The organism is Gordonia malaquae NBRC 108250 (assembly GCF_000344135.1).
Lineage (GTDB): Bacteria > Actinomycetota > Actinomycetes > Mycobacteriales > Mycobacteriaceae > Gordonia > Gordonia malaquae.
The window spans coordinates 57,672-164,651 of the sequence record NZ_BAOP01000011.1 but is presented as its reverse complement, the minus strand read 5'-3'; the positions used below and the strand labels follow the sequence as shown (position 1 = coordinate 164,651).

The following is a 106,980-nucleotide window of genomic DNA, read 5'->3' as shown; positions in this document are numbered from 1 at the left end:
CAGCGCAGTCACATAGCCGAAACACCGTTCGGACACGCCAAACACAACCTACGCTTCCGTCGATTCACCAGCCGCGGAATCGACCGGGCAGCATCAGAATTCGCCTTCCACGCCCTGGTCAACAACATCGTCAAAGCCATCACCGGAGGCCACCTAGCCACCGCCTAAAGGCGGCCGCACCACCAACTCGCACGGGCCACCGGCCGGCCTCTCCACCCGGCCAACGGACACGTTCGATCGACAACTCCAAACTGCAACAGCCCGATATTGCCCTCGAGTTGCGATTGCAGTACTGACTTTCGAACCATCTCGATCGCCTGCGGCGTGCGAGCGCGGTGCCGGTCCGGCCTGGTGATCGACAGGATGTCGGCGAGGACACCGTCCCAGTCGTAGAGGATGTCGTCGTAGGTGAGCCGGAGGACGAGCCAGCCGTCGACTACTGCTCTGCGATCGCGGTGATGATCGCGTTCGTAGTCGGCTCGGCTCGCGTGGTGCAGGACGCTGTCGCATTCGATCAGCAGCCGACCGACGCGGAGGTCTGCGTGCCCCACACCCTCGACTGGCGGCTGGACCACAACGTCGAAGCCCGCAGATCGGAGGCGGACCCGCACGATGCTCTCGGTCCCGGTCGAGTTCAGGTAGGAGTCGCAGACGGCGACCCATTCGTCCAGCGGGAGGCAGCCGACGGCAGAGCAGGGAGACTGGCAGCGGGTCGACGGCATCGCGAGCGGACCGAACACATCCAGTCGGCGGACGGCACGCGCGATTCTTTCCGCTCAAGTTGCGGCTGCGACGCAGATGCAGCCCGTTGTGGCCGGGAGGAGTCCAGAGCTCGTGGAACCTGAGCGCGTCGACACAGGTCAACACGCCGCCGTCCCGCACCGCGGACGCCGTGCGGGCATCGTGATTCGCTGCGGCGAACCATCCCCACCGCAGCTGTGCCAGGTCGCCGGACAGAACGGCTCGACGGATCGCCTCGCGGTCGAATCCGAGTGCCAACAGTGCGGCCGCGGGGTAGACACCTGAATCCCTCATACAAGGTCAGACGCAGCGACCCGATGCGCGGTTCCCCCGGCACGCCGATACGCCTGAACTCGCTAGGCTGGAACCATGAAACCCGGTGACATCGCACCCGACTTCGCTCTGCCCGACCAGAACGGCGACGTCCGGCGGCTGTCGGAACTCCTGGCCGAGGGACCCGTTGCCCTCTTCTTCTACCCTGCTGCGTTCACGCCGGGCTGCACCAAGGAGGCCTGTCACTTCCGCGATCTCGCAGCCGAGTTCTCAGCAGCCGGGGTGCAGCGCATCGGGATCAGCCGCGACGACGTCGCCAAGCAGAGCGACTGGACGGCCAAGCACGGGCTCGACTATCCACTCCTGGCCGACGTCGACGGCTCGGTCGCCGACGCCTACGGAGTGCGCCGGAGCGGCCTGTTCAGTGCGGTCGGCATGCCGACCAAGCGCACCACGTTCGCCATCGGGCGAGACGGAGTGATCGCCGACGTCATCGCGTCCGAGGTCAACATGAGCGTCCACGCCGACCGCGCCCTCAAAGCACTCGGGTGATCCTCCGCGAGCCAGCCGGACCAGAGGAGTACCCGGCGATCGTCGACGTCTGGCGCAGCGCCGTCGCCGCGACACACGCCTTCCTCGCCGCGGAGCATTTCGCCGAGATCGAACGCGCGCTGCCCGGTGACTATCTCCCGAACGTGACGCTGACCGTCGCCGACGACGCAGGTCGGATCGTCGGTTTCTCGGGTGTCGCCGAAGGGCGACTCGAAATGCTGTTCGTGCACGACGACGTCCGTGGGACGGGAGTGGGGACGGTGCTGCTCAACGACGCGGTCGTCAGGCTCGGCGCCACCGAAGTCGACGTCAACGAACAGAACCCGCAGGCCGTCGGGTTCTACCCCGCACGCGGTTTCACCCAGACTGGTCGCTCGGAGCTCGACGGGGACGGACGCCCGTACCCGCTGCTCACGCTCGAATTCACCCCCTAAGCGGGAACAACCGGACGCCCGGCACGTACGCGGTCGGGATCGGGAACCGGCACCGCGTCGACCAACAACCGGGTGTAGTCGGTGACCGGGGCGTCGAACAGCTCGTCGGCCCATCCCGTCTCCACGAGCCGTCCGGCCTTGAGGACGGCCACCCGGTCGGCCACCTGCCGGACCACGGCGAGGTCGTGGCTGATGAACAGCGCGGCGAAACCGAACTCGGACTGAAGGTCGGCGAACAACTCCAACACCCGAGCCTGCACGGACACGTCGAGCGCGCTTGTCGGTTCGTCGGCGATCAAGAGTTCGGGATTCGCCGACAGCGCACGGGCCAACGCCACGCGTTGCCGCTGGCCTCCGGACAGCTCATGGGGCAGTCGGGTGGCGAAGGATGTCGGCAGTTGCACCGCGTCCAACAGTTCGGCGACGCGTCGAGCACGTGACGAACGGTCACCGATCCGCCCGATGTCCAGCGGCTCGCGGATCGATTCGGCCACGGTGAACCGCGGGTTCAACGATGCTGTCGGGTCCTGCGGGACGAACGCGATCCGACGACGAACCGCACGCAGCGCCGCGCCGGAGAGTGTCGAGACATCCTCGCCGTCGATGAAGATCCGCCCCTCGGCGATGGGCAGCAGCCCACCGATCGCGCGTCCGAGTGTCGTCTTGCCTGAACCGGATTCGCCGACCACACCGAGCACCTCGCCGGGCGCGACGTCGAGTGTCACCTCGGACAATGCAGTGTGCGGCGCTGCTCCGAAGCGGCCCGGATGACGGACGGTGACGGCGTTGATCTCGAGCACCGGGGCGTCGACCTCCGTCGGCTGCGGGTCGACTTCCTCCACCGATCCCGGGTGCAGGCGGGGCACCGATGCCAGCAACTGCCGGGTGTACGGCTCGCGGGGCGCCGCGAACAGGGAGTGGACGTCGGCGGTCTCGATGGTCTCGCCGAGTTGGACCACGACCACGCGGTCGGCGATCTCGGCGACCACCCCGAGATTGTGCGTGATCAGCAGGATGCCCGCACCCGTGCGGTCCCTCAGTCTGACGAGCAGGTCGAGGATGTCCCGTTGCACGGACACGTCGAGGGCGGTGGTCGGTTCGTCGGCGAGGAGCAGAGCCGGGTCGCCCGCCAGCGCGAGGGCGATGACCACGCGCTGCTTCTGACCTCCGGACAGCTGATGCGGGTAGTAGCCGACTCGTGTCTGCGGGTCCGGGATCTCGACGAGTTCCAGCAGTTCGACCGCTCGTCTCCTGGCTTCCGAGCGGGAGAGCGACCCATGCCGGGTCAACGCCTGTCGGAGCTGCCAGCCGACCGTCTGGACCGGATTGAGCGCGGTCTGCGGTTCTTGAAACACCATTGCGACGCGGCTGCCGCGGACAGCGGTCCATCCACGTTCGTCCAGGTCGAGGACTTCGATTCCGTCGACCTTCACCGAACCGGTGGAGACGGCGTTCTCGGGGAGCAGTCCGATGGCTGCTCGTGCTGTCATCGTCTTGCCGGAGCCGGACTCACCGACGAGGGCGACGATCTCGCCCGCATCGACATGGAGGCTGATGCCCGCGACGGCGGGACGTGGATAGTCGAACCTCACGTGGAGGTCGGTGACGTCGAGTACGCGTGCCATGGTCTTACAGACTCCTTCGGTCGGAAGAGATCGACTGCGCGATCAAGTAGAGGCCCAGGACCAGGGCGGACACGACGATCAGCGGACCGATCGAGATCCAGGGATTGGTCTCCAGGTAGCCGTTGCCCGAGGCGAGCAAGCCGCCGAGCGACGGTGTCGGCGGGACGACGCCGATGCCGAGGTAACTGAGTGCGCCGCCGATGAACACACCGAGCGACAGTGACAGCGCGAACTGCACTCCGAGCGCTTCGACGGAGTTCGGCAGCACGTGACGGAACAGGATCCGGCCCGTGCCTGCACCACTGACCCGCGCAGCTTCGACGTACGGCTGCTCCCTGATCCGCAGGACGGACGTGCGGACCAGTCGGCCGAATACGGGGATCTCGGCGATGGCGATGACGATGCCGACGGTCACCGCGCCGGGCTCGAGAATCGCGACGAGCGCGATTCCGAGGATCAGTGCGGGGAACGCGAGGATGACGTCGAAGACACGTTGGACCACACCGTCGGCCCGCCGGAACGACACTCCGAGCAGCCCGATGAGAGTGCCGATCGCGGCGCCGATCGGGACGGCGATCACGATGATCAGAAGGTCGACGCGGATTCCGGACAGGATCCGCGAGGCGACGTCGCGGTTGACGTCGTCAGTGCCGAACCAGTGCTCTGCACTCGGTGACAGGAGATAAGCGCCGTCGATCTGCTGGTCGGGGGCGTAGGAGACGAACAGCGGTCCGAGAAGGCCCGCGAGAACAACGGCGAGCACGAGGACCGTGCCGACGAGCCCCGACCCGTGGACGAGGCTGCGCCACAGCGGCAGTCGTGTCGGTCGAGAGTCGCGGTCGGTCGGAGTCTCCGGGATGAGACCGGGGTCGAGGTCGACGGCGGAGCCGTCGACAACGGGGACGGTGGTGGTCATGCGGCACCTGCCAATCGGATACGGGGGTCGAGCCATGCGTGGACGATGTCGGCGGCGAGCTGGATCAGGACAAAAACCGTCACCGACAGCAGAACCAGGACTTGGACGAGTGGATAGTCGCGGGCTGAGATGCCCTCCTCGGTCAGCAGTCCGAGTCCGGGCCAGCCGAAGATGGATTCGACAAGCACGGCACCGCCCAGGAGCGCACCGACGATGAGGCCGAACGCGGTGATGGTCGACGGGAGTGCGTTGCGCAGTGCGTGTTTGAGCACCACGTCGCGGCGTGATGCGCCGGTCGCGATCGCGGTGACCGCATACGGCTGTCTGAGCTCGGTCTGCAACGCCTCGGTGAGGAACCTGGCGAGCATCGCTCCGGCGGGCAATCCGAGCGTGAACGCGGGCAGCGCCAGATACTGCGCGGTGATCCACAGATCGTCTGTGAGGCCGTTCGGCGGTGTGCCGCCCGCCGGGAGCAGTCGCCAACGGACACCGAACAGGAAGATCAACACGATTCCGACGACAAAAGTGGGGAGTGCGATCGCGATCGCGTTGACTCCGGTGAGCAGCGTGTTCAACCAGGCGGACGGTCGTATGGTCGCAGCCAGACTGAGGGCGATCCCGAGGGCGACCGCGAGCACCGCCGCCGCAGACGTCAGTACCAGCGTGTTGGTCAGGCCGAACGAGACCAGGTCGCCGATACTGCCGCCGACCTGGTAACTCGTGCCGAAGTCGAGGGTGAGGACGGATCCGATCCACGCGGCGTACTGGACGAAGAAGCCCCGATCGAGGCCGAGATCGTGACGGATCGCCGCGAGATCGTCCGGGGTGGCGTCCGATCCCGCGAGTGCCGCTTCGGGGCCGCCGGGAATGAGCCGGAGCACGGCGAAGATGAGCAGTGAGGCAGCGAACAGGACCACAACAGCTGTCGGGATCCGCCGGAGAAGGTAGCCGGTCATGTCATGACCTCCGATCGGGATTGGTGAGACTCGTGTCGGCGAAATGGAACTGGACTCGACGGTCCCAGCCCACATCTCTGACGTTCGGTGATGCGGTCGCGTGTTGGATGACCACGCCGATCTCAACGAGGAACAGTTCGTTGAGCCAGACCGAGTCGAGCCGGCGGTACGCGGCGATCGCCTCGGGCGACGACGGGTCGGCAGTCTTCCACGCGGAATCCGCCGCCGCCGCGTAGTCGGCGGCGACGAAGTTCGAGGCGTTCTTCGCCGCATTGAACGGGTACGCCGACACGGCGAGCGTCGACGGTGTGAACTGGGCGAACGCGTGCTCGAGGATCCACAGGCCGGAGAACTCTCCGCCGATGAGCTTCGATGCGTGGACCGTCGGATCGTTGGGCACCAGATCGGCGGTGATGCCGACGTCCTTGAGATTGCTCTGCACGATCTCGGCGACGATGCGTGACGTCCCGCCCTGCGTGGAATAGTCCAGGTCGATCGGCGGCACCGGTGGAAGCTCGGCGAGAATCGCCCTCGCCTTCGAGACGTCCCGCGTGAAGGTCCGATTCGCCGAAGCGTTGTAGGCGGGCGACGTCTTCGGCCACGGCAGGTTCACCGGATACCCGGCGCTCTGGTGCACGTCGGTCATGATCCGGTCTCGGTCGACCGCGAATGCTATCGCTCGGCGGACACGACGATCGGCGAGTGCGGGGTTCGCAACGTTGACACCTACGTAGACTTCGCTCTCCGCGCCCGTGAACTCGATGTCGCGGAACCCGTACCGGCTGGTGGCGAGCTTCTGGTCGTGTGACGTCAGACCTGCAGGGTCGACGACGTCGAGCTGCCCGGTCCGCAACCGCGTGTACAACGACTTCGGGTCGTTGCCCTCCACGAAGCTGATCTTGTCGAGCGCAGGCGAACCGCCCCAATAGTCGGGATTGCGGACGAGGGTGACCCGGGAGTTGGGTGTCCACGACGCGAACTCGAAGGGACCGGTTCCGTTGAACGTTCGGCCCGCCTTCAGTCCGTCGAGTGTCTTGGCGTCGATGATCGGCGCCGAGTCGAGCAGGTCGAAGATGTTGCCGACCGGGTGAGCGAACGACAGGACCACTCGATGCGGGTCGGTGACGTCGTAACCGGTGATCGCGGCGGCAGTCCGCTTGAACTGCGGCTTCCACGGCCCGGCGAGATAGGCGAGGAGCGACTGCTGCACATCGGACGATGTGAACTCGCGCCCGTCGTGGAATGTGACGCCTCGGCGCAGGTCCACAGACAGTGAGAGCCCGTCCGGCGCCAGAACCCACCCGGTCGCCAGCGACGGACGCGGGGTGGGTGAACTGTGGTCGAGCGTGATGAGGGTGTCGTACACATTGGCGACGACGTGACCATTGAGACTGCCGGTGCCGATCTGCAGGAACTTGGCGGGGGACAGGTCGCCGAGCACCCCGACACGGAGTTCACCGCCGCGCACCACTGGTCCGGAGCCTGTTGCCGGACCTTGCTGCGCATCGACTGCACTACGGCAACTGCTGAGCCCGACCGCTGCGATCAGGGCTAGGAGCAGTGCCCACAATATGCGGGCGAACCGATGTCGGAACATGTCAATTTCTGCTTTCTCGTCGAATTCTTCTCGCACCGCTGCCGGTGGGTGCGGTTGGCAATGAATGATTCAGCAGAGCGTCGTCGAAAGGATCACTTCCAATCACGACGATTCAAAGTTTTGACGGTGCGCCGGGATGTCGGGAATGGTGCTCGAATCGGTGCCTGCGGCGCCGACGACACGTTCGGACACTGCATGAAAGGCCACGAAGTGACGAGTGGAATTCCCGACTACGCCCGCGGATACGACGATTTCGGTGGAACGGTGGGGCGGACCACGTCCGCGTCGACGCCGTGGTGGCCCGCCGACACGGACGGCCGCCGACGGCCCAACATCGTCGTGGTGCTCATCGATGATCTCGGCTACTCCGACATCGGTCCGTTCGGGGCCGAGATCCCGACACCCAACATCGACCGGATCGCCGCGACCGGTTACCGGCTGAGCAACTACCACACGACTCCGGTCTGCTCGCCTGCCAGAGCGGCCTTGTTGACCGGTGTCAATCCACACCGCGCGGGGTACGGCAGCGTCGCCAACTCCGACCCGGGGTTTCCGGGACTGCGCCTCGAGTTGGCCGACGACGTCTTGACATTGCCGGAGATTCTCCGCGAGTCGGGGTACGCGACGTTCGCCGTCGGCAAATGGCACCTCGTCCGCGATGCCGACATGAGTCCGGGGCGATCCCGGAAGTCGTGGCCTCTGCAGCGAGGTTTCGACAGTTACTACGGATCGCTGGAAGGACTGAACTCGTTCTTCCACCCGAACCAGCTGATCGCCGACAACTCGGTGGTGGACGTCGACGAGTACCCGGAGGGCTACTACGTCACCGATGATCTGACTGATCGAGCGATCGGGCAGGTCAAAGCTCTGCGTGCGCACGACGCGGACAAGCCGTTCTTCCTGTATTTCGCGCACATCGCGATGCACGGTCCTCATCAGGTGAAGCCCGCAGACCTCGACCGGCATCGAGGCCGGTACGCCGACGGCTGGGACGAGGTCCGGCGCAGGCGATTCGCGAAGCAGGTGGCCGACGGGCTCTTCGACCCAGGCACCCCGATCCGGGAGCGGAACACCGAACCCGGGTACGACGCACCGCCGTGGGACGACCTGTCGGACGAGGAGAAGAACCGCTACCAGCGCTACCAGGAGGTGTACGCGGCTCTCGTCGACAGTGTTGATCAGAGTGTCGGGCGGATCGTCGACCTCCTCGACGACCTCGGCGAACTCGACGACACGATCATCGTCTTCACCTCCGACAACGGCGGCACGGCCGAAGGTGGGGCGGAGGGGACCCGCTCCTACTTCAGCCAGTTCGTCCACGGTCCGGTTCCGCCGGACTGGGAGCGCGACGTGCCGCACGACGAGTCGCTCATCGGTTCACCCGAACTCGGAGTGCACTACCCGCGCGGTTGGGGCCAGGCGTCCAACACTCCGTTCCGGTTCTACAAGGGCCAGACGTTCGCCGGCGGCGTCCGGGTTCCGTTCGTCCTGTCCTGGCCGGGCGGTCTGACGAGAGCGGCCGACGACAACGGGGTACGGCGCCAGTTCGCCTACGTCACCGACCTCGCGCCGACCCTGCTCGAGCTCGCCGGTGTCGACACGCCGCGGACCAGACACGGAGTCGACGCGATCGAACGTGACGGTGTGAGCGTCGCCGAGTTCCTGCGCGAACCCGACGCGGCGTCGCCGCGGACCGAGCAGTACGCGGAGTTCGGCGGCCACCGGGGCTTCTACCGCGACGGCTGGAAGCTGCTGTCGTTACACGACGGCGATCCGGCCGACGTCGACCGTCCTCAATGGGAGCTGTACGACGTGCGGACCGATCCCGCCGAGACCGTCGACGTCGCCGCCGATCATCCGGATGTCGTCGCAGAGCTGGCCGCCGCGTGGGACGAGGCCGCATGGCGCAACACGGTGTTCCCCCTGTTCGACACCGTCGGTGACCAGGTGAGACGCCGCCCCGCCGAAGCTGAGCGTTTTGCATCTGACGTCCGGCTCCTCCGAGGCACGCCGACGCTGGAACGGTACCGGTCGAGCAGGCTGATCGCGTACCGCGACTTCGAGGTCGTCGTGGAACTCCGCGACTGGGAGCCGTCGGACGAGGGTGTCCTCGTCGCGCACGGAGACGTCCAGGGCGGCTACCTGGTCGTCGTCGAGAACGGAGTGCTGAGCTTCGTCTACAACGCCTACGGGCGGGTGCACCGGGTGTCCGGACCGCTGCCGGAGCGGCCGGAGGCCGTGACCCTCAGAGCTCAGGCGTCCGACGACGTCCGGTGGGATTTCACCGTCGACGTGACAGTCGACGGCGCCGAATCGCGGGTCGCCGATCTCCCGCGGGCGGTGCAGTTGGTGGGGATGGCGCCATGGACAGGCATCTCAGTGGGCCTCGACGCACGAGGCGCGGTCGACAGCGATCTGCGGGCCAGACGCGGTGTGTTCCGAGCTCCGGAGTCGCTCGTCTCCGTCACATACCGGCCCGGGCGGGTCCGCGTGCCGGAGCCGATTCGGCGCACCATCGATCAGCAGGCGGCCGATGTCGCCGATTGAACCGACTTGCAATCACGATGATTCGATGTGTGGTGCTCATCGCGCCGATTCGATTTCATGAGTGTCACGCATTCGCGTCGATCATCAATTCCCCCACATTTCACACTCGCCTTCAAGGGTGAAAGGAATTCAGCCATGACAATCACTTCCATTGCGAATCACGCCGACCGTGCTGCTGCGGCGGAAAGCATTTACGCCGATGCCGGAATCAGGGTGGACAAGCTCGGAGAGTACATCGGTGCCCGAATCAGCGGGGTGCGTCTGGGCGGCGAGATCAGTGACGATCAGGCAGAGGCGATTCGACTCGCGCTCGCCGTCAACAAGGTGGTCGTGTTCAGCGGACAAGAGCACCTCGACGACGACGGGCAGTACGCATTCGCACAGCGTCTTGGAGAGCCGACACTCCCGCACCCGACCGTCACCTCGCGGGGCAGCCAGCTGCTGACGATCGAAGGCGCTGCCAACAGCTGGCACACCGACGTGTCGTTCGTCGACCGGATCCCGAAGGCGTCGATCCTGCGGGCCGTCACACTCCCAGCGTGGGGAGGGGCCACCACCTGGGCGTCCACCGTCGCCGCCTACGACCAGTTGCCGGCGTCGTTGCGCGCGTTCGCAGACACTCTGTGGGCGAAGCACTCCAACCTCTACGACTACGTCACGTCCGAGCACGGTGGCGGCGACCAGGAGACCGCGCGCCGGACCGAGCACTACAAGGAGTTCACGAGCTCGGAGTACCAGACGCTGCACCCCGTGGTCCGGGTCCACCCGGAGACGGGTGAGCGGAGTCTGCTGCTCGGACACTTCGTCAAAGAGTTCCACCAGCTGAAGCCCGGTGAGTTCGCGGCGCTCTACCAGGTGTTCCAGAACCGGATCACCCGCCTGGAGAACACCTTCCGATGGAACTGGAGCCTCGGCGATGTCGCCATCTGGGACAACCGGGCGACGCAGCACTATGGAATCGCCGACTTCGGTGGGCAGGAGCGCAGGCTGCACCGCATCACACTTGCCGGTGATGTGCCGGTGAGCGTCGACGGGGAGTCGAGCCGAATCATCTCCGGCGACGCGTCGCACTACTCGAGCATCGACGAGCCTCGGCGGCTGGACGTCTACGCCGCCTGATCTTTGAACGAGTACCAGACGGGGCCGGTGAGCAACCAGATGACGGTGATCGTGCCGAGCATCCCGAAACTCCCGAACATGGCCTCACGCTGAGTGGAATCCGCGACGGTGTAACCGAGGGCTGCGGTGATCACCGCGGCGATGGCGACGGCACCCAGCCATCGCCCGAAGTCGGACCACTCATGACGGGCTCGCACCGGACCGGTCGATGGGATCGGCACCGGTGCGGGCCCGTCGGCAAATCGGTGCGCAAAACGCACATCGGCCCACGCGATCATCCGATGCCCGAACATCAGCGTGCCGCCGAGGTAGATCGGTGCGAGTCGATGGGCGAACTCGACGTCGCCGCCCCTGGCCAGATCGACAGTCACCGCGATCAGCAGAACCAGGTCGATCAGCGGAACACAGGCGAGGACGATCGTCGATGCACGCGTGAGTCGAGCCAGATAGCGAAGGGCGAGTCCTCCGACGACAAACGCCCAGAAGCCGATCTCGCAGGCGGCGATGGTGATCAATACGGGGTTCATGGATCCACCGTGCCCCGCGTCCACCATGCGGCGCATCCGCCGATCGACGTCGGCGGGGTCGTACTTTAGGGGGACCCGCGCAGGCGTCCGGTGTGCTGTAGTTGGAGACGATGACGATCCGATTCCACCGAGACAGCATGCTGACCGGGGCGAACGTGATGGCCGCCGGCACCCTTGCTGTCGGCCTGCTGATGTGGGCGTCCGGGTCGTTCGTGTTCTTCACCGATGTCGATCGGTATCCCTGGTACGGAAAGCTCGGCATCCTGTCGGCGGCGTTTCTCGTCCAGCTGTCCGCCCAGCGCAGGCCTGCACTCGCTCTCGGCGCGATGGGGCTTCTGCTGGCATTCGACGCGTATGCGGGCCCGTCGCTTCCGTTGTGGATCGCGCTATCGGACGTGATGTACATCGGTGTGGTCCGCGGGTCGGATCGCCTTCGACGCGTGGTGATCGTGCTCGGAGTGGTCGCAACCGTCGCCGGGGCAGTCGCCGGGGCGATCGCCGGAGGTGCTCGTGCAGGCGTGCTGACCGGCCTGATCGGTGTTGCACTTCTGCTGTCGCCGATCGGCTACGGGCTGTCGGTTGTCGCGACCCGGCGGGCAGGCGACGCCGAGAAGTCGGCGGCGGTCGCACAGGCGCAGGCAGAACGGGCCGCAGCACTCGCCGACGAACGTCGGCGGCTCTCTCGTGAACTCCACGACACCGTCGCCGGGCACGTGTCCGCGATCGCGATCCTGTCCGAAGCGGCGCGTGACGCCGCCGAACCGGGACCCGTCGTCGAATCGATCCGCGGGAACTCGCTCGCGGCACTCGGCGAGCTGAGGGCGATGATCGATCTGCTCGCCACCGATGGGGACGAGATCACAACGGTCCGCTGGTCATCGGTCGATCCGCTGATCGACGCCGCGGACGCTGTCGGCTCGACGGTCTCCGTGAACGGTGACGTGACCGGAATGCCTCGTCGTTTGGAAGCCGTCGTCACCCGGATCGTGGGGGAGGCCCTCGCGAACGCGACCAAGCACGCACCCGGGCGCCCGGTCACCGTCGAACTGTCCAGCGGCGCCCGCGCTGTTCGTGTGATCGTCCGGAACGACCGGGCCGCCGAAGCGCCGTCGACGAGGGGCCAGGGGTTGGCGAACATGCAGATCAGGGCAGAGAGCATCGGGGGACACCTCGACGCCGGACCTGTTGGACAGGAGTGGATCGTGACGGCGGAGCTTCCCCGATGAGCAGTGCGACGAGCAGGGTCCGGGTGGTGCTGGCCGACGATCACGCCGCCGTGCGTGAAGGACTGCGGATGGTGCTCGAAGCCTCCGGGCGGATCACTGTGGTCGGGGAGGCGGCCGACGGCGCCGTCGCGATCCGCCTTGCGGTAGAACTGCGCCCCGACGTCGTGCTGATGGACGTGCGGATGCCCGGTGTCGATGGTCTGGCGGCAACGGCCGCGGTCACCTCCGCGACCGATGCGCGCGTATTGGTGCTGACGACGTTCGGTCTCGACGAGTACGTCGTCGGCGCGTTGTCTGCAGGCGCTTCGGGGTTCCTGTTGAAGACCGCGTCCGGGGCCGAACTCGTCGATGGGACGCTGCGGGTGGCCGAGGGCGACGCCGTCCTCGACGCGGGAGTCACCAGGGCTGTCGTCGACGCCATGCGCACTCGGCCCGCACCCGCGGTTCCCGACCTCTCGGCGCTGACTGACCGTGAGCGCGATGTGCTCGGCGGGGTGGGTGCAGGATTGTCGAACGCGCAGATCGCGCGTCGACTGGGCATCGGGGAGTCGACGGTGAAGACGCACGTCTCGCGGGTGCTGATGAAGCTGGACGCGCCGTCACGCGTACAGGCCGCGGTGATCGCTGCTGCGGCCGGGCTCGTCTAGTCGTCCGCTGGTCCCGTCGCGGCGAGTGCACCGTAGAACAGCAGGAACGATGTCGCGGCGGTGGCGTTGAGTCCGAAGTCGCGGACGCGCACGTGGGAGCCGACGGCGAGGGTGAAGTAGATCGTCAGCATGATCGCCGTCAGACGAGCGAGGGCGGGCGAACGTGTCACGGACGCCAGTCCGACCGCCGACGCGCCCTTCACAACGGGAAAGATCCAACGATTCGTCTGTGGATACTCGACGCTGTCCAGGCATCGGGTGATGTAGGGGATGGGGCCGATGCACGCTACTGCGTCGGCGGCCTGGCCGACGGCGGCGAGTTGGTACAGGCGCGGATCGCGGAGCAGGTCAGTCGGTGCGTTCATGTTCTGACCGTAGGACGAACGGTGTCACGCGGCAATGGTCTCCGGTGGTGACTGATCGCACCACAAACGGCATTGGCCTGCACGTCGAGGCTGGGTATGGTCAGGGGAGTGGCCGGAACTCGGCCCCCGGACGAGCACACCGTACCCGGCCTGCGACAAGACGGTGTTTGTTCGAAAGGTGCATCTCATGTCGTGGATCATTCTTGTCGTGTCCGGGCTGCTCGAAGCCGTATGGGCGACCGCCCTCGGAAAGTCGGAGGGTTTCAGCCGCCTCTATCCATCAGTCGTCTTCGGTGTGGCACTGGTCGCGAGCATGGCCGGGCTGGCGATCGCGATGCGCGATCTGCCGATCGGCACGGCCTATGCGGTCTGGGTCGGCATCGGGGCCACCGTCACCGTCGTCTACGCGATGGTCTCCGGGGACGAAGCCGTCAGCATGGTCCGGATCATGTGCATCATTGCGATCGTCGGTGGAGTCGTGGGCCTCAAGCTCGCGTCCTGACATAGAACAGCGGGCGGCCGAATCGAATTCGGCCGCCCGCTGTTCGCGTCTGCTCAGTGCCCAGTGAGCTTGTCCTTCACCGAGTCGATGCCGTCCTTCACCTTGTCGGCCACTTCGGTGGCCTTCTCACGAACCGCGGCGAGCCCCTGGTCTGCCTGACCTTCGGCCTTCAGGTCGTCGTCGCCGATCGCGGCGCCGGTCGCCTCCTTGGCGCGGCCCTTCAGATCGTCGGCCTTGTTCTGTGCGTCGTCTGCGAGTCCCATGGTGTGAATCTCCCTTCGATCGAGCGCTCAACCCTTCCGGGTGGTCGTCCGATTGGACGACACCACCGACGCTACCGAAGAGCGCCGGGTCTCGCAGTGGTCAGACTCGTTGTGAGTTCATCGGGCACGCCGCAGTGCGGACCGCGTCAGAAATCGCCGTGAGCTGCACGAAGGGACCGAATGGCGCTCACCAGAGCACGTGATTCGTCGGAGGGCATGCCTATGTCGGCGAACACAGTGTTCAGGGCTGCAGTGGCGAGTTCGACACGGTCGCGGCCCGCCTCGGTGATCGCGACGAGGGTCGTCCGGCCGTCTGTCGGGTGCGGTCGGCGTTCGACGAGCCCGGCGTCGACGAGGCGCGCGATCGCACTCGTCGTCGACGAGACGTGCACTTGGAGACGGTCTGACGCCTTGGAGATGGGGAGTTCGCCGTGGCGAGTGAACGCGAGGAGACGCAGCAGTTCGAAACGTGCGAAGGTCAGACCGAAGGGCTTCAACTCCTGCTCGACGCGCGCCAGCATGATCTGATGCGCACGCATGACGGACGTGACCGCCTCCATGCCATCGGCGATCTCACCACCCCAGCCGGCGTCCTCCCAATTGCGGCGAGCCCGCGCGATCGGATCACGGTCGTCTCGCACGGGCCCTCCTCTGGTCTGGGTGCTCACCGAGTCTCGGTCAACGCAAGGTGTCGATTATCGCACTGAAGTCGAGATGTCCGTGCTCGGCGGCATACGCGGCGTACAGTCCTGCCGCATGCGAGCCGAGCGGCGCCGTTGATCCCGTCGCTGCGACGGCGTCCATCGCAAGGCCGAGATCCTTGTTCATGAGCGCAGTTGCGAACCCCGGCTTGTAGTCGTTCTCCGACGGCGCCGTGGGCACCGGACCCGGGACGGGACAGTTCGTGTGCAACGCCCAGCAGTTGCCCGTCGCACCCGTCACGACGTCGTACAACGCCTGATCGGCCAGACCCAACTTCTCTGCCAGCACAAACGCCTCACCCACGGCGATCTGCTGGACCGCCAGGATCATGTTGTTGCACAACTTGGCAGCCTGGCCGTTTCCGGAGCCGCCGCACGGCACGACCTTTCCGGCCATCGGCTCGAGCACGGGGTCTGCAGCGGCCACGGACGAGTCGTCTCCGCCGACCATGAAGGCCAAGGTGCCCGCGGTGGCGCCCTTCACGCCGCCCGACACGGGTGCGTCGACCTGCCGCATGCCCGCGGCCAGTGCCTGCTCATTCACGTGGCGTGCGTCCTCCACGGAGATCGTCGACGAGTCGATGAAGACAGTGCCCTCAGCGGCGACGGGGAGGACGTCGCTGTACACGGCTTTCACGATCGCGCCGCTCGGCAGCATCGTGATGACAGCGTCCGCGCCGTCGACGGCCGCCCGTGCCGAGTCGACGGGTTGGACGCCGTGCTCGGCCGCGTGGGCGAGCGCAGCATCCGACAGGTCGAACCCGACGACAGTGTGACCTGCGGCGATGAGGTTCGCGGCCATCGGTCCGCCCATGTTGCCGAGTCCAAGGAATGCGACTCGCATCGATTGCCCTCTCGTTTCACTCGTCCCGTTCATCGGGTCTTCTCCTTCGTGACGCGGGCGGCTTCGGCGCGGCCGATGACCATCCGCATGATCTCGTTGGTGCCTTCCAGAATGCGGTTCACTCGCAGATCGCGGACGATCTTCTCCACACCCGTCTCATGCAGGTAGCCGTACCCGCCGTGCAATTGCAGGGCCTGGTCGGCGATCGTGAAGCAGTGCTCGGTGACGAACCGCTTGGCCATCGCACACAGTTCCACCTTGTCGAGGTCTCCCGAGTCGACGGCCTCTGCCGCACGCCACAGCATCAGCCGTGATGCCTCGAGGTTCATCGCCATCTCCGCGATAGTCGCGCGAATCGTCGGTTCGTCGATCAGAGGCGCTCCGAATGCGTGCCGATCGGCTACGTACTTCAGGGCGGCGTCGTACGCAGCCTGTGCGCCGCCGAGCGAGCAGGCGGCGATGTTCAACCGTCCGCCGTTGAGCCCGTTCATGGCGATAGAGAAGCCGGTTCCCTCTCCATCGACGCCGCCGAGCATGGCGTCCACCTGGACTCGGACGTCGTCGAAGACCACCTGCGCGGTCGGCTGGTTGTGCCAGCCCATCTTGGCCTCCGCAGGTCCGAACGACAGCCCGGGCGTATCGCGCTCGACGACAAACGTCGAGATGCCGCGGGCTCCTGCATCGCCGGTGCGGGCCATGACCACGTACACGTCTGACACTCCGCCACCGGAGATGAACTGCTTGGACCCGCGCAGGACCCACTCGTCACCGTCCCGTCTGGCCGACGTCGACAAGGCGGCGGCGTCCGAGCCCGCGCCCGGCTCGGTGAGGCAGTAGCTCGCCATGAACTCCATCGACGCCATCTTCGGGACGAAGCGTTTGCGCTGTTCGTCGGTGCCGTAGGTGTCGACCATCCACGTGCACATGTTGTGGATCGACAGGAACGCCGCCGTCACCGGATCGGCCTTGGCGAGCTCCTCGAAGATCCGAACACCGTCGATACGCCGCAGTCCGGATCCACCCACATCTTCTCGGGTGTAGATCGCGGCCATGCCGAGCGACGCGGCCTCCACCATCTCCTCGACGGGGAAGTGCTTGGTCGCGTCCCACTCCAGGGAGTGCGGTGCGAGGCGCTTGCGCGCGAAGTCACGCGCCGTCTCGACGACGATCCGGTCGTCGTCGTTCAGAACCGGGTAGGGCATGCCCGAGCCTCAGTTCATCGTCGGGATGGAGAACTCGGCGCCGTCCTTGATGCCCGACGGCCACCGCGACGTGACCGTCTTGGTCTTCGTGTAGAACATGATCGACGCAGGTCCGTGCTGATTCAGGTCGCCGAAACCGGAACGCTTCCAGCCGCCGAACGTGTGATACGCGACGGGAACCGGGATCGGCACGTTGACGCCGACCATGCCGACCTCCACACGCGAGGTGAAGTCACGGGCGGCGTCGCCGTCACGGGTGAAGATCGCGACGCCGTTGCCGTACTCGTGCTCGGTCGGCAGGGCGAGCGCCTCCTCGTAGTCCGCAGCCCGGACGATCGTGAGGACGGGACCGAAGATCTCATCCGTCCAGATCGACATGTCCTTGGTGACGCGGTCGAAGAGGGTGGGGCCGAGGTAATAGCCGCCGGAGATGTCGACGCCGTTGAACTGTGCGTCGTCACTGCCGCGGGTCCGACCGTCGACGACGAGCTCCGCGCCTTCCTCGACGCCCTTGTCAATGTAGTTCTTCACGCGCTCGAGTGCGGCAGCACTGACAAGCGGACCGTAATCGGCGGCCGGGTCGTGGCTGTGGCCCACGCGCAGGGCCGCGATGCGCTCGACGAGCTTGGCGCGCAACGCTTCCGCCGTCTCCTCGCCGACCGGAACCGCCACCGAGATCGCCATGCACCGCTCGCCCGCCGAGCCGTAGCCCGCGCCGATGAGGGCGTCGACGGCCTGATCGAGATCGGCGTCCGGAAGGATGATCATGTGGTTCTTGGCGCCGCCGAACGCCTGGCTGCGCTTGCCGTTCGCGGCGCATGTCGAGTAGATGTACTGCGCGATGTCGGAGCTGCCGACGAAGCCGACGGCCTTGACCGTCGGGTTGTTCAGCAGCGCGTCGACGGCGGTCTTGTCGCCGTGCACCACCTGGAACACCCCGTCGGGGAGTCCGGCCTCGGAGAACAGTTCGGCGAGCCGCACCGGAACCGACGGGTCGCGTTCGGACGGCTTCAGGACAAACGCATTGCCGCACGCCAACGCGGGGCCGGCCTTCCAGAGCGGGATCATCGCGGGGAAGTTGAACGGAGTGATGCCTGCGACGACGCCGAGCGGCTGACGCATCGAGTAGACGTCGATCCCCGTGCCCGCACCCTCGGTGTACTCGCCCTTGAGCAGGTGGGGGATGCCGATCGAGAACTCGATCACCTCGATGCCGCGCTGCACGTCGCCCTTGGCATCGGCGATCGTCTTGCCGTGCTCGGACGACAGGAGCTCGGCCAGCTCGTCGATGTTCTGGTTGACCAGATCGACGAAACGCATCATGACGCGGGCTCGACGCTGCGGGTTCCACGACGCCCATTCGCGCTGCGCGACTGCGGCCGACGCGACGGCGGCGTCGACGTCGGCGGTCGACGCGAGTGGGACCTGCGCCTGCACGGCGCCGGTGCTGGGGTCGTAGACGTCGGCGGTCGCGCCGGTGCCTGCGACGCGTGCGCCGTCGATGTAGTGGTCGATGGTGCGCAGATCGCCCATGTGAAACAGCCTCTCGTACAACTCTCCAGGTGGTCACGATCACCATAAACTTGGATGTCCAAGTAATGCAATAGGTTGGACGTCCTAGTTTTCTTCCGGGGGATGGTCGAGTCGTGTCGGCCTGCCCCCGATCAGGTCGGCCCACCGCCGCTGAATCGGCCCCCACCTGCGGTCGAATCGGTCCAGGCGGCGGCGGGCCAAGCTTCTCCGGTGCTCGTCGTAGCGGAGGCGGGCCCAGAGTGACGTGGGCCGGGCGAGCCGAATCGCGGCGATCCATGCGACCGGCGCCACGAACACGCCGACCACGGCCGTCGGGTACTTGCCCTTCAATGCGACAACCGCGACTGCTGTCAGGTTGAGCGCGAGAAACACCATCAGCGCGTACCGGATCCACAGAACCGCCCCGGACAGCCCCGGCACGCTGGCGGGAGACAGGCCGACGACTGCGAGGCACAGACACGCGGCGGCCAGCGTCGCCGCGCCGATCGACATCTGGCCTTCTTCGCTCCAATACACATCTCGCAGGCGGAAGATCATCGCGAACTCGTCGAGGACGAGGGCCGAGCCGCTCCCGACGGCGAACGCGGCGAGGTATGCCCAGACGGACAGCGTCGGGGCGCCCACCGCGGTGAGGCCGCCGCCGATCACCATGACTACTCCGGGTGTGGAGTGGTGCAGATGGACGCCGTCGATGTTGATGTTCCCGAACGGGCCGATGCCGGCCCGGATGAGCCGAGTGATGATTCGGGTGACCAGGAACGTCACCACGAACGCGATCAGGGCGAGCAACAGCGGCCCCTTGCCGCCGTGGACCACTTCGTGACTCCACCACCAGTTGAACCAGTGCATGGACCCATCCTTGTCGGACGAACCTACGGCCGGGGCTGTTCCGTGTCGAATGCTCCCGCTCCGGCGAGCGTGTACGCCACCGAGTCGGCGATGAACCGGTCGTCGAACGTCCTGTTGCCGAGAAGCGCGCGCATGTAGGCGGGGGCGACGAGGGCTTCGATGACTCGATACGGGTCGGCGGTCGACGGCAGTTCTCGGCGGTCGACGGCCCGTTCCACGATCACCGACGACGCCGCGAATCGGTTGCTGAAGAATGTCGAGCGGGCCTCGTCGACTGTGGTGGCGCCGTCGAGTGCGGCCGCGCTCCGCACCACTCGAATCACCTCCGGCCGACTCAAGAGATCAACGATCTGTGTGAGCAGCTCGCTCAGATCGCCTTCGAGTGAGCCGGTGTCGGGTATCGGGTTGTCGGCATCGGCCAGCCTCAGCAGCGCGGCAGCGACCAGGTGGTCGGTTGACGGCCACCGTCGGTACACGGTGGTCTCGGCGACTCCGGCCTCCTGTGCGACGGCGCGCATCGTCAGCCCGATGCGTCCACCGCTCAGCAAGAGTTTCAGTGCGGCGGTTTCGACGGCCTCCTGCACACGCGCGGAACGCCCGCCGGTGCGTCGGATGGGCGGTTTGGTGTCGGGCACGACTTCCATTCTTGCCGGATCGGGGGGTTGACGCCGTGAAATGACGCGCCTAGCGTCACTTAACGATAGTTCACCTAGCGTTAGGAACGAGATGGCCCTGCCTGAACTCGACATCACGGCGACTATCAATGGTCGGCAGGTGTCTCGCGCCGACGTCCTCGCCTGGGAGGACAAGCGAATCGACGCCGCGGCGAAGAAGCTCGGGGTTCCGGCGCCGGACCCGATGCCGGTCAGCGAACGTCGCGAGGAGTGGCTGCAGATCAAGCGGGCCTCGGTGACGATGAGATTCTCCGTCGACTCGAGCGCGATGCGCGGATCGCCGACATTGTGGGACGTGCGCAGGCATCACTCAGCCGGCGTCGACGCATCTGCGTCACCGAACTCCACGTGCCTGGAGGGACCGCGCAAGAGTTCGCCGACTTGTTCACCGAGATCACGTTCTCCTCGAACCAGGACGCGATGGAACGCTCCTGCCCGGACCATTTCGTGCTTCGCATGGCAGGAGGCCGACAGCAGGTTCTCGAGACGAACGGGGGCAGCCCGTTCGCGGCTCTCTTCGACATCGACTACGACGACGTGTCCAGTCTGGTCACGCCGATCGACCCGCAGTTCCCGGTGCGGCTCGACGGCGTCGCGATCAGTTCAACGGGCCGCCCGATCGGCGGCGTCCGGCACCAGTTCCGCGACACCGCCGACGGCGTCCACGCGCGACTGCTGGTCGAGTTCCCGCTCCCGATGCTGCAGACCGTGATCTCCGGACATCAATGGCATCTCGCCTGCGAGTTCTCCAACTGGTTCGAGGCCGCGTTCGCCGACTGAAAGCCTCCCCGCTACCTGCCGGACCAGTTCGGCGGACGCTTCTGTACAAACGCCACGATGCCCTCACGGGTGTCCTCGCTGACCAGGACAGTGTTCAAGACGTCGAGGCTCTGTCGGACGGCGGTCACGGTCTCGGGTTCGGCGTCGGCCCGCGCCACCGTGCTGATCGACGAGCGGACCGCGACCGGCGACGCTGCGAGGATCTCCTGTGCGACGGTCCGTGCGAGGTCGAGCACCTCGCCGTGGGGAGCGACACGGGAGACCAGGCCGCGAGCGAGCGCTTCCGCCGCGTCGATTCGACGACCGGTCAGGATCATGTCGCGCGCAAGCGCGGGCGGGACGACGCGCGGGAGGCGAACGAGCCCGCCGGCAGCCGCGACCAGCCCGACCTTCACCTCGGGAAGTCCAAAAGTCGCCTTCTCGTCGGCGACGATCACGTGACAGGCCAGGGCGATCTCCAGGCCTCCACCGAGGGCGAAACCGTTGACCGCCGCGATGATGGGCTTGGGCAGGCGAGTGCGCGCCGTGAGGCCCGCGAACCCGTTCTCCGGCATCGACAAGCCGCTTCCGCCCGCACTCGCAGCGAGGTCGTTGCCCGAGGAGAACGCCTTGTCGCCTGCGCCGGTGAGGATCGCGACCCAGAGGTCGGGGTCGGCGAAGTAGGCGTCGAAGACGGCGTCGAGCTCGGCGTTGGTCGCCGGACTGATCGCGTTGCGGGAGTCCGGACGATTGATCACCACTTCGAGGACGTGCCCGTCCCGCCGGACGATCAGGTCCTGGTACTCGTCGGCGAAGCCGACCGCGGGCCGGGGATGGCGTTCGTCCAGTTCAGAGCGGGTGGCCGTCACGACGTTCCGGGAGGCTGACGACCGCGCGTACACGGTCTGCCCGATCGGATCGCCCGGTCCGGTCAACAGGTCGAGCAGCGCGTCGCCGTCGGCGGTGGCGATGAACCTTGTTCCGTCGTACAGGCGTCCGATCACGGTCCCCGCACGGTCGTCACGGTCTGGATTGAGGACGGTGAACGTCTCGATCGTCGCGCGCCCGTCGGCGTATCGACTGATCTCCACTCGCGGCGCCACGTCGAGCTCCGCCTGCACGGCGTGAGAGGTGGACGGCGCGAGAGCGCGCGGCGTCGTCGAGTACAAGCCGACCGAGTACTTGCTCATCACACCGCCGTTCGCGGCGACGAGTCCGAACGAACCGGGTGCGCGTCGGGATCGGTCGACGATCTCGACGATCGCGTGCATCGAGTAGTTGTTGCCCGGACCGCCGAAGTAGGGGAGACCGCCGGTGACCGTCAGGCCGCGAGGATCGTCGGCTGCCAGGCCGAGTGCGTCGGCGGCGTTCGAGACGGCGATGGGGAAGCAGCTGTACAAGTCCAGCGAGCTGACGTCATTGATGCCGATGCCCGCCATCTCCAACGCTGCATCGAGCGCGGCCGCCGCAGCGGGGGACCGGGACAGATCGGGGCGTTCGAGCAGCGGCGGTTCGCGCAGGTCGGAGTACCCGTGCAGGAAAACCCACCGTGACGGATCGATGCCTGCTTTCGTCGCCGCTCCCGCCGACATGAGGACCACGGCGGCAGCCTGATTGACCTGGTCGCGTGAGACGAGTCGGCGCGTGTACGGGACGGAGACGCGCCGATTCTCCTCTGTCGGGACGGCGAGATCGTCGGCCGAGTGCACGTGTGTGCTCGCCGAATGGGGATTCGACTCGGCGACGTGAGTCATCGGCGCGAACAACGTGCCCATGTCGGAGGCGTACTCCGACTGCGACAGACCAAGCCGGTGGCGGCGCGCGTTCTCCAGCAGTGAGTACTGCGCGATCGGGATCACCACGCCGTGCTTCACCTCGTCGATCGAGGTGAGGCCTGCGATCTGGTAGCCGCGGTCCTCCAGTTGTCCCTCGAGATCCTCCGTGAAGTCGGGGCGTTCATCCTGCTTGAGGGCGGCACGGACCGTCGATATCACCTCGGCACCGAACAGGAGGACGGCATCGGTGCGGCCGAGGCTGATCTCCGTTGCGAACTCGGTGACCAGGTGCTGCGGGCTCTGGCCGCCGGTGACCTCTTCGACGGCCCGGCGAGGGTTCATTCCGATGCGCGCCGCGACAGCACGCGGCATGTTGTTGGGCCGGCCCAGCGGAGACGACGACGCCGGACTCGACTTCTCGAACGACCGCACAGCGGCCGCGACGTCGATCAGTGCCGCGACCTGCGCCGGGTCGACACCGGTGTCGGCGAACGCGGCGCGGGCGGCGTCGGCCGCGAGATCCGCTTCGCCGAGCCCACGGTAGTCGGCGTCGCCGAGGCGTTCGGACGCCTGACCGACGCCTACGATGACGGGAGTGGCCGGATCGATGTCGCCGGCGGTCGTGATTGCCATGACGCTACGTTCCCACGTTGCCATTGGCTGATGGCATTCAGGTAGTGGTGGAAGGGATATCGATGTTCTCCATGGCGCCCACAGACGCCGCGATGTACTGGTTGGGACGAGGCACCGTGAACGACCAGTTCCTGCTCTTCGCCTTCGACCGCGGTGGAGTGCCGGACGTCGTGCAGAAGCTGCGTCGTCGTGCCGCGGCCATAGCCGACCTGCACCTGGCTGTCCGCACGGTGCCCGGTGACCTCGACTTCCCGCGCTGGGCGCCCGCACCGATCCGAGATGACGCGATCGTCGTAAGACCCGGTGACGATTGGCCTGCCTGTCTGGCCGCCGTCACCGCGCTCCGTCCACTGCGCGAATCGTCTGCGCTGTGGCGGGTGCACGTGTTCGACGCAGTCGCCGGGGTTCCACGGGTCGATGGACTGGGACGTGTTGCCGTGCTCCAGATATCGCATGCGGTGGGCGACGGCCGACGTGTCTCGGCGATCGCCCGCGCACTGTTCAGCCGCGAGCCCGCACCGTTCCTGCGGGACAAACGTGTGGCGATCGACGACACTCGTTTGGCTGCACTGAGGTCTGGCCTGCTGATCGGGCCGAATCTGTTGCGTTCGACAGCCCTCGGTCTCGCGGCGTGGGCCGCCGAAGAACCCGACGGTGGTCGCGCGAACGTCGCGCCGACACGGGCGAATGTCAGTCCGGAAGGACCGCGCGAGCTTCGTACCCTCACTGTCGATGCCGCGTCTCTGCGGGTGGCCGGACGATCGTCGACGGTCGGCGTGCTCGTTGGCTTGGCGGAGGTGCTTCCGAGCTTCCTCAACGCGCCCGTCTGCGACGCGTCGGTGGAGCTGACGGTCGCGTTCGACGACGATCGGGATTCGGCGGCGCGGAACTGCTTCCAGACGGTCGGCGTCGGTCTCCATGCAGATGTCCGTGACCGGGGGCTTCGGGCGTCGCTGATCGCCGACGAAATCGCGGCTGCTCGCGCTCGGGTGTCGTCTGCCCAACGCGCGGCATCTCGCCGGGCCGCAGAATCATCGCCGGCAGTCCTTGTTGCGACTGCGGCGCGGCTCGGTTCGGGCGCTCCGCCACCTGCCTCGGTCGCCGGATGGACAGTGGTCTCGCCGGTGTACAGGGGCGCTGCCGACTTGACGCTTGGCGGCGGCGCTGTCCGATTCACCGCGGGATTCCCCTACTTGTCGAGCGCTCACAGTCTTACTCACGGCGTGCACCGGATCGGTGACACGGTCACGCTGTCGGTCAATGCCGGCGGCCGGATCGCTGATGGAGTTGACGACTACATCGCGTCGTTGGCCAGCGTCTTCGCAGAGCTCGCCCAGATCCCGACCGATGGGCCATAAGTCGGCGTATGGTCGGGCGCATGACGTCTTATGTGACCGCGAACCCGTCCACCGGCATCGTCGAGAAGGAGTTCGAGACGCTCTCGGACGACCAGATCGATCCGATCCTCGAACGCTCCGCTGCCGCCTACCAGTCGTGGCGCACCACATCGATCGACGAGCGTGTGGCAGTCCTGCGAGCTACTGCCCAGGCATACCGAGACCGTGCGGCCGAACTCGGCGCCGTGATCTCGAAGGAGATGGGCAAGCCGCTGCCGCAGGCTGGTGGTGAACTCGCCCTGACCGCCATGATCTACGACTGGTACGCCGAGAACGGCCCGGCGCTCCTCGAGACGAAGCAACTCGACCCGCAGGGCGCCGCGGAGTCGTCGGTGACGAGTGTCCCCGTCGGATCGATCCTCGGCATCATGCCGTGGAACTTCCCGTATTACCAGGTGGCGCGTTTTGTCGCCCCGAACCTGTTGCTGGGCAACGTCATCGTGCTCAAGCACGCGCCGATCTGTGCAGAGTCGTCTGCGCTGATGGAGGAGATCGCGCATGCTGCGGGCACGCCGGTTGACGCGTACATCAACGTTTACGCCACCAACGAGCAGGCGGCGACGATGATCGCCGACCGTCGTATCCAGGGCGTGTCGCTGACGGGCAGCAGTCGTGCAGGCGCCGCCGTCGCCCAGATCGCGGCGAGCAACCTGAAGAAGTCGGTGCTCGAACTCGGCGGGTCGGACGCGTTCATCGTCCTCGACAGCCCGGACGCTCGCGCGGCGGGTGCTCAGGCCGCGGGAATGCGCATGATGAACGCGGGCCAGGCCTGCAACTCGCCGAAGCGGTTCATCGTCAAGGACGACCTGTACGACGACTTCGTCGCCGGTCTCATCGACGGTGTGAATGCGCTGGCGGTGGGTGATCCCTCGGAGGCGTCGACATTCATCGGGCCGCTGTCGTCCGTCGCCGCCCGCGACGAGGTCGTCCGTCAGGTGGAGGAAGCGGTGAGCCAAGGTGCGACTCTGCACACCGGCGGTGCGGCGCTCGATCGTCCGGGTGCTTTCATGTCGCCCGGCGTGATCACCGGCGTCACCTCCGACATGAATCTGTACAGCGAGGAGATCTTCGGTCCCGTCGCTGTCGTGTACTCGGTGTCGGACGACGACGAGGCGGTGGCGCTGGCCAACGACGTCGAGTACGGCCTCACCGGCTCGGTCTGGACGTCGGATGTCGAGCGTGGCAAGGACATCGCCGAGCGCCTGGATGTCGGCAACGCGATGGTCAACGAGCACGGAACGTCGCTGCCGGGCCTCCCGTTCGGTGGCGTGAAGCAGTCCGGTTACGGTCGCGAGCTCGGCCAGTGGGGTCTCGGCGAGTTCGCCAATGTGAAGCTCCGTCGCGTCGCCAAGTAGTTCTTGTCTCTGCCTTTCGACTCGCAGAACTTCCCTGCTCCTTGAGTGGAATTGTCCCTGCTCCTTGAGCGAGCCGACCCCTGCTCCTGAGCGAGCCGACCCCTGCTCCTTGAGCGAGCTTGCGAGTCGAAAGGCTAACGTGCAGCAAGGCATGGCGGTGTCCCGCCTGAGCAACTCAGGCGGGGTTCCGCACCACGTCGACCCCGGGTGGGGCCGGCGGTCCGGGCGGTGGTGCCGGGATCCGGCACGACAACCATTTCTCGACCGCCGATCCGGACTTGGTGGCCCGGATGGCCGGGAGGAGCTTCTCCGGCTGGAGCGAGTGGTTGACTTTCCACGGCTCGGTCGAGCCGGTGGGCCGCCAGCCGACCCGGCCCTTGAAGGGGCCGGAGGTGAGGATGGTGGTCTCCCATCCGCCGGGTGTCTTCGCGACACTCCGGTTGTGCGGACCGCAAGCCCCTCCGAGGTGGTTGATGTCGGTGGGTCCGCCGTCTTGCCAATCCGGCATGTGGTGGGCCTGGGTCCGTGACCACGGGGTGGTGCATCCGGGCGCGGTGCAGCCGCGGTCCCGACCGAACAGGGCCAGCCGTTGGGCCAGCGAGGCGAGTCGCTTTCCGCGACCCAGGTACAGAACCTGCGAGGACTGGCCTTCGAACACTTCGAGCCACGGGGTGGCGTCGGCGGCGATGTCGACCAGATCAGTGACCGGCAGACGCGTGCCGGTCGCGGTGACCGCAACACCGGCCCGCTCCTCGAGATCCTCGAGCGAGGCGGTGACGACGAGGTGGGCGGGCAGGGCGACGGAGTCGCCGAGCGCACCGTTGGCCAAGAGATGGTCGAGCATCGCCTCCAACGCGTCGTGATTGCGCTGGGCCTGCGACCGCGTGTCGCGCTCACGAGCGGCTGCGAGTGCTTCGGCGTCGGCACCGTAGGCCGCGCCGCGCGGGGACTCGGGGTCGTCGGGATTGTTCATCCCGGGCTCTGCCCAGAGGGTGAGGATCGCTTCGAGCTTGGCTCGAAGCGACGGGGACAGTTGTGCTCGGATCTTGGACATCAGCCGCTTGTCCTGCGGTTGGATCGCAAATCCGCGGGTGCGGGCGCGATCGGCGTCGTCGGTCAGCGACCCGTCGGGGTCGAGGTGTGCCAGGATCCGGCGGCCGACCTCCCGCGTCCCCTCTGGAGTGAGTTCCCGGGACAGTTCGGCGAGCTCTCGCTCAGCACGAGCCTTGTCCTCGGCGGGGATGGCGGCGGGTATCTCCTCGATGACGGCGACGATCTCGGTGACGTGGTCGACCGACAGGTCGCCATCGGCCACGGCGGCGGCGGTGGCCGGCAGTGCCGGGTCGAGTTGGTCGCCGGAGTAGTTGTACATCGGGCTGATTGCCAATGCTGCGGCGACGCGGCGCTTGCTGGCGCCGAGGCCCAGGCGCAGGGTGGCGGTGAGGTACTTACCCGGAGTCTGGACGCCGGCTTTGCGGTAGGCCCCGCGGGTGGAGACCTCCGCGTACAGGCGGGCGCCGATGCCGTCGGACCGGCGATTGGAACGCTCGAACACCTCGGACATGTGCAGCACGCCGTCGTCTGTCATCGGGGTCAGCGACACCGACGACAGCTTCACCGCCACCGCATCCTGTAGGCGGGCGAGCTCAAGAGGCAAATCGGGGAGATCGAAGGTGTCGGTCATGGTGTTCGCCTCCTTTCTTGGCTGCTGTGTTGATGTCTCCAGTATAGCAATGGTGTGTGACAAATCATATAGTGATCGCTACTCAGTTCGAGTATGTGGCGATGGCAACGCTTCGACTCGCTTCGCTCGCTCAACGAGCAGGGAGGAGCTGCTGTCTCTCAACGAGCAGGGAGGAGCTGCTGTCGCTCAACGGGCACGGAGGAGCTGCTGTCGCTCAACGAGCAGGAGGATTCAACAGTGGGCGAAGTTCGCGGGCTCGAGGGGCGGCGAAACGCGTCGGCCGCACCGGAGAACCGGTGCGGCCGAGGGGGTGAATCTATGCGGGTCTGATCAGAGTCCGGGAGGCTCGTAACCGTTGCGGCCGTTGCCTGCGGGGCCCCGGGTGAGCCGCTTGGGGAGTCTTTCGACCATGCCGCCGATCGGCGCGACCGAGGCGTTGAGCAGTTCGACGACCTCGTTGAGATGATCGACGGTCTCCTGCATCGCCGCGAGGTTCGGGGGCAGTGACGCGAGAGTCTCTGCCAGTTCGGTGAACTTGTCGAGCGGTCCGCCGGGCTCGATGAGCCGGTCGATGGCGCCGCCCTCGCCGAGGAGCTGGTCGAGCAGTCCTTCGTCGCTGGCGGCGCGGTCGAGCAGGCCGTCCTGGCGAGACAGCTTCTCGAGGATGCCGTCGGGTGCAGTGAGCTTGTCGACGATGCCGCCCTCGGATGTGAGGCGTTCGAGGATGCCCTCGTTCTCGGTGAACTGATCGACGACACCGCCGTCGCGGGTGAGTCGATCGAGGGGACCGTCCTTCGCGGCGAGCCGCATCAGGATGCCCTTCTCATCAGTCATCTGGTCGAGGATGCCGCCCTTCTCGGTCAGCTTCTCAAGCAGTCCGTTAGGTGCGGTCAGTCGATCGATGACGCCGTTCGGCTGGATCAGCCGGTCGAGTGGACCACCCGTCGCGAGGATGCGGCCGAATGGTCGGTCGGGGCTCAGCAGGTCGGCGACCTGCGCGAGGATCGTCAGTGGTGCTCGGACGGAAGCTATGTCGGCGGACGTGTGGACGCCCAGGACGTCGTTGACCTCTGTCTCGATGCTGCCGGCCGTGATACGGGCGACGTTGATGATCGACTCGGCCGTGCCGAGCACGATGCCTGCGGTGGCGAATCCGACGCGGAACGGCAGGCTGATGACCTCGCGCGCATCGATGGGTGCCTTGCTCATGCGCGAAGTGTACCCGGCGGTACCACGTACGCCCTACTACTTCTTGGCGGCCGCCTTGACGGCCTTCTTGAACTCGCGGACCTTGATCAAGGAGTCGGCGTCGACCACGTCGGCCACCGAACGGAAACCCTTGCGGCCGTAGTCGCCGGTCACCTTGGTCCAGCCGGCGGGTTTCACATCGAGTTGCTTCGCGAGCAATGCGGTGAAGATCTTGGCCTTCTGCTCGCCGAATCCGGGAAGAGCCCGGATCCGTCCGAACAGCTCCTCACCGCTGCGCGCCGTCGTCCAGATCGACTCGGTGTCGCCGTTGTACTCGTCGACGACGACGCGTGCCAGCTCCTGAATTCTTCCGGCCATCGATCGGCCGTAGCGGTGAATCGCCGGGGGAGTGGCGCACAGATCGGCGAACGACTCGGGTTCGGCGACAGCGATCGCCGCTGGGTCGAGCGTGCCGAACCGGTCCTTGATCTTGGCGGGACCGGCGAAGGCACGCTCCATCGGAAACTGCTGGTCGAGCAACATCCCCGCGAGCAGTGCAAACGGGTCCGTCGAGAGCAGCTCGTCGGCGACCGGGTCCTGAGCAATCTGAATTCTCGCCATACGGCCATGGTAGTGCTGGCACACTGTCGCCATGCGGACACTGGTGGGGACTCGGTCACGGATTGCAGGAATTGCGGCATCGCTGCTCGTTGCGGCGGGAACGGCGGCGTCGATCGTCGGACCGTCGCAGGCGAACGCGGCGCCGTCGGCAGAGCCTCACTATGTGAAGACCATCCGCTGCGACAGCGCCAATCCGTGGCCCAAACCGCGGATCCGACTGCCCGTCGACATCTACACCGGCATCAGGTTCCCGTCTGACGGGCTGCCCGGACCGGCCATCGAACTGCGGGCCAATCAACCGATCACGGGCGACCCCTGGCTCAACATCACCGAGTACACGATCTCCACGCGCGTCAGCTGGCACAATCTCCGCACGGGTCGCCGCGGCGTTGTCGTCACGCCCACTCGTGCCCACCGGGTGACGTGGCAGGCCGTCGTCCGTCCCGGCACGGGCCCGGTGAAGCTGACGATTCGTCAGAAGATCGGTGCGATGGCGTGGAACCCGATGGTGAACCCGCAGTACAGCAGGTGTGGAACGACGATCAACGCGTGGTGATGTTCGCGCCCGCGCCCGCGCGGACCCGAGCGACCGTCGGGCGAGGGTGACCTGAGCGTTCCACCTGTTCCGGCAGATCGGCCTCGATCTGCGCGGCGGCCTCGGCCGATGCGAGCACAACAACTGAGCCGCCGAAACCGCCACCCGTCATTCGCGCTCCATGCGCACCCGCACCGAGGGCCGTGCGCACGATCTCGTCGATGGCGGAGGTGGTGATCTCGAAGTCGTCTCGCATCGACGCGTGGGATTCGACCATCAGACGCCCGACGCCATCCAGATCGCCTGCAGTGAGCGCCGCCGCCGTGTCCAGGACTCGGCTGTTCTCGGTCAAGACATGTCGCGCTCGTCGACGGTCCACCGGATCGTCCACACGACGCCAGTCGTCACCGGCCGCACTGCGCAGCTCGGGGACACCGAGTGCGGCGGCTGCGGCCTCGCATGATCGTCGTCTGGCGCCGTACTCGCCCGCTGCGTGGCTGTGCGGACTGTGCGAGTCGACGACCATCACCGTTGCGTCACCGAGTTCGATCGGCACCGGCGTCACCTGCATCGACCGGAAGTCGATGAGCATCGCGGTGTCGACGGCACCGTGCAGGATGCTCAGCTGGTCCAGCAGTCCGGTGTCGGCTCCGACGTAGCGGTTCTCCGCGTCGTGCGCGACGGCGGCCACCGTCCTCCGGTCCAGATCAGGTCCGCCGGCCGCCGCGGACAAGGCGAGGACCACCGCACACTCCAGCGCCGCAGACGACGACAGGCCCGCCCCGACCGGGACGGCCGACGTCACCACCATCGCGCCACCGGGCACATCGACCCCTCTGCGTCGCAGTGCCCACACACATCCGGCGACGTACGCACCCCAGCCGCCGACGTCGCCCGGGACCGTGTCGAGGCTGATCGTGACCTCCGAGCCGGCGTCGACCGCGTCGGACATCGTCTTGACCTTCAATGACGAGGCGGTCGGGTCCGGATCGAAGTCGACGTGGGTGCCCCGGTCGAGGGCTATCGGCAGCGCGAAACCGCCGTTGTAGTCGGTGTGTTCGCCGATCAGATTCACGCGCCCGGGAGCGTAGGCGCGAACGCCGCTCATCTCATCGCCGCCCGGAGGTCGGCGGCCACGGACTCCGGAGTCCTCTCGGTGATGAACGCGTCGCGGGCCGATTCCGATCCGGCGAGGTACTTCAATTTGTCGGCGGTCCGGCGGATCGAGAACATCTCGGCGTGCAGTCGCCCCTCGGGGGCCTGCGACCGATACTGATGCCATGACGCGACGTACGGGAGCGGCGAACCGTAGAGCGCGTCATACGCGCGCAGCACCGAGAGATAGACGGCGGCGAGGTCGTCGGTCTCGGCGTCCGTCAGTTCCCCGAGGTGGCAGACGTGTCGGTTCGGGTAGACGTGGACCTCTGCAGGCCAGCGAGCGGCGAACGGCACAAAAGCGGTGGTGTGCTCGGTGCGCACGAGCACCCTCTCGCCGTCGTGGACCTCACGATCGAGTATCGCCCGGCTCAACTCGACGCCGTGAATCTCACGGTGCTCGGCCGCCCTGCGCAGCATCGTGTCGGTGCGACGAGTACGGAACGGATACGCGTAGATCTGGCCGTGCGGGTGCGGCAACGTCACGCCGATCTCGGCCCCGCGGTTCTCGAAGCAGTGGACTTCGGCGACGTCGTCGCGCGCGAACAACTCGGTGGTTCGGTGCGCCCACACGTCGAGGACGAGCCGGGCGTCGTCGTCGGAGAGTGCTGCGAACGACCCGTCGTGATCGCTTGTGAAACAGACGACTTCGCAGCGGCCCGCACCTGCGACTTCGGAACGAAGCGGGTCGTCGTCGACCAGCGCGCTCGTCCGACCGGTCAACGAGGGGAAACGGTTCTCGAACACGGCGACCCGGTAGCCGTCGCCGGGGATCTCCGACGACAGCCCTTCCGGGTCGGGGCACAGCGGGCACATCTGCCGGGGCGGATGGTACGTCCGCTCCTGCCGCGAGGGAGCGATGATCACCTGGTCGCCGGTGGCGGGATCGTATCGGACGACACTGACCGGCCCATCCGGGCGCTGGGGCAGATACCGCCGATCGGTCCCGAGAACACACTCGTGACTGTCGCCGAACAACAGGATCTCGCGTCCGTCTGCCAGTCGGCCACGAACAGGTTCAGGAAGGTCTCGAAGCGTCGGCACGCTGAGGAACGTTAGAACAGGTTCTTGAGGAATGCAGCAACCGTGGCCTGTTCTTGACGTGACGCATCGGTCGAGCTTCCGGTGAGGTACGTCTTGGCGACCACCTTGTTGCTCGACAACTGTGCCGTCGTCAAGTACCGCAGATTGGCGGGAACCGCGGTCTCGTCATCGACCAGCTTCTGGCTGAGGAGGATCGGCCTGCTGAACCCGCGCGTGCGGAGCTGCAGACCTTCGCGCAGCGCGGTGTCGAGCGCTGAATTGGCCGCCAACGGGGCGGTCACCAGCGCGGACAGGTTGGTCGATCCGATCGCCTTGGTGAGGGCCGGCGCGCACATCGTGCGCGCTTTGGCGACGAGCTCCTTACCGCGGGGAGTCAGCAGATCGGTCACGTCGTCGGCGTCGAGCGAGGCGAGTGCGTACACGACGTCGGCGACGGTGTCCGGCGACACGGGGCTCGACGCCGGGCTCAGGCCCGCGAGCACGTCGTCGTAGCCGACGGGCAGGGTGGTGGCTGCCGCGCCGCGGAAGTCCATCGACCCCTTCTGCCAGGTGGTGGCACTGCGGGCGAGTTCAACGGCGGTGCCCGCACCGAGTGCGTCGCCTACTGCTGCCCAGCGAGGCGACACACTCGGTTCGATGTCGGTGAGCGCCTTGACCGCGTCGACGACGGTGTGCGCGGACGCACCGAAGTCGACGTACTGCGGGGATCCGGTGACGCCGACGGTCGTGTAGTCGGGGATCACCACGGCGTAGTCGCTGCGCAGCAGCCCGGAGACGGCAGCGGTGTCCCGCGACGCGCGGCGTTTGGACGGGGCGCATCCGAGCGACAGGCCATCTGGGCGATGCGCGTAGACGACGACCGGCCAGCCGCCCGCGGGCGCGGCGCCCTTGGGCTGAAGGACCGTCGCCGTGGTGAGGTGAGTTCGCTCGTCGGCCCCGAGGGTCCAGTAGCTGAACTGCTGGCCGACGGCCGCGGCGGCAGGCAGGTCGGCGTCCGGCACGGCTCGGTTGGCGAACACGCTGCCTGCGGTCTGTCCGCCCGGTGCGGCAGGAGTGGTGTCCTCCGGAGTGGCGATGGCTCGGGTGGCCGTCACGCCGCCGACCACGACGCCGACAGCGACGACCGCTGCGCCGACTCGGACAGCGGTCCGGGAACGTCGGCCCGTCCGTTCGGCTGGAGCGGCGAGCACGGGGTCGATGCGGCGGGGCTGCGCATTCATGGGAGGTACCTCAGTCTTCAAGCGTGAATTCGATTGTGGCGGTGCGGTGAACGCGGGTGTCAGTTCTTGACGACGCCCAGCGCGGGCAGGAAGTAACAGGTGCGACCTGCTGTGGTCGTGGTGCCGAACACCGCGGACAGGACGGAGCCCTCGCCAGTGGAGGCACGAGCCAGGCGGACACCGTTGAATCCGGGTGTCGCTGCGAGCGCCTTGAGCAGCGGACCCGCGGTCTTGTCATCGGCGAGCGGCTTGAGGGGTTCGAGGCCGCCCTTCATGGTGGACGTGTTGAACCACGCGACGCTCAGGTTCGTGGATCCGGGCGCAGTCGGCGGGACGAGCGCGTACGCGGTCTGGCCGTCCTTGATCTCCTGCAGAGGTGCGGTCGCGGCCGGATCGAGGAGCTTGAGGAGTTGGTCGCCGCCGATCCCCTTGACCAGGCTTCCGATGACAGTCGAGTCGCCGAGCGGCCACGGGCCGGGAATGGCGACGGTCGGAGCGGTGACGAGGCCGAGCGGATTGTCGTCTGTCGGGGCCGCGCAGAACGGTGCGATCGCCGGAGTCAACATCTGTGTGCCGGTCAGCTTCTGCAGAGTCGCGAGGGCGTCGACGTCGGTCGGGCGGACCGGTGCGTCCACCTGGTTCGGCTCCACGGGCGCGGTCGGTGCTGCGGGCGCCGTGGGCGGCGTGGTCGCCGACGGGAGGATCGAGTCGAGTGCACCCGGGTTGATGCCGAAGGTCGACAGCAGTGTGCTCGGGTCGAGCTGCCCGGACGAGCCGAGGATCGACGAGAGCGCGGCGATCGCCTGCTCGCTGCCGCCCGAGGACTTCAGAGTGCGCAGCAGGTCTGCGAGTTCGGCGTCGCCGGGAATGCCGGACAGGCTGGGCGCCTCGCCCGCCGGGGCGGCGGGCGATGTGGTTGCAGGAGGGGTGGTTGCCGGAGGGGCTGCCGGTTCGGCGGCTGCGATGCCGGCCATCGAGACGGCCACGGCTGCTGCGGCGCCGACGATGCCGACTCGGATCGAACTCTTCACGACTGCACTCACGTCGTCTCCTCCACGAACTGACGAATTCACCACGGTCTGTCGCCCCGCCCACGAGGCTCGTGTGACAGGTGTGGCGAATGGTGTTGAAGTTAATGGTGGTGTGTCGAGGGGTCGAATTTCAAGGAGCGAGTCCGAGTTGTGATGTCAGCGCGACATTCGGGCCGGGCCGAGTGGCGCGAATCACCGACCGAGGATGAAAAAACACCCTCCGGCGCTGCCGGAGGGTGTTTCGTCGCGCTGCTCGCGTCAGATGATCGCGGTGCCGATCGTCGGCGCGATGGTGCAGGAGATGGTGCGACCCTTCTGGGTGGTCGTCACGTCGCCGTAGATCGTCGAGACGATGCGGCCGCGGCCGGTGTTGGCGATCCCGGTGAACGTGCCCGGACCCTTCGTGGCGTTGATCTTCGGGTTCGGCTTGAGTGCGGTGCGTCCGCTCCGGCCGTTCTCGAGGTTCAGCCACGTCACATAGAGGCGGCGGGGCGAGGACTTCGCCGGGCCGGTGCCGAGGCTCGTGTAGACGAAGCCGGCCTGGCCGCGCTTCGGTCCCGGTGCCGGGGCCTGCTGCGGTCCTGCGGTGACAAGCGCCATGCCGACCGAGTTGCCGCCGCCTGCCATGCAGCCGAGGCCGATGGTCGGGTAGAGGAACTGCTGGATGCGGGGCTTCTTCGGGCCGGTCGGGATGTTCGGCGAGTCGCTCTTCTTCTTCGCGACGTCGTGCTCGGCGGCTGGGACCGCGCCCGCTGCGACGGCCTTCGCCTTGCCGGGCTCGCCGAGGAAGTCGATCAGCTGACGCCACGTGGCCGTCGCCTGCGCGGGCAACGCGGGGTTGTCGGCGAGTGCGCGGGCCTGCTCGAGGAGGTCGTTGTTCACCTGGCCGTCGTCGTCGCGAGTCGCGATCGAGCCGATCAGGGCGGGAGCGAACGCGCCGAGCGAGCTCAGAACGGCGGGATCAACGTCCGGTGCGGTCTCGGGTACGGGAATTGTCTGCTCGGTCGACGGCGCCGGGGCGGCGGGTTCGGCTTGAGCGAGTGCGGGGGAGACGAGCGCGCCGGTCACAGCGAGGGCTGCGACGACGGTGGCGGTGCGGCTGGTGCGCGCAAATCGCACGACGGGGTCCTATCGATAGACGGCTCGGACAGTGACGAGAGTCTAACCCGATCTCTGTGAAACTACTGATGTTGGTGTGACAATTGTTACCAATGTGAAATCAGGGAGTGGTGCGTTCACAACGACAGGCGTTCCTCCATGCGCGCGCGACTCGGCCACCTGGTTAGATTCACGCAGAACGACGGGCGCGAGCCCGCCGACCGCGTCGACCTATTTCAGGAGACTGTCGTGAAGATTCGTGCCACCTCACTGCGTCGAGTGATCGCCGTCGGTCTCGTCGCCGCCACCGCCGCCGGAACCGCGGCATGTGCGACGTCGTCCGACAGCGCTTCTGAGGTCAATCTCCTCACCCATGACTCGTTTGCGCTTCCGCAGAACCTCGTCGACGACTTCCAGCGCGAGACCGGCCTGAAATTGAACATCCAGAAGTCCGGCGACGCCGGTCAGCTGTCGTCGGTCGTGTCGTTGACGCCGGGTTCGCCCAAGGCCGACGCGGTGTTCGGCATCGACAACACGTTCGCCGCGCGGCCGATCGAGGCCGGCGCCCTCGAGCCGTACACCTCCCCGCTGGCAGCGAAGGGCGCCGCGGAGTTCGCGGTGGCGGGCCACGAAGATCAACTCACCGCCGTCGACCGCGGCGACGTGTGCCTCAACGTCGACGATGCGTGGTTCGAGAACAAGGGCGTGGAAGCGCCGACGAGCATCGACGATCTGACCCAGCCCGCCTATCGCGACCTGACCGTCGTGATGGACCCGGCAACGTCGTCGCCCGGCATGGGCTTCCTGTTGTCGACGATCGGCCGATTCAAGTCGAAGGCGTTCGACTACTGGCGTGGGCTGTCCGGCAACGGCGTCCAGGTGGTGTCCGGTTGGGAGCAGGCCTACAACCAACTGTTCAGCGCGGGCGAAGGGCACGGCCCCAAGCCGATCGTCGTGTCGTACGCGTCGAGCCCGGCGGCCACGCCCGGTACCAGCGCGATCCTCGACAGTTGTTTCGCGCAGATCGAGTACGTCGGCATTCTCAAGGGCGCTCGGAACTCGGCGGGCGCACGCAAGCTCGTCGACTTCATGCTCAGCCCAGCAGTACAGGCTGCGCTCCCCACGGCGATGTACGTTTACCCGGTCCAGAAGAACACTCCGATGCCCGCCGACTGGCGTCAGCGCGCGCCTGCTCCCGGTTGGACGGTCCGCATGGACCCGGATTGGATCAACAAGAACCGCGAGGAGTGGCTCACCCAGTGGCGCGCCACCGTGAAGCCCTGACCCCAGTCCGCTCCACCCGCAACGGGATCGCACTCGGACTGATCTCGCTCGTTCCGTTGGTCTTCGCGACCGCGGTCTTCCTGTGGCCGCTCGGCGTCCTGGTGGCCAGGGCGTTCGACGACAGTGACGGCGCCACGCTCCCCGAACTCTGGGATCGCACACATGCCTGGCGTCTGTTGGCGGTCACCGTCGGCCAAGCTGCGGGCTCGGCGTTGACGGCGTTGATCGTCGCCGCGCCGATCGTCTGGCTCCTGTCGACCGTGCGGCTCCCGGGATCAGGTCTGCTGCGCGCAGTGGTGACCGTCCCGTTCGTGCTGCCGACGGTGGTCGTCGGGGTGGCGTTCCGAGCGCTGTTCGACGGCCCGCTCGCCTTCCTCGACATCGGTCAGGGATGGACGGCGATCATCGTCGCCCACACCTTCCTCAACGTCGCGGTCGTGGTCCGCGTGGTCTCGGCCGCGTGGCAGCGAATCGAGCCGCGCGAGGTCGCCGCGGCGCGGACACTCGGTGCGTCGGCGGCTCGGGCATTTCTCGACGTCGTGATTCCGAGGCTGCTGCCTGCGATCGCGTCGGCGTTCGCGCTTGTGCTCCTGTTCTGTTCGACGAGCTTCGGTGTGATCCAGATTCTCGGAGGCGGCGACGCGTCCACCCTGGAGACCGAGATCTACCTGCAGGGGATCGGGTACGCGAAGCTGCCGGACGCCGTCGCTCTGTCGATGCTGCAGATCGTCCTGGTGCTCGCCGCACTCGGCGTCGCGCGGGTCGTCGGCTCCACCCGGGTTCCGCCGACCGGCGCGGGCGCTCACCTGCGTCCGCCGCATGGTGCGAAGAGGATCGCGGTCGCGGCGGTGCTCGCGTGGATCGGACTCTGGCTGATCCTGCCGATCGTGACCCTCGTGATCCGATCCCTCCGCCCGGGCGGCCACTGGGGTCTCGCTGGTTACCGGGCGCTCGCCGACACCACCTACGGGCCGTCCGCGTATTCGTCGCTCGGCTATTCGGTCAGCAGCGGACTGCTCGCAGCGGCGATCGCGGTGGTCGTCGGACTGCTGACGGCGACGGCGCTGACCCGGACCGGGGGCGTCGTCGCCAAGCTCGCGGGAGGGCTCTCGGTGCTGCCGCTCGGTGTCAGCGCGGTGACCCTCGGGTTCGGCTACGTCCTCGCGCTCGCAACGGTGCCGTATGAGATCGCCGCATCGCCGCTGGTGGTGCCGTGTGTGCAGGCCCTCATCGCGATCCCGGTAGTGGTCGGGGTGATGGTTCCCGCGCTGGAACAGGTGCCTGACCGTTTGCGGGACGCGGCGGCAGTTCTCGGCGCCGGGCCACTTCGTGTGTTCGTCACCGTCGACCTGCGACTCACCGCGCGGTCGCTGGCCGCGGCCGCCGGATTCGCCTTCGTGATGGCGGTAGGCGAGTTCGGTGCGACGACGTTCCTCGCACGTGCCGACACGACAACATTGCCGGTGCTGATCGGCTCGCTGATGGGCAGGCCGGGCGCCGACAACTTCGCGGCGGCGATGGCCGCTTCGGTGGTGCTCGTCGCTGTCAGTGCAGCGGTGGTCGCCGTCGTCGAAACGGTGTCGTCCGCGCCGGAGACACGAGCTCCCGGGAGAAACGCGCCGAAGAAGAAGGGGAGTGCACGTGCTGACGCTGCATGATGTGTCTGTCCAGTACGGGGACCGAGAGGTGGTCCACGGCGTCGACTGGGCGGTCGGCGGCAATGCCCTGGTCACAGCGCTGCTCGGGCCGTCGGGATGTGGGAAGTCGACCCTCCTGCGGGCGATAGCCGGACTCGAGCCGGTGGCAGGCGGCATCGTCGCGTTCGACGGAGTGGACCTCGCCCGGACTCCAGTGCACCGCAGGGATTTCGGCGTGGTGTTCCAGGACGGTCAATTGTTCCCGGGGCGGACGGTGGGGCAGAACATCGCCTACGGACTCTCTCGCCGCGGCATCGGGCGCGACGAGGCCGCCGCGAGAGTCGGTGAACTGCTTGATCTCGTCCAACTGCCGGGCACGGCGAACCGCCGGGTGACCGAACTGTCCGGTGGGCAGGCACAGCGCGTCGCGCTCGCCAGGGCGCTCGCGCCGCGTCCGCGGCTCATGTTGCTCGACGAACCGCTCGCGGCTCTCGACCGACGCCTACGAGACGACCTTGCCGTCGCGATCTCCGAGATCGTCAAGACGTCCGGCACGCCGACAGTCGTCGTCACGCACGATCACGGTGAGGCCGCACTCATGGCCGATGAGGTCTCGGTGATGAACGACGGCGTGATCGTCGACACCGCGCCGCCGCAACGACTCTGGCGTCGGCCCGCAGACGAGTGGGTCGCACGTTTCCTCGGCGCCGCCGCAGTCGTCGACGGAACGGTGAGCGATGCGAGGCTGCAGACCCCGGTGGGGGACGTGGCTCTCGACGGTGATCTCGCGGATCTGGCGCAAGGCCCCTGTCGGGTGACTCTGCGGCCCGACGCCGTCGTCGTCGCACCCGATGCCGTGTCGAAAGCAGAGGTGGTCCGGGTGCGTCCGATGGTCGGTTCGTGGCACGTGTGGGTCCGCCTTCCCGACGGGTCGAGCGTCGAAGCCGTTGCGCACCACCGGGTCGACGTCGGGCAGCGGGTGGCGATGACGCCGATGGCCGAGCGGATCGGCGTGATCGGACTGTGAGCTCGGTCCTCGTGGTGGCGGGCGCGGTGTTCGCGAACGGCAAGCTGCTGATCGCCCAGCGAGCGTATCCGCCGGAGCTCGCCGGCTTGTGGGAGCTGCCCGGCGGAAAGGTCGAGTCGGGCGAAACGCATTCCGACGCACTCGTCCGAGAGTTGTGTGAGGAATTAAACGTCGACGTCTCCGTGGGGGAGCCGCTGAGCGAAGTGGTCCGGCCGCGTGAAGGACTCGAACTCGTCGCGATCCGTGCCCGGATCGTCTCCGGAGAGCCTCGGCCAGTGGAGCATCGAGCGCTTCGGTGGGTGGACGCCGATGACCTGATCGCGCTCGACGACGCAGGCTCGGTGGTGCCGAACGATCGTGCGTGGATTCCGGAACTAGTCGCTGACCTGCGGGTTGAACCGCGCTGAGTGCGTCAGGCCGCGCGGGCCTTCTTCAGCGCTTTGGTGGCCTGCTTCTTCGACATCTTGTGGCAGTCGAGCTTGCCCATGCGGTGGATCACCACCGGGCACCGAAGGCAGCGCGTCGATTTCCGACAGCACTTCTTCTTCGGTTTCATGTCTGCGATCCGGGTGGGATCCTTCTTACCCATGACCTCAGTTTAGCGCAGGCTAACCATAAAACTGCATCGTGGAAATCGCGCAGACCCGGGCACTGCCGCTACCCTTACAAAGTTCAAACCACGCCCCGGCGCACGCGCGCCTGACGGCGCGTGGGCGTCAACGTGATGAAAGAGACCTTAGTGAGCGCAGTCCCCAACTTCCGCAACGTCGCGATCGTGGCGCACGTCGACCACGGTAAGACCACTCTGGTCGACGCGATGCTGCGTCAGTCAGGTGTGTTCGGCGAGCGCGCCGAACTCGTCGACCGCGTCATGGACTCCGGCGACCTCGAACGCGAGAAGGGCATCACCATTCTCGCGAAGAACACCGCCGTGCACCGCCGCCAGCCCGACGGCACCGAGTACGTCATCAACGTCATCGACACACCCGGCCACGCCGACTTCGGTGGCGAGGTGGAGCGTGCACTGTCGATGGTCGACGGTGTGGTCCTGCTCGTCGACTCGTCCGAAGGCCCGCTGCCGCAGACCCGCTTCGTGCTCCGCAAGGCGCTCGCGGCGTCGCTGCCGGTGATCCTCGTGGTCAACAAGACCGACCGTCCCGACGCTCGCATCGGCGAGATCGTCACCGAGGCGCAGGATCTGCTCCTGGACCTCGCGTCGGACCTCGACGACGAGGCCGCCGAAGCAGCCGAGCTCGCACTCGAACTGCCGGTCCTGTTCGCGTCCGGCCGTGCAGGCGTCGCAAGCACCGAGCAGCCAGCCGACGGCTCCGTGCCCGACGGCGAGAACCTCGACCCGCTGTTCGACGTCCTCATCAACAGCATTCCCGCGCCCAAGGGCAACGTCGACGCTCCGCTGCAGGCGCACGTCACCAACCTCGACGCATCGCCGTTCCTCGGCCGCCTCGGTCTGGTCCGCATCCACAACGGCACCCTCCGCAAGGGGCAGCAGGTGTCGTGGTGCCGTGAGGTCGACGGCGAACAGGTCATCGAGAAGGCCAAGATCACCGAGCTGCTGGTGACCCTCGGCGTCGACCGCGCGCCCGCGGACGTCGCCGTCGCAGGCGACATCGTGGCCGTCGCGGGCATGTCCGAGATCATGATCGGCGACACCCTCGCCGATCCGGAGAACCCGGTCGCACTGCCGCGCATCACCGTCGACCAGCCGGCCATCTCGGTCATCATCGGCACCAACACGTCGCCGCTCGCCGGCCGCGTCAAGGGCCATAAGCTGACCGCCCGCATGGTGAAGGACCGCCTCGACAGCGAACTCATCGGCAACGTGTCCCTCAAGGTCGAGGACATCGGCCGTCCCGACGCGTGGGAGGTTCAGGGTCGTGGTGAGCTCGCACTCGCCATCCTCGTCGAGCAGATGCGCCGCGAGGGCTTCGAGCTGACCGTCGGCAAGCCCCAGGTCGTCACCCGCAAGGTCGACGGCAAGACCTACGAGCCGTTCGAGAACCTGACCGTCGACGTCCCCGAGGAGTACCTCGGCGCCGTGACGCAGCTCCTCGCCGCGCGCAAGGGTCGCATGGATCAGATGAACAACCACGGCAGCGGCTGGGTCCGCATGGAGTTCGAGGTGCCTTCGCGTGGCCTCATCGGTTTCCGCACCGACTTCATGACCGAGACGCGCGGCACCGGCATCGCCAACGCGGTGTTCGCCGAGTACGGCCCGTGGGCGGGTGAGATCCGTGCACGCCACACCGGTTCGCTCGTGTCCGACCGTGCGGGCAGCGTCACCCCGTTCGCCATGATCCAGCTCGCCGACCGCGGCACGTTCTTCGTGAACCCGGGCGACGACAGCTACGAGGGCCACGTGGTGGGCATCAACCCCCGCCAGGAAGACCTCGACATCAACGTCACGCGTGAGAAGAAGCTCACCAACATGCGTCAGTCGTCGGCCGACGTCATGGAGACTCTGGCGAAGCCGATGGAACTCGACCTCGAGGCCGCCATGGAGTTCTGTGCCGCCGACGAGTGCGTCGAGGTGACGCCCGAGGTGTGCCGTGTGCGTAAGGTCAATCTCGATGCGTCGACCCGCGCCCGCGAGCGTTCGCGGGCCAAGGCGCGTGACGCGAACGCATAACGAGAGGTCTGGTGGATGAGGGTCGGTTCGTTGCGTAGAAGCGTGCTCGCGCTTGCGCTCGCAGGGACGGTCGGCGTGACGGCCACGGCATGCATGGCCGACCCTCCACCCCCGGTCCGGGAGACACTGCCGACGACCACTCCCAACGAGTACCCGGATGAGCGGACCGTGTACGTGGCGACCGACTCGATCGGTTCGGGGTTCAATCCGCACGTCGGCTCGGACCTCGGTTCGGTGACGACCGCCGTCGCCGCACTCACCCTGCCGAGCGCCTTCACGCCGGTGCAGACGCCGCAGGGTGTCCAGTGGCGACTCAACGACGCGCTTCTGTCGTCCGCCGAGGTCACGTCGGAGGCTCCGTTCACCGTCGACTATCACATCGTCGACGACGCGCAGTGGTCCGATGGACTGCCCGTCACGGGCGACGACTTCGCATACCTGTGGCAGCAGATGTCGCGGCAGCCGAACGTCGTCGCTCCGGCCGGATACCGTGCGATCACCGACGTCAAGACCAGTGGTGGCGGCAAGCAGGTGACGGTCACGTTCGACGCGCCGTATCGCGCGTGGCGTGAGTTGTTCACGTCGCTGCTGCCCAGTCACACGCTCAAGTCGAAGCAGAACGGCTTCCAGACCGGAATGGACGAAGGCAAACCGGTGACGGCGGGCCCGTTCGCGATCTACTCGATCGACAGGTCCCGCGACGAGGTGCGCCTGATCCGCAACGACCGCTACTGGCGCAAGCCCCCCGAGATCGACCAGGTGGTGCTGCGTCGTGCGGGCACTGCACCGCAGATGGCGCAGACCATCCGGAACGGCGACTCCACGATGGTCTCCCTGACCGCGGGACCCGCATCGGCCGCCGAGGTCGGGGCGATTCCCGGAGTGACGACCGCCCGCAGGCCCGCAGTCCGCGGACTCACCGTGAACGCGAACACACGCTCGGCGACGATGTCGTCGCTCGCCGTCCGCAAGGCGGTGTTCGGGATGCTCGACGCCGGACTCATCCGTTCCGCCGCGGCAGGAGACACCGTGGTGACGCCGTTCGCGAACACCGTCTTCGCGCCGTCCAACACCGGATACACCGACGTCCGGCGCCCGCGACCGGGCGTCGACCAGATCCGTGAACTGCTCGCCTCCGCGGGCTTCCGCCCCGGTCAGGTGGTGCAGCGTCCCGTACCGACGACGCCGGGCACGTCCTCGTCGAGCGCGGTCCCGTCGACGTCGCCGACCCTGGTGCCAGGCGATGTTCCCGGACTTCCGTACGGTGTCGCGCCGTACACCAGAGACGGCCAAGACCTCGTGGTCCGGATCGGCGCGGTCAACTCCGACGAGTCGGTGATGTCGGCTGCCGAGACGATGGCCGACCAGCTCCGCGCCGCAGGAGTGCGCGCCAGCGTGCAGGGCATGTCGAACACCGAGCTGTACGGTGCTGCACTGCGCAACGCCAGGGTCGACCTCGTGGTCGGCTGGACCGGACTCGGAGCAGACCCCGCGACCTCCCTCGCTTCGCAGGTGGGATGCGCCGCCCCGAAGGCGGGCACCGAGGCCGGCGCCCACAAGTCCGACGACGACGAGGACCCGGCCGCGGACGAGAGTGTGCTGCCGACACCGAGCGGTGCACCGACCTCCACGACTCCGGCCGCGGGATCGAGCGACGACACGTACACCGGCAACATCTCCGGTCTGTGCGATCAGACGCTGATGGATCTGGCTGTCGAGGCGATGAGCTCTGAGGCGCCCGATGATCAGCTCTCGCAGGCAGAGGAACTGCTCGCGGCACAGGCCGTCTACCTGCCGATCTACCAGGACACCGTGCTCGGAGCGTCGACCGACAAGGTGGTCGGAGTGTCGCTCGACGGACCGCCGCAGGTCGGCGTCTTCGGCGACGCGGTCCGCTGGGGTCTCCAGTGACCGGGGCGCCGCTGCGTCTGATGCTCCTTCACGCGCATCCGGACGACGAGACGATCATGACCGGCGGAACGATCGCCCGCTACCTCGATGAGGGGGCGGACGTCCGTGTCGTCACCTTCACCCTCGGTGAGGAGGGTGAGGTGATCGGTCAGGAGTGGGCGATGCTCGTCGCCGACGGTGGAGCCGACCAGTTGGGAGGATTCCGCATCGGCGAGCTCGCGGCCGCACTGTCAGAGCTGACGCCGACGGGCGTCGATGCGCCGCGCCCGACGTTCCTCGGCGGCGCGGGTCGATGGCGGGATTCCGGCATGGCCGGGACCGCCTCCGCGGAGAACCCCCGCGCCCTGTTTCAGGCGACTCAGGACGATCTCGTCGCCGCGCTGCGAGACGAGATCGACCGATTCGCACCGCATGTGATCGTCACCTACGACGCCGCCGGAACCTATGGGCATCCGGATCACAAACGTGTGCACGAGGTGTCCGTCGACGCGATCTCCGAGTCGCGCGCCGCCACCGGTTACCCGCGCAAGGTGTACGAGTCGGTGACCCAGCGGTCAGCGCTGGAGGAGGGCCTGGCCGGGATCGCAACGATTCCGGTGGGCTGGCGGATGCCCGCACCGGGTGAGCTTCCGAGCTATCCCGACCAGGAGGTCACCGCGGCGGTCGACGTGTCGGCCGTGCTCGACCGCAAGGTCCGCGGCCTCGCGGCGCATGCGACCCAGGTGATCGTGGCGCCGTCGGGCACCGAGTACGCGTTGTCGAATCTGATCGCGCAACCCATCGGGACCGCTGAGCATTTCATCCGCACCGACGTGGACTCTCCGGAGTTCGAGAGCGATCTGTTCGAGGGGATCCGATGACCGCGGGCGACCGCGTTGAACTCGCCGTTCTCACGGTCTGCGGATTCGTCCTCGGTGTGGTCACCGTGTTCTATCTGAACGTCCTCGTGGGAACGGCGCCGCTGCCGGTCAGCGCGCTCGCCGCGGCAGTCGGCAATGTCGTGCTGCTGCAGCTCGCGGCGCAGATCACCGGCTCGCCCTGGCGATACGCGCCGTTGATCGCGTGGGTGCTCGTCGCGCTGGTCGCTCTGCTGCCGGGCGTCAACGGCAACGGTGCGCTGATCTACGACTGGCGCGCTCTTCTCCTGCTGTTCTGCGGGGTCGGCGTGCCTGCGCTCGCGCAATCGATGAATCGGTTGAATCACCTTTGAGCAGACGGCGGACGCCGCCCGTCATCGATCCGTGTCTACCATCGGTAGAGTGACGTCTTCCGATTCTGTCAGCGGGGCGCAGACTCCGGCTCGGTCGGCGATGCGACGCGCTCTGCGCCGTGCTGCCGACGCGACACCCCTCAACGTCGACGAGGCGGCCGTCCTGCTCGCCGCCCGCGGCGACGACCTGACCGCCCTGATGGAGGCCGCGGCCCGTGTCCGCGACGCCGGCCTCGACGCGGAGGGCCGGTCCGGGCAGGTCACGTACTCGCGCAAGGTCTTCATCCCGCTCACCCGACTGTGCCGCGACCGCTGCCACTACTGCACGTTCGTGACTGTCCCCGGCAAGCTCAAGCGCGACGGTCACGGCATGTTCCTCGAACTCGACGAGGTCGTCGCCATCGCCCGAAACGGTGCGGCGCTGGGATGCAAGGAAGCCCTGTTCACCCTCGGCGACCGACCCGAGGACCGGTGGCCCGAAGCCGCACAGTGGCTCGACGAGCGAGGCTACGATTCGACCCTCGACTACGTACGCGCTGCGTCGATCCGCGTGCTGGAAGAGACCGGTCTGCTTCCGCATCTGAATCCCGGCGTCATGAGCTGGGAGGAGATCAACCGGCTCAAGCCGGTCGCGCCCAGCATGGGCATGATGCTCGAGACGACTGCTCGCAGGCTGTTCACCGACAAGGGGGAGTGCCACTACGGCAGCCCCGACAAGGATCCGGAAGTCCGGATGCGAGTCCTGACCGACGCCGGTCGACTCTCGGTCCCGTTCACCACGGGCATCCTCGTCGGGATCGGTGAGAACCTCACCGAACGGGCCGAATCACTGTTCGCGATCCGCAAGTCGCAGAAGGCGTTCGGGCACATCCAGGAAGTGATCGTCCAGAACTTCCGCGCGAAGCCCGACACCGCGATGGGCTCGGCGCCCGACGCCGACATGGACGAGTTCATCGCCGCGGTCGCGGTTGCGCGCATCGTGCTCGGCCCTGGCATGCGGATTCAGGCTCCGCCGAATCTCGTGTCGGCCGAGGAGTGCCGCGCGCTCGTCGCTGCGGGCGTCGACGACTGGGGTGGCGTGTCGCCGTTGACACCCGACCACGTCAATCCCGAACGCCCGTGGCCCAACCTGGACACGCTCGCCGAGATCACGGCGTCGGCCGGGTTCACGCTCACCGAACGGTCGGCGGCCCAGCCGAAGTTCGTCCTGGCGGGCTCGCCGTGGATCGATCCGCGTATCAGCCGTCACGTCGCCGCACTCACCGATCCCGAGACCGGCCTGGCCCGCGACGTCCGACCGGAGGGCCTGCCGTGGCAGGAGCCCGACGAGGAATGGGCGTCGTCCGGACGCGTGGATCTGAACACCGAGATCGACTCCGACGGCCGCAACACCGATACCCGCAGCGACATCGACAACGCATTCGGCGATTGGGACACCATCCGCGAGCAGGTTCTCGAACTGGCCTCCGGCAGCGCACCTGAACGACTCGGGTCCGACGTCGCGTCCGCGCTGCGGCATGCGGAGAACGACCCGGCCGGCCTGTCGGACGACGAGTATCTGGCGTTGGCCACCGCCGACGGTCCCGGACTCGAAGCCCTCGCCGCACTCGCGGACTCGATTCGTGCAGACGTCGTCGGTGACGACGTCACGTACGTGGTCAACCGGAACATCAACTTCACCAACATCTGCTACACGGGTTGCCGGTTCTGCGCCTTCGCCCAGCGCAAGGGCGACGAAGACGCCTTCACGCTGTCGGCTGCCGAAGTCGGAGACCGCGCCTGGGAAGCCCACGTCGCCGGCGCGACGGAGGTCTGCATGCAGGGCGGCATCGACCCAGAGCTGCCTGTCACCGGATACGCGGACCTCGTCCGGGCGGTCAAGGCCAGGGTTCCGTCGATGCACGTCCACGCCTTCAGTCCGATGGAGATCGTCAACGGCGCCTCCCGCGGCGGACAGTCGGTACGTGAATGGCTCACCGCGCTCCGCGAGGCGGGCCTCGACACGATTCCCGGCACCGCCGCCGAGATCCTCGACGACGAGGTCCGCTGGATCCTCACCAAGGGCAAGCTCCCTGCGTCGGCGTGGATCGACGTGATCACCACGGCGCACGAGGTCGGCCTGCGGTCGAGCTCCACGATGATGTACGGACACGTCGACGCTCCGCACCACTGGGTCGGTCACCTCAACGTGCTGCGCGGCATCCAGGACCGGACCGGTGGTTTCACCGAGTTCGTCCCGCTGCCGTTCGTGCACCAGTCGTCACCGCTGTATCTCGCCGGGGCTTCGCGGCCCGGCCCGACGCAGCGCGACAACCGAGCCGTCCATGCACTGGCTCGGATCATGCTGCACGGTCGGATCGACAACGTGCAGACCAGCTGGGTCAAACTCGGTGTCGACGGAACTCGTGCGATGCTGCGTGGCGGTGCGAACGACCTCGGCGGCACACTCATGGAGGAGACGATCTCCCGGATGGCCGGCAGCCAGCACGGATCGGAGAAGACGGTCGCCGAACTCCACGACATCGTCACCGGCATCGGGCGCACCCCGCGGCAGCGGACCACCGAGTACGGGACGGTCTCGTCGGCCCTGGCAGTCGAACTCGCCTGACGCCCCTGCCCTTTGAGCGAGCGTGTCCCACTGCTCCTTGAGCGAGCTTGCGAGTCGAAAGGCCCGGCGCCATCACCGCAAACGTGCTTGCCCTCGGCCGTGAGCAAAAATCCGCCCAGGTCAGCGTGCACTGATTCCCGCTGGGGCGGGGCGCAGCGATAGTCTGGACGGGTGCGGTCGGAGACGGCCGCGACAGCGTGCTGCCCGATGCGATCAGCCCTCGCGCGGAGCAGGAATGAAATAGAAGGAGAACCGACGTGACTTACATCATCGCCGAGCCGTGTGTCGACGTCTTGGACCGTGCGTGCGTCGAAGAGTGCCCGGTCGACTGCATCTACGAGGGCGGTCGGATGCTGTACATCCAGCCCGATGAGTGCGTGGACTGCGGTGCGTGTGAGCCGGTGTGCCCGGTCGAGGCGATCTTCTACGAAGACGACGTGCCGGACGACTGGGAGCCCTACGTGTCGGCGAACGTCGACTTCTTCGACAAGCTCGGTTCTCCGGGCGGCGCCAGCAAGGTCGGCAAGACCGAGTACGACCCGCCGTTCATCAAGGGCCTGCCCCCGATGGGCGAAGAGGACTGATCTCGACGTGACTCGCTCCGTGAACCGGCTTCGCCCGGTCAGCGCCGGACTGCCCGACTTCCCGTGGGACACGATCGCAGGCGCGAAGGCGCGGGCCGCGGAACATCCCGACGGGATTGTCGACCTGTCGGTCGGCACGCCCGTCGATCCCGTCGACCCGCTGATCCGGGATGCGCTGGCGGCGTCGTCGGAGTTCCCGGGTTACCCGGTGACCGTCGGCATCGTCGAACTGCGCGAGGCGGCAGTCGGAGCACTGTCACGTCGCTTCGGTGTCACGGGGCTCGACGTGTCGTCGATCCTGCCGGTGGTGGGAACCAAGGAAGCCGTTGCGGGCCTGCCGTCTCAGCTTGGCGTGCCCGCGGGCGCGACCGTCGTGATCCCTGAGGTCGCCTACCCGACGTACGAAGTGGGTGCGCTGCTCGCCGGTGCGAACCCGGTCCGTGCCGATCGTGTCGAGGACTACGGCGACGACGTCCCGGCTCTGATCTTCTTGAACAGTCCGTCGAACCCGACAGGGCGTGTGCTGTCCGTCGAGCACCTCCGTGGGGTCGTCGAGTGGGCGCGTGAGCACGGGTCGGTCATCGTGTCGGACGAGTGCTACCTGGGCCTCACCTGGGAGGGGGAGGCGCTGTCGGTGCTGCACCCCGACGTGTGCGGTGGCGACCACACCGGACTGATCGCGATGCACTCGCTGTCGAAGGTGTCGAACCTCGCGTCCTATCGTGCAGGTTTCCTCGCCGGCGACCGAGAGTTGATCGCCGAGCTGCTCGCCGTTCGCAAGCACGCGGGCATGATCGTCCCGTTCCCGATCCAGGGCGCCACCGTCGCGGCACTGAACGACGACGCCCACGTCGACGCCCAGCGCGAGCGTTACCGCGCTCGTCGCGACCAGCTGCGGGATGCGGTCCTGGGCGCGGGATTCACGATCGACCACTCGGAGGCCGGTCTGTACCTGTGGGCCACTCGCGGAGACGACTCGCGCGCCACTCTCGACTGGTTCGCCGAGCGCGGCATCCTCGTCGCTCCCGGCGACTTCTACGGGCCCGCAGGCGCCCGCCACGTCCGCATGGCGATGACCGCCACCGACGAGCGCATCGCTGCCGCCGTCGCCCGCCTGGGTTAGTCGGACGCAGCGGCCAACCTTCGCGCTCGTCGCCGTTACTTCGAATACACGTCAAATCCGAGTTCGGACAAGGGTCGAAGTTGCTCAATTGAAGCCCACGGTCGCCCCGCGGCCATGACAAGGCGATCGTCGTCGAGCTTCCCGGTCGCGTACGGGCCGACCAATTCGGAGTGGGCGTCGCTGCTTCGTTCGGACTCGCTTCCGTAGGTCGCGATGATGATCATGCCCGACTCCACTGATGATCCGCACCACCCAGAGCTCTCGGAACGGACGAGCGGGGGATTTCCCCGGCCATTCGCGAAGGTTTCCGAATCGCACACCGCTGCTATCACGTCGTTGATATTCGGCGCTGGCGCCGAAGAATGGGGGCGGCTAGTCGAAGGTCCGTTTGTCGCGACCAGCGTGACGATGAGGACGGCGGCCCCCGTCGTCGCTATACCCATCCAGGGCAGCGGCCGCTTCCACCACGGGGTGGTCGGTGGAACCGGGCCGGTTGGATGATGCCACGCAGGTGCCGGGGGGTGAAACGGTCCGCCGTGGTGCCGCTGGTGCGGTTGGCGATACTGCTGTGGGAACCGCTGTGGCCGCGACATTCCAGGAGCGGGCTGCCCGGTCGGGGGCCGGAACGGCGGGGGCTGACTGTTCTGCATTCTGTCCTCACGGCGACATTCATTACGAACAACATGTTGTGCGCAATTCTGCGTGAATGTACCGGTTGGTCGAATCGTTCATCCGACCGGAGGACAGGGTCTATCTTGGCAGTGTCTGTCGGTTGTGGGCGCGCATAGCCTCGTTGAGCTCGACGCCATCGCTCCCTCCATGGCGGGTCACCTCGACGGCACCGTGGTGCTGTTGCGGCGGAACTGGGGCCACCATCGAGATGCCGAGAGCGTCGGCGTTGATCGGAGATTCAAATACGGGCGACCGTTGCGTGACCTAAATTAGTCAACTAGACTAAAAATATGAACAGGGAAGAGCTAGAGGCCCGGAGGGTGGTCGCAGACGCACGAACGGCGGGCGACCTCTTCGGTCCGGCCGACGGATCGCGGAGGGACGGACGTCGGGAGTTCCGCAGGCTGGCGGCGCTGCTGCACCCGGATCGCGGCGGCGACGTCGGCGCCTTCGAGAAGCTGACGGCACTCTACGACGAGTGGCGTGCACCGGCTGGGACGATCGTCGGCCGCCGTGGCGAATACACACTGGGAGCGGCGGTGCAGGGGAGCGTGAGCGTCGTGTACTCGGCGGTGTCGGAGACTGGGGCACCCGTCGCGGTGAAGGTGCCGCGGTCGGCGTCGCCCTTCGCGCAACGGGAGCGCCGGACGCTCCGCGCTCTAGCCCGCTTCACCGACGACCCGGCGAACGCGTGGCTCGCGCCGTATTACCCGCAGTTGCTCGACACCGCTGTCGTCGACGGCGGCAGGCACGTCAACGTCCTGTCCGCGCACGGACGGGCGCAGGGCTTCGTCGACCTGTCCGCGGCGGTCCCCGCCGGCGGGCTCGACGGCCGGGACTGGGCGTGGATCCATCGCCGGCTTCTGCGAGCGGTGGCCGGAGCGCATGCGGCAGGCGTCGTCCACGGGGCGATCGTGCCGGAGAACGTCCTCATCCACCCGGAGGGCCACGGTGTGGTCCTGGCGGGGTGGTCGTTCGGCTCCGAGCCGGGCGACACGCTCCCCGGGCGGATCGCGTCGCGCCGCGATCTGTATCCGCCCGACGACACCGAACTTGCAGGTCCGGAACTGGACGTGTACATGCTGCACGCCACGATGCGACTCATGCTCGCATCCGACGAGCGGCGACAACGGGCATTCGCAGTCGGCTGCATGCAGACGTCGCCGCGGATGCGACCCGACGCCGTCGGCCTCCTCGACGAGTACGACGACCTGCTCGACGACCTGTACGGACCGCGGACCTTCCGGCGGTTCCCGTACACCGTGAGCGCCTGACGGCGTTCGCGTCCACCCGAGAAGTGAAGGAGAGTCACCATGGGAAACGGACACTGGAGCGACGACGTGTACCGTGCCGCCGCCACCTTCCGGGCACGCACGGGCTCGGCGGATTTCGCCTACAGCGCGTCCACCAAGGCCCGGCCGGCCAGCGAGTGGAAGGCGCACCCCGACCTCGACCCGCTCGACGTCGGCGTGCGCGAGTCCCGGGACAGCGCCGAACACCCGCAATCGACGCCGATCGTGGTGATGTTCGACGTCACCGGGTCGATGGGCTCGGTTCCCGTCGCGATGCAGAAGCAGCTGTCCAAGCTGCACGGACTGCTGCTGCGGAAGGGTTACGCGACTGATCCGCAGATCATGTTCGGTGCGATCGGCGACGCCGAGACCGACTACGTCCCGCTGCAGGTGGGGCAGTTCGAGTCCGACAACCGGATGGACGACCAACTGCGCAACATCCTGCTGGAGGGCAACGGCGGCGGGCAGAAGACCGAGTCGTACGAGCTGGCCGCGTACTTCCTCGCCCGGCACACGGCGACCGACGCGTGGGACAAGCGCGGACGCAAGGGCTACGTGTTCCTCATCGGCGACGAGATGAACAAGCGCTCGTTGAAAGCCCGCCACATCCGTGAGGTGATCGGCGACGAGGTGCGCCGCGACCTCGACCCGCGTTCGGTGTACCGCGAACTGCAGAAACGGTGGGAGGTGTTCTACATCCTGCCGCGGCAGACGAGCTACTACGACGATCCGCAGGTCCGCGGCCACTGGCAGGACATCCTGGGTGAACGCGTCCTGTTCCTGGAGGACCCGAACGCGGTGTGCGATCTGATCGCCGTCACCGTCGGGATGCTGGAGGACGTCGTCGACCTGGACGACGGGCTCGCCGACCTCGACGACGTCGGGGCAGGCACCGCGGGCGTCGTCGGAAGTGCGCTCGCACGGCTGTCGGACACCGTCGGGCGGGTCCCGTCCCGCCTGCCGGCGGGCGTCGCGGGCACCGACGACCTGATCTGACCCGACCGCACAGACACTCGAGAGAGGAGGGAACATGCCGAGCAGGCACCTCGCCGTAGTCGGGCTCGGCTTCGGCGACGAGACGAAGGGCGCGACCGTCGACTGGTTGGCGGCGCGGGTGAAGCCGACCGCGGTGGTCCGTTTCAACGGCGGGGCGCAGGCCGCCCACAACGTGGTGGCCGACGGTCTGCATCACACGTTCCGCCTGTTCGGCAGCGGCACGTTCACGGGCGCGGCAACCCACCTGAGCAGGCACGTCGTCGTCGACCCGTGGCGGCTGGCGGCCGAGGCCCTCGATCTGGAGGGCCTCGGCGTCGCCGATCCGTTGGGGCGGGTGTCAGTGAGTCCGGAGGCGCTGGTGGTGACGCCGATCCACATCGCGGTCAACCGGATACGCGAGGACGCCCGTGGCGACGCCAGGCACGGTTCGTGCGGGCTGGGGATCGGCGAGACGCGCTGGTACGCACTGGCCCACGACGCCCGACTGCGGCGGGGCGAGAGCCTGTACGACATCGTCGCGTCCCGCGACGCGACGACACCACCGCTCACAGTCGCCGACTGCCTCGACCCGCAGACCGTGCGTCGTACGTTGATGGCGTTGGCGGAGTTCTACGCGCCACTCCTCGACGGTGCCGAGCATGAGCCGCCGTCGGTGCGGGTGATGGCGTCGGCGCTGGCGGAGTTCGGGCGGGCGGTGTCGATCGTCGACGATCGAGCCGCGATCGCTGAGGCCGCATCGCGCGGTCGGCTGATCTTCGAGGGCGCGCAGGGGGTCCTGCTCGACGAGTGGCGGGGACTGCATCCGCACACCACGTGGAGCACCACCCTTCCCGCCGTCGCGCAGGCCCTGCTCCGGGAGGCGGGGGAGCCGCCCGCCACCGTCATCGGGGCGGTCCGCGCCTACGCGACCCGGCACGGCGCGGGGCCGCTGCCGACCGAGGACCCGGACCTGACGATCGCCGAGCCGCACAACGGGACCGGCCGCTACCAGGGCGATTGGCGGATCGGGCACCTGGACCTGCCGCTGCTGCGGTACGCCGCGCAGGTCTGCCGGCGGCACGGCGGGCTGGACGCCTTGGCGGTCAGCCACCTCGATGTCGCCGACGGGATCCAGGTGGCGCGTGGTTACGCCGACTATGGGCTCGGCGACTACCGCGACCTGGCGTTCCAGGAGCGTCTGACGGCCACCGCACGCTCGGCTGTACCGGTGCTCGAAGCGGTGGACGCCGCGGCGATCCCTGCCGAACTCGCGGCGGCCGCGGGCGTCCCGGTCGCCGTCCGCGCGCACGGTCCGGACAGGCGGGACCGGGCGCAGACCGGGGCGAGTGCCAGACTCGTCGTATGACTGAACTCTCCGCGCCCGGGGTCGGCTCGTCGGCGGTGTCGGTGGACGCCGTCGTCCTGCGGGTCGGCGGCGACGGTACGCAGGTCCTCGTCCATCGGCGGGCAGCCGAGCCGTTCGCAGGCGACTGGGCGCTGCCGGGAGTCCTGCTGGGCGCGGGGGAGCGGATATCGGAGGCCGCCGTGCGGGCTGCGGGCAAGGCCGCCATCACACCGGACGACGTGACCGGGGTGGGTCAGCTCGTCGTCTTCGACGAACCGCACCGCGACCCTCGAGGTCCGACGCTGTCGATCACCGCGTGGGTGACCGTCGGAGACGTCGAGACCGTCGACGGGCGCTGGGTGTCGTGGGACGAGCCGCCGTCGTTGGCGTTCGATCACGCCCGGATCCTCGCCGACGTCCGGCCGGTCCTCGCCGACAGGCTGTGGCGCGACCTCGGATTCACCGCGGCCCTTCTCGGCCGCGAGTTCAGCGTACGGACCGCGCTGGCCGTCACGGCATCGCTGACAGGCGGCGACGTGGACCGCGGCAATCTCAACCGCACGCTCAAGCGGATCGCCGTCCGGGTCGACGAATCCGCCCCGTCCGGCGTCGGGCGACCAGGTGCCGTCTGGCGGTGGCCGTGAGACGACTGTGCCGCCGATCGTGACCTGATGGTGGTCACGATCGACGGCACAGTCGATCGGGGCGTCAGTTGTGGGCGTGCAGAGCCTCGTTGAGCTCGATGCCGTCGCCCTCCTTGGCGGTCACCTCGACCGCGCCCGTGACGCTGTTGCGGCGGAAGAGCAGGTTCGAGCGGCCGGCGAGGTCGCGGGCCTTGACGACCGAGCCGTCTGGGCCGGTCACCTTGGTGCCCGCCGTGATGTAAAGGCCGGCTTCGACGACGCAGTCGTCGCCGAGCGGGATGCCGCAGCCCGCATTCGCGCCGAGGAGGCACCGCTTTCCGATGGTGATGATCTCCTTGCCACCGCCCGACAGGGTACCCATGGTGGACGCGCCGCCGCCGATGTCCGAGCCGTCGCCGATCACCACACCGGCCGAGATGCGACCCTCGACCATCGACGTGCCGAGGGTGCCTGCGTTGAAGTTCACGAAGCCCTCGTGCATGACGGTGGTTCCTGCGGCGAGGTGGGCGCCGAGACGCACGCGGTCGGCGTCGCCGATGCGGACACCCGACGGCGACACGTAGTCGACCATGCGCGGGAACTTGTCGATCGACGTCACGGTCACGTGGCCGCGGGCGCGCAGGCGGACGCGCGTCTGCTCGAAGCCGTCGACGGCGCAGGGGCCGAAGTTGGTCCACACCACGTTCGCGAGCAGTCCGAACTGGCCGTCGAGGTTGGCGCCGTGCGGCTGCACCAAACGATGCGAGAGAAGGTGCAGGCGCAGGTAGACGTCGTGCGCGTCGACCGGTGCGACCGACAGGTCGGCGATCACCGTCTTGACGGCGATCGTGCGGACGCCGCGGGCTTCGTCGGCGCCGACGAGCGGGCGCAGATCGGACGGCACGTCGTCGCCGGTCAGTTCGGTCGAGCCGGTGGTGCCGGCGTCCGTGGAGAGTTCGGGAGTCGGGTACCACGTGTCGAGGACGGTCGTCGTGCCGTCCGTGTCGACGACGGTGGCGATTCCAATGGCAACAGCACCTTGAGTAGTCACGGCACGAGTCTAACGGGGCGCCCTGACAGGCCTACGATGGATTGTCGTGAGCATTCCTGAGCTGAACCTGTCCGCCGACCCGATCGACTTGACGGCCGCACTCGTCGACATCGCGAGCGTCAGCCGCGACGAGAAGTCGATCGCCGACGCCGTCGAGGCCGCCCTGCGCGAACAGCTCACCGGATTCGAGGTCGTCCGGCATGGGAACTGTGTGCTCGCCAGGACGAATCGCGGGCTGCCGACCAGAGTGATCCTCGCCGGACATCTCGACACCGTGCCGATCGTCGACAACGTCCCGTCGAGGCGCACCGTCACCGACGACGAGGGCGACGTCCTGCACGGATGCGGAACCGTAGACATGAAGTCGGGCGACGCAGTGTTCCTGCACCTCGCCGCCACGTTGGACGAGCCCGCGCATGATCTGACGTTGATCTTCTACGACTGCGAGGAGATCGCCGCCGAGTTCAACGGTCTCGGCGCCATCGAACGAGAACTTCCCGACTGGCTCTCCGGCGACGTCGCGATCCTCGGCGAGCCGACCGCGGGCCTGATTGAGGCGGGCTGCCAGGGCACTCTGCGGGTCCGGTTCACCGCCACCGGAACGCGCGCGCACTCGGCCCGGGCATGGATGGGCGACAACGCGATTCACAAGCTCGGCGGCCTCCTGACGACCCTCGCGGCATACGAACCGCGCCGCGTCGACATCGACGGCTGCGAGTACCGCGAAGGGCTGTCGGCCGTCGGAATCCACGGCGGCGTCGCGGGCAATGTCATCCCCGACGAGGTGTACGTCGATGTGAACTTCCGCTTCGCGCCCGACCGCAGTGAGGAGCAGGCCTTCGAGCACGTGCGTGAGGTGTTCGCCGCCGAGCTGGCGTCCGGGGCAGTGACCGCCGAGGTCACCGACTCGGCGTCCGGTGCGCTGCCCGGGCTCGCTCATCCCGCCGCGGCCGCGCTGGTCGCGGCGGCCGACGGCAAGTTCCGAGCGAAGTACGGGTGGACGGACGTGTCCAGGTTCTCCGCGCTCGGCATCCCGGCGGTGAACCTCGGGCCCGGCGATCCGAGTCTGGCGCACCGAGTCGACGAGCGGGTGCCCGTCGAGCAGATCACGCAGGTGACCCAGATCTTGCGCACGTACCTGTCGCTCTAGATCGACGCGTCGTCGACAAACGCGACCCTTGTGACGGCAGCCGTCCGTCGACGAAGGTCGCGACGAACCTTCCGGGTCCTTTTGTCAACCATTGAGGAGCTTTCACCACACGACACTAGGTCTCGGTTCCGAACACCAGCGCACCCGCGAGGTCGACGATCCCGTCCCACACGTCGTCGGGGCGGTCGGTGATGGGCCCCAACTGTTCGAACAGCTCACTCGTGATCGCGCCGAGCAGCAGATTCCACGCAGCAACGGTCCTGGTCAGGACCTCGGGCGTCAGGCCGAGCTCGACTACGCCGTCCTCCCGCGTCGCCGCGCGGAGGGCGTCGACGGCGCGTTGTTGCCGTTCGGCGCTTGTTCCGGAGATGTTCGGCACGACTTCCAGACCTGCGACGATCCGGGCCGCAGCCAGGATCGGTCGGTTGCCTGCCCGCGCGGTCGCATCGGCCGGCGCGTGATAGCCGGGCACCGGTGAGCCGTAGAGCAGGGCGTACTCGCTCGGGTGCGCGACGGCCCACACGTGCAGTGCATGCGCGAACGCCTCGAACGCGGGCCTGCCGGGCTGACAACCGGCGACGGCCGTGTCGAGTGCGTCGCCGAGGTCGTCGTACGCCTCGATGATGAGGACGGTGAGCAGGTCGTCGCGGTCGCGGACGTAGCGGTACAGCGACGACGGGGTGCGTCCCATGTCGCGAGCCACCGCCCGCAAAGAGAGTGCCGCGGCGCCGTGTTCGGCGAGGTGGCGTCGTCCGACATCGCGCAGCTGCGACTCCAGCGCGGCTCGATTGCGGGCCCGGACTCCGGGTTCGGTGGGGGTGCTCATCACCTCACATCGTCGCACGTCCGCCGGGTCCCATCCAATAAACAAGAACACTGTTCTTGATTTGTCGATGGCGGAGCTGTACCGTCTTAAAACGAGAACACTGTTCACGATTTGTCGGAGGTTGAGATGGGCACGGCATATCTCTGGTCGCTCGCCGCACTGCTCTTCACCAGCGAGGTCCTGATGCTCGGCGTTCTCGGCGGTGGGGCGTGGGCGGCGGCGGGCCGCGGATGGCCGGGCGTGCTCGCCGGACTCGCAGCTGTCGTCGTCGCGGTGGCCCTGTGGGCGCTGTTCGCGTCCCCGCAGCCGGTCGTGGACATGATCGTCGCGAAGTACGCGGTCAAGATCGGCTTGTACGCGGCGGCGACGGCGCTTCTCGTGGCGGCCGGGATTCGAGCGCCGATCGTGTGGGCGTTCGCCGTGTTCTCGCTTGTTGTCAACATCGCGGCCGTGTTGCCGCCCTACCGAGACTTCTGAAGGAGATCACGATGACCGACACCAGGTACGAAGCGCCGAGCGGCCCGATGTTCACCGCCTCGAATCGGATCGTCGGCGGGCTCGCACGGGTCGGAGCTGCGCCGAAAGGCGTCCATGAGTTGCAGACGGTCGGACGGAGCACCGGCGAGATCCGTCGGACGCCGGTCAATGTGCTCGTCGTCGACGACCGTCGTTTCCTGTTCTCGCCCCGCGGCAACACGCAGTGGGTGCGCAATGTCCGCGCAGGGGGAGCGGTGGCACTGCGACGCGGCCGCCGCACCGACGTCGTGGCCCTCGCCGAACTCGATGCCTCCGCCAAGCCGGCGATCATCCGCGGCTACCTCGACAAGTGGGGCTGGCAGGTCTCGGATTTCGTGGGTGGACTGACCGCGACCTCCTCGGACGAGGAGATCCTCGCTGTCGCGTCGGGATTCCCGGTGTTCGAGGTGCGCGTCTGACACGGTGGGAGGCCGCGCGGATTGGTAGCGTCTCCTGTCATGGCCGATGGCGAACCCGGCGCGAACGCGCAGCCCACTGATGACGACGAGGCGACCTTCGAGGCGGTGCCGCTGCGGCATATCGGGGCGACGCAGGTCAGGGTGTCCGGAGACGCCGAGCGGATCACGACTGACCGCACTCTTCTCGAGTGGGTGGACCCGCGCGATCCGCAGCTCGCCGATCACCGCCGAATCCACGACTCATGGCGCGTTCTGCGCATCCAATCCGAGTTCGTCGCCGGGTTCGACGCTCTCAGCGGTGTCGCCGAAGCCGTCACCGTCTTCGGCTCGGCCCGGGTGGAACCGGGCAGCGACGAGTACAACCTGGGCGTCGACGTGGGGCGGAGGCTCGGCGAGGCCGGATTCGCCGTGATCACCGGCGGCGGACCCGGGGCCATGGAGGCGACGAACAAGGGCGCCTTCGAAGCCGGAGCACAGTCCATCGGCCTCAACATCGAGTTGCCGTTCGAGCAGCACATCAACCCGTACGTCACACTGGCGATCAACTTCCGGTACTTCTTCGTCCGCAAGACGATGTTCGTCAAGTACTCGCAGGCGTTCGTCTGCCTGCCCGGCGGCATCGGCACTCTTGACGAACTGTTCGAAGCGCTGACCCTCGTGCAGACCCGCAAAGTGCTGCGCTTCCCGATCGTGCTCGTCGGCCGTGACTTCTGGGGGCCCCTTGTCGACTGGATGAAGAACACACTCGTCGCCGACGGCAAGATCTCACCCGAGGACCTCGACCTGATCACTCTCGTCGACACACCCGAGGAAGCGGTGCAGGCCGTCTGCGACAAGGCGATCCGCCCGTGACGCGCGATGCGCCCGCGATCTGCGTGTACTGCGCGTCCGGCCCGGTCGACGAGGAGTACCTGCGCCTGGCCGCCGACACCGGCAAAGCCATCGCCGCGGCTGGGGCCACACTCGTGTCCGGCGGCGGGAACATCTCCATGATGGGCAGCGTCGCCCGCGCCGCGCGCGGAGCCGGTGGCAGGACGATCGGCATCATCCCCGAGCACCTGATGGCGCTCGAAGTGGCCGATCTGGACTCCGACGAATTGATCGTCACCGACACCATGCGCGAGCGGAAGCGGTTGATGGACGAGATGTCCGACGGCTTCATCACGCTGCCGGGTGGGGTCGGCACGTTCGAAGAACTCTTCGAGACGTGGACCGGCGCCTATCTCGGGGTGCACGACAAGCCTGTCGTGATGATCAATCACGGCGGGTTCTACGACCCGATGCTCGCCTGGCTTGACGATCTGCGCGCCCGTGGATTCGTCTCCGACCGGGCGTTGAACCGGCTTGTCGTGGTCGACACGGTGTCTGCCGCGATGAAAGAACTGACTCTACGGTAAGGTGACGGCGTTCACCGTCCGGCGTGAGGAGTGAAGCAACCCATGAACACAGTGCCCACCAAGGTCGGGTTCACCGACATTCTCAAGGGTGTCGTCAAGATGGCCCCCGACCTGCCCGGAATGGCTCGCCATGCGCCGAACATGATCTTCCGGTCTCCGGACAAGAAGAACAGCATCGGCCAGATCTTCGCGCAGCTCGCCGCGGACCATCCGGACCGGCCCTTCCTCCGCTGGCACGGCGAGTCGTCGTCGTACGGGGAGTGCAATCGCACCGTCAATCGGTACGCCGCGGTGCTGACCGAACGCGGTGTCAAAGTCGGCGACGTCGTCGGGATCCTGTCGAAGAACAATCCGACCGACCTCCTGGTGATCCTCGCCGTCCTCAAACTGGGCGCGGTCGCGGGAATGCTCAATTACAACCAGCGCGGCGACGTCATCGATCACAGCATGTCGCTGCTCGACGCGAACGTCCTGATCCGCGACCCCGAATGCGACGAGGCGTTCGACTCGATGAGCCCCGAACGCCATCCCGAGCACATCCTCGACTTCGCCGCGCTCGAGGAGGCGGCAGCGGGGAAGTCGGAGGCGAACCCGGCGGTCACGGCGACACTTCCCGCGTCGACTCTTGCGTTCTACATCTTCACCTCCGGCACCACCGGCCTGCCCAAGGCCAGCGTGATGAGCCACAACCGTTGGCTGGCGAACTACACCGGCATCGGCGGGCTCGCGGTTCGTCTGCGCCCGTCGGACACCATGTATGTGGCGCTGCCGCTCTATCACAACAACGCGGTGTCGGTGTCTCTCGGCGCGGTCCTGGCCAGCGGTGCGTGCATGGCCCTGGGCAAGCAGTTCTCCGCATCCCGCTTCTGGGACGACGTGATCGAGAACCGGGCGACAGCGTTCTCTTACATCGGTGAACTGTGCCGCTACCTTCTCGCGCAGCCGGAGAAGCCGACCGACCGTGCACATTCGGTGCGCCTCATCGTCGGCAACGGACTCCGCCCCGAGATCTGGGACGAGTTCGTCGACCGCTTCGGGATCGACCGCGTCGTCGAGTTCTACGGCGCCAGCGAGCTCAATCTGGCGTTCGTCAACGTCTTCGGCGTCAAGCGGACCGTCGGGTTCTGTCCGCTTCCGTTCAAGCTCGTCGAGTACGACGCGGACGGCCAGCCCAAGCGCGACGGCAGTGGCCGTCTCGTCGCCGTTCCGAAGGGCGAGCCGGGTCTGCTGATCGCCGAGATCAGCGAGCGCGTCCCGGTCGACGGCTACACCGATTCGCGGGAGACCGAGAAGAAGATCGTCCGCGACGCCTTCAAGAAGGGCGACGCCTACTTCAACTCGGGTGATCTCGTCCGCGACATCGGGTTCTCGCACATCACCTTCGTCGACCGCCTGGGCGACACCTTCCGCTGGAAGGGCGAGAACGTCGCGACCACCGAGGTGGAGGGTGCGGCAGGCGAGGACGACACGATCGACGGAGCAGTCGCCTACGGCGTCGAGGTCCCCGGATGCGACGGCAAAGCGGGCATGGTGTCGATCACGCTCGCGGGTGACCAGCGGCCTGACCCGAAGCAGCTGGCCGACCGGCTGTACGCATCGCTGCCCGCGTACGCGGTGCCGCTGTTCGTGCGGTTCGTCGACGAACTCGAAGTGACGTCCACGTTCAAGAACCGCAAGGTGGAACTGCGCGACGAGGGCTTCGGCGATGTCGGTGACGACGAGGTGTGGGTGCTCAAAGGCCGCGCAGACGGCTACGTGCCGTTCTACGACGACTATCCGGCGGACGTCGCGGCGGCCAAGGCCCCGCGCTGATCGACGCCTCGCTCGCGCCGTAGGGTGACATCGTGATCTCTGCCCCCTCGGCCGGGTCGAACCCGTCGGGGACGACTCCAGCCCCGACCCTGTGCGGTCGCCCCGTCGCCGTCGACCGAGCGCTTGTCATGGCGATCGTGAATCGGACGCCCGACTCGTTCTACGACCGCGGAGCCACGTTCTCCGACGACGCCGCGAAAGCACGCGTCGACCTCGTCGTGGAACAGGGCGCGGACATCGTCGACATCGGCGGCGTGAAGGCAGGGCCCGGCGAGGAGGTCGACGCCGTCGCCGAAGCCGGGCGGGTGGTCCCGCTGATCGCGTGGATCCGCGCGCAGCATCCCGACCTGCTGATCAGTGTCGACACCTGGCGCAGTGAAGTCGCCGCATCGGCGTGCGAAGCGGGCGCGGACATCGTCAACGACACGTGGGCGGGAGCGGATCCCCGCGTCCTGGCGGTCGCGGCGGAAGCCGGAGCCGGCATCGTCTGCTCCCACACGGGCGGCGCCGTCGTCCGTACCCGGCCTCATCGGGTCGCGTACGACGACGTCGTGTCGGACGTCGTCGCCGAACTGAGCGCCGCGGCGACGCGCGCCAGAGAGGCCGGAGTGCGCGAGGACGGGATCCTCATCGACCCGACACACGACTTCGGCAAGAACACGCATCACGGGCTGGCCCTGCTCCGGGAACTCGACCGACTCGTCGACACCGGCTGGCCGGTCCTGATGGCCTTGTCGAACAAGGATTTCATCGGGGAGACGTTGAACGCCGATCTGACCGACCGCGTCGCCGGGACCCTGGCGGCGACAGCGCTGGCCGCAGCGGCGGGAGCACGGGTGTTCCGAGTGCACGAGGTGGCCGACACTCGACGAGTCGTCGACATGGTGGCGTCGATCCGCGGAACCCGCGCGCCTGCACGCACGGTGCGGGGTCTCGCGTGAACCCTGCCTGGACCGACCGCGGTGAAGGCGAAGCCCGCTGGTCGCACACTCACACCTGGGACCATCCCGAATGGAGCGTCGACGATCTGGTCGCCGCTAAAGCCGGTCGAACGGTCTCCGTCGTGCTGCCCGCATTGAACGAGGAGGACACCGTCGCCGGTGTCATCGAGTCGATCCGGCCCCTGGTGGGGACACTCGTCGACGAACTCATCGTCCTCGATTCCGGGTGCACCGACCGCACCGCCGAGCGCGCTCGCGCGGCGGGAGCGCGCGTCGTCTCCCGCGAAGAGGCGATCCCCGGACTCGAACCGATGCCAGGCAAGGGGGAGGCGCTGTGGCGGTCTCTCGCGGCCACGACCGGCGATCTGGTCGCCTTCGTCGACGCCGACCTCATCGACCCCGACCCGATGTTCGTGCCGAAGATGCTCGGACCGCTGCTCGCCGACCCCGGGATCCACCTGGTCAAGGGGTACTACCGCAGGCCGCTCCTGCACGGATCGCAGCGGGAGTCGTCTGGTGGCGGCCGGGTCACCGAACTCCTCGCCCGACCCCTGCTCACCGCGCTCAAACCCGACCTCGGCGAAGTGCTGCAGCCCCTCGGCGGCGAGTACGCGGGCACCAGAGAACTGCTCACCTCGGTTCGGTTCGCTCCAGGGTACGGGGTCGAGATCGGGCTGCTCGTCGACACATACGACCGCTATGGGCTCCCCGGCATCGGGCAGGTGAACCTCGGCGTTCGGCAGCACCGGAATCGCCCGCTCCGCGATCTCGCCGTGATGAGCCGCCAGATCGTCGCGACCCTGCTCGAGCGCTGCGGCATCGACGACTCCGGGGTCGGTCTCACTCAGTTCGTGCCGGACGAGTCGGGTGCGTTCTCGCCGCACACCACCGAACTCCGCACCGACGAACGTCCACCGATCGCCGGACTGGATCCCCGCCTGTTCTGACTGCAGCGCTACGCTGGTCGGGTGGTGATCATCGGACTGTATGTGATCGGCGTGGCCGTGCTGGTCGCGCTGCTGTTCGCCGTGGTGTGGTTCGTCTTCGGGCGTGGAGAGGATCTGCCGCCCGTCGATCGTGGAACCACGCTCACCCGACTTCCTCGTGCGGGCATCAGCGGCGACGACGTCCGCAGGCTGGTGTTCGCCCAGACCATCCGCGGGTACAACACCGCCGAAGTCGACTGGGCGTTGGAGAAACTCGCCCGCGAGATCGACGAACTCCGGGACGTCGTGTCGGAGCTGTCGGGCCGCGACGTGGCCGACACCGGCTCCCTGCCGACCGTTCAGGTGCCGCCGATCGAACCGTGATCGATCGATCGATCAGCGGATGCGCGCGAAAGCGTGTCGTGTGGCACACGTATCATTGAACGGTCCAGTGAATCGTTGGAGGGAGCACGGACAATGGCGGCGATGAAGCCACGTATGGGTGACGGTGCGATGGAAGCGGTCAAGGAAGGGCGCGGAATCATCGTGCGCATCCCGATCGATGGAGGCGGCCGACTGGTCGTCGAGCTGAACGACGCCGAGGCCAGCGCGCTCGGTGAGGCGCTGCGCGAGGTAACCGCCTGACGCCAGACGCCGACCTGTTCGAGGCTGCCGGCCTCGTCTGTCCGGTCTGCTCGGAACGTCTCGAGCTGATGGGGCGGTCGATGGGCTGCCCGAACGGTCATCGTTTCGACCTCGCTAAACACGGCTACGTGTCGCTCTTGAGCGGCAAGGGGACGTCGCACCGCTCCGACACTCCGGAGATGGTCGCGTCCCGGACGGCGGTGTTCAACGACGGTCTCTACGATCCGATCATGGCCGCTGTCGCAGCAGCGGTTCCCGCCGGCGCGGGGGCCGTCGTCGACGCTGCGGCCGGAACCGGTGCCTACCTGGCGGCCGCGCTGAGCGACTCCGCCGACCGCAGAGTCGGAATCGCGGTGGACCTGTCGAAATCGTGCGCGCGCGCCGCCGCCCGCTCCCATCCACGCGTGGTGTCCGTCGTCGCCGATCTGTGGGCGCAGATTCCGATCGCCGATCGCTCCGCCGACGCCGTCCTGTCCGTTTTTGCGCCACGGAACGTCACCGAGACGGCCCGCGTGCTCGGGACGGGGGGACGGTGGGTGATCGTCACGCCCAACCCGGATCACCTCGCAGAGATCGTCGAACCCATGGGCATGCTGCGCGTCGGCGACGGGAAGACCGAGCGACTCGCGGTGGACCTGGCGGGCTCATTCGAGATCTGCTCCCAGGAGCGTGTGAGCGCCCGCCTCGACCTGACCACCGCTCGTCTGGCCGACATCGCCGGAATGGGGCCGGCAGGCTTCCACCGGACCCGTCCGGAGCTCGACGCCGCTGCTCACGCGCTCGCGGGCGACACAACGGCATCGGCCACCCTCGACGTCACGGTCACGGTCGCACGTCTCGCGGGCTGACGGAGTTCACCGTCGGGTGGTCGGCTCGCGGCGGGGCCGATATGTTGGAGCAGTGAGATCACAACCGCACGTCCTCGGAATAGTCCTGGCTGGCGGAGAGGGCCGACGGCTCTACCCGATGACGAGTGATCGGGCCAAGCCCGCGGTGCCGTTCGGCGGATCGTACCGATTGATCGACTTCGTCCTGTCGAACCTCGTCAACGGTGGTTACGAACGCGTCTGCGTGCTGACCCAGTACAAGTCGCACTCCCTGGATCGGCACATCTCGCAGAACTGGTGGACCTCAGGTTTCCACGGCGAGTACATCACCCCGGTCCCGGCTCAGCAGCGCCTCGGTCCGCGCTGGTACACCGGAAGCGCCGACGCGATCTTCCAGTCGATGAACCTGATCGACGACGAGAAGCCCGACTACATCGTGGTTCTCGGCGCCGACCACGTGTACCGGATGGATCCGTCGCAGATGGTCGAGGCGCACATCGCCAGCGGCGCAGCCGCCACGGTCGCAGGTATCCGTGTTCCTCGGTCGGAGGCGTTCGCGTTCGGCTGCATCGAGTCCGACGACGACGACCGGATCACCGCGTTCGTCGAGAAGCCCAGCGATCCGCCTGGGACGCCCGACGATCCCGACGTCACGTACGCGTCCATGGGCAACTACGTGTTCAGCACCGACGCTCTCGTCGAGATGCTCAAGCGCGACGCCGCCGACGGCGACTCCGACCACGACATGGGCGGAGACATCATCCCCGCCTTCGTCGAACGCGGCGAGGCGTACGTGTACGACTTCAACTCCAACGTCATCCCCGGGGAGACCGAACGCGACAAGGGATACTGGCGCGACGTCGGGACCATCGACGCGTTCTACGACGCCCACATGGACCTGATCTCGCCGAATCCGCGATTCAATCTGTACAACCAGCGGTGGCCGATCCGAGGCGCGACGAGTCACCTGCCGCCTGCGAAGTTCATCGGCGGCGGATCGGCGAGCGACTCGATGGTCGGTGCAGGGTGCATCGTCTCCGGTGCGACCGTCCGCAACTCGGTCCTGTCGAACGACGTGTCGATCGGCGAGGGCTCAGTCGTCCAGGGCAGCGTCCTGATGCCCGGCGTCCGCATCGGCCGGAACGCCGTGGTCCGCAACGCGATCCTCGACAAGAACGTCGTCGTCGCCGACGACGGTCAGCTCGGCGTCGACCTGGATCACGATCGTGAGCGATTCCAGGTCAGCACCGGGGGAATCGTCTCCGTCGGCAAGAACCTGCGCGTGGAGTGACAGGCGGCCGAGTCGAACGATCGGGTTGTCGTCCGAGCGAATGACGGATACATGGGCCCGGGGTACATTCCGATCATGACAGTTCAGACGAATCGCAAGGTCGCCGCCGTCCTGCTGCTCCTGTTCCCGTTTCTGATCACCGCGACGATGACCGTGTCCGAGAGCGGCGACTCTGTCGTGATCGCGATGTGCGTGGCCGCCGTCGTGACCTGGTTCGTCGTCCTGGTCGTGTTCGGCATTCGTTCTCTGCGACGCATCGACGACTACCGATACGGTCCCGACGATCTGACGTTCGACCCCGAGGAAGCGGCCCGCGCCCAAGCGCGCCGCGTTAGAGCCGCGCGGCGGAAATCCCGAGGCTGACGAGGAGCGGCACGGTGTCGGCGTCGATGTTCGCGGGGAGATCGTCGATCGACCACCACGCGAGGTCGACGGACTCGTCACTGCGCACGATCTCGGGGAGTGCGCCGTCGGGCGTCGGATCGGCGACGGCCGCGAACCGGACGTCCAGATGGCGGGTGGGCTGTCCGAGCGAGCACGTGATCGGATGCGTGTGCAGATGCACGGGTGTCCCGGTGAGCCGCAGTGACGGCAGCCCGGACTCCTCCAGTCCCTCCCGCAGCGCGGTCGCGGCGACACTGATGTCGCCGGGCTCGCAGTGCCCGCCGAGCTGAATCCACTTCCCGACCCGCGGGTGCAGCGTCAGCAGAACGTGCGTGAGCTCGGCGTTGAAGACGATCACCGACCCGGTGAGATGTCCAGGGACACAGGCGCGTTCGCACGGGTTCGGAGCCGAATCGACGAATGCCAGAAACGTGTGGCGCAGCGAGTCCTGCTCCGCGTCGGGTGCGGTCCAGTCGGCGAGGATCGCGCGCGTGGTGTCGGTGATGCTCACAGTTCGATCACCAGGCCGTCGGTCGATGCGGGCTCGCGCAGACCCGACGGAGCGGCCGGGTAGCCGATCGCCACGGCTCCGAGCGGCTGCCAGTCCGCGGGCAGGTCGAGTTGCGTCCTCACGGTGTCGGCGGCGAAGATCGTCGACCCGACCCAGCAGCTTCCGACGCCGCGGACCGACAGTGCGACGAGCAGGCCGCTGACCGCTGCGCCGCCCGCCACGGTGAACATCGTGTTCTCACACGCGTTTCGGCGTGCGTCCGGGTAGGTGTGCATCCCGTCGCCGGTGAGCACCGGGATCACGAGTTCGGGTGCGTCGTACAGGATCTGGCCGCGTGCGATGCGCTTGTCGATCGATTCGGCCGTCTTGGAATCCGCACCCAGATCGGTCCGCCACGCATCGCCCATCGCGTCGAGAAGAGCGCGACGGCGGTCGGCGTCGCGGATCCACAGGAACCGGATCGGATGCGTGTGATGCGGCGCCGGCGCGGTGAGCGCTTCCGCGAACGCCGCGTTCATCACGTCGTCGGAGACGGGACCGTCGGTGAACGACCGCACCGAGCGTCGGGTCAGCAACGCCTCGCGGCGGCCCTGGTCGATCGCCTCCTCGACGCCGAGACGGAACATGTCGTCGTCGAGATCTCGGACGAGGTCGGCGGCCGTCGAGCCGTCGTCGACAGGCGTGTACCCGCGAACCACGGCGACGGGCACGGCGTCCAGTTTGCCCTTCACCAGGTCGGCGGCAGCGGCGAGCTCGTCGGCCACGGCTATGTCGGTGACGAGCAACGTGTTGCCGTAGGCGTCGTCGACACCGTCGTAGGCGTGGCTGACGGCGATGCCGGCGGCCCCGATCGCCACGTCGGTCTGTCCGGTGCGCCAGGCGCGACCCATCGTGTCGGTGACGATCACGGCGACGTCGAGACCGTGATCGGCGGCGAGGACGGCTCGCAGCCGTGCGGCGCTCGCATCGGGATCAAGAGGGAGCAGCGCGATCTGGTCGGTTCGGACGTTCGAACCGTCGACGCCCGCGGCCGCCTGAACCAGACCGTTGCGGTTCGCCGTGATCAGCGTGCGATTGCGGCGGGCGACGACGCGGACGGTCTCGGCGTCGATCAATCTCCGCCGGAACGTGTCGCGCTCGTCCGGATCGGTCGGCGCATCGATCATCCGTCCCTCGGTCTTGGAGAAGATCTTGCTCGTCACCACCAGCACGTCGCCGTCGGCGAGCCACGGCGCTGCCGCGGTGATCTCGGCCGCGACGTCACTGTCGGGACCGAACTCGCCGAGTCCGGTCACGGGGAGGATCTGCAGGCCCCCGGTCGCCCGGTGATCCTTGACCTGGACCGCGGTCACGGCGTCTGCACTCCGACGAGGGCGCACGCGGCGCGGACCATGTCGGCGGTGGTCGCCGGATCGGTCATCAGCAGGGGAGCGGCGCCGACGGTGATGCCGTCGACCGTCGCATGATCTCCGTCGGCGATGAGCCATCCGTCGAGCAGGCCGTTCCCCGAGCGGGCACCGTAGTGTGCGGCGATCGCCTCGGCGGACGTCTCGACGCCGATCACCGACAGGCACTCGTCGGCCATGCCGCGCAGCGGCTTGTTGTCGATCACCGGGCTCACCCCGACGACCGGAGCCTTCGTGGTCCGCAGCGCGGCGCGCAGTCCGGGGACGCTGGTGATGGCGCCGATGCTGACCACCGGGTTCGACGGTGCGAACAGAACGATGTCCGCATCGGCGATGGCGTCGACGACACCCGGGGCCGGTTTGGCGTCGTCGGACCCCACCTGCGCGAAACCGTGGGTTGGCACCTGCGCGCGGTGGCGCACCCACCACTCCTGGAAGTGGATCGCGACCTTCTCGCCGGGCTCGCCTTCCGGGCGATCGATCACGACGTGCGTCTCGTGGCGGTCGTCGGTCGCCGGAAGCAGTCGCACGCCCGGCAGCCAACGCTTGTTCAGAGCCGCGGTGATGTCGCTGAGCGCAAACCCCGCATCGAGCATCTGAGTGCGGATGAGGTGTGTCGCGAGATCGCGGTCGCCGAGTCCGAACCAGTCGGGATCCGCGCCGTAGGCGGCGAGTTCGTCCTTCGCGTTCCAGGTCTCGTCGGTGCGACCCCACCCGCGTTCGGTGTCGATGCCTCCACCGAGCGTGTACATGCACGTGTCGAGATCGGGACAGATGCGGACGCCGTGCATCCACGCGTCGTCGCCGACGTTGACGATCGCGGTCACGGAGTGTTCGCCCTGCTGCGCCGTCCCCTCGGGGAACGGCGTGACGCCGAACAGCTCTCGCACACCTTGTAGGAAACGAGCGCCGCCGACGCCCCCGACGAGTACGGTCACCTTCACAGCGATCCACTGTAGTCAGCACCGTGCGACACGCCGACGGGCGTGGGTGAATGTGTGGGGAAACGGTTTTGTCAGACCCCGATGATAAAAATGAATCTTGCTCTTCGGCTTGACCGAGACCGCTCCCGACGTGTGTAATCACATCAGTGTCATTACGGGTGGAGCGGAGCAGGGAGGGCGCCGACTATGACTATTGATCACGGCGAGGGAGCTGAGCCGACCAGTCGCACGACAGCGAATGGTTTTGGGCAACTCACCGCGCTGCCAAGCGATTTCGAGGCTCTGTTCGACGCTGTCGAAGACGAGTGGCAAGACCGAGCACTGTGCTCGCAGACCGATCCGGAAGCGTTCTTCCCCGAGAAGGGCGGTTCTACTCGCGAAGCCAAGCGCATCTGTTCCGGCTGCGAGGTGAAGGCGGACTGCCTGGAGTACGCGCTGCACAACGATGAACGATTCGGCATCTGGGGTGGAATGTCCGAGCGTGAACGCCGTCGGCTCAAGCGCGGCATTATCTGAGTCGCGAATCGACCAGACCGAAGAGCGCCGGGCCGCCCTGACCTTTCAGGGCGGCCCGGCGCTTTTGTGTGCGTCAGGCGTCAGGCGTCGGGACCGTCCTCGACGGTCTCCTCGTCGATTCCGAGGAACGTCGCGACCTGCTGGATCAGCACCTCGCGGAGGAGCTCGGCCAGATCGTCGTCGAGGGCACGCAATTCGAGCGGACGACGGAACAGGATGATCTGCGCGCGGGTCGGCTTCCCCTGCGTGTCGGTGCCCGCCCGCATCAGACGTGCCAGTGGCACAGGGCCGTCGGCTGTCACCTCATCGGGCCACTGCACCGACTCCCAGTCCTCCGGATCGGTTCCGCGCGGCAGCATGCGCGGGATGTCGTCGACGGCGACGTCGAGACCCTTCAGCGCGTCGTGCCACTTCGCGTCGAGTTCGGCGAACGCGTCGACGGCGGCACGGTCGAACTCGTCCGACCGAGTCTTGCGCGCCGGGATTCCCGGCGGCAGAAACGGTCCGCGCAGTCCCCGTCCGTGACGGTCCCGCGTGCGGCGCGACGGCGGAGCGAGCAGACGGACGCCCGAGGTGAGCGGCGCGAGCAGAAAACCCATGGTCACAGTGTAGGTCCGCGTGTCGATCGTGGTTCTGTCGGGCAATCCCTATAGGCTGGCGCTGTGAGTCATCCCCGTCAGTGCTGCAGGCCCGGCTGCTCGCGACTCGCCGTCGCCACGCTGACCTTCGTCTACGCCGAATCGACGGCTGTCGTTGGTCCGCTCGCCGGCTCCGATGAGCCCCATTCGTGGGACCTGTGTGCCGAACACGCCGACCGCATCACCGTGCCGCGCGGCTGGGAGATGCTGCGCAGCGGCAGCGGTTTCACACAGTCCACCGAGGACCAGGATCTGACGGCGTTGGCCGATTCGGTCCGCGAGGTGGGTTCGGCCGCGCCCGTCGGTCGGCCGTCGTTCCGCACCCTGCCCGAGTTCGACGACGCACCGCGTGGTCGCCACCGCGCGTCGGACGCCCCGTCTCGTGCCGCGGCCCCGGCTCCGCGCCCGGGCCGACGCGGACACCTGCGGGTACTGCCCGATCCAGTCGATTGAGCACAGTCTCGAACACCCGGGCGCGTCGCGCTGACTAGTCTTAGCCTCATGTCTGCCCATTTCCGCGATCTCGACGACACCGACGGACTCGTCGCTGCCGATCGTGACGGTTTGCTGCGCTCGGCGGCGATGTCGGGTGCCCACGTGCGCGCCGTGGCGCACGCCGTCGCCGAGGGCGCGTTGGACCGGCTCACCGACCTCCGCCCCCGCGCCGTCGTCCTCGTGACGGGCCGTTCGGCAGCGGCGGACCGGGCCGCGCGGTTCGTCGTCGCGCTGCTCGCATCCCGCTTCGACGCGCCGCTCGTCGTCACACCGTCGTTGCCGGGCTGGATCGGACCGCTCGACGTGGTTGTCGTCGCAGGTGACGACCCTGGCGATCGTGCGTACGCAGACGCCTCCCAGCGGGCACTCCGAAGGCGTGCCGAACTCGTGACGGCCGTCCCCGTCGAAGGGCCCGTCGCCGACGCGATCGGGTCCGACCCCGTCGCGGATCTGTCGCCGCGTCTGCGCGTGGACGACCGGTTCGCGTTCGCGCGCCTGGTCGCCGTGTTCGTGGCCGTCTGCACGGCGTTCGACTCCGTGCGTCTGCACCCGGCGCCGTCGTCCCTCGCCGACATCGCCGATCTGCTCGATGCCGAAGCCGCCGCCGATCATCCGTCGCACGAGAGCTTCCACAATCAGGCCAAGCTTCTCGCCCTGCGCGTGGCCGGTCGGCCGGTGGTGTGGGCAGGGGACACGCCGGCATCGACGGTGCTCGCCGCGCACATAGCGTCCACCGTGTTCACCGTCGCAGGAATCGCGTCCGCCGCCGACGACGAGCAGAGTGCGCTCGCGAGGCTCCGGGTGTCGGCGCACAGCGGGGCGAGCGCGGCCGACTCGATCTTCTACGACCCCGACTTCGACGACGCGCCGCCGGCCGAACAACCTCGCGTGATCCTCGTGACCACAGCGAACCGAGGTTGGGGCGTCGAGCAGCGCGTGAGTGCGCTCGGGGACGTCGATGTGGTCACCGAGCAGAGCGACGCGCCGGACTACCCGGGGGGACTGGCCGAGCAACCTCGCCGCGACCCTGAGTTCTCCGACGTGCCCGCCGACCTGTCCGCGTATCTGACAGTCGCCGTCCGCGCCGACCTCGCATCCGCGTACCTCGAACTGGCGGGGGAGACCGCCTGATGAAACTGCTCGCCGGAGTCATCCGGCCGTACGCGTGGGGATCGCGAACAGCCCTCGCGCAGATGCGTGGTGCGCCGTCGCCGTCGGCTCACCCCGAAGCGGAACTGTGGTTCGGCGCCCATCCTGCGTCGCCTGCGACAGTCGTCTCCGACAGCTCTGGTGAAACCCTTCTCGGGCTGATCGAAGCCGATCCCGTCGGCCAGTTGGGTGCATCGGTCATCGAGACGTTCGGCCCCCGGCTTCCGTACCTGCTGAAGGTGCTCGCAGCCCAAGAGCCGTTGTCGCTGCAGGCGCATCCGAGCTCGGAACAGGCGCAGGAGGGGTTCGCGAGAGAGAACGCGGCCGGTCTCCGTTTCGACGCGCCCGAACGCAACTACCGTGACGGCTGGCACAAGCCGGAACTCGTCATCGCGTTGACCGACTTCGATGCGCTCGCCGGCTTCCGCAACCCGGCCGTCACAGTCGACCTGCTGCGCAGCCTCGACGTCCCCGAACTCGACCCGTACCTGGGCATGCTCGCCGCAGAACCGGACCAGACGGGACTGCGCGCCGTGTTCACCACGTGGCTCACCCTGCCCGACTCGGTGATCGGCGCCCTGGTGCCCGCCGTCCTCGACGGAGCTGTCCGTGCGCTGGCACGCGGTGAGGACCGGTTCGTCGCAGAACTGCGCTCGCTCCTCGAATTAGGCGAGGCGTACCCCGGCGATCCCGGCGTGCTCGCGTCGATGCTGCTCAACAGGCTGAGCCTGAGGCCCGGCGAAGGGCTGTACCTGTCGGCGGGCAATCTGCACGCCTACCTGCACGGCACAGCTGTCGAGTTGATGGCCAACTCCGACAACGTGCTGCGTGGCGGTCTCACACCCAAGCACATCGACGTCCCCGAACTGCTCCGCGTCCTCGACTTCACTCCGGTCGACCTCGACGACCTGATGCCGACGTCGAAGACGGTCGGCGCCGAGCGGGTGTACCTGACGCCTGCACCCGAGTTCCAGCTCTCGCGGATAGAACTCGACGGAACCGGACTGCACAGACCGTCATCGATCAGCTTCGACCTGCCGGGCCCGCAGATCCTCGCCGTCTTGTCCGGGCGGGTCACCATCGTCGGAGCCGACGGCGCGACGCTGACAGCGTCCGCCTGCGATGCGGTCTGGCTCGCCGCATCCGATCCCGATGTGGTCGTGCACGCTGCATCGTCGGACACGGTCTTCGTTCGCGCGCTCGTGCCCTGACACCTAGCCCGTCAGGGCGCGTTCGGCGGGAGTGGTGACGGTGCGGACTGTGCGTCGACCGCCACCTGGATCGATCAGATGGAGCGTCGATGAGTCGTCGGGCTCCTGTCGCAGCAGGTAGCAGCCCGGATCGCGGTGATGGCCGACGTCGATCACGGTGAGTCCCGCGTGCTCGTGGGACCGGTCGGTTGTGTCGTCGACGACGATCTGGGACGTCGGCGGAACGGTCGGGCCGTACGAGAGGAGCAACGAGTCGCCGATCATGTCGACGAGTGGTGTCCACTGCTCGGAACGATCGGAGACGACGTGTGCTCGGACGCCGAGCGCGAGTGCCCGGACGACCGTCTGCCGGACTGTCGGGAGGTCGGCGTCGACGGACACCCGGGGGATCGAGGGGCCCGCCACGCGTAGCGCGATCGGCGTCCCGTCGTCGTCGGCCCCGATCAGCTGACCGTCGCCTGCGAGCGGGGGAGCGACGCCGTCGACGCCGCCGGGAACGATCCGTGCAGCTGCGTCGGTGTCATCCGCGGTGGTCCACGCACCGTCGGTGGACAGTTCCGCGGCGGTCAGCGGGCGAGTCTGAACGCCTGCGGACGCGCACGCCGCACGAACCCTGCGCACGCACCAGAGCACGGTGCGCAGTGCGCCGACGTTTCCGCCTCCCCGTAGCGCGACCGCGTGCGGATGCTGTGCCGGATCGACGTGGACGACGAGGGCGACAGTACGGTGCGATGCCGGGACCAGCGGTCCGAGAAGCCCTCGATACGCGCGCGTCGCGGGACCGTCGCCCCACCACATGAGCGTCCTGGTGACAACGTCCACATGTGTCGGGCGGGCGTCGGACCGCGCCATGCACGTCGCGATCGTCTCCACCGGCACGCGGACGCGTGGCCCGTCCGGAAGCGACACCGGCGCCGGTGGCCCCGGCATGAGTGCAAGGACGCAGACGAGCCGTGGTCCGTCGCGGCGAAGCCCCGTGTAGCCGTCGCCGTCCGGAACGTCGAACGGTTCGAACGTGCGTGGGTCACGGCGAGCGGACCCGATGAGACGACGCATCTGGCATTCCCCCTGAAACAATCGATTCCCCCGAATCGTGTGGCGTCACGGTACAACGGGACTACCGTCGCCGGGAGGGGAAACGGTCATCGGGCTTCGGGGGAAGATCAATGTCGCGACGGATAACCACACGCGCGCAGGTCAGCGGATATCGCTTCGGCCTCGCACGCGCCGAGCACGCACTCGTACGCCGTGACGCGCGGATGGTGCACGACCCGATGCGATCGCAGGCGCGGGCGCTCGTCGCGGGAGGCGTCGTCGCGGTGCTGATCCTTGCCGGCGCCGGTGTGTACGGTCTCATCCGGCCCGCGCCGACTGTGGGAGACGCTCGCATCGTCGCCGAATCCGGTGGCGGACTGTTTGTGCTCGTCGACGGGGTGATGCATCCCGTTCTGAATCTGGCGTCGGCGCGGCTCGTGGTCGGCGGTCCCGCTCCGGTGAAGTCGGTGAGCGCGCGGTCGTTGCGGGAGTACCCGCGCGGTCCGACGCTCGGCATCGCCGGTGCGCCCGGTTCGTTGCCAGGCCCCTCAGCCGACGGTGAGTCCAGGTGGACGGTGTGTGACGGGCCCGACGGCACCGCCGTCGTGGCGGGGTCGCTGCTGGTGGAGTCGTCGCCTCGGGGCGCCGGGGCCGTCGTGTCGCACGACGGAGGCGTGTGGTTGCTGTTCGACGACGGCTCGGTTCCCGTCCGGGCACGGCTCGACACGTCGCGGGTGGAGGTGGTGCGCGCGCTCGGACTGGAGAACGCCGATGTGCGCCCGGTGTCGGCGGCGCTGCTCGACTCCTTCCCGGAACGGCCTGCGCTCACGGTGCCCGAGATCGCAGATCGCGGAACGCCCGGGCCGCTCGGCCTGCTCGTCGGCTCGGTGGTGCGAACCGCCGCCGTCGACGGTTCGGCCGCCTACCGGGTGGTGCTGCGCGACGGGGTGCAGCAGATTCCGGCGACGGCGGCCGACATGCTGCGCGCCGCCGACCGGACCGGCACCTCTGCGGTCCGCGAGATCGCGCCGGGAGAACTGACGTCCGTTCGGCACGTGACGCGCCTCGCGCTCGATCAGTTTCCCGAGTATGCGCCGCGGATCGTCGACGCGACGGTGCTGTGTCGGAGCTGGTCGCGGGGTCGTGACGAGCGTTCGGCACGGGAGACGATGCTGTCGTCCGAGGTGCTGCCCGTGTCGTCCACGCCGGTACGTCTCGCGTCAGCCGACGGCCCGGGGCCCGCTGTGGATCTGGTGTTCCTGCCTCCGGGGACCGCCGAGCACGTCGCGGTCACCGGTGCTCCGCCCGACAGCGCCCTGGCGGGCCAGCGGTTCGTGATCGCCGACACCGGTGTCCGATACCGCCTCGCCGGTGAAGACGCTGGACCCAGTCTCGGCCTCGGCGACGATCCCCCGCGCATGCCGTGGTCGATCCTGTCCCGGCTGCCGGAAGGTCCCGAACTCAGTCGGGCCGCGGCTCTCACCGCCCGCGACTAGAGGGCGCGTTGTCTAGAGCTTCGAGCCCGCGACCAGAGTGCGGATGGCGGCTTCCCAGTCGTCGGCGATCTCGGGGCGAGTGAGCCCGACGACGTCGAGGAGGTGACGCACGGTGATCGCGTCGAGCGGTGCCTGAACAGTGTGGGCGAGCACATCGAGGCGGCCGGTGAAGCCGAGCTCGCGGAGCAGGATCTTGACGTGCTGCGTCGACATCGCCCAGACCGGATGGGACAGGCGGTCGGGATCGTCGGCGCCTGCCTCGAGGAGGATGTCGAGGTGGTCGACGGTCATCTTCAGGCGTGCACGCCCGTAGGCGACGAGTCTGTCGAGGGGATGAGCCCCCGGTCCGAGCGGGACCGGCCCGGACAGCATCGCCTGTTGGAGATCGGACTCGGAGTGATCGAGGAGAGCGTGCATGAGGCCGGTTCGATTCCCGAACCGTCGGAAGACCGTGCCCTTGCCGACGCCTGCGGCGCGCGCGACGGCGTCCATCGTGACCGCCGCTGCGCCCTGGTCGTCGATCAGTGACTGAGCCGCCGCGAGGAGTAGACGCCTGTTGCGTGCGGCGTCGGCGCGTTCGGTGGACAGCGGCGGCCCGCCGACGACGGGCAGGCCGACGACCGGCAGGCCGGCGGGTGCTCGATCGGGGGAGGTCATGGAAGAGAGGTTATCCGATCAGTGCTCTCACCTGGCACGTCCCGTTGCGGTGACCGACATCACGGCGCGTCCGGGAAGCATTCCGGACCGCGGTCCGTTTACGCTCATGATAGTGACGACGGAGCCGTCGTCGGATCAATTGCTTCAGGGAGTGGAACACGATGTCGGACAACACAGTGAAGATCGCGGTACTCGTCGGGAGCCTGCGCGCCGGATCGATTAACCGTCAGCTTGCTGAGATCGCCCTCGAGAACCTGCCCGCAGGCGTCGAGGCGTCGATTGTGGAGGGTCTGGGCGACCTCGCCTTCTACAACGAAGACATCGACACCCCGGAGACCTTGCCCGCGGGCGTCGCCGAGGTCCGCGGTGCAGTCGCCGACGCGGACGCCGTCCTGCTCGTCACTCCCGAGTACAACGGCACTCTCCCCGCGGTCCTCAAGAACGCCATCGACTGGCTGTCGCGTCCGTATGGTGCGGGTGCGCTCGTCGGCAAGCCGGTCGGCGTCATCGGCGCCGCCCTCGGCCAGTACGGCGGCGTGTGGTCGCGTCAGGACACGCGCAAGTCGGTCGGCATCGCGGGCGCCCGTGTGATCGAAGACGTCGAGATCGGTGTCGCGACCGGCAAGCTCGACGAGTCCGGTGTCCGCACCGACGCGATCACCGAGCAGGTCGTCGACGCGGTCCGTGTGCTCGCAGACTCGGTCGCCGTCTCCGTCTGACACGGACGTGAGGCGCGACTGACCTCGGCCCGCCGGCGATCCCGGCGACCGTGAGTGAACCCCGTGGGAACGACTTTTGTCGTACCCATGGGGTTCACTCGTCTCATGGGCTCATCCACAGTTGTTGACGGTCGATGCACAGTGGTGTGCACGACACGCCGGGCCTCCCCAGACACGCCGGAGGCCCTGTGGATGACCACCGTGCGACCTGGGACTTTCACGAATGTTATTCACAAGTTCTTGTGGTCAGTTGAAAAGCCACCCACTAGGTGTAGTGTTTGGAGTGTCCGGGGGGCGGACGTACGGCGATCGAATCTCATCGACGTCATTCGCAGGGAAGGCCTCCCGAACACCGACAACGTTCAACCAGTCGAACTGAGCGGCTCGCGCCGCCAACTGAGGGGATCACACCGATGGCAATCACCGTCTACACCAAGCCCGCTTGCGTCCAGTGCAACGCCACCTACAAGGCGCTCGACAAGCTCGGTCTCTCCTACGACGTGGTGGACATCAGCCAGGACGACGAAGCGCGTGACTACGTCATGGCGCTCGGTTACCTGCAGGCTCCCGTCGTCGTCGACGGTGACGACCACTGGTCGGGTTTCCGCCCGGACCGCATCAAGGCGCTCGCCGCCCGCGCAGCCTGATCGGTTCGCCGTGTCTGAGCCCGCCGATCACGTCGAGGCCTCGGACCTGCCGCTGATCGTGTACTTCTCGTCGGTCTCGGAGAACACCCACCGCTTCGTTCAGAAGCTGGGCGCCCGATCACAGCGGATCCCGCTGATCGATCGGGAAGGCGCGTTCCGAGTCCACGAACCGTATGTGCTGATCCTCCCGACGTATGGGGGCGGGAAGATCAGCGATGCGGGGAAGGTCACCGCCCATGCGGGCGGGGGCTACGTCCCCAAGCAAGTCATCAGATTTCTCAACGTCGAACACAACCGCTCATTGATTCGCGGAGTGATCGCCGCAGGCAACACGAACTTCGGTGCAGAGTTCGCCATGGCGGGCGAGATCATCGCGAGCAAGTGTCAGGTCCCGTACCTGTATCGCTTCGAATTGATGGGGACCGTCGACGACGTCCTCGCCTGTCAGGTCGGCCTCGCCGAGTTCGCCAGAGCACACCGCGCGAATGCGCATTGAAATGGAGCCAGAAGTGTCACCCACCGTCACCGCCACAGATTCCACCGTCTCGGCCAGCGTGTCGGGGGTGCATTCGAGCCCGTCCGGCCACGAGCCGGGTGAACTCGACTTCCATGCGCTCAACGCGATGCTCAACCTGTACGACGCCGACGGCAACATCCAGTTCGACAAGGATCGCGAAGCGGCTCGGCAGTACTTCCTGCAGCACGTGAACCAGAACACCGTGTTCTTCCACGACCTCGACGAGAAGCTCGACTACCTCGTCAAGGAGAACTACTACGAGCCCGAGGTGCTCGATCAGTACGATCGCGAGTTCGTGAAGTTGCTGTTCGGTCACGCCTACAGCAAGAAGTTCCGCTTCCCGACGTTCCTCGGCGCGTTCAAGTACTACACGAGCTACACGCTCAAGACGTTCGACGGCAAGCGCTACCTCGAGCGTTTCGAAGACCGCGTCTGCATGGTCGCGCTGACGCTCGCCGCGGGCGACACCGCTCTCGCGCGCGGCCTCGTCGACGAGATCATGGACGGCCGTTTCCAGCCCGCCACTCCGACGTTCCTCAACTCGGGCAAGAAGCAGCGCGGCGAGCCGGTGTCGTGCTTCCTGCTCCGCATCGAGGACAACATGGAGTCCATCGGCCGCTCGATCAACTCCGCGCTGCAGCTGTCCAAGCGCGGCGGCGGCGTCGCACTGCTGCTGTCGAACGTTCGTGAGCACGGGGCGCCGATCAAGAAGATCGAGAACCAGAGCTCCGGCGTCATCCCGATCATGAAGCTGCTCGAGGACTCGTTCAGCTACGCCAACCAGCTCGGCGCACGTCAGGGCGCCGGCGCGGTGTACCTCCACGCGCACCACCCGGACATCTACCGGTTCCTCGACACCAAGCGTGAGAACGCCGACGAGAAGATCCGCATCAAGACCCTGTCGCTCGGTGTCGTGATCCCCGACATCACGTTCCAGCTGGCCAAGAACAACGACGACATGTACCTGTTCAGCCCGTACGACGTGGAACGCGTCTACGGCAAGCCGTTCGCGGATGTCAACGTCTCCGACACGTACCACGAGATGGTCGAGGACAAGCGGATCCGCAAGACCAAGATCAAGGCGCGCGAGTTCTTCCAGACCCTCGCCGAGCTGCAGTTCGAGTCGGGCTACCCGTACATCATGTTCGAGGACACGGTGAATCGCGCCAATCCGGTCGCGGGCAAGATCACCCATTCGAACCTGTGCTCGGAGATCCTGCAGGTGTCGACGCCGTCGACGTTCAACGACGATCTCTCGTACTCGCACATCGGCCGCGACATCTCGTGCAACCTCGGGTCGTTGAACATCGCGAAGACGATGGATTCGCCCGACATCGCGCAGACCATCGAGACCGCGATCCGCGGCCTGACCGCCGTCGCCGACCAGACGTCGATCGACTCGGTCCCGTCGATCAAGCGTGCCAACGACGACGGCCACGCCATCGGCCTCGGTCAGATGAACCTGCACGGATACCTCGCCCGCGAACGCATCTTCTACGGCAGCGAGGAGGGCATCGACTTCACGAACATCTACTTCTACACGGTCGTCTTCCACGCGATCCGTGCGTCGAACAAGATCGCCCAGGAGCGCGGGAGCGCGTTCGCCGGCTTCGAAGACAGCAAGTACGCCTCGGGCGAGTACTTCGACAAGTACACCGATCAGGTGTGGGAGCCCGCCACCGACAAGGTGCGAGGCATCTTCGCAGAAGCGGGCATCCACATTCCCACACAGGACGATTGGCGTGAGCTGAAGGCGCTCGTGCAGAAGCACGGCATCTACAACCAGAACCTGCAGGCGGTCCCGCCGACCGGTTCGATCAGTTACATCAACCACTCGACCAGCTCGATCCACCCGGTGGCGTCGAAGATCGAGATCCGCAAGGAAGGCAAGATCGGCCGCGCCTACTACCCGGCACCGTACCTGACCAACGACAACCTGGAGTACTACCAGGACGCGTACGAGATCGGCTACGAGAAGGTCATCGACACCTACGCCGCGGCGACCCAGCACGTTGACCAGGGTCTGAGCCTCACCCTGTTCTTCAAGGACACCGCCACCACGCGCGACGTCAACCGCGCTCAGATCTACGCGTGGCGCAAGGGCATCAAGACGCTGTACTACATCCGCCTCCGCCAGATGGCGTTGGAAGGCACTGAGGTGGATGGCTGCGTCTCCTGCATGCTGTGATCTGCAGATTTAGTCAGTACTCGGTCGGTCCATTCCTCGCCTGAGGCATGGACCGACCGTTTTGTCGGACCCTGTCGGTAGCGTCGGACCACAGAGAGGGCAAACCAGATAAAGCAGCCTGACGGCCGGTTGGAAAGCGAGAAACTCAGCCGCGCGATGTGATGTACGGCATAGTTTGGTCACGTCCACATTCTTCGTTCGCAAGGCGGTTGGATGAGCTTTCTCGAGCGGGTCATCAACAAGGCCCAGGCAACCATCCCGATGGAGCGGCAAGTCCAGGGCCTGCACGTCTTCCAGAAAGCGAAGACGCTCGCCCTGGGCAACCGGCAGCCCGACTTCGTCGAGGAGGAGATCCCCGACGTCGACGCGGTGGCGCTGACCGAGATCGACATGAGCAACCCGTTCATGTGGCGGCAAGGCCAGTGGCGGCCTTACTTCGAGCGCCTGCGCAACGAGGCTCCGGTTCATTTCCGGGCGTCGAGCGAATTCGGGCCGTACTGGTCGGTCACGCGATACGACGACATCGTCACGGTGGACCGTGACTTCGAGACCTACTCGGCCGAGCCGCAGATCGTCATCGGCGTACCGCCGGACGGTCTGGACATCGAGATGTTCATCGCGATGGACCCGCCACGTCATGACGAGCAGCGCGCAGCGGTTCAGGGAGTCGTGGCGCCGCAGAATCTCGAGGAGATGCAGGGACTGATCCGGTCGCGCGTCCAGGAAGTCCTCGACGACCTGCCGGTCGGCGAACCGTTCGACTGGGTCGACAGGGTCAGCATCGAATTGACGTCCCGAATGCTCGCCACCCTGCTCGACTTCCCGTATGAGGATCGGCGCAAGCTCGTGCACTGGACCGAGTTGGCAGGCGCCAGCGCAGCGGCCACCGGCGGCGACGTCGACATGGACGAGATGTACAAGGGCGCCGCCGAGATGGCGAAGAGCTTCAGCGCCCTGTGGCACGACAAGGCGGCGCGCCTCAAGGCGGGCGAGAAGCCGGGATACGACCTGATCACCCTGATGCAGATGTCCGAGGACACCAAGGACCTGATCAACAGGCCGATGGAGTTCCTCGGCAATTTGATCCTGCTCGTCGTTGGCGGCAATGACACCACCCGCAACTCGATGTCGGGCGGCGTGTACGCACTCAACCTGTTCCCGGACCAGTTCGAACGTCTCAAGGCCGATCACAGCCTGATCCCGAAGTTCGTCCACGAGAACATCCGCTGGCAGACTCCGCTGGCGTACATGCGGCGCATCGCCAAGAAGGACACAGTCCTGGGTGGTCAGTTCATCCGCAAGGGCGACAAGGTCGTCATGTGGTACGCCTCGGCGAACCGGGACGAGCGCACCTTCGAGAATCCGGACGACTTCGTCATCGACCGGCACAACGCCCGACACCATCTCTCGTTCGGCATCGGAGTGCACCGCTGCATGGGCAGTCGCGTGGCCGAACTGCAACTGCGGATCCTCTGGGAGGAGTTGCTCGCACGGTTCGAAGACATCGAAGTGATGGAGGAACCCGAATACCTCCAGTCGAACTTCGTCCGCGGCTACACGAAGATGATGGTCACGTTGACGCAGATCGGGCAGGAGCCTCGTCCCCGCGACCAACGGACCCTGCGGCCGGCCGCTGCACGGACTCCCGCTCGTCAGCCGATTCGTCGCTCCCGCGAAGCGACCACCACCACCGAGACGGAGATCGACGTCCAGGTAGCGGGCCGGCGCGAGGTGGCGGATGGGGTCGTCGAGCTCACGCTCAGCGCCCCCGCAGGCGCACCGCTTCCACCGTGGACTGCCGGGGCCCACATCGACCTCCTCCTGGAGCCGTCGCTGACGCGACAGTACTCGCTGTGCGGCAGCGCATCGGACGAGTCGTCGTGGAAGATCGGAGTCCTTCGCGACCCGGACAGTCGAGGCGGCTCGGCGTACGTCCATGAGAAGCTGACGGAAGGCGCGACCGTCCGCGTGCGCGGTCCGCGCAATCACTTCCCCCTGGTCGCCTCCGCCAACTATCAATTCGTCGCGGGCGGCATCGGGATCACGCCGATCATCCCGATGATCGAGGCCGCCCGGGCACGCGGCGCGACGTGGAGCCTGCTCTACTGCGGCCGTTCACGCGAGTCGATGGCATTTCTGGACCAATTCGCGGACACCGAGCGGGTCACGATCTGGCCGAGCAGCGAGAACGGCCGGATCGACCTGGCGGCGACCCTCGGAAACCCAACCCCGGACACGGCGATCTATTGCTGCGGCCCTGGCGCCTTCCTCGACGCCGTGGAGGAGGCGTGTGCGCCGTGGCCCGACGGCAGCCTGCACATAGAGCGCTTCGCGGCCAAGGAGGTCGCGGCATCCGAGGATGCGCTCGACTCGTTCGAGGTCGTGTGCTCGCGCTCCGGAGTGAGCGTGACAGTTCCGGAAGGCACCACGATCTTCGACGCGGTCGAGAAGGCCGGCGTCGACGTTCTCGGATCCTGCATGGAAGGCATCTGCGGCACCTGTGAGGCCGACGTGCTCGAGGGCACGCCCGAGCACCGTGACTCGATCCTGTCCAAGGCGGAGAAGGAACGTGGCGACACGATCATGCTCTGCGTCTCCCGTTCCCTGTCGAAGAAGCTGGTGCTGGACGTATGAACGACACCGCACGGAACCATATCCTCGTCGACTATCCGAGGGACTGCTGGTACGTCGTCGCCACGGCCGCCGAGGTCGGATACGGATTCACTGCGCGGCGCGTCCTCGACACATCGGTCGTGCTGTTCCGCCTTTCCGACGGCGCCATCGCCGCGCTGGAGGACCGCTGCGCGCATCGGCCCTACCCGTTGTCGGCAGGGCACCGAGAGGACGACTTCATCGTGTGCGGCTACCACGGCTGTACCTACGACGCGACTGGACGTTGGGTGAGCGTGCGGTCTCAGGACAACCCGCCCTCGTCCGCGCGGGTGCGGGCCTTCCCAGTCGTCGAGCGCGGACCTTTCGTCTGGATCTGGGCTGGAACGCCCGGCGGCGAACGGCTGCGGCCACCGCCGGCGACACCGTGGTTGCACGGTGACGGCTGGACGAGCGTCGGGGAACGGCGCGAGGTGGCCGCAAGCCTACAGGTGCTCCACGAGCACTATCTCGACCTCTCCAACGTCGTCGCGATGCACCCGGAGATGGTGCCGCCAGGCATCGAGGCGCTGCCGCCGTTGGAGGACGTCGAGGTCTCCGAAGTTTCGGTCTCCTACAGGAGAGAACTGCCCGAGGCCCCGCTGGCCCCGTGGGAGGCAGAGGTCACCGGGCTGGACGATGCCACGGTGTCCGCGTCATTCGGCCGGACGGAGACGGGCACGTTCGTGACGCCGGGCCTGCACAAGCAGACGTACTCCATCATCGGCGCGACCGGTCCGGCGCTGGAGCTCGTGCGGACTCACGGCTTCACGCCCCGATCGTCCGGCGTCACCCATGTCTTCCTGCAGATCTCCTGGCGGGGCGCTTCGGTCTCACCCGACATCGGCAAGCAGTTGATCGAGGTCTTTCACGCGATGGCCGACCGCGACATCGCCGTCCTCGAGACCGTGCAGCGATGTCTCGACGAAGACCCGATGCCGCGGCGCTACGTCAACGTCAAGGCGGACCGAGCCGCAGTGCGCGCGCGTCGGATCCTGACGGCGATGGTGGAGGACGAGCGAGGAGTCTAGGGCGAGCAATGAGACTTCGACCGGGTTACGCTTGTCAGATGCGTACACACGAAAGGGGCTCGAAGCCTCACCGTCACTGATGGCCGGGATGCGCGTCCGTAGACCGGACGAGATCCGCGAGAGCCGCCGTAAGCGGAATCATTCCTGTTGGGGACATCTGATCGTCGCACCGTTGTGGGCCCAGCACGGCGCCAACCTCGGGACGATGCTGCGGACATGCGACGCAGTCGGCGCATGCCTGGCGGTCCCGCCGCACGACTGGGTCGCCGAAGCGCTGCGGCGCGGCAACACGGTGCCGGGGCGCTCGTGCGTTCATCGGACCGGCAATCCGACGCGGTGGATCGAACGAGAGCGAGACAAAGGTGCTCGGATCGTCGCGGTCGAGCTCGTCGAGGGCGCGACCCGACTCGCCGATGTCCAGCCCGCCCGCCGGCGGACGGTGATTCTCCTCGGGCACGAACGCACCGGAATCCCGGAGCCGATGCTCGACCTCGCCGATGAGGCCGTCGAGATCCCGATGATCGGCAGGGGAGCGAGCCTCAACGTCGCCGTGTCCGGATCGCTCGTGCTGTACCGGCTTGCCGGGCTGTTGTGATCGGCGACGCACTACGCTCAACGGCATGAGAGCCGTGGTGTGCGAGCAAGGTGAACTGACCGTCCAAGACTTTCCCGACCCGACGCCGGGAAAGGGGCAGGTGGTGCTGACGGTGAGGCGTACGGGCATCTGCGGCTCCGACCTGCACGGACGCCACCACGCCGACCTCGTCGCCGATGTGGCCGACAAGGCAGGCTATCCACATCTGATGCGAATGAACCAGCCGATCGTCATGGGGCACGAGTTCGTCGGCACGGTGACCGAGTACGGTCCCGGCTGTCACAAGAGGTGGAAGCCGGGCACCCGCGTTGTCGCGCTGCCGATGGTGGACAGCCTGACCGGACCTCACCTGCTCGGCCTGTCCGAGCAGGCGCCGGGAGCGTACGCGGAGAAAGTCCTGGTCCAGGAATCGATGACCATGCCGGTCCCGGACGGACTCTCCGACGACGAGGCCGCGCTCACCGAGCCGATGGCGGTCGCGTGGCACGCTGTCCGACGCGCAGAGCTCGCTCGCGGCCAGGCAGCCGTCGTCATCGGCTGCGGACCGATCGGGCTGGCCGTGATCGCCATGCTCAGAGCGTCCGGTGCCAAGAAGATCGTCGCCAGCGACCTGTCGCCGCGGCGTCGGGAACTCGCCCGTGAGCTCGGCGCGCACGTGGTGGTCGACCCGCGGGAGACGGATCCGTTCGACGCGTACGCCCCAGGACGCAATGAGGTCCGCTCCGTGAGCGATCTCGTCGGCGTCGCGATCGACACCATGGGCAAGCTTCGGATGATCCCGGGCCCGGTGCCGTGGTGGAAGGTTTTCCGGCTCGCCGAGACGATCGGAGAAATCCCCGCCGGTCCGGTGGTGTTCGAGTGTGTCGGCGTACCGGGAATGATCGACCAGATCATCAACACGGCCCCGCTGCGGTCGCGCGTCGTGGTGGTCGGTGTGTGCATGGAACCCGACTCGTTCACCCCGTCGATGGCGGGAACCAAGGAGATCGACCTGCGGTTCGTCTTCGGCTACGACCCTGGTGAGTTCCGCGACACGTTGCACATGATCGCCGACGGAAAGGTGGACGTGAAGCCGCTGATCACCGGGACGGTCGGTCTCGACGGCGTCGACGCGGCATTCACGGCGCTCGGTGATCCAGAGGTCCACGCCAAGATCCTCATCGACCCGTCGAGCGCTGTCGTCAGCCCGTAGACCTCAGCCGCCGCCATGCCCAGCGGGACGACATATGCAAGGGATCGTCGACGGTGACGATCCGCGGCGCGGAGTTCAGCCCGTTGGGCGGGCCGGACTGCGGTTCCACGCAGACGGCCTCCGGGCGCTCGTTGAAGACCACGACCCACTCGGCGGGGCTCGTCACATCGACGCGGAGTTGCCCGGGCCAGATCACCGCGACGGCCACTCCGCCCGGCATGCCGAAACAGTCGTCCCACGGTGGTGGACCAACCGGGAGTCGTCGGCCCGTCGGGATCATGGCGACGCGTTCCTCCTGCCAGTCGGCAGTGAACTCGAGCGTGGCCCGCGGAGCACCGTCCACAAGGGTGGTGGCGAACCAGGGATGCCAGCCGACCTGTGCTGGGAACGGGCCGGCGTGCGTTGTGACCGTCATCGACAGGTCCAAGTGGGTCGGAGCCAGTGACAGTTCCTGCGTGACGCGTCCGCGGAACGGCCACGGCTCCACGAGTTCGCACGCCATGCTGACGGCCGTCTCGGAGACCGATGTGACGTCCCACGCGGCATCACGCACCGTTCCGTGGATCGCGTGCGGCCCATTGTTGATCGGCAGTCGAACGTCGTGGTCGGGGAGATGAACCAGCCCGTCGGCGGTTCTGCCGCACCACGGCGCCATCGGGAACGAGCCGTGACCGGCGCCGGGGACCAGGACGTCGATCCCATCGATCGTCAACGCAGACAGTCGTCCGCCGAGTGCGGGCGACACCGTGACACGGACGTCGCCGGCACGCAGCACAACGTCGCGCACTAGGCGAACCGCCACGCGAAGGCGGCGGCGACCGCGCCCGCGCCGTTCGCCGCCCAGTGGAGGGCGAGGCACGGCAGGAGGCTTCCAGTCTTGACTCGAAGCCACCCGAAGACCACGCCGGTGATGCCGGTGAACACGACGGCGCCCACGATGCCGAGGATCACGCCGAGCGCACCCGATCCGACTGCGTCGCTGAAGCCTTCGTTTCCGGCGGTGAGGCCGAGTGAGGACACCACGTGCCACAGGCCGAACAGCACCGCCTGGAGGCCGATGGCGACGCCGGTCGAATGCCTCCTCAGCAGGCTGCCGAGGACAACACCTCGAAACAGCAACTCCTCTGGGATGACGGTCTGCAGTGGAATCAAGACGAATGCGGACGAGACCGCCCACGACAGGTCCTGATACGCGTCGTTCCGGAACAGCTCGCGCGCCGGTGGAACGGCCATCGCCACGGCGATGGCCACGACCACGACGATGATGATCACCGCTGCCCACCGGCCGCCTCGGGCCATGGTCGACGGCGCGAGTCCGAGGTCGGCCGGCCGCAGGCCCGCCCCGAGGGCGAGTGCGGTGGCGGCGACTGCGGTGCCTGTGACGATCCAGCGTGACCAGGTGAAATGCGTGAAGTGCATCGTCGCTTCCGCCGCGAACATCACCACGATCAGTGCAACGAGCGTGTAGTAGTTGCGGACTCGAGAGCGGACGATCTCGGCACCGCGTGCCGACGGTGCGAGCCTGTCGTCCATGTTCTCGGTGACCTCCGCGTCGCACACGTTGATGAGGGTCTGATTCTATCCACCAGCGCGTCTCGCCGGTTCACGTGATCGCACTCAAAGCCTTCCGCTGATGGTCGACGTCTACTGCGGGCCCGCAGCAGTCGCGATCGCAGCGCCGATGTACAGGCAGGCGATCACAACCACGGTGGAGATGATCGGCCAATAGAACGAGTACCGCCTGCGCCGGATGCAGTACACCGATCCGGAGACCGCCGCGATCAGCGCGAGGAGAACGCCGATCGACACGGTGCCCATGGCGGGGCCGAGAAGATCTGCGTCGCAGACGTTGTCGCCGGAACAGTTGGCGGTTCCCATCACAAAGGAAGTGCTGTAGAGGACGCTGTACCCGGAGACCACGAGGAGCATCACCCAGGCGAGAACGCTCAACACCGCGTCGACGATCCCGACACGTTCTTTCCGCCGCCTGCACGGTCGTGAGGCGATTGGCGCGAACACGGGCTCGTCTCTATCCGTTCGGAGGTTATCGTCGGGTATGGCGGATTGTGATTCTACGGTTCCCGAGCCGTCCGTCACACTGGGAGCCGCGCTGAACGGTGGACACGCGGTACGACACGCCGAACACGGGGAAGACACACGATCTTGTGTTCACGGGGAGTGTCAGACCCAAGCGGTAGGGTTAGGCTCGTTCTCCTGCCAAACATTTCTCACGACGCGAGGTGCCATGTCTGAGTCCGCCCACAGTCCTGCCGACGGAGCTCCCGTGAAGCTGGTGAGCCGTGTGTCGGCCATCAACTGGAACCGGGTCACCGACGACAAAGACGCCGAGGTCTGGGACCGTCTGACCGGTAACTTCTGGCTGCCGGAGAAGGTTCCGGTGTCGAACGACATCCCCTCGTGGGGCACGCTGACGGATTACGAGAAGACGCTCACGATGCGGGTCTTCACGGGTCTGACGCTGCTCGACACGATTCAGGGCACGGTCGGCGCGATCTCCCTGATCCCGGACGCCCTCACTCCGCACGAGGAAGCGGTGATGACGAACATCGCGTTCATGGAGTCGGTGCACGCCAAGAGCTACAGCTCGATCTTCTCCACCCTCTGCTCCACCAAGGAGATCGACGAGGCGTTCCGCTGGTCGGAGGAGAACGAGCATCTGCAGCGCAAGGCGCAGATCATCATGGACTACTACCGGGGCGACGACCCGCTCAGGCGGAAGATCGCGTCGACCCTCCTGGAGTCGTTCCTCTTCTACTCGGGCTTCTACCTGCCGATGTACTGGAGCTCGCGCGCCAAGCTCACGAACACCGCCGACATGATCCGCCTGATCATCCGCGACGAGGCCGTCCACGGCTACTACATCGGGTACAAGTACCAGCGTGGGCTCGAGACGCAGACGCCCGAGCGTCGCCAGGAGCTCAAGGACTACACGTTCGAGCTGCTCTTCGAGCTGTACGACAATGAGACCGACTACACCGAGGCGCTCTACGACGAGGTCGGACTCTCCGAAGACGTCAAGAAGTTCCTGCGATACAACGCGAACAAGGCGCTGATGAACCTCGGCTACGAGGCGATGTTCCCGAAGGACGAGGCAGACGTGAACCCGGCGATTCTGTCGGCGCTCTCGCCGAACGCCGACGAGAATCACGACTTCTTCTCGGGCTCGGGCAGCTCGTACGTCATCGGCAAGGCCGTCAACACCGAAGACGACGACTGGGACTTCTAAGCGCTCCGAAGACTCGTCCATACACAAAGGTCCGCCGGCACACTGCCGGCGGACCTTTGTGATCCGACCGATCTCAGGAGCTCAGTCAGCGCATCTCGCGGATGAGCACTCGCCGGACGATCGGGTGGTGCGCAGACGTGACGGCGAGGACTGTCAGCAGCACCCAGACGATCACGGACGACAGCAGGACCAGGAAGAACGCCGACCATGCGCCCCCTGCGATCTCGTGCGCGGCCGCATGGCGGGCCCACATCCGCCAGTAGATCATCAGATTCACGGTGAGCCCGACCCCATACGAGATGCCGAACGACAGCAGGAACGGCAGCCACGTGCCGTCGCCGAGCCGGGCCGTGAACGGTTCGCGACGCAGCGGCGAGATCACCGACAGCACGTTCGCGACACCGAGCCAGATGAACAGCATCGCGATCAGCTGATCGATGATGACCACGGCGTTCGGGTGGTCGGCGCCCGTCGAGATGAGGACGACGACGGGAATCGCCGCGACGGCGATCATCAGTGCGATGGCGATGTTCTTCACCAAGAGGACACGCCACAGCGGCTGTTGCGACGCCAACGACTCGCGGACGCGCTGTGCGTCGAAGCACAGGGCGTTGGTGCAGACCACGCTGCCTGCGACGGCTGAGAAGAGGTAGATCGACAGTGACTTCATGTCGTAGCTGGACCACCCGATGAGCTCGTACGTCACCACGAATCCGAGTGCCATCGCAATGGTGATCGCGAGACGGATCAACACTGCTCGCGGACGGTCGGCGAAGATGTGCGCGATCTCGTCACGGACGAGTCCAGGCAGAGCCGCGGTCGCTTTGAGGGCGTCGCGCATCACCAGCAGAATGTCGCCGTGCCCGGCGCCGCTCCGCAGCGGTGCGCTCGGCATCGCATCCTGCTGGGCCAGAACGGTTTCGGAGATCGCGCGCCGTGCACGAGCGGACGCCTGTGCGACGGGGTCGATGTCGAGAAGGTCTCCGGGATCGGCGAGGTCGGCCCTCGCCTCGGCTACGGCCGCCGCCCACGGTTCGGATCGCTGCCCGCCGACCCACAGCGCATGGGCGTACGCATCATCGGAACGGTCGAGACGCACCCGCAGTCGGTGCAGCGCAGAATCGTCGGGCACGACGATCATCGTGTCATGTCGGACGTCACGAACGTCGCCGGAGTGCCCGGTAGAAGGTGCCGAGGTCGTCGACGGCTTCCGCCAACTGCGTTGCGGGGACACCCGACGCACGCAGAGCGGTCCGGAGCGCGGCAGCATCGAGGTCGGCGAGCGCGTCGACCGCGGGAACCGGCGGTGGCGGCGCCGGAACGATGCGGTCGCCGTAGAAGTCCTCCGGCAGCATGTCGCGGTCATCAGTGGGCTCAGTCGTGGACGCCGGCCCACGATCCTCGCCGGCGGAGGCGAGGAGCTCCGGCAGGTCGGTTCCCATCACCTGCAGCAGAGCTGTGGGACGGCGGTCGATCTCGGCTGCCACCTCGAACGCGGTCGCCAATACGTGAATGCAGCGGGGAGCCTCATCAGGGCACGTGCAGCTCGATTCGACGTCGGCAGACTCGGTCGGTGCGATCAGCCCGCCGAGCCCGGACGGCTGCTCACCTCGCGCCAGTGAGAGGAGATCGTCGACCGCCCCTTGTGCGCGGAGCAGGCCGACGACGGTGTCGGCGTCGACGGTTCGACATGTCAGGATCACGTCGAACGGGTCGAGCTGGCTGCCCCGCACCGACGATGTGACCCGGCCGGGGACGATCCGCATGCCGTCGACGTGGCGATCCCGAAAGTAGCGACGCGCACCGGTCACGTGCCGGTGATCCGACCCGGACTCGACGACGTCGACGAACGCTCGGCCCCATCGGCTGATGCCGTATCCGCGGACCGGCGCGCGGCGCGCCCGCCCGGTCATTCGCCGACCGCCTCGTCGCGCAGGGCGAGCAGGTCGAACAGGGCGTCGTCGTCGAGGTCGCTCAGCCAGTTCTCCCCGGTCGAGACGGTCAACTGGGAGAGTTCACGCTTGGCGGTGACCATCTCGTCGATGCGCTCCTCCAGTGTTCCGACGCACACGAACTTCCTGACCTGCACGTTCTTCGTCTGCCCGATCCGGTATGCGCGGTCGGTCGCTTGATCTTCGACGGCCGGGTTCCACCACCTGTCGGCGTGGATCACATGGTTCGCACCGACGAGGTTGAGCCCGGTGCCACCCGCTTTGAGCGTGGCGATCAGGACGGGAGGCCCGTCTACGGACTGGAAGTCGGAGACCATCGCGTCACGGTCGCGGCGAGATCGTCCGCCGTGCAGCACGGGCACGTCGACCCCGAGGATCGGCGTCAGCCATTCGTCGAGCAGTTCGGCGAAGGCCGCGAACTGCGTGAACACCAGCGCGCGATCGCCTTCGGCGATCAGCGTGGTCAGGATGTCGATGAGCAACTCGACCTTGCCCGACCGGTGCCTGCGCTTGCGCAGCAACGCGGATCCGTCGGCGAGGTAGTGCGCCGGGTGGTTGCAGATCTGCTTCAGCCTGGTCAGCGCCGCGAGGACACTGCGACGCCGGAACTCGCCCTTGTGATTCGGGTCGCCGAGCGCCTCGTGCAAGTCGTTCAGAACCGCCTGGTACAGCCCGGCCTGCTCGGTTGTCAGATTGGTGCGGACCGTCAGTTCCGTCTTCTCCGGAAGGTCTGGTGCCACAGCCGGATCCGTTTTGGTGCGCCGAAGGATGAAGGGGCCGGTCAGCGCCGTGAGCCTACGCAGGGCATCGGCGTCCCGATCGCGTTCGATGGGTTCGGCGAAGCGGGCCCGGAACACCGACGCCGACCCCAGCATCCCCGGGTTCACCAGATCGACGACGGCTCGAAGGTCCTCCAGCCGGTTCTCGACCGGAGTGCCCGTCAGCGCGATTCGCAGCCGGGCCGGGATCGCGCGCAACGCTTTCGCTGCTGCCGTGTGGACGTTCTTCACGTGCTGGGCTTCGTCGACGACGAGTTCGCTCCACCGCAGCCCGGCGAGACCGGCCCGGTCGCGTGCGAGCGTCGCGAACGTGGTCAGCACTACATCGACGTCGCCGGTGGAGATCACGTCGACCGACCGGCCGGTTCCGTGGTGGACGATCACCCGGAGTCCTGGAGCGAAGGTCGCCAACTCGCGCTGCCAGTTGCCGATCACCGACATGGGGCACACGACGAGCGCGGGGTGGCGTCCAGGATCGTCTGCCCGCATGGTCGTGAGCAGAGCGATCACCTGCACGGTCTTGCCGAGGCCCATGTCGTCGGCGAGGACCGCGCCGGCGCCGATTCGGCCGAGGGACACCAACCAGTCGAGTCCGAGTTGCTGATACGGGCGTAGAGAGGCGTGCAGGGTAGGCGGCGGAGTCACCGGTTCCGGAACGATGGCGCCGCCGCGCGCGACGTCGTCTAGCCAGCCGAGTCCGTTCACACTCGACACCGGGACCGGGATCCGGTCGGTCGGGTCGGCCACCAGGGTCAGCAACTCGGCCATCGTCGATGCTTCCCCGTCGGCAGCTGCGAGGGCTTTCTGTGCGGCGACGAACGCTGCAGCCCGCGTCAGTGCTGCACCCTCCGCTCGTAGCCACCGGCCACGGACCCTCACCAGATTCCCGTGCTGCTGGGCGAGTTCGTCCAGGTCGGACTGGGTGAGCGCAGGGGAGTCCGGGGTGTCGCCGAGAGCGAGTCGCCATTCGAAGTCGGAGATCTCGTCGAGACCGACGAATCCCGGCCTGCTTCCGCCGTCGGGCACGGCCCCGGCGTGAAGAGACAGACTCGGGGAGACCGACGCGATGGTGCGCGGCAGGAGCACAGTCACACCCGCGTCGGCGATCGCGGTGGCCCCGTGGGCGAACAGGTCCTCAACAGTCGCCGTGTCGAGAAGGAAGTCCAGACTGTGCGGGTCGGTGTCGGCACGCGACAGTTCCCCGAATGCTCGAACCGCCGACGCCAGGTCGCCGGTGATCGTCTCGAGGTCGTGCGGATCGGTGCGGTGCGGGACGACTGGCACCACATCGCCGGTCGCATCGTGTCGACACACCTCGAGCCGCCACCGGTCTGCGTCCTCCGAGTCGTGTGGAGACTCGGGATCGTCCGCGGGTTCGTTGAGCCGCAGGACGAGAGTTGCGGCCTCCGGACCGACGGTTGCCAACCAGTCGTTCCACGCGCCTCGGGCCCCGGGGGCGGCGCTCACCGGCATCGGTGACGGCGCGGCGAGACCGGCGATCAGGTCCACTTGCGAGGTCACCCGGTGGGTGATCCGATTCCTGACCTCGAAGTCGAGGACCTCGGTCGCGAAGTCGGTGATCGCAGCACTGCCGCCGTTCTCGGCGACCGCGGGCGGAGCACTGCCGTGGACGACGTTGAGCCACGCTCGCCACGCGGTCGTGGGGAGCGGAAGCCACCGTGCTTCGGGCAGTCCGGCGACGTCCACGACTCCGGGAGCCACGGCCCCTGCGTCGACGACGGCCCGCACACCCGCCAGGACGTAGCGGTAGAACGCGGTGTCTCCGCCGGCGGGCAGATGATCGAAGCGGTCGAGGAGTTGCACCGCGGTCGGCACGCCCACCGCGGTGGTGGATGCGAATGTCCGACCACCGCCAGGCCTCCGCAGTTCGACGGTGTGGCGCAGTATTCGTCCGCCGAGGAGATCGGTCAGCGACGACGGCAGCTCGACGGCGTCGTCGAACACCGACCCGGGTGAGGGCGGTTCCGCGTCGGGCCGCCACGGCCAGACCGCCAAGCCGAGGCCGGGCCGCCACAGGACTCGGACAGGCGGGGCGTTCACGGACACAGTTCTACCCGCGGGGTACGACAATCAGTTCTCAGCGGAACTGCTGTTCAGGCAATCCTTGAGGTCGTTGAGGACCAGCCATGCCGAGGCGAGACCAGGATCGGTGTGCCAGATGCTGTCGTCGACGGACTTCACGCGCTTCCACGTGGGCGCGCCCATGTCGAGCCACTGATCCGACAACAGAACGTCCTCGCCGCGGTCCCGTCCGCCGTCGCCCTGGTAGCTCACCAGGATCAGGTCGGCGTCGGCGTCGGTGAAGTTCGCGTCCGTCTGAACTACGGTCTCGGGCGTGCGCTGTGCAGCAGGGCGAGCGACGCCGACGATCGCCATGATCTGCGCCCCGAACGACGACGTGCCTTCGATGAGCGTGTCATCGGGAGTGAATCGGACCAGCGACACCTGCGAATGTGCGGCGTCCATCACACGGCCGACGCGGGTTGCCTCGGCGACGAACTCGTCGATGCGGACCTTGCCCGCAGCAGAACGGCCGGTAGCCGCAGCGACCGCGAGGAACGCCTTCTGCCAGTCGCCATCGACGTCGACGGAGGCGACACGCGCCGATCCGAGAGCGCCTGTCGACCGCATCGCGTCGGCGCGCGCTGCGGTCTCCGGCGTGGACAGCACGAGGTCGGGCTTCGCCGCGGTCACCTGGTCGGCGGTCGGCGTGTCGCCGATCGCGGGGACGGCCGCGAGGTCGGGGCCGAGGTACTCGGGGACCGAGCCGGAAGGTGCGGCGATCGCACGCACCTGCGGGGCGAGCCCGAGCGCGCAGAGCGCATCGAGGAGAGCGGGGTCGGTGACCACGATGCGCTTCGCGTCGGTCTTGCCGGCGTCGACCGGTGTGGGCGCCAGGCACGTACGCGAGTAGTCGCGGCCCGGGTTGACGATGTTGACCTCCGCGAAACGGGTGGTCGTCGTCGAGATGACCGAACCGTCCGGCGTGCGCAGAAGGTCGTCGTCGGAACCACACGCCGCAGTTCCCGCGACAAGCGCCACGGCACACGCGACAGCGGCGGCGCGGCGGCCGGAGAAGAGTCGTCGAAGGTCTGTACGCACGGGCCTACGCTAGCACCGCGGCGTCGACCGGCCGCCCCGGCGACCAGGCATGGCGCACACCGCGACTGACGTAATACGACAGTTCGTAGGACCGTATTACGACAGTTCGTAGGACCCAGTCGGAATCGGGGCCGAGTCTGGTCTACGATCAGTTGTGCAGCGCGCTGTCTTCGGTCGGCGCCACAGCAGTTAGGACGGACGAAGGTCCAGTGCCGCCGACCGGGAAACCCCAGACGGGGAACCTAGGCCGATGGTGCTCACGAGGAGGAATCTGTGACCGCGGTAGATCAGCCGACGACTCAGGTGGAGGCCCAGCGCCCCTACCCAGAGCGTTACCAGCCCAAGGGCTCTTTCTTCTACAAGCTCATCACCACCACCGATCACAAGCTGATCGGTCAGATGTACATCGTCACCTGTTTCGCCTTCTTCCTCGTCGGCGGACTGATGGCGCTTCTGATGCGTGCCGAGCTTGCACATCCGGGACTTCAGTTCCTGTCGAATGAGCAGTTCAACCAGCTCTTCACGATGCACGGCACCGTGATGCTGCTGATGTACGCGACGCCGATCGTCATCGGCTTCGCCAACTTCGTCCTCCCGCTTCAGATCGGCTCGCCCGACGTCGCGTTCCCGCGCCTGAACTCGCTGGGCTACTGGCTGTTCCTGTTCGGCAACCTGATCGCCCTCGGCGGCTTCCTCACCCCGGGTGGCGCAGCGGACTTCGGTTGGACGGCGTACACGCCGCTGACCGACATGGTCCACTCGCCCGGCGTCGGCGCCGACCTCTGGATCATGGGTCTCGGTGTGGCCGGTCTGGGCACCATCCTCGGCGCGGTCAACATGATCACCACCGTCGTGTGCCTCCGCGCACCGGGTATGACCATGTTCCGCATGCCGATCTTCACCTGGAACATCCTGGTCACCAGCGTCCTGATCCTGCTGATCTTCCCGTTGCTCACCGCAGCGCTCATGGGCCTCGAAGTGGACCGCCAGTTCGGCGCCCACCTGTACGACCCGGCCAACGGCGGCGTCATCCTGTGGCAGCACCTGTTCTGGTTCTTCGGTCACCCCGAGGTCTACGTGATCGCCCTGCCGTTCTTCGGCATCGTGTCCGAGGTGTTCCCGGTCTTCTCCCGCAAGCCGCTGTTCGGCTACTCGGGCCTGGTCTACGCGACGCTCGCCATCGCGGCTCTGTCCGTCGCCGTGTGGGCTCACCACATGTACGTGACCGGTTCGGTTCTCCTGCCGTTCTTCTCGTTCATGACGTTCCTGATCGCGGTCCCGACCGGTGTGAAGTTCTTCAACTGGATCGGAACGATGTGGAAGGGCCGCATAACGTTCGAGACGCCGATGCTGTTCTCGATCGGCTTCATCGTGACGTTCCTCTTCGGTGGCCTCACCGGCGTCCTGCTCGCCGCACCGCCGATCGACTTCCACGTCTCCGACTCGTACTTCGTGGTCGCCCACTTCCACTACGTGCTCTTCGGCACCATCGTGTTCGCCACCTACGCGGGCATCTACTTCTGGTTCCCGAAGATGACCGGCCGTCTGCTCGACGAGACTCTCGGCAAGTGGCACTTCTGGCTGACCTTCATCGGCTTCCACCTGACCTTCCTGGTGCAGCACTGGCTGGGCAACGAGGGCATGCCGCGTCGCTACGCCGACTACCTGCCGTCGGACGGATTCACCGAGCTGAACATGGTGTCCACCGCGGGCGCCCTGGTGCTTGGCCTGTCGACGCTGCCGTTCCTCTGGAACGTCTTCAAGAGCTACCGCTACGGCGAGGTCGTGACCGTCGACGATCCGTGGGGCTTCGGCAACTCGCTCGAGTGGGCCACCAGCTGCCCGCCGCCGCGTCACAACTTCACCGAACTGCCGCGCATCCGCTCGGAGCGCCCGGCGTTCGAGTTGCACTACCCGCACATGGTGGAGCGCATGCGCGCCGAAGCCCACGTGGGTTGGGGCAGCGACAAGCACGACGCGCACTGACGCACTAGATGACGCCGCAAGGCCCGTCCGAGATCTTCGGACGGGCCTTGCGGCGTTTCGAATCGCTACGCTCGCTCAACGAGCAGGGGACTAGTGCTTCGGGTCGACCGCGACGGGCGCGAGCCGCTGCAAGTGTGTGAGGACGGCGGGGTCCTGTGCTTCCATCCAGGCGACGACGTCGCTGTAGGTGGCGCAGATCGTCTCGGGTCGGCCGCAGACGTCGGACATGAAGTCGCGGGTGGCGGGGTTGAACGCGTCACCGCTCCAGGTGTTGAAGTGATTGGCGATCACGATCGGCGCCCGGTTTCCTCGGTAGGCGCGGTCGTACATCGATCGGTAGGTCTCGCGGACGATCCGGCGGATTCGCGGCGCATCGGCGGGACGGTTCGCAGCACCGTTGGCGGTGACCCAGAAGTTGTAGTCGAGAGCAGTCTGCTTGGCGCGCAGCGGCGGCGAGTACACGTAGGGGATGGGAAACTCCCAGATCCCGCGGATTCTCTTCGGCCAGAAGATGCCGGGACGATCGGCGGGCATCGACGAGTCCCAGGTCATCGAGTGCTTCACGAGGGCAGGGAAGAGGCTGGCCGGGCTGCCTTCGAGGCACTGCGTCCGACCGCCGCGCACAACGTCTGGTCCGAACGCCAAGTCGGGGCCGTCGGTGATTCCGGTGTTCGTGCGCCAGTTCGTCATCAGCGAGAAGAACTGGTCCAGTTCGTGGTTCCAGTCGGCCGTGGTCCAGTCCCGACCCGGGTACGACGTCCCCGCGCAGAAGTGGCCGACGTAGTGGGTGCCGAGTTCGTGGCCGTCGAACCAGGTGCGGTTGAGGAGCTTCACCTCGGCCTTGACGTCCTTCGTGGACCCGCCGAACCCGATCGCGGCTTCCCCCGGCTTCCTTCCGGGCGCGCGATAGTGATTGCGGGCGTCGTCGGTGAGGAAGTACAGACCCGTCATCAGTGCCGTGAACCGAGCGCCGCTGCGGTCGGCGGCGTCGAGGAACTTGTGGAACTGTGGGCTCACGCCGACTCCGTCGAATGAGAACAGCACAAACTGCGGAGGCTTCTCATCGGGTGCCAACCTGCGGATCTGCACATTGGACGGTCGTCGTTCGGGGGCGCCGCTCGGCCGTTCGACGGCAGACGTGGTGGTTCTCACGGTACGGGCCGCCGTGTCGTGGGATGACGCCTCGCCGCAGGCGCTGACGGAGACGAACGCAGTCGTCACAGCGGTGATGACGGCGACGGCGCGGGAGTGCGGGCGCAAGGTCACGTGGTCTCGCTTCTCTCCGAGGCGTTGGTCCACTGACCGTAGGAGCGCACGGCCGCGGGGTTCAATCGACTGAATGGACGATTTCCGGCACCCGGGTATGCGGCCCGATGCGGCATGTAGGGAGAGGAGCCTTCATAATTCTTGGGTGGACACTGTGCAGACCAAGCGGACCATTCTCCTCACCGTCAGCGGGCCCGATCGGCCGGGCGTGACGTCGTCGTTGATGGGTGCGCTCGCCGGTGTGGGCGTCGACCTGTTGGACGTGGAGCAGGTGGTCATCCACAACCACCTGACCCTCGGCGTTCTCGTCTCGACCACCGGTTCTGCGGCCGCGGTCCTCGACGCCGTGGATCTGCCGATGCACTCACGCGGGATGTCTGTCGAACTCGCCGTCGACGCCACGTCGAACGGGCACCGTCCGTCGACACACGCGATCGTGATCCTCGGCCAGCCGGTGTCGGCGGAGTCGTTCCAGGCGGTCGCCGCCGAGGTTGCGAGCTGTGGTGGCAACATCGACTCCATCCGAGGCATCGCGGACTACCCGCTGACGGGTCTGGAATTGATGGTCACGGTCGCCGACGACGCACAGGCCGACACCGCGCTGCGTGCCGGTCTGGTGACGGTGGCGACACGATTCCCGATCGACGTCGCCGTCGAACGCGGCGGGCTGGCTCGCCGTGCCAAGCGGGTCATCGTGTTCGACGTCGATTCGACTCTGATCCAGGGTGAGGTGATCGAGATGCTGGCGGCCGAAGCAGGCCGTGAGGCTGAGGTCGCGGCCGTGACCGAGGCCGCGATGCGCGGTGAGCTCGACTTCGCCGAGTCGCTGCACGAACGGGTCAAGGCATTGGAGGGGCTCGACGCGGAAGTCATCGACAGGGTCGCCGCGGCACTGGAGTTGACTCCGGGCGCCCGCACGACGATCCGAACCCTGCATCGCCTCGGCTACCACTGCGGTGTGGTCTCCGGTGGCTTCCGCCAGGTGATCGAGCCGCTTGCGCGAGACCTCGAACTCGACTTCGTCCGCGCGAACACTCTGGAGATCGTCGACGGCGTGTTGACCGGTCGTGTGATCGACGAGGTCGTGGACCGGCCCGGGAAGGCACGTGCGCTGCGCGCGTTCGCCGACCAGGTGGGCGTCCCGATGGAACAGACCATCGCTGTCGGCGACGGTGCGAACGACATCGACATGCTCGCCGCCGCGGGCCTGGGTATCGCGTTCAACGCCAAGCCTGCGTTGCGCGAGGTGGCCGACACGACACTCGATCACCCGTTCTTGGACGCGGTCCTGTTCATGCTGGGCGTGACACGTGACGAGATCGAAGCCGCCGACATCGAAGACGGCACGTTGCGTCGCGTGCCGCTGGAGTCGTAGTTCGGTGTTCTCCGACGTCTACGATCGCCTCGTCGGATACGTCGGCGGCGGCACCGATCCCGAGGATCCGGGCGATGTCCTCGCGATGGGCATGGTGCTGCGCATCGAGAAGTCCGACCCGCCGAACCGCCACGGTCTGCTCGTCGCTGCCGCGCGAGCCGTGGTCCTGCTCTGTCTCGATGAGCGGGCCCAAACCGATGGCCTGTGGGCGCCGGGCCTCGATGCCTGGTGCGACGCGCGGATCCGGAAGATCGCTCGACGGGCTCGCGGCAAGCAGTGGTACGACGTTCAAGGCCTCTGGGGCGTCACCGCAGAGCACGACGGATGTGAGGCACGAGCCTTCGTTCCGGGACGTGTCGGCGACGTCGACCCGCGGGTGAAGAAGCTGCAGATCGGTGGAACTGACGTCGACGGAGAGCTGCTGTCGGGTGATCCGTCAGGCGACGGCGAAGGCCTGTGCCTGTGGATCAACCCGGGGCTGGACATGACAGTCGGCAAAGCAGCCGCTCAGGTGGGCCACGCGTCGATGCTCGGAGTTGCGCTGTTCTCGCTCGACGAGGCGCAGACCTGGTACGACGCCGGGTGTCCGCTGGACGTGCGGCTCGCATCGGCAGAGCGGTGGTCGGCTCTCGTCGCGGCGGCCGACCGTGGCGCCGCCGCCGCGGTCCGCGACGCCGGGTTCACCGAAGTGGAGCCAGGCTCCATGACTGTCATCGCCGAACGAGCCAGAATCGACTGACCCCCCGACTGTTCTCCGGTGTCAGGGTGTGGGGGCGAGGTGCTTGACGGTGCCGAGCCAGACGTCGCGGTCGCCTGCCAGGGGAGCGAGGATCAGTTCGTCGGCGCGCGCGTGGGCGGTGAACGACGCCAACTGTTCACGGACCTGATCCGGGGTGCCGACGGCGGCGTAGCGGAGCATTTCGTCCACCTGGGCGCCCTGCGGGCCGTCGAGGAGCATCTCAGCCTCGGCGTTCGTCAGGTTGCGGCCGCGATTGAACAACAGCCGGACGCGCTGGACCTTCGCGTTGTGCAGTTGGGCCGCGGCCCGGTCGGGGTCGTCGTCGGCGATGACGGTTGCGGCAGCCATCACGTACGGCTCGGACTGCGAGCCGTCAGGGAGTTCGGCGGGGCGGAAGTCTCGCAGGTATATGTCGACGGCGCGCTCGAGCGCCTGCGGTGCGAAGTGTGAGGCGAACGCGAACGGAAGTCCGACTGCGGCGGCAAGCTGAGCGCCGAACAGCGACGATCCGAGAATGTACAGCGGAACGTTCGTGTTGCTGCCGGGCGTGGCGCGGACGCCGTCGACACCCGCGCCGGAGAAGTACCGGAGGAGTTCGACTACGTCGCCGGGGAAGTGCTCGGATGCGGCCGGACTGCGGCGCAGCGCATGGAAGACGGCCTGGTCGCCGCCTGGTGCGCGGCCGAGACCGAGGTCGATCCTGCCGGGGTGCAGCTCAGCGAGCGTGCCGTACTGTTCGGCGATCGCCAGAGGAGAGTGGTTCGGCAGCATGACGCCGCCCGCGCCGAGCCGGATGCGGGACGTGTGAGCGGCCATGTGCGCGATCAGAACCGCGGGTGCGGCGGACGCGATGGCAGGCATGTTGTGGTGCTCGGCGTACCAGAGACGGGAGTATCCGTGCTGGTCAGCGTACTGGGCGAGGTTCAGCGAGTGGGCGAGGGATTCGGCGACCGTCTCACCCGGCCCCACCTGTGCGAGGTCGAGGAGGGACAGTGGAACGGTCGGTGCGGGGGTGTCGGTCACGCTGTGTTGCAGCGACACCGAGACACGAAATATTCCCCGTCGCCGGACGGGCGACGTCGATCGTGCACCATGGAGACGTGACTGAACGCATCGCTGATCCCGACCTGCTCATCGAGTTCCACGACGTGTCGATGGTTCGGAGCGGGAAGACTCTCGTCGGTCCCGTCGACTGGCGAGTGGAACTGGACGAGCGGTGGGTGATCATCGGGCCGAACGGCGCGGGCAAGACGTCCCTTCTGCGGATGGCTGCAGCGCTCGACCATCCGACCACCGGTGATGCTTTCGTGGTCGGCGAGAAACTGGGCCGCACCGACATCCGAGAGCTCAGCACCCGGATCGGACTCGTCAGTTCGGCATTCGCCGGCCGCGTCCCGGCAGACGAGAAGGTGTCGGATCTGGTGATCTCCGCCGGTTACGCCGTCTTGGGGCGATGGCGTGAGGAGTACGACCCGATGGATCGCGCGCAGGCTGCCGACATTCTGGAGTCGATGGGTGCCGAGCATCTCGCGGACCGCACCTTCGGCACGCTGAGCGAAGGCGAGCGCAAACGTGTCCTCATCGCGCGCGGTCTGATGACCGACCCCGAACTGCTGCTGCTCGACGAGCCTGCGGCGGGCCTCGACCTCGGCGGACGCGAAGAACTCGTCGACCGACTCGGGACTCTCGCCGCCGACCCCGACTCGCCCGCGATGGTGCTGATCACACACCATGTGGAAGAGATTCCGCCGGGCTTCACCAACGTGCTGATGTTGTCCGAGGGCGGCGTGGTCGCGCAGGGCGCCATCGAGGACACCCTGACGGCGGAGAACCTCTCGACGACGTTCCGGCAGAACATCTCGCTGTCGTACGACGACGGACGCTACTTCGCGCGCCGCAGCAGGCGCGCAGGCGGCCATCGCCGCGCCTGAGAGACATCCGCTGTGCAACTATGAGACGACCGACCGAGCGTAAGTTCGGTCACAGCCGTGCCAGTCTCAAGGAGCGCCCATGTCAGCCCCCGACGTTCAAGCCCCCGTTCCGCTACGCGATGCGTCGACGGTGGTCCTCGTTCGCGACAGCGCCGGAGGCATCGAGGTGTTCCTGCAGCGACGCGTCCAGCAGATGGCGTTCGCAGGCGGAATGACGGTGTTCCCGGGCGGCGGCGTCGATCCTCGCGACCGGGAGGCGCAGATCGCCTGGACCGGTCCCGACGTCGAGTACTGGGCCGAGCAGTTCTCGACGGATGAGGCGTCGGCCAGGGCGCTTGTCTGTGCTGCGGTCCGCGAGACGTTCGAGGAGTGCGGTGTGCTCCTCGCGGGCACGGCCGACGACATGCATCCGGATCCGTCGTCGTTGTTCGGCGCCCGCGCCCGACTCGTTGCGAAAGAGCTGTCGTTCGCGCAGTTCCTCAACGACGAAGGTCTCACCCTGCGCGCCGATCTGCTGACACCGCTCGCGCACTGGATCACGCCGAAGAATGAGAGCCGACGCTACGACACCCGGTTCTTCCTCGCCGCCATGCCCGACGGTCAGGAGGCAGACGGGGAGACCAGCGAAGCCGCCGAGACTCGGTGGCAGACGGCTGCGGACGCGCTCGCCGACTGGGACCGCGGAGACCACTTCCTGCTGCCGCCGACGTGGACCCAGCTGAGGCACATCGCGGAGTACAGCACCGTTGCCGACCTTCAGGCCGCGCCGCGGGCCATCACACCGATCGAACCGTCCATCTCGTCATCCGGTCTCGCCGGGCTCACTTTCGCCGACTCGAGCGAGTACCTCAGCGCACTCGGTGACGGCCGCATGGAGCGGCTCAAGAACACGAACGCCTGACTCAGCCCTCTTCTGCGATGGGCGGTATCTCGGCGTCGTCTCGGTCCGCCCATTCCAGGAGGGTGTCGAGGCGATGGGCGACGTCGTTGATCGGAGCGTGCAGGTCGCCCAGACGCGCAAAACGGTCCGGCATGGTTGCGACGGTGAAGTCGTCCGGCTCGGCGTCGGGCAGTTCGTCCCAGGTGATCGGCGCCGATACCGTGGCGCGCGGGGTGGCGCGGACGGAGTAGGCGGCAGCGATCGTGTGGTCGCGCGCGTTCTGGTTGAAGTCGACGAACACCGCGGTCGGATCGCGGTCCCTGCGCCACCAGGTCACGGTCGCCTCACCTGCCGCCCGTCGGGCCACCTCGGCTCCGAACGCGTGAGCTGCTCGTCGGACATCGGCGAAGCCCCACTCCGGCGCGATCCGTACATAGATGTGCAGGCCGTGTCCGCCCGAGGTCTTCGGATATCCGACGATGCCCAGCTCGTCGAGGACCTCGTGCGCGATCGCGGCGACGCGACGCACCTTCGCGAAGTCGCAGTCGGGCATCGGGTCGAGATCGATTCGCCACTCGTCGGGTTCCTCCACGTGCCCGCGTCGCGAGTTCCAGGGATGGAACTCGACGGTCGCCATCTGGACTGCCCACAGGACAGCAGCCGGCTCGGTGACGCACAGTTCGCTCACGATGCGCTTGTAGCGTGGAAAGAAGATGTCGACGGTCTCCACCCAGTCGGGGGCGCCCGCGGGGAGCTTCTTCTGGTGCACCTTCTTCTCAGTGGTGCCCTTGGGGAATCGGTGCAGCATGCACGGCCGACGGTCGAGTGCGCGGGTGATGCCGTCGGCGACGGATTCGTAGTAGCGCGCGAGGTCGAGTTTGGTGAGTCCTGCCTCGGGGAAGTAGATGCGATCCGGGCTGCTCAGACGCACCGTCCGCGTGACCCCGTCAGGACCGGGAACGTGCAACTCGACAGCATCTGCGCCCATGTGACAACAGTAGTCACATGGGCCCCGTACCGGGTTCGTCTAGAACAGGTGTCACCCGGTAGCCTGCCCTTATGACTGCTGAGTTCGTGACTCTTGAGACATCGCCCGAGCATCCCGGCGTCGGCACCATCCGGCTGAACCGGCCGCCGATGAACGCACTGAACCGTCAGGTTCAGGCCGAACTGGTGGCTGCCGCGGAAGAGGCAAGCGTGCGAGACGACATCAAGGCCGTCGTCGTGTACGGCGGACCCAAGGTCCTCGCCGCAGGCGCTGACATCAAAGAGATGAACGACATGTCGTTCGCCGACATGTCCAAGGTCGCGGGCAAGCTGCAGGACGGCCTCGGCGCGATCGCATCGATCCCGAAGCCGACGGTCGCGGCCGTCACCGGGTACGCGCTCGGCGGCGGACTCGAAGTGGCGCTCGGTGCGGATCGCCGTATCGCGGGCGACAACGCCAAGCTCGGCGTCCCCGAGGTGCTGCTCGGTGTGATCCCCGGCGGCGGCGGCACGCAGCGCCTCGCCCGACTGATCGGTCCCTCGCGCGCGAAGGACATGGTCTTCACCGGTCGATTCGTCGGCGCGGAAGAGGCGCTCGCGATCGGCCTCGTCGACGAGGTCGTCGCACCTGACGACGTGTACGACGCCGCTCTCAAGTGGGCGGGTCAGTTCGCGGGCGCCGCGTCCGTCGCGCTCGCCGCCGCGAAGACCGCGATCGACGCGGGTCTGGACACCGACCTCACGACGGGCCTGAAGATCGAGGCCCAGCTGTTCGCTTCACTGTTCGCCACCGAGGACCGCACGATCGGCATGGAGTCGTTCGTCGCCAACGGTCCCGGCAAAGCGAAGTTCACCGGAAAGTAGGACCTTCACCTTCATGACGACCATCGACAAGAACGGCGCGGACGACACCGTCGATCCGGCACCGAACCCCCACGCCACCGCCGAGCAGGTCGAGGCGGCGCTCAAGGACACCAAGCTGGCCCAGGTGCTGTACCACGACTGGGAGGCCGAGACGTACGACGAGAAGTGGTCCATCTCGTTCGACCAGCGCCTGATCGACTTCGCTCGCGGCCGCTTCGACCGCATCGTCGGCGATGCCGACCTGCCCTACGGTCGGGCCATGGAGCTCGGCTGCGGCACCGGCTTCTTCCTGCTCAACCTGATGCAGTCGGGTGTCGCCGAGAAGGGCTCGGTCACCGACCTGTCGCCCGGCATGGTCAAGGTCGCGCTGCGCAACGCGGAGAACCTCGGGCTGGACGTCGACGGCCGCGTCGCGGACGCCGAGAGCATCCCGTACGAGGACAACACCTTCGACCTCGTCGTGGGCCACGCTGTGCTCCACCACATCCCGGACGTCGAGAAGTCGCTGCGCGAGGTCCTGCGCGTCCTCAAGCCGGGTGGTCGATTCGTCTTCGCAGGCGAGCCGTCGACCTACGGAGACTTCTACGCTCGTTGGATGAGCCGTGCCACCTGGTGGGCCACCACGAACGTGACCAAGTTCGGACCGCTGAAGGAGTGGCGTCGCCCGCAGGCAGAGCTCGACGAGAGCTCGCGCGCCGCTGCACTCGAAGCGGTCGTCGACATCCACACGTTTGCACCCGAGGACCTCGAGCGTCTCGCGAAGGCCGCAGGGGCCGTCGAGGTCCGCTCGGAGGCCGAAGAACTCGCCGCGGCGATGCTCGGCTGGCCCGTCCGCACCTTCGAGGCGGCCGTCCCGCAAGAGAAGCTCGGCTGGGGCTGGGCGGGATTCGCCTACGGCGGATGGAAGCGTATGACGTGGCTCGACGAGAACGTGCTCCGCAAGATCGTTCCGCCGCAGTTCTTCTACAACGTCCTGATCACCGGTGTGAAGCCGGAAGCCTGATCCGACATCAGGAACGGCCCGTCTCCCGCTGGGAGGCGGGCCGTTGCTCGTCTGATCACCTGTGCGGTGTGCGAACGCCGGGTTCGCAGAGAAACCCGACGCCGTTGCGGCCGACACGGGTGAGAATCAACGCGAACGGCTTCGAACCCTTGAGCTTCAGCTTTCGGCGCAGTCTGTCCGGATCGATGTCGAGACCGCGGACGAGGATCTCCAGGCTTCCGCAATCGTGAGACGACAGCGCGCCACGCAGAGCCTTCTCGGTGACCCCTACCTCGTCGATCACCCGGAAACCGCGCTCACCCGCGGGGACCGTCGACCCGGTGAGGTACGCGATCTGCGGATCGAGCTGTCGGAGACCGTGGCGGTGGGCGTAATGCTGCACCAAGCCCGCCCGAACCACGGCGCCGTCGGGGTCGACGATCCACTCGTCGACACCGGGGGAGTCGATGTCGTCGGGGTCGTCGGAGGTGAACTCCTCCACGCGGACCACACCGTCGACAGTCCGCAGGACTGTCGCACGACGGTCGGGCAGGTCGTCGGC

104 protein-coding genes and 1 riboswitch (1 of these 105 cut by a window edge) are annotated in these 106,980 nt (G+C 67.2%); of the genes, 61 read left to right on the top strand and 43 right to left on the bottom strand.

Going from position 1 to position 106,980, the window contains the following annotated elements:
• The coding region (locus GM1_RS21895) for a transposase (protein ID WP_174316865.1) at positions 1 to 168 on the top strand (168 nt) is incomplete at its 5' end.
• Here the strand turns inward: GM1_RS21895 and GM1_RS21560 are convergent.
• The gene (locus GM1_RS21560; RefSeq protein WP_008378302.1) at positions 165 to 740 is read right to left on the bottom strand and encodes an endonuclease domain-containing protein; all 576 of its coding nucleotides are present in this window, start codon (positions 738 to 740) and stop codon (positions 165 to 167) included. The genes GM1_RS21895 and GM1_RS21560 overlap by 4 nt on opposite strands.
• A gap of 370 nt (positions 741 to 1,110) precedes the next feature.
• Between GM1_RS21560 and GM1_RS09320 the strand changes: the two genes are divergently transcribed.
• Together GM1_RS09320 and GM1_RS09315 are read left to right on the top strand one after the other, a co-directional pair.
• Positions 1,111 to 1,566 (top strand): peroxiredoxin, encoded by a 456-nt coding sequence (locus tag GM1_RS09320; protein ID WP_008378301.1) that lies wholly within the window; start codon positions 1,111 to 1,113, stop codon positions 1,564 to 1,566.
• Positions 1,563 to 2,000: an acetyltransferase gene (locus tag GM1_RS09315; RefSeq protein WP_008378300.1), complete on the top strand. Its 438-nt coding sequence runs from the start codon at positions 1,563 to 1,565 to the stop codon at positions 1,998 to 2,000. Before GM1_RS09320 ends, GM1_RS09315 begins: the two co-directional genes overlap by 4 nt.
• Here the strand turns inward: GM1_RS09315 and GM1_RS09310 are convergent.
• From GM1_RS09310 to GM1_RS09295, 4 genes are read right to left on the bottom strand one after another with little or no spacing between them, the layout of a single operon-like run.
• A complete protein-coding gene (locus GM1_RS09310) occupies positions 1,997 to 3,625 on the bottom strand; it encodes a dipeptide ABC transporter ATP-binding protein (protein ID WP_008378299.1) in 1,629 nt (542 codons plus the stop codon). The two genes, GM1_RS09315 and GM1_RS09310, sit on opposite strands and share 4 nt — an antisense overlap.
• A gap of 4 nt (positions 3,626 to 3,629) precedes the next feature.
• Positions 3,630 to 4,541: an ABC transporter permease gene (locus GM1_RS09305; protein WP_008378298.1), complete on the bottom strand. Its 912-nt coding sequence runs from the start codon at positions 4,539 to 4,541 to the stop codon at positions 3,630 to 3,632.
• Positions 4,538 to 5,497 (bottom strand): ABC transporter permease, encoded by a 960-nt coding sequence (locus GM1_RS09300; RefSeq protein WP_008378297.1) that lies wholly within the window; start codon positions 5,495 to 5,497, stop codon positions 4,538 to 4,540. The genes GM1_RS09305 and GM1_RS09300 overlap by 4 nt, the downstream gene beginning before the upstream one ends.
• A 1-nt stretch (position 5,498) precedes the next feature.
• A complete protein-coding gene (locus GM1_RS09295) occupies positions 5,499 to 7,094 on the bottom strand; it encodes an ABC transporter substrate-binding protein (protein WP_040519761.1) in 1,596 nt (531 codons plus the stop codon).
• A gap of 195 nt (positions 7,095 to 7,289) precedes the next feature.
• Between GM1_RS09295 and GM1_RS09290 the strand changes: the two genes are divergently transcribed.
• On the top strand, positions 7,290 to 9,641 hold the full coding sequence (locus tag GM1_RS09290; RefSeq protein ID WP_008378295.1) for an arylsulfatase: 2,352 nt from the start codon (positions 7,290 to 7,292) through the stop codon (positions 9,639 to 9,641).
• Between the two features lie 135 nt (positions 9,642 to 9,776).
• Positions 9,777 to 10,760, top strand: coding sequence for a TauD/TfdA dioxygenase family protein (locus GM1_RS09285; protein WP_008378294.1), 984 nt, complete (start codon positions 9,777 to 9,779; stop codon positions 10,758 to 10,760).
• On the opposite strand, the gene GM1_RS09280 is transcribed toward GM1_RS09285, so the two are convergent.
• Positions 10,748 to 11,287 (bottom strand): hypothetical protein, encoded by a 540-nt coding sequence (locus GM1_RS09280; protein WP_223291398.1) that lies wholly within the window; start codon positions 11,285 to 11,287, stop codon positions 10,748 to 10,750. The two genes, GM1_RS09285 and GM1_RS09280, sit on opposite strands and share 13 nt — an antisense overlap.
• A gap of 110 nt (positions 11,288 to 11,397) precedes the next feature.
• Here GM1_RS09280 and GM1_RS09275 point away from each other — a divergent pair, with 110 nt between their 5' ends.
• Entirely contained in the window at positions 11,398 to 12,513 is a 1,116-nt protein-coding gene (locus tag GM1_RS09275; protein ID WP_223291397.1) for a sensor histidine kinase, read from the top strand.
• The gene (locus tag GM1_RS09270) at positions 12,510 to 13,160 is read left to right on the top strand and encodes a response regulator (RefSeq protein WP_040519760.1); all 651 of its coding nucleotides are present in this window, start codon (positions 12,510 to 12,512) and stop codon (positions 13,158 to 13,160) included. The genes GM1_RS09275 and GM1_RS09270 overlap by 4 nt, the downstream gene beginning before the upstream one ends.
• On the opposite strand, the gene GM1_RS09265 is transcribed toward GM1_RS09270, so the two are convergent.
• Complete coding sequence (locus GM1_RS09265) at positions 13,157 to 13,525, bottom strand: DoxX family protein (RefSeq protein WP_008378290.1); 369 nt, start codon at positions 13,523 to 13,525, stop codon at positions 13,157 to 13,159. The genes GM1_RS09270 and GM1_RS09265 overlap by 4 nt on opposite strands.
• Positions 13,526 to 13,630: 105 nt before the next feature.
• A riboswitch (guanidine-III (ykkC-III) riboswitch) is annotated at positions 13,631 to 13,695 on the top strand.
• A gap of 17 nt (positions 13,696 to 13,712) precedes the next feature.
• Between GM1_RS09265 and GM1_RS09260 the strand changes: the two genes are divergently transcribed.
• Positions 13,713 to 14,027 carry a DMT family transporter gene (locus GM1_RS09260; protein ID WP_008378289.1) on the top strand — a complete coding sequence of 105 codons (315 nt, stop codon included), beginning with the start codon at positions 13,713 to 13,715 and terminating at the stop codon, positions 14,025 to 14,027.
• A gap of 53 nt (positions 14,028 to 14,080) precedes the next feature.
• Here the strand turns inward: GM1_RS09260 and GM1_RS09255 are convergent, their stop codons facing one another.
• From GM1_RS09255 to GM1_RS09225, 7 genes are all read right to left on the bottom strand, one after another.
• Positions 14,081 to 14,290, bottom strand: a complete 210-nt coding sequence (locus tag GM1_RS09255; protein ID WP_008378288.1) for a CsbD family protein — start codon at positions 14,288 to 14,290, stop codon at positions 14,081 to 14,083.
• Between the two features lie 146 nt (positions 14,291 to 14,436).
• Positions 14,437 to 14,931: a MarR family winged helix-turn-helix transcriptional regulator gene (locus tag GM1_RS09250; protein ID WP_008378287.1), complete on the bottom strand. Its 495-nt coding sequence runs from the start codon at positions 14,929 to 14,931 to the stop codon at positions 14,437 to 14,439.
• A gap of 37 nt (positions 14,932 to 14,968) precedes the next feature.
• Positions 14,969 to 15,835 carry a 3-hydroxyisobutyrate dehydrogenase gene (gene mmsB, locus GM1_RS09245; RefSeq protein WP_040519759.1) on the bottom strand — a complete coding sequence of 289 codons (867 nt, stop codon included), beginning with the start codon at positions 15,833 to 15,835 and terminating at the stop codon, positions 14,969 to 14,971.
• A 29-nt stretch (positions 15,836 to 15,864) separates the two neighbouring features.
• Complete coding sequence (locus tag GM1_RS09240) at positions 15,865 to 17,037, bottom strand: acyl-CoA dehydrogenase family protein (RefSeq protein WP_008378285.1); 1,173 nt, start codon at positions 17,035 to 17,037, stop codon at positions 15,865 to 15,867.
• Positions 17,038 to 17,046: 9 nt separating this feature from the next.
• Positions 17,047 to 18,570 (bottom strand): CoA-acylating methylmalonate-semialdehyde dehydrogenase, encoded by a 1,524-nt coding sequence (locus GM1_RS09235; RefSeq protein ID WP_008378284.1) that lies wholly within the window; start codon positions 18,568 to 18,570, stop codon positions 17,047 to 17,049.
• Positions 18,571 to 18,654: 84 nt separating this feature from the next.
• Positions 18,655 to 19,419, bottom strand: a complete 765-nt coding sequence (locus tag GM1_RS09230) for a hypothetical protein (protein WP_008378283.1) — start codon at positions 19,417 to 19,419, stop codon at positions 18,655 to 18,657.
• 23 nt (positions 19,420 to 19,442) lie between these two features.
• Entirely contained in the window at positions 19,443 to 20,054 is a 612-nt protein-coding gene (locus GM1_RS09225; protein WP_008378282.1) for a TetR/AcrR family transcriptional regulator, read from the bottom strand.
• 249 nt (positions 20,055 to 20,303) lie between these two features.
• Here GM1_RS09225 and GM1_RS09220 point away from each other — a divergent pair, with 249 nt between their 5' ends.
• The gene (locus GM1_RS09220; RefSeq protein WP_008378281.1) at positions 20,304 to 20,873 is read left to right on the top strand and encodes a hypothetical protein; all 570 of its coding nucleotides are present in this window, start codon (positions 20,304 to 20,306) and stop codon (positions 20,871 to 20,873) included.
• 11 nt (positions 20,874 to 20,884) lie between these two features.
• On the opposite strand, the gene GM1_RS09215 is transcribed toward GM1_RS09220, so the two are convergent.
• Entirely contained in the window at positions 20,885 to 23,260 is a 2,376-nt protein-coding gene (locus tag GM1_RS09215) for an acetyl-CoA acetyltransferase (protein ID WP_008378280.1), read from the bottom strand.
• A 71-nt stretch (positions 23,261 to 23,331) separates the two neighbouring features.
• On the opposite strand from GM1_RS09215, the gene GM1_RS09210 reads away from it, so the two are divergent.
• The gene (locus GM1_RS09210) at positions 23,332 to 24,618 is read left to right on the top strand and encodes a condensation domain-containing protein (RefSeq protein ID WP_052005358.1); all 1,287 of its coding nucleotides are present in this window, start codon (positions 23,332 to 23,334) and stop codon (positions 24,616 to 24,618) included.
• 20 nt (positions 24,619 to 24,638) lie between these two features.
• Complete coding sequence (locus tag GM1_RS09205; RefSeq protein ID WP_040519785.1) at positions 24,639 to 26,012, top strand: NAD-dependent succinate-semialdehyde dehydrogenase; 1,374 nt, start codon at positions 24,639 to 24,641, stop codon at positions 26,010 to 26,012.
• A gap of 175 nt (positions 26,013 to 26,187) precedes the next feature.
• On the opposite strand, the gene GM1_RS09200 is transcribed toward GM1_RS09205, so the two are convergent.
• The 3 genes from GM1_RS09200 to GM1_RS09190 form a co-directional block, all read right to left on the bottom strand.
• Complete coding sequence (locus GM1_RS09200) at positions 26,188 to 27,696, bottom strand: HNH endonuclease signature motif containing protein (RefSeq protein ID WP_008378277.1); 1,509 nt, start codon at positions 27,694 to 27,696, stop codon at positions 26,188 to 26,190.
• Between the two features lie 330 nt (positions 27,697 to 28,026).
• A complete protein-coding gene (locus tag GM1_RS09195; RefSeq protein WP_008378276.1) occupies positions 28,027 to 28,905 on the bottom strand; it encodes a hypothetical protein in 879 nt (292 codons plus the stop codon).
• 36 nt (positions 28,906 to 28,941) lie between these two features.
• On the bottom strand, positions 28,942 to 29,505 hold the full coding sequence (locus GM1_RS09190) for an HhH-GPD-type base excision DNA repair protein (protein WP_008378275.1): 564 nt from the start codon (positions 29,503 to 29,505) through the stop codon (positions 28,942 to 28,944).
• Between the two features lie 31 nt (positions 29,506 to 29,536).
• Between GM1_RS09190 and GM1_RS09185 the strand changes: the two genes are divergently transcribed.
• On the top strand, positions 29,537 to 30,061 hold the full coding sequence (locus tag GM1_RS09185) for a hypothetical protein (protein WP_052005357.1): 525 nt from the start codon (positions 29,537 to 29,539) through the stop codon (positions 30,059 to 30,061).
• Here GM1_RS09185 and galK read toward each other — a convergent pair.
• From galK to GM1_RS09160, 5 genes are all read right to left on the bottom strand, one after another.
• Entirely contained in the window at positions 30,048 to 31,148 is a 1,101-nt protein-coding gene (gene galK / locus GM1_RS09180) for a galactokinase (RefSeq protein ID WP_008378273.1), read from the bottom strand. The two genes, GM1_RS09185 and galK, sit on opposite strands and share 14 nt — an antisense overlap.
• Positions 31,145 to 32,239 (bottom strand): galactose-1-phosphate uridylyltransferase, encoded by a 1,095-nt coding sequence (gene galT / locus GM1_RS09175; protein ID WP_008378272.1) that lies wholly within the window; start codon positions 32,237 to 32,239, stop codon positions 31,145 to 31,147. The genes galK and galT overlap by 4 nt, the downstream gene beginning before the upstream one ends.
• Positions 32,240 to 32,250: 11 nt before the next feature.
• On the bottom strand, positions 32,251 to 33,459 hold the full coding sequence (locus tag GM1_RS09170) for a hypothetical protein (RefSeq protein ID WP_008378270.1): 1,209 nt from the start codon (positions 33,457 to 33,459) through the stop codon (positions 32,251 to 32,253).
• A 59-nt stretch (positions 33,460 to 33,518) separates the two neighbouring features.
• On the bottom strand, positions 33,519 to 34,502 hold the full coding sequence (locus tag GM1_RS09165; RefSeq protein ID WP_008378269.1) for a hypothetical protein: 984 nt from the start codon (positions 34,500 to 34,502) through the stop codon (positions 33,519 to 33,521).
• Positions 34,503 to 34,748: 246 nt separating this feature from the next.
• On the bottom strand, positions 34,749 to 35,609 hold the full coding sequence (locus GM1_RS09160) for an Rv1157c family protein (RefSeq protein WP_008378267.1): 861 nt from the start codon (positions 35,607 to 35,609) through the stop codon (positions 34,749 to 34,751).
• Between the two features lie 138 nt (positions 35,610 to 35,747).
• On the opposite strand from GM1_RS09160, the gene GM1_RS09155 reads away from it, so the two are divergent.
• Genes GM1_RS09155 through GM1_RS09140 form a run of 4 tightly spaced genes read left to right on the top strand, consistent with a single transcriptional unit; the run spans position 35,748 to position 39,943 of the window.
• The gene (locus GM1_RS09155; protein ID WP_008378265.1) at positions 35,748 to 36,872 is read left to right on the top strand and encodes a thiamine ABC transporter substrate-binding protein; all 1,125 of its coding nucleotides are present in this window, start codon (positions 35,748 to 35,750) and stop codon (positions 36,870 to 36,872) included.
• Positions 36,848 to 38,530, top strand: a complete 1,683-nt coding sequence (locus GM1_RS09150; RefSeq protein WP_008378263.1) for an ABC transporter permease — start codon at positions 36,848 to 36,850, stop codon at positions 38,528 to 38,530. Before GM1_RS09155 ends, GM1_RS09150 begins: the two co-directional genes overlap by 25 nt.
• On the top strand, positions 38,514 to 39,536 hold the full coding sequence (locus GM1_RS09145) for an ABC transporter ATP-binding protein (protein WP_008378262.1): 1,023 nt from the start codon (positions 38,514 to 38,516) through the stop codon (positions 39,534 to 39,536). The genes GM1_RS09150 and GM1_RS09145 overlap by 17 nt, the downstream gene beginning before the upstream one ends.
• Positions 39,533 to 39,943, top strand: a complete 411-nt coding sequence (locus GM1_RS09140) for a (deoxy)nucleoside triphosphate pyrophosphohydrolase (protein ID WP_008378260.1) — start codon at positions 39,533 to 39,535, stop codon at positions 39,941 to 39,943. Before GM1_RS09145 ends, GM1_RS09140 begins: the two co-directional genes overlap by 4 nt.
• 5 nt (positions 39,944 to 39,948) lie before the next feature.
• On the opposite strand, the gene GM1_RS22610 is transcribed toward GM1_RS09140, so the two are convergent.
• Positions 39,949 to 40,125 carry a hypothetical protein gene (locus GM1_RS22610; protein ID WP_008378259.1) on the bottom strand — a complete coding sequence of 59 codons (177 nt, stop codon included), beginning with the start codon at positions 40,123 to 40,125 and terminating at the stop codon, positions 39,949 to 39,951.
• Between the two features lie 150 nt (positions 40,126 to 40,275).
• Between GM1_RS22610 and typA the strand changes: the two genes are divergently transcribed.
• The 11 genes from typA to GM1_RS09075 all read left to right on the top strand — a co-directional run bounded on the left by typA (position 40,276) and on the right by GM1_RS09075 (position 54,547).
• On the top strand, positions 40,276 to 42,183 hold the full coding sequence (gene typA, locus GM1_RS09130) for a translational GTPase TypA (RefSeq protein WP_008378256.1): 1,908 nt from the start codon (positions 40,276 to 40,278) through the stop codon (positions 42,181 to 42,183).
• Positions 42,184 to 42,198: 15 nt separating this feature from the next.
• Complete coding sequence (locus tag GM1_RS09125; RefSeq protein WP_008378254.1) at positions 42,199 to 44,094, top strand: ABC transporter family substrate-binding protein; 1,896 nt, start codon at positions 42,199 to 42,201, stop codon at positions 44,092 to 44,094.
• The gene (gene mshB / locus GM1_RS09120) at positions 44,091 to 44,954 is read left to right on the top strand and encodes an N-acetyl-1-D-myo-inositol-2-amino-2-deoxy-alpha-D-glucopyranoside deacetylase (protein ID WP_008378253.1); all 864 of its coding nucleotides are present in this window, start codon (positions 44,091 to 44,093) and stop codon (positions 44,952 to 44,954) included. Before GM1_RS09125 ends, mshB begins: the two co-directional genes overlap by 4 nt.
• Positions 44,951 to 45,304, top strand: coding sequence for a hypothetical protein (locus GM1_RS09115; RefSeq protein WP_008378251.1), 354 nt, complete (start codon positions 44,951 to 44,953; stop codon positions 45,302 to 45,304). The genes mshB and GM1_RS09115 overlap by 4 nt, the downstream gene beginning before the upstream one ends.
• A 49-nt stretch (positions 45,305 to 45,353) precedes the next feature.
• On the top strand, positions 45,354 to 47,912 hold the full coding sequence (locus GM1_RS09110; protein ID WP_223291396.1) for a bifunctional FO biosynthesis protein CofGH: 2,559 nt from the start codon (positions 45,354 to 45,356) through the stop codon (positions 47,910 to 47,912).
• A 257-nt stretch (positions 47,913 to 48,169) separates the two neighbouring features.
• On the top strand, positions 48,170 to 48,496 hold the full coding sequence (fdxA, locus tag GM1_RS09105) for a ferredoxin (protein WP_008378248.1): 327 nt from the start codon (positions 48,170 to 48,172) through the stop codon (positions 48,494 to 48,496).
• Positions 48,497 to 48,503: 7 nt separating this feature from the next.
• A complete protein-coding gene (gene dapC, locus GM1_RS09100; protein ID WP_008378246.1) occupies positions 48,504 to 49,619 on the top strand; it encodes a succinyldiaminopimelate transaminase in 1,116 nt (371 codons plus the stop codon).
• A gap of 962 nt (positions 49,620 to 50,581) precedes the next feature.
• Positions 50,582 to 51,565: a hypothetical protein gene (locus GM1_RS09090; RefSeq protein WP_008378244.1), complete on the top strand. Its 984-nt coding sequence runs from the start codon at positions 50,582 to 50,584 to the stop codon at positions 51,563 to 51,565.
• A gap of 39 nt (positions 51,566 to 51,604) precedes the next feature.
• Positions 51,605 to 52,579 carry a hypothetical protein gene (locus GM1_RS09085; protein ID WP_008378243.1) on the top strand — a complete coding sequence of 325 codons (975 nt, stop codon included), beginning with the start codon at positions 51,605 to 51,607 and terminating at the stop codon, positions 52,577 to 52,579.
• 34 nt (positions 52,580 to 52,613) lie between these two features.
• Positions 52,614 to 53,924 carry an adenylosuccinate synthetase gene (locus GM1_RS09080; RefSeq protein WP_008378241.1) on the top strand — a complete coding sequence of 437 codons (1,311 nt, stop codon included), beginning with the start codon at positions 52,614 to 52,616 and terminating at the stop codon, positions 53,922 to 53,924.
• Positions 53,921 to 54,547, top strand: coding sequence for an NUDIX domain-containing protein (locus GM1_RS09075; protein WP_008378240.1), 627 nt, complete (start codon positions 53,921 to 53,923; stop codon positions 54,545 to 54,547). Before GM1_RS09080 ends, GM1_RS09075 begins: the two co-directional genes overlap by 4 nt.
• 64 nt (positions 54,548 to 54,611) lie before the next feature.
• Here the strand turns inward: GM1_RS09075 and dapD are convergent, their stop codons facing one another.
• Positions 54,612 to 55,577: a 2,3,4,5-tetrahydropyridine-2,6-dicarboxylate N-succinyltransferase gene (gene dapD / locus GM1_RS09070; protein ID WP_008378238.1), complete on the bottom strand. Its 966-nt coding sequence runs from the start codon at positions 55,575 to 55,577 to the stop codon at positions 54,612 to 54,614.
• A gap of 46 nt (positions 55,578 to 55,623) precedes the next feature.
• Between dapD and dapE the strand changes: the two genes are divergently transcribed.
• Positions 55,624 to 56,727, top strand: a complete 1,104-nt coding sequence (dapE, locus tag GM1_RS09065; RefSeq protein ID WP_008378236.1) for a succinyl-diaminopimelate desuccinylase — start codon at positions 55,624 to 55,626, stop codon at positions 56,725 to 56,727.
• Positions 56,728 to 56,842: 115 nt separating this feature from the next.
• On the opposite strand, the gene GM1_RS09060 is transcribed toward dapE, so the two are convergent.
• On the bottom strand, positions 56,843 to 57,553 hold the full coding sequence (locus GM1_RS09060; protein ID WP_008378234.1) for a TetR/AcrR family transcriptional regulator: 711 nt from the start codon (positions 57,551 to 57,553) through the stop codon (positions 56,843 to 56,845).
• Between the two features lie 126 nt (positions 57,554 to 57,679).
• Between GM1_RS09060 and GM1_RS09055 the strand changes: the two genes are divergently transcribed.
• The 12 genes from GM1_RS09055 to GM1_RS09005 all read left to right on the top strand — a co-directional run bounded on the left by GM1_RS09055 (position 57,680) and on the right by GM1_RS09005 (position 66,690).
• On the top strand, positions 57,680 to 58,030 hold the full coding sequence (locus tag GM1_RS09055; protein WP_008378232.1) for a DUF2568 domain-containing protein: 351 nt from the start codon (positions 57,680 to 57,682) through the stop codon (positions 58,028 to 58,030).
• Positions 58,031 to 58,041: 11 nt separating this feature from the next.
• Entirely contained in the window at positions 58,042 to 58,488 is a 447-nt protein-coding gene (locus GM1_RS09050) for a nitroreductase/quinone reductase family protein (RefSeq protein ID WP_008378230.1), read from the top strand.
• Between the two features lie 39 nt (positions 58,489 to 58,527).
• A complete protein-coding gene (locus GM1_RS09045) occupies positions 58,528 to 59,340 on the top strand; it encodes an LOG family protein (RefSeq protein WP_008378228.1) in 813 nt (270 codons plus the stop codon).
• A complete protein-coding gene (locus GM1_RS09040) occupies positions 59,337 to 59,885 on the top strand; it encodes an LOG family protein (RefSeq protein ID WP_008378226.1) in 549 nt (182 codons plus the stop codon). The genes GM1_RS09045 and GM1_RS09040 overlap by 4 nt, the downstream gene beginning before the upstream one ends.
• 42 nt (positions 59,886 to 59,927) lie before the next feature.
• Complete coding sequence (locus tag GM1_RS09035; RefSeq protein ID WP_008378224.1) at positions 59,928 to 61,697, top strand: long-chain-acyl-CoA synthetase; 1,770 nt, start codon at positions 59,928 to 59,930, stop codon at positions 61,695 to 61,697.
• Between the two features lie 128 nt (positions 61,698 to 61,825).
• Positions 61,826 to 62,638: a dihydropteroate synthase gene (gene folP, locus GM1_RS09030; protein WP_075052007.1), complete on the top strand. Its 813-nt coding sequence runs from the start codon at positions 61,826 to 61,828 to the stop codon at positions 62,636 to 62,638.
• The gene (locus GM1_RS09025; RefSeq protein ID WP_008378220.1) at positions 62,635 to 63,585 is read left to right on the top strand and encodes a glucosyl-3-phosphoglycerate synthase; all 951 of its coding nucleotides are present in this window, start codon (positions 62,635 to 62,637) and stop codon (positions 63,583 to 63,585) included. The genes folP and GM1_RS09025 overlap by 4 nt, the downstream gene beginning before the upstream one ends.
• A 21-nt stretch (positions 63,586 to 63,606) precedes the next feature.
• Complete coding sequence (locus GM1_RS09020; protein WP_008378219.1) at positions 63,607 to 63,948, top strand: DivIVA domain-containing protein; 342 nt, start codon at positions 63,607 to 63,609, stop codon at positions 63,946 to 63,948.
• Positions 63,949 to 64,041: 93 nt separating this feature from the next.
• Positions 64,042 to 64,209 (top strand): DUF3117 domain-containing protein, encoded by a 168-nt coding sequence (locus GM1_RS21890; protein WP_008378218.1) that lies wholly within the window; start codon positions 64,042 to 64,044, stop codon positions 64,207 to 64,209.
• A gap of 80 nt (positions 64,210 to 64,289) precedes the next feature.
• Complete coding sequence (locus GM1_RS09015) at positions 64,290 to 65,057, top strand: methyltransferase domain-containing protein (protein ID WP_157435913.1); 768 nt, start codon at positions 64,290 to 64,292, stop codon at positions 65,055 to 65,057.
• A 52-nt stretch (positions 65,058 to 65,109) separates the two neighbouring features.
• Positions 65,110 to 66,327, top strand: a complete 1,218-nt coding sequence (gene glgC, locus GM1_RS09010; RefSeq protein WP_008378216.1) for a glucose-1-phosphate adenylyltransferase — start codon at positions 65,110 to 65,112, stop codon at positions 66,325 to 66,327.
• A 75-nt stretch (positions 66,328 to 66,402) separates the two neighbouring features.
• On the top strand, positions 66,403 to 66,690 hold the full coding sequence (locus tag GM1_RS09005) for a hypothetical protein (RefSeq protein ID WP_157435911.1): 288 nt from the start codon (positions 66,403 to 66,405) through the stop codon (positions 66,688 to 66,690).
• Here the strand turns inward: GM1_RS09005 and GM1_RS09000 are convergent.
• Genes GM1_RS09000 through cofD form a run of 3 tightly spaced genes read right to left on the bottom strand, consistent with a single transcriptional unit; the run spans position 66,659 to position 69,572 of the window.
• Positions 66,659 to 67,222, bottom strand: coding sequence for an NUDIX hydrolase (locus GM1_RS09000; protein ID WP_008378215.1), 564 nt, complete (start codon positions 67,220 to 67,222; stop codon positions 66,659 to 66,661). The genes GM1_RS09005 and GM1_RS09000 overlap by 32 nt on opposite strands.
• A complete protein-coding gene (locus GM1_RS08995; protein ID WP_008378214.1) occupies positions 67,219 to 68,574 on the bottom strand; it encodes a coenzyme F420-0:L-glutamate ligase in 1,356 nt (451 codons plus the stop codon). The genes GM1_RS09000 and GM1_RS08995 overlap by 4 nt, the downstream gene beginning before the upstream one ends.
• On the bottom strand, positions 68,571 to 69,572 hold the full coding sequence (gene cofD / locus GM1_RS22915; protein WP_008378213.1) for a 2-phospho-L-lactate transferase: 1,002 nt from the start codon (positions 69,570 to 69,572) through the stop codon (positions 68,571 to 68,573). The genes GM1_RS08995 and cofD overlap by 4 nt, the downstream gene beginning before the upstream one ends.
• A gap of 186 nt (positions 69,573 to 69,758) precedes the next feature.
• Here cofD and GM1_RS08985 point away from each other — a divergent pair, with 186 nt between their 5' ends.
• Complete coding sequence (locus GM1_RS08985) at positions 69,759 to 70,088, top strand: WhiB family transcriptional regulator (RefSeq protein WP_008378212.1); 330 nt, start codon at positions 69,759 to 69,761, stop codon at positions 70,086 to 70,088.
• A gap of 80 nt (positions 70,089 to 70,168) precedes the next feature.
• Here GM1_RS08985 and GM1_RS08980 read toward each other — a convergent pair whose 3' ends face one another.
• On the bottom strand, positions 70,169 to 70,687 hold the full coding sequence (locus GM1_RS08980) for a metallopeptidase family protein (protein WP_040519753.1): 519 nt from the start codon (positions 70,685 to 70,687) through the stop codon (positions 70,169 to 70,171).
• Between the two features lie 63 nt (positions 70,688 to 70,750).
• On the opposite strand from GM1_RS08980, the gene GM1_RS08975 reads away from it, so the two are divergent.
• The 3 genes from GM1_RS08975 to manA are packed head-to-tail and all read left to right on the top strand — an operon-like array spanning position 70,751 to position 73,581.
• Entirely contained in the window at positions 70,751 to 71,179 is a 429-nt protein-coding gene (locus GM1_RS08975) for a DUF3499 domain-containing protein (RefSeq protein WP_008378210.1), read from the top strand.
• 48 nt (positions 71,180 to 71,227) lie between these two features.
• Positions 71,228 to 72,352, top strand: coding sequence for a hypothetical protein (locus tag GM1_RS08970; protein ID WP_008378208.1), 1,125 nt, complete (start codon positions 71,228 to 71,230; stop codon positions 72,350 to 72,352).
• The gene (manA, locus tag GM1_RS08965; protein WP_008378206.1) at positions 72,352 to 73,581 is read left to right on the top strand and encodes a mannose-6-phosphate isomerase, class I; all 1,230 of its coding nucleotides are present in this window, start codon (positions 72,352 to 72,354) and stop codon (positions 73,579 to 73,581) included. The genes GM1_RS08970 and manA overlap by 1 nt, the downstream gene beginning before the upstream one ends.
• A gap of 3 nt (positions 73,582 to 73,584) precedes the next feature.
• Here manA and GM1_RS08960 read toward each other — a convergent pair whose 3' ends face one another.
• Complete coding sequence (locus tag GM1_RS08960) at positions 73,585 to 74,637, bottom strand: type VII secretion protein EccE (protein WP_008378205.1); 1,053 nt, start codon at positions 74,635 to 74,637, stop codon at positions 73,585 to 73,587.
• A 110-nt stretch (positions 74,638 to 74,747) separates the two neighbouring features.
• On the opposite strand from GM1_RS08960, the gene eccB reads away from it, so the two are divergent.
• Complete coding sequence (eccB, locus tag GM1_RS08955; protein ID WP_008378204.1) at positions 74,748 to 76,112, top strand: type VII secretion protein EccB; 1,365 nt, start codon at positions 74,748 to 74,750, stop codon at positions 76,110 to 76,112.
• Between the two features lie 12 nt (positions 76,113 to 76,124).
• Here the strand turns inward: eccB and GM1_RS08950 are convergent, their stop codons facing one another.
• A complete protein-coding gene (locus GM1_RS08950) occupies positions 76,125 to 76,769 on the bottom strand; it encodes a TetR/AcrR family transcriptional regulator (protein ID WP_008378203.1) in 645 nt (214 codons plus the stop codon).
• Between the two features lie 161 nt (positions 76,770 to 76,930).
• Here GM1_RS08950 and GM1_RS08945 point away from each other — a divergent pair, with 161 nt between their 5' ends.
• The 8 genes from GM1_RS08945 to GM1_RS08910 all read left to right on the top strand — a co-directional run bounded on the left by GM1_RS08945 (position 76,931) and on the right by GM1_RS08910 (position 86,307).
• A complete protein-coding gene (locus GM1_RS08945) occupies positions 76,931 to 77,488 on the top strand; it encodes an NAD(P)H-dependent oxidoreductase (protein ID WP_008378200.1) in 558 nt (185 codons plus the stop codon).
• A 413-nt stretch (positions 77,489 to 77,901) separates the two neighbouring features.
• Complete coding sequence (nrdH, locus tag GM1_RS08940; protein ID WP_008378198.1) at positions 77,902 to 78,135, top strand: glutaredoxin-like protein NrdH; 234 nt, start codon at positions 77,902 to 77,904, stop codon at positions 78,133 to 78,135.
• A 10-nt stretch (positions 78,136 to 78,145) separates the two neighbouring features.
• Complete coding sequence (gene nrdI, locus GM1_RS08935) at positions 78,146 to 78,631, top strand: class Ib ribonucleoside-diphosphate reductase assembly flavoprotein NrdI (RefSeq protein WP_008378196.1); 486 nt, start codon at positions 78,146 to 78,148, stop codon at positions 78,629 to 78,631.
• A 13-nt stretch (positions 78,632 to 78,644) separates the two neighbouring features.
• Positions 78,645 to 80,840, top strand: a complete 2,196-nt coding sequence (nrdE, locus tag GM1_RS08930; RefSeq protein WP_008378195.1) for a class 1b ribonucleoside-diphosphate reductase subunit alpha — start codon at positions 78,645 to 78,647, stop codon at positions 80,838 to 80,840.
• Positions 80,841 to 81,053: 213 nt separating this feature from the next.
• Complete coding sequence (locus GM1_RS08925; RefSeq protein ID WP_008378193.1) at positions 81,054 to 83,474, top strand: cytochrome P450/oxidoreductase; 2,421 nt, start codon at positions 81,054 to 81,056, stop codon at positions 83,472 to 83,474.
• Positions 83,471 to 84,520, top strand: a complete 1,050-nt coding sequence (locus GM1_RS08920) for an aromatic ring-hydroxylating oxygenase subunit alpha (RefSeq protein WP_008378192.1) — start codon at positions 83,471 to 83,473, stop codon at positions 84,518 to 84,520. The genes GM1_RS08925 and GM1_RS08920 overlap by 4 nt, the downstream gene beginning before the upstream one ends.
• Positions 84,521 to 84,599: 79 nt before the next feature.
• Complete coding sequence (locus tag GM1_RS08915) at positions 84,600 to 85,115, top strand: TrmH family RNA methyltransferase (RefSeq protein ID WP_008378191.1); 516 nt, start codon at positions 84,600 to 84,602, stop codon at positions 85,113 to 85,115.
• A 25-nt stretch (positions 85,116 to 85,140) separates the two neighbouring features.
• Entirely contained in the window at positions 85,141 to 86,307 is a 1,167-nt protein-coding gene (locus tag GM1_RS08910; RefSeq protein WP_040519752.1) for a zinc-binding dehydrogenase, read from the top strand.
• Here the strand turns inward: GM1_RS08910 and GM1_RS08905 are convergent.
• The 3 genes from GM1_RS08905 to GM1_RS08895 all read right to left on the bottom strand — a co-directional run bounded on the left by GM1_RS08905 (position 86,297) and on the right by GM1_RS08895 (position 88,326).
• Entirely contained in the window at positions 86,297 to 87,094 is a 798-nt protein-coding gene (locus GM1_RS08905; RefSeq protein WP_008378188.1) for an aldose epimerase family protein, read from the bottom strand. The two genes, GM1_RS08910 and GM1_RS08905, sit on opposite strands and share 11 nt — an antisense overlap.
• Positions 87,094 to 87,867: a CPBP family intramembrane glutamic endopeptidase gene (locus tag GM1_RS08900; protein ID WP_008378186.1), complete on the bottom strand. Its 774-nt coding sequence runs from the start codon at positions 87,865 to 87,867 to the stop codon at positions 87,094 to 87,096. Before GM1_RS08900 ends, GM1_RS08905 begins: the two co-directional genes overlap by 1 nt.
• Before the next feature lie 84 nt (positions 87,868 to 87,951).
• On the bottom strand, positions 87,952 to 88,326 hold the full coding sequence (locus GM1_RS08895) for a hypothetical protein (RefSeq protein WP_040519751.1): 375 nt from the start codon (positions 88,324 to 88,326) through the stop codon (positions 87,952 to 87,954).
• Between the two features lie 226 nt (positions 88,327 to 88,552).
• Here GM1_RS08895 and nrdF point away from each other — a divergent pair, with 226 nt between their 5' ends.
• Positions 88,553 to 89,554, top strand: a complete 1,002-nt coding sequence (gene nrdF / locus GM1_RS08890) for a class 1b ribonucleoside-diphosphate reductase subunit beta (protein WP_040519750.1) — start codon at positions 88,553 to 88,555, stop codon at positions 89,552 to 89,554.
• 85 nt (positions 89,555 to 89,639) lie between these two features.
• Here the strand turns inward: nrdF and GM1_RS08885 are convergent, their stop codons facing one another.
• From GM1_RS08885 to GM1_RS08870, 4 genes are read right to left on the bottom strand one after another with little or no spacing between them, the layout of a single operon-like run.
• Positions 89,640 to 90,695 carry a hypothetical protein gene (locus GM1_RS08885; RefSeq protein ID WP_008378180.1) on the bottom strand — a complete coding sequence of 352 codons (1,056 nt, stop codon included), beginning with the start codon at positions 90,693 to 90,695 and terminating at the stop codon, positions 89,640 to 89,642.
• A 16-nt stretch (positions 90,696 to 90,711) separates the two neighbouring features.
• Positions 90,712 to 91,467, bottom strand: coding sequence for an SWIM zinc finger family protein (locus GM1_RS08880; RefSeq protein WP_008378178.1), 756 nt, complete (start codon positions 91,465 to 91,467; stop codon positions 90,712 to 90,714).
• A complete protein-coding gene (locus tag GM1_RS08875; RefSeq protein WP_008378177.1) occupies positions 91,464 to 94,346 on the bottom strand; it encodes a DEAD/DEAH box helicase in 2,883 nt (960 codons plus the stop codon). Before GM1_RS08875 ends, GM1_RS08880 begins: the two co-directional genes overlap by 4 nt.
• 30 nt (positions 94,347 to 94,376) lie before the next feature.
• Complete coding sequence (locus tag GM1_RS08870; RefSeq protein ID WP_157435905.1) at positions 94,377 to 95,408, bottom strand: ABC transporter substrate-binding protein; 1,032 nt, start codon at positions 95,406 to 95,408, stop codon at positions 94,377 to 94,379.
• A gap of 273 nt (positions 95,409 to 95,681) precedes the next feature.
• Between GM1_RS08870 and ctaD the strand changes: the two genes are divergently transcribed.
• Positions 95,682 to 97,394 (top strand): aa3-type cytochrome oxidase subunit I, encoded by a 1,713-nt coding sequence (ctaD, locus tag GM1_RS08865; RefSeq protein WP_008378173.1) that lies wholly within the window; start codon positions 95,682 to 95,684, stop codon positions 97,392 to 97,394.
• Between the two features lie 90 nt (positions 97,395 to 97,484).
• On the opposite strand, the gene GM1_RS08860 is transcribed toward ctaD, so the two are convergent.
• Entirely contained in the window at positions 97,485 to 98,660 is a 1,176-nt protein-coding gene (locus GM1_RS08860; protein WP_008378171.1) for a polysaccharide deacetylase family protein, read from the bottom strand.
• Positions 98,661 to 98,814: 154 nt separating this feature from the next.
• On the opposite strand from GM1_RS08860, the gene serB reads away from it, so the two are divergent.
• Both serB and GM1_RS08850 read left to right on the top strand, forming a co-directional pair.
• Positions 98,815 to 100,035 (top strand): phosphoserine phosphatase SerB, encoded by a 1,221-nt coding sequence (serB, locus tag GM1_RS08855; RefSeq protein ID WP_008378169.1) that lies wholly within the window; start codon positions 98,815 to 98,817, stop codon positions 100,033 to 100,035.
• 4 nt (positions 100,036 to 100,039) lie between these two features.
• Positions 100,040 to 100,774, top strand: a complete 735-nt coding sequence (locus GM1_RS08850; RefSeq protein ID WP_008378168.1) for a peptidyl-tRNA hydrolase — start codon at positions 100,040 to 100,042, stop codon at positions 100,772 to 100,774.
• A 21-nt stretch (positions 100,775 to 100,795) separates the two neighbouring features.
• Here GM1_RS08850 and GM1_RS08845 read toward each other — a convergent pair whose 3' ends face one another.
• The gene (locus GM1_RS08845; protein WP_008378166.1) at positions 100,796 to 101,815 is read right to left on the bottom strand and encodes an LLM class flavin-dependent oxidoreductase; all 1,020 of its coding nucleotides are present in this window, start codon (positions 101,813 to 101,815) and stop codon (positions 100,796 to 100,798) included.
• A gap of 59 nt (positions 101,816 to 101,874) precedes the next feature.
• Here GM1_RS08845 and GM1_RS08840 point away from each other — a divergent pair, with 59 nt between their 5' ends.
• Both GM1_RS08840 and GM1_RS08835 read left to right on the top strand, forming a co-directional pair.
• A complete protein-coding gene (locus tag GM1_RS08840) occupies positions 101,875 to 102,705 on the top strand; it encodes an ABC transporter ATP-binding protein (protein WP_008378165.1) in 831 nt (276 codons plus the stop codon).
• Positions 102,706 to 102,784: 79 nt separating this feature from the next.
• Positions 102,785 to 103,606 carry an NUDIX hydrolase gene (locus tag GM1_RS08835; protein WP_008378163.1) on the top strand — a complete coding sequence of 274 codons (822 nt, stop codon included), beginning with the start codon at positions 102,785 to 102,787 and terminating at the stop codon, positions 103,604 to 103,606.
• 1 nt (position 103,607) lies between these two features.
• Here the strand turns inward: GM1_RS08835 and ligD are convergent, their stop codons facing one another.
• The gene (ligD, locus tag GM1_RS08830; RefSeq protein WP_008378161.1) at positions 103,608 to 104,573 is read right to left on the bottom strand and encodes a non-homologous end-joining DNA ligase; all 966 of its coding nucleotides are present in this window, start codon (positions 104,571 to 104,573) and stop codon (positions 103,608 to 103,610) included.
• Between the two features lie 71 nt (positions 104,574 to 104,644).
• Between ligD and GM1_RS08825 the strand changes: the two genes are divergently transcribed.
• Together GM1_RS08825 and GM1_RS08820 are read left to right on the top strand one after the other, a co-directional pair.
• Positions 104,645 to 105,436 (top strand): enoyl-CoA hydratase/isomerase family protein, encoded by a 792-nt coding sequence (locus GM1_RS08825; RefSeq protein ID WP_008378160.1) that lies wholly within the window; start codon positions 104,645 to 104,647, stop codon positions 105,434 to 105,436.
• Positions 105,437 to 105,449: 13 nt separating this feature from the next.
• Positions 105,450 to 106,439, top strand: coding sequence for a class I SAM-dependent methyltransferase (locus tag GM1_RS08820; RefSeq protein ID WP_008378158.1), 990 nt, complete (start codon positions 105,450 to 105,452; stop codon positions 106,437 to 106,439).
• Between the two features lie 55 nt (positions 106,440 to 106,494).
• Here GM1_RS08820 and GM1_RS08815 read toward each other — a convergent pair whose 3' ends face one another.
• Positions 106,495 to 106,980, bottom strand: the 3' portion of a protein-coding gene (locus tag GM1_RS08815; RefSeq protein ID WP_008378156.1) for a THUMP-like domain-containing protein. 729 nt of this gene lie beyond the right edge of the window; only the last 486 of its 1,215 coding nucleotides appear in the window; the start codon falls outside the window, past its right edge; its stop codon occupies positions 106,495 to 106,497.

What these genes read in the sequence shown, in the direction of transcription:
- GM1_RS09320 (WP_008378301.1), top strand. Translation starts at nt 1,111, where the DNA reads ATGAAACCCGGTGACATCGCACCCGACTTCGCTCTGCCCGACCAGAAC.
- GM1_RS09310 (WP_008378299.1), bottom strand. Translation starts at nt 3,625, where the DNA reads ATGGCACGCGTACTCGACGTCACCGACCTCCACGTGAGGTTCGACTAT.
- GM1_RS09305 (WP_008378298.1), bottom strand. Translation starts at nt 4,541, where the DNA reads ATGACCACCACCGTCCCCGTTGTCGACGGCTCCGCCGTCGACCTCGAC.
- GM1_RS09300 (WP_008378297.1), bottom strand. Translation starts at nt 5,497, where the DNA reads ATGACCGGCTACCTTCTCCGGCGGATCCCGACAGCTGTTGTGGTCCTG.
- GM1_RS09295 (WP_040519761.1), bottom strand. Translation starts at nt 7,094, where the DNA reads ATGTTCCGACATCGGTTCGCCCGCATATTGTGGGCACTGCTCCTAGCC.
- GM1_RS09290 (WP_008378295.1), top strand. Translation starts at nt 7,290, where the DNA reads ATGAAAGGCCACGAAGTGACGAGTGGAATTCCCGACTACGCCCGCGGA.
- GM1_RS09285 (WP_008378294.1), top strand. Translation starts at nt 9,777, where the DNA reads ATGACAATCACTTCCATTGCGAATCACGCCGACCGTGCTGCTGCGGCG.
- GM1_RS09280 (WP_223291398.1), bottom strand. Translation starts at nt 11,287, where the DNA reads ATGAACCCCGTATTGATCACCATCGCCGCCTGCGAGATCGGCTTCTGG.
- GM1_RS09275 (WP_223291397.1), top strand. Translation starts at nt 11,398, where the DNA reads ATGACGATCCGATTCCACCGAGACAGCATGCTGACCGGGGCGAACGTG.
- GM1_RS09270 (WP_040519760.1), top strand. Translation starts at nt 12,510, where the DNA reads ATGAGCAGTGCGACGAGCAGGGTCCGGGTGGTGCTGGCCGACGATCAC.
- GM1_RS09265 (WP_008378290.1), bottom strand. Translation starts at nt 13,525, where the DNA reads ATGAACGCACCGACTGACCTGCTCCGCGATCCGCGCCTGTACCAACTC.
- GM1_RS09260 (WP_008378289.1), top strand. Translation starts at nt 13,713, where the DNA reads ATGTCGTGGATCATTCTTGTCGTGTCCGGGCTGCTCGAAGCCGTATGG.
- GM1_RS09255 (WP_008378288.1), bottom strand. Translation starts at nt 14,290, where the DNA reads ATGGGACTCGCAGACGACGCACAGAACAAGGCCGACGATCTGAAGGGC.
- mmsB (WP_040519759.1), bottom strand. Translation starts at nt 15,835, where the DNA reads ATGCGAGTCGCATTCCTTGGACTCGGCAACATGGGCGGACCGATGGCC.
- GM1_RS09240 (WP_008378285.1), bottom strand. Translation starts at nt 17,037, where the DNA reads ATGCCCTACCCGGTTCTGAACGACGACGACCGGATCGTCGTCGAGACG.
- GM1_RS09235 (WP_008378284.1), bottom strand. Translation starts at nt 18,570, where the DNA reads ATGGGCGATCTGCGCACCATCGACCACTACATCGACGGCGCACGCGTC.
- GM1_RS09230 (WP_008378283.1), bottom strand. Translation starts at nt 19,419, where the DNA reads ATGCACTGGTTCAACTGGTGGTGGAGTCACGAAGTGGTCCACGGCGGC.
- GM1_RS09215 (WP_008378280.1), bottom strand. Translation starts at nt 23,260, where the DNA reads ATGGCAATCACGACCGCCGGCGACATCGATCCGGCCACTCCCGTCATC.
- GM1_RS09210 (WP_052005358.1), top strand. Translation starts at nt 23,332, where the DNA reads ATGGCGCCCACAGACGCCGCGATGTACTGGTTGGGACGAGGCACCGTG.
- GM1_RS09205 (WP_040519785.1), top strand. Translation starts at nt 24,639, where the DNA reads ATGACGTCTTATGTGACCGCGAACCCGTCCACCGGCATCGTCGAGAAG.
- GM1_RS09200 (WP_008378277.1), bottom strand. Translation starts at nt 27,696, where the DNA reads ATGACCGACACCTTCGATCTCCCCGATTTGCCTCTTGAGCTCGCCCGC.
- GM1_RS09195 (WP_008378276.1), bottom strand. Translation starts at nt 28,905, where the DNA reads ATGAGCAAGGCACCCATCGATGCGCGCGAGGTCATCAGCCTGCCGTTC.
- GM1_RS09190 (WP_008378275.1), bottom strand. Translation starts at nt 29,505, where the DNA reads ATGGCGAGAATTCAGATTGCTCAGGACCCGGTCGCCGACGAGCTGCTC.
- GM1_RS09185 (WP_052005357.1), top strand. Translation starts at nt 29,537, where the DNA reads ATGCGGACACTGGTGGGGACTCGGTCACGGATTGCAGGAATTGCGGCA.
- galK (WP_008378273.1), bottom strand. Translation starts at nt 31,148, where the DNA reads ATGAGCGGCGTTCGCGCCTACGCTCCCGGGCGCGTGAATCTGATCGGC.
- GM1_RS09170 (WP_008378270.1), bottom strand. Translation starts at nt 33,459, where the DNA reads ATGAATGCGCAGCCCCGCCGCATCGACCCCGTGCTCGCCGCTCCAGCC.
- GM1_RS09155 (WP_008378265.1), top strand. Translation starts at nt 35,748, where the DNA reads ATGCGCGCGCGACTCGGCCACCTGGTTAGATTCACGCAGAACGACGGG.
- GM1_RS22610 (WP_008378259.1), bottom strand. Translation starts at nt 40,125, where the DNA reads ATGGGTAAGAAGGATCCCACCCGGATCGCAGACATGAAACCGAAGAAG.
- GM1_RS09125 (WP_008378254.1), top strand. Translation starts at nt 42,199, where the DNA reads ATGAGGGTCGGTTCGTTGCGTAGAAGCGTGCTCGCGCTTGCGCTCGCA.
- GM1_RS09115 (WP_008378251.1), top strand. Translation starts at nt 44,951, where the DNA reads ATGACCGCGGGCGACCGCGTTGAACTCGCCGTTCTCACGGTCTGCGGA.
- GM1_RS09090 (WP_008378244.1), top strand. Translation starts at nt 50,582, where the DNA reads ATGAACAGGGAAGAGCTAGAGGCCCGGAGGGTGGTCGCAGACGCACGA.
- GM1_RS09085 (WP_008378243.1), top strand. Translation starts at nt 51,605, where the DNA reads ATGGGAAACGGACACTGGAGCGACGACGTGTACCGTGCCGCCGCCACC.
- GM1_RS09080 (WP_008378241.1), top strand. Translation starts at nt 52,614, where the DNA reads ATGCCGAGCAGGCACCTCGCCGTAGTCGGGCTCGGCTTCGGCGACGAG.
- GM1_RS09075 (WP_008378240.1), top strand. Translation starts at nt 53,921, where the DNA reads ATGACTGAACTCTCCGCGCCCGGGGTCGGCTCGTCGGCGGTGTCGGTG.
- GM1_RS09060 (WP_008378234.1), bottom strand. Translation starts at nt 57,553, where the DNA reads ATGAGCACCCCCACCGAACCCGGAGTCCGGGCCCGCAATCGAGCCGCG.
- GM1_RS09055 (WP_008378232.1), top strand. Translation starts at nt 57,680, where the DNA reads ATGGGCACGGCATATCTCTGGTCGCTCGCCGCACTGCTCTTCACCAGC.
- GM1_RS09050 (WP_008378230.1), top strand. Translation starts at nt 58,042, where the DNA reads ATGACCGACACCAGGTACGAAGCGCCGAGCGGCCCGATGTTCACCGCC.
- GM1_RS09045 (WP_008378228.1), top strand. Translation starts at nt 58,528, where the DNA reads ATGGCCGATGGCGAACCCGGCGCGAACGCGCAGCCCACTGATGACGAC.
- GM1_RS09035 (WP_008378224.1), top strand. Translation starts at nt 59,928, where the DNA reads ATGAACACAGTGCCCACCAAGGTCGGGTTCACCGACATTCTCAAGGGT.
- folP (WP_075052007.1), top strand. Translation starts at nt 61,826, where the DNA reads ATGGCGATCGTGAATCGGACGCCCGACTCGTTCTACGACCGCGGAGCC.
- GM1_RS21890 (WP_008378218.1), top strand. Translation starts at nt 64,042, where the DNA reads ATGGCGGCGATGAAGCCACGTATGGGTGACGGTGCGATGGAAGCGGTC.
- GM1_RS09015 (WP_157435913.1), top strand. Translation starts at nt 64,290, where the DNA reads ATGGGCTGCCCGAACGGTCATCGTTTCGACCTCGCTAAACACGGCTAC.
- GM1_RS09005 (WP_157435911.1), top strand. Translation starts at nt 66,403, where the DNA reads ATGACAGTTCAGACGAATCGCAAGGTCGCCGCCGTCCTGCTGCTCCTG.
- GM1_RS08985 (WP_008378212.1), top strand. Translation starts at nt 69,759, where the DNA reads ATGACTATTGATCACGGCGAGGGAGCTGAGCCGACCAGTCGCACGACA.
- GM1_RS08980 (WP_040519753.1), bottom strand. Translation starts at nt 70,687, where the DNA reads ATGGGTTTTCTGCTCGCGCCGCTCACCTCGGGCGTCCGTCTGCTCGCT.
- GM1_RS08970 (WP_008378208.1), top strand. Translation starts at nt 71,228, where the DNA reads ATGTCTGCCCATTTCCGCGATCTCGACGACACCGACGGACTCGTCGCT.
- manA (WP_008378206.1), top strand. Translation starts at nt 72,352, where the DNA reads ATGAAACTGCTCGCCGGAGTCATCCGGCCGTACGCGTGGGGATCGCGA.
- GM1_RS08960 (WP_008378205.1), bottom strand. Translation starts at nt 74,637, where the DNA reads ATGCGTCGTCTCATCGGGTCCGCTCGCCGTGACCCACGCACGTTCGAA.
- eccB (WP_008378204.1), top strand. Translation starts at nt 74,748, where the DNA reads ATGTCGCGACGGATAACCACACGCGCGCAGGTCAGCGGATATCGCTTC.
- GM1_RS08950 (WP_008378203.1), bottom strand. Translation starts at nt 76,769, where the DNA reads ATGACCTCCCCCGATCGAGCACCCGCCGGCCTGCCGGTCGTCGGCCTG.
- GM1_RS08945 (WP_008378200.1), top strand. Translation starts at nt 76,931, where the DNA reads ATGTCGGACAACACAGTGAAGATCGCGGTACTCGTCGGGAGCCTGCGC.
- nrdH (WP_008378198.1), top strand. Translation starts at nt 77,902, where the DNA reads ATGGCAATCACCGTCTACACCAAGCCCGCTTGCGTCCAGTGCAACGCC.
- GM1_RS08925 (WP_008378193.1), top strand. Translation starts at nt 81,054, where the DNA reads ATGAGCTTTCTCGAGCGGGTCATCAACAAGGCCCAGGCAACCATCCCG.
- GM1_RS08920 (WP_008378192.1), top strand. Translation starts at nt 83,471, where the DNA reads ATGAACGACACCGCACGGAACCATATCCTCGTCGACTATCCGAGGGAC.
- GM1_RS08915 (WP_008378191.1), top strand. Translation starts at nt 84,600, where the DNA reads ATGGCCGGGATGCGCGTCCGTAGACCGGACGAGATCCGCGAGAGCCGC.
- GM1_RS08910 (WP_040519752.1), top strand. Translation starts at nt 85,141, where the DNA reads ATGAGAGCCGTGGTGTGCGAGCAAGGTGAACTGACCGTCCAAGACTTT.
- nrdF (WP_040519750.1), top strand. Translation starts at nt 88,553, where the DNA reads ATGTCTGAGTCCGCCCACAGTCCTGCCGACGGAGCTCCCGTGAAGCTG.
- GM1_RS08885 (WP_008378180.1), bottom strand. Translation starts at nt 90,695, where the DNA reads ATGATCGTCGTGCCCGACGATTCTGCGCTGCACCGACTGCGGGTGCGT.
- GM1_RS08880 (WP_008378178.1), bottom strand. Translation starts at nt 91,467, where the DNA reads ATGACCGGGCGGGCGCGCCGCGCGCCGGTCCGCGGATACGGCATCAGC.
- GM1_RS08835 (WP_008378163.1), top strand. Translation starts at nt 102,785, where the DNA reads ATGTCAGCCCCCGACGTTCAAGCCCCCGTTCCGCTACGCGATGCGTCG.
- ligD (WP_008378161.1), bottom strand. Translation starts at nt 104,573, where the DNA reads ATGGGCGCAGATGCTGTCGAGTTGCACGTTCCCGGTCCTGACGGGGTC.
- GM1_RS08825 (WP_008378160.1), top strand. Translation starts at nt 104,645, where the DNA reads ATGACTGCTGAGTTCGTGACTCTTGAGACATCGCCCGAGCATCCCGGC.
- GM1_RS08820 (WP_008378158.1), top strand. Translation starts at nt 105,450, where the DNA reads ATGACGACCATCGACAAGAACGGCGCGGACGACACCGTCGATCCGGCA.